Source organism: Citrobacter amalonaticus Y19 (assembly GCF_000981805.1).
Lineage (GTDB): Bacteria > Pseudomonadota > Gammaproteobacteria > Enterobacterales > Enterobacteriaceae > Citrobacter_A > Citrobacter_A amalonaticus_C.
Window position 1 is genome coordinate 173014 of record NZ_CP011132.1, and the last position, 115343, is coordinate 288356.

The window sequence follows — 115343 nt, forward strand, 5'->3', positions numbered from 1 at the left end:
ACCCTGTGAGGAAAAGCGTATTTGCGCACGCGACCAGAATACTAAATAACCAATTGTTTACAACACTATAAAGTGACAGTTAATGGCTCTATCAGAGTCATACTATCGGCAGAAAGTTCCGCTTTATAAATCAGAATTTCTACCCCCTTACGCTGTGCTTCGAACAATAGTTGCGCATATTTCGCGTCAATATGGCGCGCGGGTGAAAACCGTGTAATGGCGGAGTGCAGGACGGCAAAGAAAATCACAGCGCGTTTGCCCTCGGCCGCTACGCTCATCAGTTCCCGAAGATGTTTCTGACCTCGTTCAGTGATGGCATCGGGAAAATAACCAAAATCCTTTTCCGCTAACGTTACCGATTTCACTTCAATATAGCAGTCAGGCCGTGAATCTGCCTGTAACATAAAATCAATGCGGCTCCGTTCGGCGCCGTATTTTACTTCGCTTTTCAGCGTGGAATAGCCTGAAAGTTCTGAAATTCGTCCCTGTTCAATCGCCTCTTTTGTCAGTCTGTTAGCCCATAAGGTATTAACACAAATTAACGCGCCCGTCTGGGTTTGGGTTAATTCCCAGGTGTGCGGATATTTGCGTTTGATATTCTCTGACGTCGAATACCAGACCGTATCACCGGGCGTTGCACACCCCGTCATCGCCCCGGTATTGGGGCAGTGTAGCGTGAGTTCAGTCCCGTCAGATGTGATCACATCGGCTAAAAAGCGTTTATATCGCTGAACCAGCGTCGCGCGCTGGAGAGGAGGCGTAAATTGCATCGCGCATGTCCTTGATTATTCGGTAAGCGTCCAGCGCTGAAGTTTGGCGTAACGCGTACGTCCTCGGGAAAAAGAGGACGCATACAGGGCAAATTCCGTCACCGGAAATGACCAGCAAAAGCCAGGCGGTGGGATCGCCACGGCGTGGCTGGCGTCGCGCAATAGCGTCACGTGAGGATGAAACGGTTGTGGACTTTGATAACACCCGCTGCGCGCCGCCTGAGCCCGCAGAATATTGGCCAGTTGCAACAGCCCACGCGGGGACTGACGCGTCCCCAGCCAGACCACGCGAGAGCGTAACCACTGTCCGGCATCATCCAGACTGAGCGTAAATCCTGGCTGGCGAATGCGTCCGGCAAGGGCGATCAGCGCCTGTTGTTTGTCAGCGCTCACATCGCCTAAAAATGCCAGCGTTAAATGCAGGTTCTCGGCCGCAACGGGGCGTCCCGCCTCAGGGAGAAAATGTGCCGCCCGCCACGAGATCAGTTGCTCACGTACGATGGCGGGCAGTTCGATGGCAAAAAACAGCCGTTTCGGCTCAGACATCTTAGGTACTCGGTTATGAATTAACGCGATGCTACAATGCGGCGCGAAGAATGTTAACCCTCTGGAGCCATTTGTGACGTCGTTACCTGTTGCTGCTGTACTGCCTGAATTGCTTACTGCCCTGGATTCTGCGCCGCAGGTACTGCTGAGCGCGCCGACGGGGGCCGGTAAGTCAACCTGGTTGCCGCTACAGTTTCTGGCGCATAAGGGCATCAAAGGGCGGATTATCCTGCTGGAACCGCGTCGTCTGGCGGCGCGTAACGTGGCGCAAAGGCTTGCGGAACTGCTTAATGAAAAGCCCGGTGAGACGGTCGGCTACCGGATGCGGGCGCAATCCTGCGTCGGGCCAGCAACGCGGCTTGTGGTGGTCACCGAAGGGGTGCTGACGCGGATGATCCAGCGCGACCCGGAGCTCAGCGGGGTAGGGCTGGTGATCCTCGATGAATTTCATGAACGCAGCCTGCAGGCGGATCTCGCGCTGGCGCTGCTGCTGGACGTGCAGCAAGGACTGCGTGACGATCTTAAACTGCTGATCATGTCCGCCACGCTGGATAACGATCGCCTGCAACAGTGCCTGCCGGATGCGCCGGTGATCGTTTCTGAAGGACGTGCCTTTCCCGTTGAGCGTCGTTATCAGCCGCTGGCATCGCAGTTGCGTTTCGACGAGGCCGTGGCGGTCGCCTGCGCCGAACTGCTGCGCAAAGAGCCTGGCTCGCTGCTGCTGTTTTTACCCGGTGTCGGGGAGATCCTGCGCGTACAGGAGCAATTGAGTACGCGAGTCGGCAGTGATGTACTGCTGTGTCCGCTGTATGGCGCGCTGTCGCTCAACGATCAGCGCAAAGCGATTTTGCCTGCCCCGCAAGGGACGCACAAAGTTGTGCTGGCGACCAATATTGCGGAGACCAGTCTGACCATTGAGGGGATTCGCCTGGTGGTTGACTGCGCGCAGGAGCGGGTGGCGCGGTTTGACGCGCGCACCGGGTTGACCCGACTTATCACCCAGCGCATTAGCCAGGCATCAATGACTCAGCGCGCCGGGCGTGCCGGGCGTCTGGAGCCCGGTATCTGTCTGCATCTGATTGCCAAAGAGCAGGCGGAACGCGCCGCAGCGCAAGGGGATCCTGAAATTTTGCACAGCGATCTCTCGGGTTTACTGATGGAATTGTTGCAGTGGGGCTGTCGCGATCCCGCGCAACTCACCTGGCTGGATCTGCCGCCCGCCGTCAACTTACAGGCGGCGAAACGATTACTGCACATGCTGGGGGCGCTGGATGGCGAGCAGCTCAGTGCGACGGGGCAAAAAATGGCGGCACTGGGTAACGACCCGCGCCTGGCCGCAATGTTAGTCAGTGCTTCCACACCCGACGATGCGGCCACTGCGGCAAAGCTGGCGGCGATTCTTGAGGAACCTCCGCGGATGGGCAATACCGATCTTGGCGTGGCGTTTTCCCGCCATCAGCCCGCCTGGCAACAGCGGAGTCAGCAACTTCTCAACCGTCTGCATGTTCGCAACGGCGAAGCGGATGCGTCACGCATTGCCCCGTTGCTGGCTCAGGCCTTTGCTGACCGTATCGCGCGCCGACGCAGCCAGGACGGGCGTTATCAACTGGCGAATGGCATGGGGGCGGCGCTGGACGCCGATGATGCGTTAGGGCGGCACGAATGGCTGATGGCGCCTCTGTTATTACAGGGTAGCGCGTCGCCGGATGCGCGGATCCTGCTGGCGCTGCCGCTCGATATCGACGCGCTTATTCAGCGTTGTCCTGCGCTGTTACAGCAGTCTGATACCATCGAGTGGGATGAGACGCAGGGGACGCTGAAAGCCTGGCGCAGACTGCGAATCGGGGAGCTGACGGTCAAAGTTCAGCCGCTGGCAAAACCGTCCGAAGAGGAACTGCATCTGGCGATGCTTAATGGCATCCGCGATAAAGGCCTGAGCGTGCTCAACTGGACGCCCGCGGCAGAACAACTGCGGTTACGCCTGCACTGTGCGGCGAAATGGCTGCCGGAGTATGACTGGCCAGCCGTGGACGACAGGACATTACTGGCCACGCTGGAGAACTGGCTGCTGCCGCATATGAGCGGCGTGCATTCGTTGCGCGGCCTGAAATCGCTGGATGTTCACCAGGCATTGAGCGGGTTACTGGATTATTCCCTGCAGCAACGTCTGGTGAGTTCGCTACCCACACATTACACTGTGCCGACGGGAAGTCGGATAGCCATTCGTTATCACGAAGATAACCCGCCGGCACTGGCAGTCAGAATGCAGGAGATGTTTGGCGAGGCCAGCACGCCGACCATCGCCGAAGGCCGCGTGCCGCTGGTGCTGGAGCTCTTGTCCCCCGCGCAGCGACCGTTGCAGATAACCCAGGATTTGGCTGCGTTCTGGCAGGGGTCGTATCGCGACGTGCAAAAAGAGATGAAAGGGCGCTATCCCAAACATGTCTGGCCGGACGATCCGGCGAACACGGCACCGACGCGGCGGACTAAAAAGTATTCGTAAGCCGGATAAGGCATTTACGCTCATTCGACAAAAGAGCCGTAAAATTGAGAGATTTCTTCTTCTGTCTTCGGACGGAAGAACAGAGAATCAGGCCTTTGCGCCTGAATGTTGCGGAGAAAAAGCATGGCCGGGAATGACCGCGAGCCAATTGGACGCAAAGGGAAACCCACGCGTCCGGTGAAACAAAAGGTGAGCCGTCGCCAACTCAGAGACGATGAGTACGACGACGATTATGATGATGACTATGAGGATGAAGAACCGATGCCGCGTAAAGGTAAAGGCAAAGGGCGTAAGCCTCGTGGTAAGCGCGGCTGGATGTGGCTGCTGCTGAAAATAGCGATTGTTTTTGCGGTACTGCTTGCCATCTACGGCGTTTATCTGGATCAAAAAATCCGTAGCCGTATCGATGGCAAAGTCTGGCAGTTGCCGGCGGCGGTGTATGGCCGGATGGTCAACCTAGAGCCGGAAATGTCGGTCAGCAAGAACGAGATGGTTAAACTGCTGGAAGCCACCCAGTACCGTCAGGTCAGCAAGATGACGCGTCCTGGCGAGTTTACCGTGCAGGCCAACAGCATTGAGATGATCCGCCGTCCGTTTGATTTTCCGGACAGCAAAGAGGGTCAGGTGCGCGCGCGTCTGACGTTCGATGATGGTCGCCTGGATACCATCGTCAACATGGATAACAACCGCCAGTTCGGTTTCTTCCGTCTCGATCCGCGCCTGATAACCATGCTGTCGTCGCCAAACGGCGAACAGCGTCTGTTTGTCCCACGCAGCGGCTTCCCGGATCTGCTGGTGGATACGCTGCTGGCGACCGAAGACCGTCATTTCTATGAACATGATGGGGTGAGTTTGTACTCTATCGGCCGCGCGGTGCTGGCGAACCTGACCGCCGGACGCACGGTACAGGGGGCAAGTACCCTGACCCAACAGCTGGTGAAAAACCTGTTCCTCTCCAGCGAACGTTCGTACTGGCGTAAGGCCAACGAAGCCTATATGGCGCTGCTGATGGATGCGCGCTACAGCAAAGATCGCATTCTTGAGCTGTATATGAACGAAGTGTATCTCGGTCAGAGCGGCGATAACGAAATTCGCGGCTTCCCGCTGGCGAGCCTGTACTACTTTGGCCGCCCGGTGGAAGAGCTGAGCCTTGATCAGCAGGCGCTGCTGGTGGGGATGGTGAAAGGGGCGTCAGTCTACAACCCGTGGCGTAACCCGAAACTGGCGCTTGAACGTCGTAACCTGGTGCTGCGTCTGCTGCAACAACAGCAGGTGATCGATCAGGAACTGTACGACATGCTGAGCGCCCGCCCGTTAGGCGTGCAGCCGCGTGGCGGGGTGATCTCACCACAGCCCGCGTTTATGCAGATGGTGCGTCAGGAGTTGCAGGCGAAGCTGGGCGATAAAGTGAAAGATCTCTCCGGCGTGAAGATCTTCACCACCTTTGACTCTGTTGCCCAGGATGCTGCCGAGAAAGCGGCGGTTGACGGGATCCCGGAACTGAAAAAACAGCGCAAGCTGAGCGATCTGGAAACCGCGATTGTGGTGGTGGACCGCTTTAGTGGCGAAGTTCGCGCCATGGTCGGTGGCGCTGAGCCGCAGTTTGCCGGTTATAACCGCGCGATGCAGGCGCGTCGTTCGATTGGTTCTCTGGCCAAACCGGCGACCTATCTGACCGCGCTGAGCCAGCCGAAAATCTATCGCCTGAACACCTGGATTGCCGATGCGCCGATTGCGCTGCGCCAGCCAAACGGTCAGGTGTGGTCGCCGCAGAACGACGATCGTCGTTACAGCGAAAGCGGCAAAGTCATGTTAGTGGATGCGTTGACGCGCTCGATGAACGTACCGACGGTTAATCTGGGGATGGCGCTTGGCCTGCCAGCCGTCACCGATACCTGGCTGAAGCTGGGCGTGCCGAAAGAGCAGTTGCATCCGGTTCCGGCTATGCTGCTGGGGGCGCTGAACCTGACGCCTATCGAAGTGGCGCAGGCGTTCCAGACGATCGCCAGCGGCGGTAACCGTGCGCCGCTTTCCGCGCTGCGTTCGGTTATTGCTGAAGACGGCACCGTGCTGTACCAGAGCTTCCCGCAGGCGGAGCGCGCCGTTCCGGCTCAGGCCGCCTATATGACGCTGTGGACGATGCAGCAGGTTGTGCAGCGCGGCACCGGTCGCCAGCTTGGCGCGAAGTATCCGAATCTGCATCTGGCGGGTAAAACCGGGACCACGAACAATAACGTCGATACGTGGTTTGCCGGTATTGACGGCAGTCAGGTGACCATCACCTGGGTAGGTCGCGATAACAACCAGCCAACGAAGCTGTACGGGGCGAGTGGGGCTATGTCGATTTATCAGCGCTATCTGGCGAACCAGACGCCGACGCCGCTGACGCTGACCCCGCCGGAGGATATTGCGGAGATGGGCGTCGACTATGACGGTAACTTTGTCTGCAGTGGCGGTATGCGCACGTTGCCGGTCTGGACATCAGATCCGGATTCACTCTGCCAGCAGGGCGAAATGCAACAGCCGACCGGGAACCCGTTCGATCAATCTTCTCAGCCGCAGCAACAGCAGCAACAGCAGCAACAGCCGCCGAAGGAAGAGAAGAAAGACAGCGACGGGGTAGCGGGCTGGATTAAGGATATGTTCGGCAGTAACTAATCGCCGTGCCGGATGGCGCTTCGCTTATCCGGCCTACAGGGCTCATGCAGGTATTGGGCTGGTAGGCTGGATAAGGCATTTTTGCCGCCATCCGGCAATTCTCCTACAAAAACATTTCGCACCACTTTCTTAACCCTTTCTTTTCATCTGGATATTTCTTAACCCCTTAGTTTTGGTGGGGACGCGTATCGCTTGCTATCGCGCCCGCGTTTCGAATATTATTCTGCCGTCATAATAATAATTCTCGTTTACGTTATCATTCACTTTCCATCAGAGATATACCAATGGCGCGTCAAAAAACTGCTCAGCCAAAACACTCGCTGCGTAAAATCGCAGTTGTAGTAGCCACAGCGGTTAGCGGCATGTCTGTCTATGCACAGGCGGCGGTTGAACCGAAAAAAGAAGACACTATCACCGTCACCGCCGCTCCTGCTCCGCAGGAAAGTGCGTGGGGTCCGGCGGCGACGATCGCCGCACGCCAGTCAGCTACCGCAACCAAAACGGATACCCCTATTCAAAAAGTTCCACAGTCTATTTCTGTGGTGACTGCGGAAGAGATGGCGCTGCATCAGCCGAAATCGGTGAAAGAGGCGCTCAGCTACACCCCAGGCGTTGCCGTGGGTACTCGTGGCGCATCCAACACCTATGACTACCTGATTATTCGCGGTTTCGCTGCCGATGGCCAAAGTCAGAATAACTATCTGAATGGCCTGAAGATGCAGGGGAACTTCTACAACGATGCGGTGATTGACCCCTATATGCTGGAACGCGCGGAAGTGATGCGTGGGCCGGTTTCCGTTCTGTACGGTAAGAGCAACCCTGGCGGTTTGTTGAACATGGTCAGCAAGCGTCCAACCACCGAGCCGCTGAAAGAAGTTCAGTTTAAAATGGGCACTGACAGCCTGTTCCAGACGGGCTTTGACTTCAGCGATGCGCTGGATGATGACGGTGTGTACTCTTATCGCTTAACCGGTCTGGCCCGCTCGGCGAATGCGCAACAGCAGGGTGCAGAAGAACAGCGTTATGCCATCGCGCCATCCTTTAGCTGGCGTCCGGATGACAAGACCAACTTCACGTTCCTGTCTTACTTCCAGAACGAACCAGAGACCGGTTACTACGGTTGGCTGCCGAAAGAAGGGACAGTCAGCACGCTGCCAAACGGTAAGCGTTTGTCGACCGACTTCAACGAAGGCGCGAACAACAATACCTACTCTCGTAATGAGAAGATGGTCGGTTACAGCTTTGATCACGAATTCAACGACACCTTTACCGTGCGCCAGAACCTGCGTTACGCGGAAAACAAAGTGTCGCAGAACAGCGTCTACGGCTATGGCATGTGCTCCGATCCGCTCTATTCGAGCAACCCGAGCACCAGCCCTTGCGCCAGCGTACCGCAGTCACAGTGGGGCCATACGCTGACCCGTCAGTACGTGGATGATAACGAAAAACTGCAGAACTTCTCTGTGGATACCCAGTTGCAAAGCAAGTTTGCGACCGGCTCTTTAGATCACACCCTGCTGACCGGCGTTGACTTTATGCGCATGCGTAACGACATCGACTCCTGGTTTGGCTGGGCGGGTTCGGTTGCACCGTCTGACATCTACAACCTTGATCGCAGCGACTTCGATTTTGGTTCACACCCAGGTCCTGGCGCCGCTTACCGCGTTCTGAATAAGCAGAAGCAGACCGGCGTGTACGCCCAGGATCAGATGCAGTGGGATAACGTGCTGGTAACCCTGGGCGGACGTTACGACTGGGCGCAGCAGGACACTCTGGATCGTGAAGAGAATACCCAGCATTCACGTAATGATAACGAGTTCACCTGGCGTGGCGGCGTGAACTACCTGTTCGACAACGGCGTGACCCCGTACTTCAGCTACAGCGAATCGTTCGAACCGGCTTCTACCGTGGGCGCGAATGGCAGCATCTTTGCACCGTCCAAAGGCAAACAGTACGAAGCGGGCGTGAAATATGTCCCGAGCGATCGTCCGATCGTGATCACCGGTGCGGTTTATCAACTGACCAAAACCAACAACCTGATGGCGGATCCTAACGGTTCCTTCTTCTCAGTTGAAGGCGGTGAAATTCGTTCACGCGGCGTCGAAGTTGAAGCGAAAGCGGCGCTGTCTGCCAGCGTTAACGTGGTCGGTTCCTACACCTATACGGATGCGGAATACACCACCGACACCAACTACAAAGGCAACACCCCGGCGCAGGTGCCAAAACACATGGCGTCGCTGTGGGGCGATTACACGATGTTTGACGGCCCGCTCTCCGGCCTGACTCTGGGTACTGGCGTTCGCTATACCAGCTCCAGCTATGGCGATCCGGCGAACTCCTTTAAAGTCGGCAGCTACACCCTGGTGGATGCGCTGGTCCGGTACGACCTGGCACGCCTTGGCATGGCGGGTTCCAACGTCGCGCTGCACGTCAACAACCTGTTCGACCGCGAATACGTCGCCAGCTGCTTTAACACCTATGGCTGCTTCTGGGGCGCGGAACGTCAGGTCGTTGCTACTGCAACTTTCCGTTTCTAATTTTTCTTTGGGCACGCATGGCGTGCCCGCTTTACAAGTTGGCCGCTATGCAGGAACAGACCCATCATCCCGATACCACGTTTGCACTGCGTGATGTCTCCTTTCGCGTGCCCGGTCGCACGCTTCTGCATCCTCTGTCGTTAACCTTTCCTGTCGGTAAAGTGACTGGCCTTATCGGCCACAACGGTTCAGGTAAATCCACGTTGTTGAAAATGTTGGGTCGCCATCAGCCGCCGTCAGAAGGGGACATCCTGCTCGATGCCCAGCCGCTGAACAGTTGGAACAGCAAAGCGTTTGCCCGTAAGGTGGCGTATTTGCCGCAGCAGTTGCCGCAGGCCGAAGGGATGACCGTACGCGAACTGGTGGCGATTGGTCGCTATCCGTGGCACGGGGCGCTGGGCCGTTTTGGCGTTGCGGACAGAGAAAAAGTAGAAGAAGCGATCGCGCTGGTGGGATTAAAACCGCTGGCGCATCGCCTGGTTGACAGTCTTTCCGGCGGTGAACGTCAGCGCGCGTGGATTGCCATGCTGGTGGCGCAGGACAGCCGCTGTCTGCTGCTGGATGAACCCACCTCGGCGCTGGATATCGCCCATCAGGTTGATGTGCTGGCGCTGGTGCATCGGCTTAGTCAGGAACGTGGCCTGACGGTGATCGCCGTGCTGCATGATATCAACATGGCTGCCCGCTATTGTGACTACTTAGTCGCACTGCGCGGCGGCGAAATGATTGCCCAGGGAACGCCCGCCGACCTGATGCGTAGCGAAACCCTGGAACGGATTTATGGCATCCCGATGGGGATCCTGCCGCATCCGGCAGGCGCTGCCCTTGTGAGTTTTGTGTATTGATGAGCGGTTTACCTCACATAACGCGTCGTCGTTTATTAACGGCGATGGCGCTCTCTCCGCTGCTCTGGCAGATGAAACCGGCGCGCGCGGCCTCGGTCGATCCGCATCGCATCGTGGCGCTGGAGTGGTTGCCGGTCGAGCTGTTGCTGGCGCTTGGCGTGACGCCTTACGGCGTAGCGGACATTCCCAATTACCGCCTGTGGGTGAACGATCCCCCATTGCCGGCGTCGGTGATTGATGTCGGCTTACGCACTGAACCGAATCTTGAACTGCTGACCGAAATGAAGCCCTCGTATATGTTCTGGTCGACAGGGTATGGTCCTTCCCCCGAGACGCTGGCGCGGATTTCCCCCGGACGCGGCTTCAACTTCAGCGATGGCAAACAGCCCTTAGCGGTGGCCCGTCGGTCTCTGACCGAGATGGCGCAGATGCTGAATCTGGAACCGGCGGCTGAGCGACATCTGGCAGAATACGACCAGTTTATCGCCAGCCGGAAACCGCGCTTTGTGCAGCGTGGCGAACGCCCACTCCTGCTGATCACTCTCCTCGATCCTCGCCATATGCTGGTCTTCGGCCCGAACTGCCTGTTCCAGGAGGTGCTGGATGAGTACGGTATTCGTAACGCCTGGCAGGGGGAAACCAACTTCTGGGGCAGCACCGTGGTGGGAATCGATCGTCTTGCGGCCTACAAAGATGCCGATGTGCTCTGCTTTGATCATGGCAATGACAAAGAGATGGCGGCACTGATGGCTACACCGCTCTGGCAGGCAATGCCGTTTGTGCGCGAAGGGCGTTTCCAGCGCGTACCCCCCGTGTGGTTCTATGGTGCCACATTGTCGACCATGAACTTTGTGCGCATTCTGGATACTGCGCTGGGGGGCAAAGCGTGAGCAAGCGTATTGCGCGCTTCCCGGCGTTATTGTTGGCGCTGCTGTTTATTGTCGCCGTGGGCTTAACCTGGACGAACTTCTCCGTTGCGCTGCCGCGCGCTCAGTGGCAGCAGGCGCTGTGGTTACCCAATATCGACATCATCGAGCAGATGATTTTCCACTACAGCCTTCTCCCTCGTCTGGTGATTTCCCTGCTGGTGGGTGCCGGGCTGGGCCTGGTTGGCGTGCTCTTTCAGCAGGTGTTGCGTAACCCGCTGGCGGAACCGACCACGCTGGGCGTGGCGACCGGCGCACAGTTGGGGATGACGGTCACGACGTTATGGGCGATCCCGGGCGTAATGGCCGCACAGTTCGCCGCGCTTGCCGGAGCCTGTATTGTCGGGGCGCTGGTGTTTGGCGTCGCGTGGGGGAAACGTCTTTCTCCCGTCACGCTGATCCTCGCCGGTCTGGTGGTCAGTCTGTACTGCGGGGCCATCAACCAACTGTTGGTTATCTTTCACCACGATCAGTTGCAAAGCATGTTCCTGTGGAGTACCGGAACGCTGACGCAAACCGACTGGGGCGGCGTGCAGCGTCTGTGGCCGCAACTGCTGGGCGGCGTGATGCTCACGCTGTTGCTGTTGCGCCCGCTGACCCTGATGGGGCTGGATGACGGCGTTGCGCGCAACTTAGGGCTGGCGCTGTCGCTGGCGCGTCTGGCGGCCCTGACGCTGGCGATTGTGCTCAGCGCGCTGCTGGTCAATGCAGTGGGGATTATCGGTTTTATCGGCCTGTTTGCGCCGTTGCTGGCGAAAATGCTGGGCGCGCGCCGTTTGCTGGCGCGTCTGATGCTGGCTCCGCTGATCGGGGCGCTGATTCTCTGGCTGTCCGATCAGGTCATTCTCTGGCTGACCCGGGTATGGATGGAAGTCTCTACCGGTTCAGTCACCGCGCTGATCGGCGCACCGCTACTGCTGTGGCTATTGCCGCGCCTGCGCAGCATGAGTGCGCCGGACATGAACGTCAGCGATCGGGTAGCGACAGAGCGTCAGCATGTGCTGGGTTATGCGCTGATCGGCGGCGTGCTGCTGTTGATTGGGGCGTATGTCGCGCTGTCGTTGGGGCGTGACGCACAGGGCTGGAGCTGGGCCAGCGGCGTACAACTGGAAGAACTGATGCCCTGGCGCTGGCCGCGCATTCTGGCGGCGATGTTCGCCGGGGTGATGCTGGCGGTGGCGGGCTGTATTATTCAACGATTGACCGGTAATCCGATGGCGAGTCCTGAGGTGCTGGGGATCAGCTCCGGTGCGGCGTTCGGCGTCGTCCTGATGCTGTTTCTGGTGCCGGGCAATGCGTTTGGCTGGCTGCTGCCCGCCGGGAGTCTCGGCGCTGCAGCCACGCTGCTGATCATTCTGATCGCCGCCGGACGGGGAGGATTCTCCCCCCACCGTATGCTGCTGGCCGGGATGGCGCTCAGTACCGCATTCACAATGCTGCTGATGATGCTACAGGCGAGCGGCGATCCGCGTATGGCCGGAGTGCTGACCTGGATCTCCGGTTCGACCTATAACGCGTCGGGCGAGCAGGTGCTGCACACCGGGATGGTGATGGTGATCCTGCTGGCCATCACGCCGCTGTGCCGTCGTTGGTTGACGATTTTACCGCTGGGCGGCGATACCGCACGCGCAGTCGGCATCGCGCTGACGCCGTCGCGGGTGGCTCTGCTGTTGCTGGCGGCCAGTCTGACAGCCACCGCCACAATGACGATTGGCCCACTGAGCTTTGTCGGGCTGATGGCGCCGCATATCGCGCGGATGTTAGGTTTTCGTCGAACGATGCCGCATATTGTGATGTCGGCGCTGGCGGGGGGATTATTGCTGATCTTCGCCGACTGGTGCGGACGGATGGTGCTGTTTCCGTACCAGATCCCGGCAGGGATACTCTCGACGTTTATCGGTGCACCATATTTTATCTATCTGTTACGTAAGCAGAGTCGTTGATTCCGTTGTTTGCCGGATAAGACGCTTCGCGTCGCCATCCGGCAATAAAAAAGCCGGGTGGCGGCTTCGCCTTACCCGGCCTACGGTTTAAAACGTACTCGGTTACAGCTTCGCAAACACCCGACGGGCGGCGTCAATGGTGTTATTGATGTCTTCCATACTGTGCGCCACGGACATAAAGCCCGCTTCAAAGGCGGACGGCGCAAGGTAAATCCCCTCGTCCAGCATCATGTGGAAGAAGCGCTTAAAGCGCTCCACGTCGCAGGCCATCACGTCCTGATAACAGGTGACGGTTTTCGCGTCGGTGAAGAAAATCCCGAACATGCCGCCAACGTGGTTAACGACCAGCGGGATTGCGGTGTCCTGTGCCGCTTCCAGCAGACCTTCCGCCAGGCGCGTCGTCAGGTCATCCAGCGTTTCGTGAATGCCCGGCTGCGCCACTTCAGTCAGACAGGCAAAACCTGCCGCCATCGCAATCGGGTTGCCGGAGAGGGTGCCAGCCTGATAGACCGGGCCAGTCGGCGCCAGCGCGTCCATCACGTCGCGACGACCGCCAAACGCGCCCACAGGCATCCCGCCGCCGATGATTTTGCCCAGGCAGGTCAAATCGGGTACCACGTTGTAGTAGTCCTGTGCGCCTGCCAGCGCGACGCGAAAGCCGGTCATCACTTCGTCGATAATCAGCAGCGCGCCGAACTCATCGCACAGCGCACGCAGACCCGGCAGGAATTCCGGCAGCGGCGGGATGCAGTTCATGTTACCTGCGACCGGTTCAACGATGATGCAGGCAATCTCCTGTGGGAACTGCTCGAACGCCGCGCGCACGGAATTGAGATCGTTATAGGTGCAGGTCAGAGTGTGCTTCGCGAAATCTGCCGGTACGCCCGGAGAGTTCGGCTGACCCAGCGTCAGCGCGCCGGAACCCGCTTTGACCAGCAGGCAGTCCGCATGACCGTGGTAGCAACCTTCAAATTTGATTATCTTATCGCGGCCGGTGAAGCCGCGCGCCAGACGAATGGCGCTCATGGTCGCTTCGGTACCGGAGTTGACCATTCGCACCATGTCCATCGTCGGCACCAGTTCGGTCACCAGTTCCGCCATTTTGACTTCCATCTCGGTCGGCGCGCCGAAGCTTAAGCCCCGTGCGGCCGCTTCAATCACCGCGTTGCGGATTGCCGGATGGTTGTGACCCAGCACCATCGGTCCCCAGGAGCCGACGTAATCGATATAGGCTTTACCATCGACATCGTACAGATACGCGCCGTCCGCTTTTTCGATAAACAGCGGAGTACCACCCACGCCAGTAAAGGCGCGAACAGGGGAGTTAACGCCGCCGGGGATTAGCTCGCGTGCTGCGCTGTAGAGGTTTTCAGACTTACTCATGGATGGGTTCCTGGTTCGTAGAAAAAGTGAATGGTCGCTATTCTAGTTATTCAGAGAAGGTTATGAAAGTTTTGCGCATTTGAAACAGTACGATTTGCAGGGGATTTTCCGGGAAGAGGCGAGTACAATGCCGCCTCTGCATTTGTATTACCAATTAATGATCATCTGATGAAGACAGAAACTCCCTCTTTTGAAGCACAGCAAATTGTGCGCTTACGGCGCAGGGACCAAATCCGTCGGCTGTTGGAACGGGATAAAACGCCGCTGGCGATCTTAATGATGGCGGCAGTGGTGGGGACGCTCACCGGTCTGGCGGGCGTGGCGTTCGAAAAAGCGGTGAGCTGGGTGCAAAACCTGCGTATCAGTGCGCTGGTGAATGTGGCCGATCATCCGCTTCTGCTCTGGCCGCTGGCGTTTATTCTCTCCGCATTACTGGCGATGGTCGGCTATTTTCTGGTGCGTAAATTTGCGCCGGAAGCCGGTGGATCGGGGATCCCGGAGATTGAAGGGGCACTGGAAGAGCTTCGCCCCGTTCGCTGGTGGCGCGTGTTGCCGGTTAAGTTTATCGGTGGGATGGGCACGCTGGGTGCGGGGATGGTGCTGGGTCGCGAAGGGCCGACGGTACAAATCGGCGGGAATATAGGTCGTATGGTGCTGGATATCTTCCGCATGCGCAGCGCCGAAGCGCGACATACCCTGTTGGCTACCGGGGCGGCAGCGGGGCTCTCAGCCGCCTTCAACGCACCGCTGGCGGGGATTCTGTTTATCATCGAGGAGATGCGCCCGCAGTTTCGCTATAACCTTATCTCGATCAAAGCCGTTTTCACCGGTGTGATCATGTCGAGCATTGTTTTTCGCATTTTCAATGGCGAATCGCCGATCATCGAAGTGGGAAAACTGTCCAACGCGCCGGTCAATACGCTGTGGCTATACCTGATCCTCGGGATGATTTTCGGCTGCGTGGGGCCGGTCTTCAATAAGCTCGTGCTGGATACCCAGGACAGGTTCCAGCGTTTTCATCACGGGAATATCACCAAATGGGTGCTCATGGGCGGGGCGATTGGCGGTCTGTGCGGCATTCTGGGGCTGATTGAACCCGCGGCGGCGGGCGGTGGTTTTAACCTTATCCCGATTGCGGCGGCGGGCAATTTTAGCGTCGGGCTGCTGCTGTTTATCTTTATCACACGGGTGATAACCACCTTGCTCTGTTTCTCTTCTGGTGCGCCGGGCGGGATCTTTGCCCCAATGCTGGCATTGGGCACGCTGTTGGGGACGGCCTTTGGTATGGCGGCGGCAGCCGGTTTTCCGCATTATCAGCTTGAGGCCGGGACGTTCGCCATCGCCGGAATGGGCGCACTGCTGGCGGCGTCGGTGCGCGCGCCGTTGACCGGGATTGTGCTGGTGCTGGAGATGACCGATAACTATCAGCTCATTTTGCCAATGATTATTACCTGTCTTGGCGCAACACTATTGGCACAATTCCTGGGCGGAAAACCGCTATACTCCACTATTCTTGCCCGCACGCTGGCGAAGCAGGAAGCGGAGCAGGCGGCAAAAAGTCAGACGACCACCGCTGGCGAGAATACTTGAATGAAATACCAGGGTATTAGATAATGGCGTTAATATTGGGTCAGAATTTGCCCAATTGCCGATGTCGTTTGGAGCAAAAATATGAGTGATGACGTAGCGCTGCCACTGCAATTTACTGAAGCAGCAGCCAATAAAGTAAAAAGCCTGATCGCTGACGAAGAAAACCCGAACCTGAAACTGCGTGTGTATATCACCGGGGGAGGATGCAGCGGTTTCCAGTATGGTTTTACCTTTGATGATCAAATCAACGAAGGCGATATGACTATCGAGAAACAGGGCGTTGGCCTGGTGGTTGACCCAATGAGCCTGCAGTATCTGGTCGGCGGCTCCGTTGACTACACCGAAGGTCTGGAAGGTTCCCGCTTCGTAGTCACCAACCCGAATGCGAAAAGCACCTGCGGGTGTGGTTCTTCCTTCAGCATCTGATTGCTATCTGTCATGCCGGATGACGGCATAAATGCCTTATCCGGCCTACGGTGCTGTTCTGTTGTAGGCCCGATAAGCGCAGTGCCATCGGGCAAAATCAAGTCAACGTCCATTCTCATCCAGCGCAAACGTCGGCAGCTTCAGATGCCAACGGATTGCCGCGAGGCGAATCACCAGCGTCACAACCATCCCCAACATACTGGCGGCTTCTAATGGCATCGAGAAGGTGTAATGTGCGGTGGCATGGACGATGCCGCCGATAATACAGGCCGTCGCGTAGATTTCCGTACGCAGGATCATCGGGATTTCCCGCGCCAGCACATCGCGAATGATACCGCCGCCCACGCCGGTAATCACGCCCATACAGATAGCCACCAGCGGGCCGGTCCCCGCAATAAACGCTTTGTTGACGCCGATACCCACAAAGACCGCCAGGCCGACGGCGTCCAGCACCGGCAGCATCCATTTGGGTAAGCGTCTGGGCTGACGCACCAGCAGGATTGTCAGCATGCTCGTGACCATCGCCACCACCAGATCGGTAGGGTCTTTGACCCAGAAAACGGGCCCGTTATCTAATGCCATATCGCGGATCGTCCCACCGCCCACAGCGGTAACCACGCCCAATACCAGCACGCCAAACGGGTCCATACGCAGTTTTCCGGCGAGTAACACGCCAGAGATGGCAAATACCGCGGTACCTACAATATCCAGCCAATAGACGAGCATTCTCAAAACCTCACAACAAACCTGGTGGGGGCAGACGCTAATTCATCTGTGAAAGCGCATTACAGAGTTGTTTTGCGGCGAGGATAATACGCGGGCTTGCGCGTTCAAACCAGTCACTGGTGAGGGGAATGACCGGAATTTGTAGCTGATCACCCCAGTATTGCTTAATTTTGAGAATTTCCCCCGCATTTCCGGCAACAACGATCGCCTGCGGCGCGCGCGCCAGCACCTGTTCGCGACTGACCTGCGGCCAGGGAACCCGGCTGCCGGCAAAGATGTTTTCCCCGCCGCAGAGCTCAATAACCTCATTTTGAATTGATCCTTTTCCGCTGGTAAAGGGAGGATTGATGCCAAACTGCAAAAACACGCGTTTTTTCGCTTTGCCCGCATACTGAGATTTTAGCTGTGAATAGTCGTCCAGCAAGGTTTGCGCGGCGCGCGTTGCCACTTCAGGATGCGGGCTAAAGGCGGCCAGTTTCTGCAACGTGTCAGCAATCTGCTCGATAGTGACGGCATCAATCCACATGACCTTGATACCCAGCGAGGTGAGTTGATTCACCTGCCGTTCGGCATTGCCGCCGCGCCAGGCGAGAACCAGATCCGGCTTCAGCGCCACAATCCGTTCCAGATTCATGCCTTGCCAGGTCGAGACCTGTTCAATGCGTTGTGCCTGCGGCGGATAGTCAGAATAGCTGCTGACGCCAACGGGCGTGATACCGGCGGCAAAGGCGAGTTCCGTATTGGCAGGAGAAAGTGAAATCACGCGAGGCGCGGCATGCAGCCACGCCGGAAGGGCTAACAGCAGGGCGACAAGCGCCCTGGAGAGGGATTTAGCCATGCGCCAGTTTCTGTACCAGCGATTCGACCATCAGCGTGGATTGTTTCGCGGCAACGGCCAGGAACTCATCAAAGCTGAGATGGGACTGCTGATCGGCGACGTCAGAGATCGCGCGGACCACGACAAACGGCACCTTGAAGTTATGGCAAACGTGGGCAATCGCGGTGGCTTCCATTTCAACGGCAATTGCCTGTGGGAAGTTATGCTGGATTTTGGCCAGACCCACGGAACCGTTGATAAAGGCATCGCCGCTGACAATCAGACCACGTACCGCATTCAGGTTCAGCTTCGCAATGCAGGATTCCGCTGCGGCAATCAGTTTTTCATCGGCTTTAAAGCCAGCCGGGCAGCCCGGCAGTTGGCCGAACTCATAACCGAATGCGGTGACGTCAGCGTCGTGATAGCGCGCTTCATCAGAGACCACAATGTCGCCCACTTTCAGGGTCGGTGCGAGACCGCCTGCGGAACCGGTGTTAATAATGACGTCCGGCTTGCAGCGTTCGAGCAGCAGCGTGGCGCCCAGCGCCGCAGCGACTTTACCAATACCGGATTTCAGCAGCGCAACGTCGGTTCCGTTTAGCTGACCGGTGTAAATTTCGCAACCGCCCAGGGTGAGAGTTTGACGGTTTTCGATTTTGTCACGCAGCAGCGTAACCTCTTCTTCCATTGCACCAATGATGCCGATTTTCATAGATTTACTCGCGCCAGGTGAGATTTAAAGGCATAGTCTATCATGCGCTTAAGGCGAAGTGCATTCTCACGCGGGAGAGGACATGTCACAGATTGATTTCCGGAAAAAAATAAACTGGCACCGTCGTTTTCGTTCTCCGCAAGGGGTAAAAACCGAGCATGAGATCCTGCGCATTTTTGAAAGCGATCGCGGGCGCATTATTAACTCTCCGGCGATCCGTCGCCTGCAACAAAAAACCCAGGTGTTCCCCCTTGAGCGTAATGCCGCCGTGCGTACGCGTCTTACCCATTCGATGGAAGTTCAGCAGGTGGGACGCTATATCGCCAAAGAGGTCTTAAGCCGCCTCAAAGAACAGAAATTGCTGGAACAATACGGCCTGGATGAGTTGACGGGACCGTTTGAGAGCATCGTCGAAATGTCCTGCCTGATGCATGATATTGGCAACCCGCCGTTTGGTCATTTTGGCGAGGCGGCGATCAATGACTGGTTTCGCCAGCGCCTGCATCCGGCGGATGCGGAAAGCCAACCCTTAACGGAAGATCGTTGTATTGTGGCGACGCTGCGCCTGCGCGAAGGCGAGGAGTCGCTGAACGATATCCGGCGTAAAGTACGCCAGGATTTGTGTCATTTCGAAGGAAATGCGCAGGGGATTCGGCTGGTACACACGCTGATGCGGATGAACCTGACCTGGGCCCAGGTCGGTGGGATCTTAAAATATACCCGTCCGGCGTGGTGGCGGGGAGACACGCCCGCGACGCACAACTATTTAATGAAAAAACCGGGCTATTACCTTTCTGAAGAACCGTATATTGAGAGGTTACGTAAAGAACTGGATCTCGCCGTTTACAGTCGCTTTCCGTTAACCTGGATAATGGAAGCCGCCGACGATATCTCTTATTGCGTGGCCGATCTGGAAGATGCTGTAGAAAAAAGAATTTTCAGCGTTGAGCAACTCTATCATCATTTGCATGAGGCCTGGGGGCAGCATGAGAAAGGTTCACTCTTTGCGCAGGTTGTCGAAAATGCCTGGGATAAATCACGCGCAAATTATCTGAGTCGCAGCACTGAAGATCAGTTTTTCATGTATTTGCGGGTGAATACGCTTAATAAACTGGTGCCTTATGCCGCGCAGCGTTTTATTGATAACCTGGGGCAAATCTTCGACGGCAGGTTTAATCAGGCGTTGCTGGAAGATGGCAGCAGCTTTAGCCGGTTGCTGAAGATCTATAAAAATGTTGCAATGAAGCATGTATTTAGCCATCCGGATGTGGAACAGCTCGAATTACAGGGTTATCGGGTGATCAGTGGCTTACTCGATATCTACCGTCCCTTATTAAGCCTGCCGCTTGCGGATTTCAGTGAATTAGTGGAAAACGAGCGCCTGCAGCGCTTTCCTATCGAATCGCGCTTATTTCAGAAACTGTCAACGCGTCACCGACTGGCCTATGTGGAGGCCGTGGGTAAATTAACGTCAGATTCACCTGAATATCCTGTGCTGGAATATTATTACCGCTGCCGGCTGATCCAGGATTATATCAGCGGCATGACCGACCTCTATGCATGGGATGAATATCGTCGCCTGATGGCGGTTGAACAATAAGCTGAGTTTTGTAAAGACGGACAATAAATTTTTACCTTTTCCATAAACTTCTGTCCGGAACTTAGCGCTATAAAATGAATCTGACGTACACAGCAATTTTGCGTTATCTGTTAATTGAGATTGAGACACATGAAAAAAACCACATTAGCAATGAGTGCACTGGCTCTGAGTTTAGGTCTGGCGTTATCCCCGCTTTCTGCAACGGCAGCTGAAACTGCATCAGCCACGACCGCACAGCAGATGCCAAGTCTGGCGCCGATGCTCGAAAAAGTGATGCCATCGGTGGTCAGCATTAACGTGGAAGGTAGCACAACCGTCAATACGCCGCGTATGCCGCGTAATTTCCAGCAGTTCTTTGGTGATGATTCCCCGTTCTGCCAGGACGGTTCACCGTTCCAGAGCTCGCCATTCTGTCAGGGCGGCGGTATGCAGGGCGGTAACGGCGGCGGCCAGCAGCAGAAGTTCATGGCGCTGGGTTCCGGTGTCATTATTGATGCTGCGAAAGGCTATGTCGTCACCAACAACCACGTGGTGGATAACGCCACGGTGATTAAGGTTCAACTGAGCGATGGCCGTAAATTCGACGCGAAAATCGTCGGCAAAGACCCGCGTTCTGATATCGCGCTGATCCAGATTCAGGATCCGAAAAACCTGACGGCGATTAAACTGGCTGATTCCGACGCGCTGCGCGTGGGGGATTACACCGTCGCTATCGGTAACCCGTTTGGTCTGGGCGAGACGGTAACCTCCGGTATTGTCTCTGCGCTGGGGCGTAGCGGCCTGAATGCGCAAAACTATGAAAACTTCATCCAGACCGATGCGGCGATCAACCGGGGTAACTCCGGCGGGGCGTTGGTTAACCTGAACGGCGAGCTGATCGGTATTAACACGGCGATCCTTGCGCCGGACGGCGGCAACATCGGTATCGGTTTTGCGATCCCAAGTAATATGGTGAAAAACCTGACCTCCCAGATGGTGGAATTCGGTCAGGTGAAACGCGGTGAACTGGGGATCATGGGGACTGAACTGAGCTCCGAACTGGCGAAAGCGATGAAAGTCGACGCTCAGCGCGGCGCGTTTGTCAGCCAGGTCATGCCGAACTCGTCGGCTTCGAAGGCCGGCATTAAAGCCGGGGATGTGATCACCTCCCTGAACGGTAAACCGATCAGCAGCTTCGCCGCACTGCGTGCGCAGGTGGGCACCATGCCGGTGGGCAGCAAAATCACCCTCGGCCTGTTGCGTGACGGTAAGCCGGTTACCGTGAATCTGGAACTGCAGCAGAGCAGCCAGACTCAGGTTGATTCCAGCTCCATCTTCAGCGGCATTGAAGGGGCTGAAATGAGCAACAAAGGTCAGGATAAAGGCGTCGTGGTGAACAACGTGAAAGCGAACACCCCGGCAGCGCAGATTGGCCTGAAGAAAGGGGATGTGATTGTTGGCGCTAACCAGCAGCCGGTGAAAAACATCGCTGAACTGCGTAAAATCCTCGACAGCAAACCGTCTGTCCTGGCGCTGAACATTCAGCGTGGCGACAGCAATATCTACCTGTTGATGCAGTAATCTCCCCCGAACCCCTTCCTGTAACAGGAAGGGGTTTCTTTTTGTGATACTTCCCACAACTCCATACTTCTTCCCTTTGCTTTGTGCATCTGCACAATGTCAGCGTTCACTATCTTCTTTATGCTGGAGCTCTGCTCACAGGAGGGGTTTATGGCTGGCTGGCATCTTGATACCAAAATGGCGCAGGATATCGTGGCACGCACGATGCGCATTATTGATACCAATATCAACGTTATGGATGCCCGTGGACGGATCATCGGCAGTGGCGATCGCGAGCGTATTGGTGAATTGCACGAAGGCGCGCTGTTAGTTCTCTCTCAGGGCCGCGTGGTGGATATTGATGACGCTGTCGCGCGCCATCTGCACGGCGTCCGTCAGGGGATCAACCTGCCGTTGCGCCTGGAAGGCGAGATCGTGGGCGTGATTGGCCTGACCGGCGAGCCTGAGCATCTGCGCAAGTATGGTGAACTGGTGTGCATGACGGCGGAGATGATGCTGGAGCAGTCGCGCCTGATGCACCTGCTGGCGCAGGACAGCCGCCTGCGTGAAGAGCTGGTGATGAACCTGATTCAGGCAGAAGAGAACACGCCGGCGTTGACCGAGTGGGCGCAGCGCTTAGGCATCGATCTCAACCAGCCGCGCGTGGTGGCGGTGGTGGAAGTGGACAGCGGGCAACTCGGCGTGGACAGCGCCATGGCGGAGTTGCAACAGTTACAGAACGCGCTGACCACCCCGGAGCGTAATAACCTGATTGCGATAGTTTCGCTGACCGAGATGGTGGTGTTAAAACCAGCACTGAATTCGTTTGGCCGTTGGGATGCTGAAGATCACCGCAAGCGCGTTGAGCAGCTTATTGCGCGCATGAAAGAGAACGGACAGTTGCGCTTTCGCGTTTCGCTGGGCAACTACTTCACCGGGCCTGGCAGTATCGCGCGTTCGTACCGTACCGCGCGCACAACGATGATGGTCGGCAAACAGCGAATGCCGGAAAGTCGCAGCTATTTTTATCAGGATTTGATGTTGCCGGTGCTGCTCGACAGTCTGCGCGGCGGCTGGCAGGCCAATGAGCTGGCACGTCCGCTGGTACGGCTGAAGGCGATGGACAATAACGGCCTGTTGCGCCGCACTCTGGCGGCGTGGTTTCGCCACAACGTGCAGCCGCTGGCTACCTCAAAAGCGCTGTTTATTCACCGTAATACGCTGGAATACAGACTGAATCGCATCTCGGAATTGACCGGACTGGATTTGGGCAATTTTGACGACAGGTTGCTGCTGTACGTCGCGCTGCAACTGGATGAGCAGCGTTAATTAATTGCCTGATGGCGCTATGCTTATCAGGCCTACGAGGCGTGCACCTGTAGGCCGGATAAGGCGTATGACGCCGCCATCCGGCAGCAAACTGGATGAACAGCGTTGATTAATTGCCTGATGGCGCTACGCTTATCAGGCCTACGAGGCGTGCACCTGTAGGCCGGATAAGGCGTATGACGCCGCCATCCGGCAACAAACTGGATGAACAGCGATGATTGTTGCTTGATGGCGCTACGCTTATCAGGCCTACGAGGCGTGTACCTGTAGGCCGGATAAGGCGTGTTATGCCGCCATCCGGCAATGGACGGCTTATTTGCGGGTTAGTTTTTCCAGATCGGCTTCGATCTCGGTAATTTTATTCGCCACCACGCTTTCCAGATGGCGTAAGTCATCAAGGATCTTGCGTTTCAGATCCACTTCAGTGCGATCGCGCTGGCAGATCTGATCGAGTTCGTCGATCACATAGCGCAGGTTAGGACTGATCTCCTGCACCTCTTTGTATCCCTGACCCACCCCATCGGCGACCACGGTTTTGCGTTGGCGGGGGTATTTAAACTTCACGCTTTTGGCAAAGAATTCACCTTTATCCTTCTGGAAATAGATTTTCAGGATATCGTTGTTGGCTTCTTGCCGCAGGCTGTAACGATCGATTTCTTCAGGATTAGTAATGCCCAGACTTTTCAGATTGTCATACATAGCGGTACCCTTAAGCTCACTATAACTATTGAATAATTAACGAAAAGCCCTGTTTCTGCCACTCGCAGATGTAAAAAAAGCGGGCTAAGCCCGCTTTTTCAAATCACCGTTAGTCGATGGTACGCAACAACTCGTTGATGCCAACCTTGCCGCGCGTTTTGGCGTCGACTTTTTTCACAATTACCGCACAGTACAGGCTGTACTTGCCATCTTTCGACGGCAGGTTGCCGGAAACGACAACCGAGCCCGCCGGAACGCGGCCATAATGGACTTCACCGGTTTCACGGTCGTAAATACGGGTGCTTTGACCAATATAAACGCCCATTGAAATCACGGAGCCTTCTTCCACGATCACGCCTTCTACCACTTCAGAACGCGCACCGATGAAGCAGTTGTCTTCGATAATGGTCGGGTTCGCCTGCAGTGGCTCCAGTACGCCACCGATGCCGACGCCGCCGGACAGGTGAACGTTTTTACCGATCTGCGCGCAGGAACCGACGGTGGCCCAGGTATCGACCATCGTGCCTTCATCAACGTAGGCGCCGATGTTGACATAGGACGGCATCAGCACGGTGTTACGGGCGATAAACGCACCCTGACGCACCGCAGCGGGCGGAACCACACGGAAGCCTTCTTTCTGGAAGCGCGCGTCGTCGTAGTTCGCGAATTTCATCGGCACTTTATCGAAGTAGCGGCTTTCCGCGCCATCGATCACCTGGTTATCGTTGATACGGAAAGAGAGCAGAACCGCTTTCTTCAACCACTGGTGAGTCACCCACTGACCGTCTACCTTTTCTGCCACGCGCAGTGCGCCGGAATCCAGCAGGGCAATCACCTGATTCACCGCTTCACGGGTCACGGTATCCACATTGGCCGGAGTAATGTCGGCACGGCGCTCAAAAGCGGTCTCAATAACGTTCTGTAACTGCTGCATTGTTAAACTCTTTCCCTATAAATAAACACACTACCCTTTATCGTTTGGATTGAGGGCCTCTGTCAACCGTTGATGCACTTCCTGCTGCAGCTCATTATTAAGCGCACGCCGGTCCGCTGTGGCGATTATGAATAAATCTTCTACTCGCTCGCCAATGGTTGTAATTCGGGCGCCATGAAGCGAAATTCCGAGATCGGCAAAAATTTGCCCGACCCGCGCCAGCAGCCCCGGCTGATCGAGCGCGATAAGCTCAAGGAACGATTTGCGGTCGGTATGTGTAGGCAGAAACGTGACCTCGGTATCGACGGTAAAGTGGCGCAATTTTGCCGGCTGTCGACGCGGCTGCGGCGGCTGCCAGCTGTGCTGGGTGATCGCCTGTTCCAGGCCAAAGCGGATAGCTTCATGTCTGTCTGACGACAACGGACTGCCGTCCGGTTCCAGTACGATAAAGGTATCCATCGCCATTCCGTCGCGGGTCGTGAAAATCTGCGCATCGTGGACGCTCAGATTACGTCGGTCCAGCTCGGCGCAAACGGCGGCAAACAGATACGGTCTGTCCGGGCTCCAGATGAAGATTTCCGTCCCGCCGCGCGTTGCCTGTGGGCTAAGCAGAATTAACGGCTCGCTGAGATTGTGCTGCAACAGATGACGCGCATGCCAGGCCAGCTGGTTTGGGCTGTGGCGCACGAAGTAGTTGGCGCGACAGCGCGACCAGATATGGTGCAACGCTTCTTCATCAATGTTATCCATCCGCAGCAGCGCCAGCGCCTGCAACTGATGATGACGCACGCGCTCGCGCATGTCCGGCGTGTTTTGCATCCCCCGACGCAGTTGTTTTTCCGTGGCGAAGTACAGCTCACGCAGCAGACTTTGCTTCCAACTGTTCCACAGCGTTTCGTTGGTGGCGCAAATATCTGCCACCGTCAGGCAGACCAGGAAGCGCAGGCGGTGTTCCGTCTGCACCTCTTCGGCGAACTGCTTAATGACTTCAGGATCCTGAATATCCCGGCGCTGAGCGGTCACCGACATTAGCAGGTGCTGGCGAACCAGCCAGGCAATCAGCTGCGTTTCGCGCGAATTCAGACCATGTAGTTCAGCGAATTTGAGGACGTCTTGCGCCCCCAGCACCGAGTGGTCACCGCCGCGCCCTTTGGCAATATCATGGAACAGCGCGGCGATAAAAATCAGCTCGGGCTGTCGCAGACGCGGCCAGAGATCCACGCACAGCGGGTGACGCTGACGGGTCTCTTCTTTAGCAAAACTTTCCAGCTTTAGCATCACGCGAATCGTGTGCTCGTCCACCGTGTAGGCGTGGAACAGGTCAAACTGCATCTGGCCGACAATACGTGACCACTGCGGCATGTAGGCCCACAGCACGCTATGGCGGTGCATTGGAAGCAGACCCCGGCTGACCGCGCCGGGGTGACGCAGCATACTGAGAAACAGCGATCGCGCCTCCGGGATATAGCACAGCGGCTGATTCAGATGGCGGCGCGCATGGCGCAGATGGCGCAGGGTGGTGGAGTAGATCCCGGTGATCGCGCTGTTGCGCACCATGGTGTAGAACATCCGCAGAATCGCTTCCGGCTCGCGGATGAACAGATCGTCCTGACGCAGATCGATCAGCGTGCCGCGAAGTTGAAAGTCGTCATCAATAGGACGCGGTTTCTCGTCGGCGGACAGCGCGAGGATCGCTTCGTCAAACAGTTGCAGCAGCATCTGGTTGAGCTCAGTGACGCGGCGGGTGACGCGGAAGTAATCCTTCATCATCTGTTCAACCGGTTCGTTCCCTTCGCCACTGTAGTTCAGGCGTTGGGCGACGCTCAGTTGGCGATCGAACAGCAGGCGGTTATCGTAGCGACTGACCACTAGATGCAGAGCGAAACGAATACGCCACAGAATGTGCAGACACTCGTTGAGCTCAGCGCGCTCTGCCTGGGTCAAAAAGCCGAAGCCCACCATCTCGTCGAGAGAGGTGGCGCCAAAATGGCGACGGGCGACCCACTGCAACGTATGGATATCGCGCAGGCCGCCGGGACTGCTTTTGATATCCGGCTCGAGATTATAGCTGGTGCCGTGATAGCGCTGGTGGCGCTGATGCTGCTCTTCCACTTTGGCGGCATAAAACTTATCGGACGGCCAGAAGCCTTCGCTGAAGATATGCTTTTGCAGCTCCAGAAAAAGGGCAACGTCGCCAATCAACAGACGGGTTTCAATCAGGTTGGTGGCAACGGTCAGGTCCGATAACCCTTCCAGCAGGCACTCTTCCAGCGTACGCACGCTGTGCCCGACCTCCAGTTTGACGTCCCACAGCAGCGTCAACAGTTCGCCGACCTTTTGCGCCTGTTCATCCGGTAATTTTTTACGGCTCAGGATGAGCAGGTCGATGTCGGAAAGCGGATGTAGTTCACCGCGCCCGTATCCGCCAACGGCGACCAGCGCCAGATCGGCAATTTGCCCAAAACCGGCGTCGATCCACAGGCGTTGCAACAACTGGTCGATAAATTCGGTGCGGGCTTCAATCAGTTGTTCAGCGGAAATTCCGCTGTCGAAGGCATCGCCCAGCCATTGCTGAAAGGCGTCGATGCGCGTTTTGATCCCGGAGACAGTGAGTTCGTCACGAGACCAGGTGCCCGGGTTCTGCGGCTGACCGGGGAGGGTGGGGAGTGCGGTATTTGCGTGTTGCTCAGGAAGTGTATTCATCATGCGCCACCCATTAAAAAAGCCGGATACGGCGAAAATGCCTTATCCGGCCTACGGAATAGTGCCATTTGTAGGCCTGATAAGCGAGAGCGCCATCAGGCAAAAAAGTTATACGTCGTGCGTGAAAACCGCCGGGATGGTGTCATCCTTGCGTAAGGTCAAAATTTCGCAGCCGTTTTCGGTCACCACAATAGTATGCTCGTATTGCGCAGACAAGCTTCTGTCTTTGGTTTTAACCGTCCAGCCGTCTTTCATCGTACGGATGCGGTAATCACCGGCGTTCAGCATCGGTTCGATGGTAAAGGTCATGCCCGGCTGCAGCACCACGCCGCCGTCGTCTGCATCATAGTGCAGCACCTGCGGCTCTTCGTGGAAGCCGCGACCAATACCGTGTCCGCAATATTCACGCACCACGGAGAAACCTTCGCCTTCCGCGTATTTCTGGATCGCCGCGCCGAGGGTGCGCAGACGGATGCCCGGTTTCACCATTCGCAGCGCCAGATACAGGCTTTCCTGCGTGACGCGGCACAGACGCTCGCCCAGAATGGTCGGTTTGCCGACGATAAACATTTTAGAGGTGTCGCCGTGGTACTCATCTTTGATGACGGTCACATCGATGTTGACGATATCGCCATCTTTCAGATGCTTGGCATCATCCGGAATGCCGTGACACACCACTTCATTAATGGAGATGCAGACGGATTTCGGATAACCGTGATAGCCGAGGCAGGCGGAGATTGCGTGCTGCTCGTTGACGATATAGTCGTTACAGATACGATCCAGTTCACCCGTGCTGACGCCCGGTTTGATATACGGTTCGATCATCTCCAGCACTTCCGCAGCCAGACGGCCCGCGACGCGCATTTTTTCGATTTCTTCAGGGGTCTTGATTGAGATAGCCATGAATTCTGTCCATCAGTGTCGGTAATTTCGACAATAATTGTGTAAGTGCTGCCAATGGTATCAGCCAGGGGTATACCCTGCCAAATTGAGAATCATTCTGAACTTCGCCTTTCGTGCCACAAGTACGTTGGCTGCTTAGTGACTCCGCCCTGTCGGGGCCGCTGCTGGCATCGTTCAATTCAGCGCAGACCGCCAACAATTATTGGTGTCTACGGCGTATTTGTGGTATAAAGCGCGCCGGACTTCCGATCTCATTTCGTATACACAGAATAGACGGAAGCGACAAATCTCACTTTGTGTAACAACACACACGTATCGGCACATATTCCGGGGTGCCCTTTGGGGTCGGTAATATGGGATACGTGGAGGCATAACCCCAACTTTTATCTATAGAGGTTTTAATCATGGCAACTGTTTCCATGCGCGACATGCTCAAGGCTGGTGTTCACTTCGGTCACCAGACCCGTTACTGGAACCCGAAAATGAAGCCGTTCATCTTCGGTGCGCGTAACAAAGTTCACATCATCAACCTTGAGAAAACTGTACCGATGTTCAACGACGCTCTGGCTGAACTGAACAAGATTGCTTCTCGCAAAGGTAAAATCCTTTTCGTTGGTACTAAACGCGCTGCAAGCGAAGCGGTGAAAGACGCTGCTAACAGCTGCGACCAGTTCTTCGTGAACCATCGCTGGCTGGGCGGTATGCTGACTAACTGGAAAACCGTTCGTCAGTCCATCAAACGTCTGAAAGACCTGGAAACTCAGTCTCAGGACGGTACTTTCGAAAAGCTGACCAAGAAAGAAGCGCTGATGCGTACTCGTGAGCTTGAGAAACTGGAAAACAGCCTGGGCGGTATCAAAGACATGGGCGGTCTGCCGGACGCTCTGTTCGTCATCGATGCTGACCATGAGCACATCGCTATCAAAGAAGCAAACAACCTGGGTATTCCGGTATTTGCAATCGTTGATACCAACTCTGATCCGGACGGTGTTGACTTCGTTATCCCGGGTAACGACGACGCCATCCGTGCTGTTAGCCTGTACCTGGGCGCTGTAGCTGCAACCGTTCGTGAAGGCCGTTCTCAGGATCTGGCTTCCCAGGCGGAAGAAAGCTTCGTAGAAGCTGAATAATAAGGCTTGATAACTTCCCCGAGATAGTTCGAGTTGCAGGAAGGCGGCAAGCTCGAGAATTCCCGGGAGCTTACATGAGTAAGTGACCGGGATGAGCGAGCGAAAACAACGCATCTGCGGCTCGGAATATGAAGGGGAAGAGCCCTTATAAACCAGGTAGTATCATGTTTGGTTAGGGGGCCTGTATATGGCCCCCTTTTTCACTTTTAAATCTGTGCGGTTTGATGCCGGGCAGATCAAATCTTCCGAGGATTTTAGAATGGCTGAAATTACCGCATCCCTGGTAAAAGAGCTGCGTGAGCGTACTGGCGCAGGCATGATGGATTGCAAAAAAGCACTGACTGAAGCTAATGGCGACATTGAGCTTGCAATCGAAAACATGCGTAAGTCCGGTGCTATCAAAGCAGCGAAAAAAGCAGGCAACGTTGCTGCTGACGGCGTAATCAAAACCAAAATCGATGGCAACATCGCTTTCATTCTGGAAGTTAACTGCCAGACTGACTTCGTTGCGAAAGATGGTGGTTTCCAGGCATTTGCTGACAAAGTTCTGGACGCTGCTGTTGCGGGCAAAATCACTGACGTTGACGTGCTGAAAGCGCAGTTCGAAGAAGAGCGCGTTGCGCTGGTTGCGAAAATCGGTGAGAACATCAACATCCGTCGTATCGCTTCCCTGGAAGGCGACGTTCTGGGTAGCTATCAGCACGGTGCGCGTATCGGTGTTCTGGTTGCGGCTAAAGGCGCTGACGAAGAGCTGGTTAAACAGCTGGCCATGCACGTTGCTGCAAGCAAGCCTGAATTCGTTAAGCCAGAAGACGTGTCTGCTGAAGTGGTAGAAAAAGAATACCAGGTTCAGTTGGACATCGCGATGCAGTCTGGTAAGCCGAAAGAAATCGCAGAGAAAATGGTTGAAGGCCGCATGAAGAAATTCACCGGCGAAGTTTCTCTGACGGGCCAGCCTTTCGTTATGGATCCGAGCAAATCTGTTGGCCAACTGCTGAAAGAGCACAACGCTGACGTGACTGGCTTCATCCGCTTCGAAGTGGGCGAAGGCATCGAGAAAGTTGAGACTGACTTTGCAGCAGAAGTTGCTGCGATGTCCAAGCAGTCTTAATGGTCGAAAAGGAGCCGCCTGAGGGCGGCTTCTTTTTGTCACCCATCACGCAAAAATCAGTATGGCTCTTATTTCGTTGTACTGAGTAGCGGCATATCATTGTCGCCAGAATTTACCCCCATTTTTAATCGTTGACAGTCTCAGGAAAGAAACATGGCTACCAATGCAAAACCCGTCTATAAACGCATTCTGCTTAAGTTAAGTGGCGAAGCTCTGCAGGGTACGGAAGGCTTCGGTATCGACGCAAGCATACTGGATCGTATGGCTCAGGAAATCAAAGAACTGGTTGAACTGGGTATTCAGGTTGGTGTGGTGATTGGTGGCGGTAACTTGTTCCGTGGTGCTGGTCTGGCGAAAGCGGGTATGAACCGCGTTGTGGGCGACCACATGGGCATGCTGGCCACCGTGATGAACGGTCTGGCAATGCGCGATGCGCTTCACCGCGCCTATGTGAACGCCCGCCTGATGTCCGCCATCCCACTTAATGGCGTGTGTGACAACTATAGCTGGGCAGAGGCTATCAGCCTGCTGCGTAATAACCGCGTGGTTATCCTTTCCGCGGGTACCGGTAATCCTTTCTTCACCACTGATTCAGCGGCATGCCTGCGCGGTATTGAAATCGAAGCTGACGTGGTGCTGAAAGCGACGAAAGTCGATGGCGTCTTTACTGCCGATCCGGCGAAAGATCCAACGGCGACCATGTACGAGCAGCTGACTTACAATGAAGTGCTGGATAAAGAACTGAAAGTGATGGATCTGGCGGCGTTCACGCTGGCGCGTGACCATAAGTTGCCGATTCGTGTCTTTAACATGAACAAGCCAGGCGCACTACGTCGCGTGGTCATGGGTGAAAAAGAAGGCACATTAATTACGGAATAATTCCCGTAACGGCTAAATAGGGGTAAGATTCCGCGTTAATATCGCGGGCTTACCCGTAATATTTTAATCAGGGCTATACTAAGCACACCTCTACAGGTGTACTGTCTGGTCTGACTGAGACAAGTTTTCAAGGATTCGTAACGTGATTAGCGATATCAGAAAAGATGCTGAAGTACGCATGGAAAAATGCGTTGAAGCGTTCAAAAACCAAATCAGCAAAATACGCACGGGTCGTGCTTCTCCCAGCCTGCTGGATGGCATTGTCGTGGAATATTACGGCACGCCTACGCCGCTGCGTCAGCTGGCAAGCGTAACGGTAGAAGATTCCCGTACCCTGAAAATCAACGTGTTTGACCGCTCCCTGAGCCCGGCCGTTGAGAAAGCGATTATGGCTTCTGACCTCGGTCTGAACCCGAGTTCTGCGGGCAGCGATATTCGCGTTCCACTACCTCCGCTGACGGAAGAACGTCGTAAAGATCTGACGAAAATCGTTCGTGGTGAAGCTGAACAGGCGCGTGTTGCCGTACGTAATGTCCGCCGTGACGCGAACGACAAAGTGAAAGCGCTGCTGAAAGACAAAGAGATCAGCGAAGATGACGATCGCCGTTCTCAGGACGACGTACAGAAAATGACTGACGCCGCTATCAAGAAAGTGGATGCGGCGCTGGCAGATAAAGAAGCGGAACTGATGCAGTTCTGATTCACCTGTACGCTCAAAACGCCGCTCAGAAGATCGTTTAGGATCGGCTGGCGGCGTTTTGCTTTTTATCCTGTCTATTTTTCGGATGTTTGATGAAGCAATTAACCATTCTGGGCTCGACCGGCTCTATCGGTTGCAGCACGCTGGACGTGGTGCGCCATAACCCTGAGCACTTTCGCGTTATCGCGCTGGTGGCAGGTAAAAATGTCAGCCGTATGGTGGAGCAGTGCCTGGAATTTTCCCCGCGTTATGCCGTGATGGATGATGACGCCAGCGCGCATCTCCTCAATGCCTCGCTGAAACAGCTGGGTAGCCAGACAGAAGTCCTGAGCGGACAACAGGCAGCCTGTGAGATGGCGGCGCTGGATGAGGTCGATCAGGTCATGGCTGCTATTGTGGGCGCTGCGGGTCTTCTGCCAACGCTTGCCGCTATTCGTGCGGGAAAAACCATTCTGCTGGCAAACAAAGAATCTCTGGTGACCTGTGGACGTCTGTTCATGGACGCCGTGAAGCGCAGTAAAGCCCAACTTTTGCCGGTAGACAGCGAACATAACGCTATTTTTCAGAGTATGCCCCAACCCATTCAACACAATCTGGGATACGCTGACCTGGAGCAAAATGGCGTGATGTCCGTTTTGCTTACCGGGTCTGGTGGCCCGTTCCGGGAAACGCCGCTGCATGAACTGGCGTCGATGACGCCCGATCAGGCATGCCGTCATCCGAACTGGTCGATGGGACGTAAGATCTCCGTCGACTCAGCCACTATGATGAATAAAGGTCTGGAATACATTGAAGCGCGTTGGTTGTTTAACGCCAGTGCTCGCCAGATGGAAGTGCTGATTCACCCGCAGTCGGTGATTCACTCGATGGTGCGTTATCAGGACGGCAGCGTTCTGGCACAACTGGGTGAGCCGGACATGCGCACGCCTATCGCGCATACGATGGCCTGGCCGAATCGCGTTACCTCTGGTGTGAAGCCGCTCGATTTCTGCAAACTCAGCGCGTTGACGTTCAGCGCGCCGGATTACCAACGTTACCCGTGCCTGAAACTGGCGATGGAGGCGTTTGAGCAGGGGCAAGCCGCCACAACCGCGCTGAATGCAGCCAATGAAGTTGTCGTTGCTGCATTTCTTGCTGAAGAAATACGCTTTACCGATATCGCCGATCTCAATTTAGCCGTGCTGGAGCAGATGGACCTGGAGGAACCCCAGAGCGTTGATGACGTACTGAGGGTGGATGCCATTGCGCGAGAAGTCGCCAGAAAACAAGTGATGCGACTCGCAAGCTGAGGATAATCCTCCTGGAGGAGATCGTGCTATTTGTTAGCGTTGTGCTTCAGTGATATAGTCTGCGCCACCTGATCGCAGGTATTTGGCTTTTTTGGGTCAGGTAAGCCGTGGTTTGACACGGCTTTTTTGTGTAAAGGCTTCAGTATTCCTGAGTACCGCTAAATCCTTTCAGGGACTATAAACGCGTTATGTTGTCTGCAACTCAACCAGTAAGCGAAAATTTGCCTGCGCATGGCTGTCGTCATGTCGCGATCATTATGGATGGCAATGGTCGCTGGGCGAAAAAGCAAGGGAAGATTCGCGCATTTGGGCATAAGGCCGGAGCGAAATCCGTCCGCCGGGCCGTCTCTTTTGCTGCCAACAATGGTATTGATGCGTTAACGCTGTATGCCTTTAGTAGTGAAAACTGGAACCGACCGGCGCAGGAAGTGAGTGCGTTAATGGAGTTATTTGTGTGGGCGCTGGATAGTGAAGTTAAAAGCCTGCATCGCCATAACGTCCGCCTGCGCATTATTGGCGACACCAGTCGATTTAACGCGCGTTTGCAAGAACGGATTCGCAAGTCTGAAGCGCTTACCGCCCAGAATACCGGGCTGACGCTGAATATTGCGGCGAATTACGGCGGACGCTGGGATATTGTCCAGGGAGTCAGACAACTGGCAGAACAGGTGCAGGAAGGTTCACTGCGTCCTGAACAGATTGATGAAGACATGCTCAACCAACAAATCTGTATGCATGAGCTGGCTCCGGTGGATTTAGTAATTAGGACTGGGGGAGAGCATCGAATAAGTAACTTTTTGCTTTGGCAAATTGCCTATGCCGAACTTTACTTTACTGATGTTCTCTGGCCCGATTTCGATGAACAAGACTTTGAAGGTGCGCTGCATGCCTTTGCTAATCGAGAGCGTCGTTTCGGCGGCACCGAGCCCGGTGATGACAAAGCCTGATGGGGGTCGCTTTTGCTGAAGTATCGCCTGATTTCTGCTTTCGTTTTAATACCCGTGGTCATCGCGGCGCTGTTTCTGCTGCCGCCGGTGGGGTTCGCCATTGTGACGCTGGTTGTTTGTATGCTGGCCGCGTGGGAATGGGGACAGTTAAGCGGTTTTGCCACGCGCACACAACGCGTCTGGCTGGCGGTGCTGTGTGGGCTACTGCTCGCACTGATGCTGTTTCTGCTGCCGGAATATCATCATAATGTTCGTCAGCCGTGGGTCGAGGCCTCGCTGTGGGCATCGTTAGGCTGGTGGATCGTTGCGTTAGTGTTGGTGTTTTTTTACCCAGAGTCGGCGACGGTCTGGCGTAATTCGAAGACACTACGCATAATTTTTGGCGTGCTCACGATCGTTCCCTTCTTCTGGGGGATGCTTGCGCTGCGTGCCTGGCATTACGACGAGAATCATTACAGTGGCGCAATATGGCTGCTCTATGTCATGATCCTGGTCTGGGGAGCGGACTCCGGGGCGTATATGTTTGGCAAACTGTTTGGCAAACATAAACTGGCACCAAAAGTGTCGCCGGGGAAAACCTGGCAGGGCTTTTTTGGTGGCCTTGCCACGGCAGCTGTTATCTCCTGGGGTTACGGCATGTGGGCGAATCTGGATGTTGCGCCTGTCACCTTATTAATCTGCTCTATTGTTGCCGCGCTGGCCTCTGTGCTGGGCGATCTGACCGAGAGCATGTTTAAGCGTGAAGCGGGAATAAAAGACAGCGGTCATTTGATTCCAGGACACGGTGGTATTCTGGACCGTATTGATAGCCTGACGGCGGCAGTACCGGTCTTTGCCTGCCTGTTGTTACTGGTATTCAAAACGCTTTAACGGAAGGTTTTATGCTGAGTATTCTCTGGAATCTGGCTGCATTCATTGTCGCACTGGGTGTGCTGATCACCGTGCATGAATTTGGTCATTTCTGGGTTGCCCGGCGCTGCGGTGTCCGTGTCGAGCGCTTTTCCATTGGATTTGGTAAAGCGCTCTGGCGCCGTACCGATCGGTCTGGGACCGAATATGTCATCGCCCTGATCCCTCTGGGCGGTTATGTCAAAATGCTGGATGAGCGCGCGGAACCGGTGATCCCGGAGCTGCGTCACCACGCTTTCAACAATAAAACCGTCGGCCAGCGCGCAGCAATCATTGCAGCCGGTCCGGTCGCTAATTTCCTCTTTGCCATCTTCGCCTACTGGCTGGTGTTTATCATCGGCGTCCCTGGCGTTCGTCCGGTTGTTGGTGAAATAACACCCAACTCGATTGCCGCCCAGGCGCAAATTATTCCTGGCACGGAACTTAAAGCCGTTGATGGTATCGAAACCCCTGATTGGGATGCAGTGCGTTTACAGTTGGTCGCAAAAATTGGCGATGAACAGACGACAATCAGCGTGGCGCCTTTCGGCAGCAACCAGCGACAGGAAAAAACGCTGGATTTGCGGCAGTGGGCATTTGAGCCTGATAAGGAAGATCCTGTATCTTCTTTAGGGATTCGACCGCGTGGACCACAGATTGAACCGGTGCTGTCAGAAGTCCAGGCACAGTCCGCCGCAAGTAAGGCGGGTTTGCAAGCCGGCGACAGGATCGTTAAAGTCGATGGTCAACCACTAACGCAATGGATGACGTTCGTGACTCTGGTGCGCGATAATCCAGGTCAGCCGTTAGCGCTGGAAATTGAAAGACAGGGCAGTGCCTTGTCTTTAACATTAATTCCGGATTCGAAATCGGGTAATGGAAAGGCAGAAGGTTTTGCCGGCGTTGTGCCGAAAATCATTCCTCTGCCAGATGAGTACAAGACAGTACGCCAGTATGGGCCGTTCAGCGCCATTGCACAGGCCACGGATAAAACGTGGCAGTTGATGAAGCTGACGGTCAGTATGCTGGGAAAATTGATAACCGGTGATGTGAAACTGAACAACCTCAGTGGGCCGATTTCTATCGCTCAGGGGGCTGGGATGTCAGCGGAGTTCGGGGTGATTTATTATCTAATGTTCCTTGCGCTGATTAGCGTGAACTTAGGGATAATCAACCTGTTTCCGTTGCCCGTTCTTGACGGGGGGCATCTGCTGTTCCTGGCGATTGAAAAGCTTAAGGGCGGACCGGTATCCGAGCGGGTTCAAGACTTTAGTTATCGCATTGGCTCGATATTGCTGGTGCTGTTAATGGGGCTTGCACTTTTCAATGATTTCTCTCGGTTGTAAGAGAGTTAGTTAGGAAGAACGCATAACAACGATGGCGATGAAAAAGTTGCTCATAGCGTCGCTGCTGTTTAGCAGCGCGACCGTATACGGTGCTGAAGGGTTCGTAGTGAAGGACATTCATTTCGAAGGCCTGCAGCGTGTCGCCGTTGGTGCGGCCCTCCTCAGTATGCCGGTGCGCACAGGCGACACGGTTAATGATGAAGATATCAGTAATACCATTCGCGCACTGTTTGCCACTGGCAATTTTGAGGATGTTCGTGTCCTTCGCGATGGCGATACGCTTCTGGTTCAGGTAAAAGAACGTCCGACTATTGCCAGCATCACCTTTTCCGGTAACAAATCGGTGAAAGATGACATGCTGAAGCAAAACCTCGAGGCTTCTGGCGTGCGTGTTGGCGAATCTTTGGATCGCACCACCATTGCCGATATCGAGAAAGGTCTGGAAGACTTCTACTACAGCGTCGGTAAATACAGTGCCAGTGTGAAAGCCGTTGTCACACCGCTGCCGCGCAACCGTGTTGACCTTAAACTGGTGTTCCAGGAAGGGGTATCGGCGACGATCCAACAGATCAATATCGTCGGTAACCATGCCTTCAGCACGGATGAACTGATCTCTCACTTCCAGTTGCGTGATGAAGTTCCGTGGTGGAACGTTGTTGGCGATCGCAAATACCAGAAGCAGAAACTGGCGGGTGACCTTGAAACCCTGCGCAGCTACTATCTGGATCGCGGTTACGCACGTTTCAACATCGACTCAACGCAGGTCAGCCTGACCCCGGATAAGAAAGGGATCTACATTACCGTGAACATCACGGAAGGCGAGCAGTATAAGCTTTCTGGCGTTCAGGTAACGGGTAACCTGGCGGGGCACTCAGCGGAGATAGAAAGCCTGACGAAAATTGAGCCGGGTGAACTCTATAACGGCACCAAAGTGACCAAAATGGAAGATGATATTAAGAAGCTTCTGGGTCGCTTTGGTTACGCCTATCCGCGCGTTCAGTCACAGCCTGAAATCAACGACGCTGACAAAACGGTTAAGCTGCGTGTAAACGTCGATGCGGGTAACCGTTTCTATGTGCGCAAGATCCGTTTTGAAGGCAACGATACGTCCAAAGATGCCGTCCTGCGTCGCGAAATGCGCCAGATGGAAGGGGCATGGCTGGGCAGCGATATGGTTGATCAGGGTAAAGAGCGTCTGAACCGTCTGGGTTACTTTGAAACGGTCGACACCGATACGCAGCGTGTTCCGGGCAGTCCGGACCAGGTGGATGTGGTCTATAAGGTGAAAGAACGTAACACCGGTAGCTTCAACTTCGGTGTCGGTTACGGTACGGAAAGCGGCGTAAGTTTCCAGGCGGGTGTTCAGCAGGATAACTGGTTGGGTACTGGCTACGCGGTGGGGATTAACGGTACCAAGAACGATTACCAGACCTACAGCGAACTCTCTGTCACCAACCCGTACTTCACCGTTGATGGTGTGAGCTTGGGTGGCCGTATCTTCTATAACGACTTTGATGCGAACGATGCGGATCTGTCTGACTATACCAACAAAAGTTATGGTACAGACGTCACGCTGGGCTTCCCGATCAACGAATACAACACCTTGCGTGCTGGTTTAGGGTATGTGCATAACTCCCTGTCCAACATGCAGCCGCAGGTCGCGATGTGGCGTTATTTGAACTCCGTGGGTGAATACCCGGAAAACTCGAATGACCGCAACTCATACAGCGCCAACGACTTCACCTTCAACTACGGTTGGACGTATAACAAGCTTGACCGTGGTTTCTTCCCGACGGAAGGGACGCGCGTCAACCTGAACGGTAAGGTGACGATCCCTGGCTCTGATAACGAGTTCTACAAAGCGACGCTGGATACCGCGACCTACGTACCGATCGATGACGATCACAAGTGGGTGGTTCTCGGTCGTACTCGTTGGGGTTACGGTGATGGATTCGGCGGCAAAGAGATGCCGTTCTATGAGAACTTCTATGCCGGTGGCTCCAGTACCGTGCGTGGTTTCCAGTCCAACACCATTGGTCCGAAAGCGGTCTATTTCCCGTCCAGCAGTCGTCATGATGGCGATAACGACTACAATAACGAATGTGAGAGCACCCAGTCAGCGCCGTGTAAATCGGATGATGCAGTGGGCGGTAACGCCATGGCTGTCGCCAGCCTGGAATTCATTACCCCAACACCGTTCATCAGTGATAAATACGCGAACTCGGTTCGTACCTCGTTCTTCTGGGATATGGGTACCGTCTGGGATACTAACTGGGATTCAAGTGCATATTCCGGTTATCCAGACTACAGTGATCCGAGCAATATCCGTATGTCTGCAGGTATCGCATTACAATGGATGTCCCCATTGGGGCCGTTGGTCTTCTCCTATGCCCAGCCGTTTAAGGATTACGATGGAGACAAAAAAGAGCAGTTCCAGTTTAACATTGGTAAAACCTGGTAACTGTTCTTCACAAAGGAATGTAAGTGTAGTGTAGCGATGACTTTAGGCGATCTTGCATGGGATCGCCTGGCCACGCAAAGAACTGTACCTTCGGGTGCAAATGGGATGGTAAGGAGTTTATTGTGAAAAAGTGGTTATTAGCGGCAGGTCTTGGTTTAGCAATGGTTACGTCCGCACAGGCGGCTGACAAAATTGCAATCGTCAACATGGGTAGCCTGTTCCAGCAGGTTGCGCAGAAGACCGGTGTTTCCAGCACATTGGAAAATGAGTTTAAAGGCCGCGCGAGCGAACTGCAGCGTATGGAATCCGATCTGCAATCTAAAATGCAGCGTCTGCAGTCCATGAAAGCAGGTAGCGATCGTACTAAGCTGGAAAAAGACGTGATGGCTCAGCGCCAGACCTTCTCTCAGAAAGCGCAGGCTTTTGAGCAGGATCGTGCGCGTCGTTCCAACGAAGAACGTGGCAAACTGGTTACTCGTATCCAGACTGCTGTGAAATCTGTTGCCAGCAGCCAGAGCATCGATCTGGTTGTTGACGCGAACACCGTTGCTTACAACAGCAGCGATGTAAAAGACATCACTGCTGACGTGCTGAAACAGGTTAAATAAGTAATGCCTTCAATTCGACTGGCTGATTTAGCAGAGCAGTTGGATGCAGAATTACACGGTGATGGCGATCTCGTCATCACCGGCGTTGCGTCCATGCAATCTGCGCAAACGGGTCACATCACGTTCATGGTGAATCCGAAATACCGTGAGCACCTGGCCTTATGCCAGGCGTCTGCCGTTGTCATGACGCAGGACGATCTTCCTTTTGCTAAGAGTGCGGCGCTGGTAGTGAAGAATCCCTACCTGACGTACGCGCGAATGGCACAAATTTTAGATACCACGCCGCAGCCGGCACAGAACATTGCACCGAGTGCAGTGGTTGATGCGACGGCAACGCTGGGTAGCAATGTTTCAATTGGCGCGAATGCGGTGATTGAATCTGGCGTAGAGCTTGGCGATAACGTGGTTATTGGCGCGGGCTGTTTCGTTGGGAAAAATACGAAAATTGGGGCCGGTTCGCGCCTGTGGGCGAATGTATCGGTTTACCACGACATTCAGATCGGTGAGAATTGCCTGATCCAGTCCAGTACGGTCATTGGTGCTGACGGTTTTGGCTATGCCAACGATCGTGGCAATTGGGTGAAGATCCCGCAGTTGGGTCGCGTCATTATTGGCGATCGCGTGGAGATCGGTGCCTGTACTACCATTGACCGTGGTGCTCTGGATGATACGGTGATCGGCAATGGGGTTATCATTGATAACCAGTGTCAGATTGCACATAACGTTGTGATTGGCGACAATACGGCGGTTGCCGGGGGCGTCATCATGGCGGGCAGCCTGAAGATTGGCCGTTACTGCATGATCGGCGGTGCCAGCGTAATCAATGGGCATATGGAAATATGCGACAAGGTTACCGTGACGGGCATGGGGATGGTGATGCGCCCCATCACTGAACCTGGCGTCTATTCCTCAGGCATTCCGCTGCAACCTAACAAAGTATGGCGTAAGACAGCCGCACTGGTGATGAATATTGATGATATGAGCAAGCGCCTCAAAGCCATTGAGCGCAAGGTTAATCAACAAGACTAAACTCTCACCCGGTCACACATACTTTACGGCCTGTCGGCATTCATACGATTGCGGCAGGCCGTGTTATTATTGGCTTTTAGCATATTTGGACAGGAAGAGTATTTTGACTACTAACACTCATACTCTGCATATTGAAGAGATTTTAGAACTTCTGCCGCACCGTTTTCCGTTTTTACTGGTTGACCGCGTGCTGGACTTTGAAGAAGGTCGTTTTCTGCGCGCAGTGAAAAATGTCTCCGTTAACGAGCCATTTTTCCAGGGGCATTTCCCGGGTAAACCGATTTTCCCTGGCGTGCTGATTCTGGAAGCCATGGCACAGGCTACGGGTATTCTTGCGTTTAAAAGCGTAGGGAAACTGGAGCCAGGAGAACTCTACTATTTCGCGGGTATCGATGAAGCACGCTTTAAGCGTCCCGTTGTGCCAGGCGATCAGATGATCATGGAAGTCACTTTCGAGAAAACGCGCCGTGGCCTGACCCGCTTTAAAGGGGTTGCGCTGGTTGACGGTAAAGTAGTTTGCGAAGCAACGATGATGTGCGCTCGTAGCCGGGAGGCCTGATACGTGATTGATAAATCCGCCTTTATTCATCCAACCGCCATTGTGGAAGAGGGGGCGTCACTCGGCGCTAACGTTCACATTGGTCCTTTTTGCCTTGTTGGACCCCATGTTGAAATTGGTGAGGGTACCGTACTGAAGTCTCACGTTGTCGTGAATGGTCATACTAAAATTGGCCGCGATAACGAGATATATCAGTTCGCCTCCATCGGCGAAGTGAACCAGGATCTGAAATATGCTGGCGAACCGACCCGAGTGGAAATAGGCGATCGTAACCGCATTCGCGAAAGCGTTACCATTCATCGTGGCACAGTGCAGGGCGGTGGATTGACGAAGGTGGGCAGCGATAACTTACTGATGATCAATGCCCACGTGGCACACGATTGCACAATAGGGGATCGCTGTATTCTGGCGAATAACGCCACGCTTGCCGGTCACGTCTCGCTGGATGACTACGTTATCATCGGTGGCATGACCGCAGTGCATCAGTTCTGCATTATTGGTGCACACGTGATGGTCGGTGGCTGTTCTGGCGTTGCTCAGGACGTTCCGCCGTACGTTATTGCTCAGGGCAACCACGCGACGCCGTTTGGCGTCAACATCGAAGGGTTGAAGCGTCGCGGCTTTACCCGCGAGGCGATCACCGCCATTCGCAATGCTTACAAAGCGTTGTACCGCAGCGGCAAAACGCTGGATGAAGTGAAACCGGAAATCGCCGAACTGGCGAAGCAGTACCCGGATGTACAGGCGTTCAGTGATTTCTTTGCCCGCTCAACGCGCGGACTGATTCGTTAATGGCAGAGCAGCGCTCCTTAACGATTGCCCTGGTCGCCGGAGAAACCTCCGGCGATATTCTTGGTGCCGGCTTAATCCGGGCGTTGAAAGCGCGCGTACCTGACGCGCGTTTTGTCGGCGTCGCCGGCCCGCGCATGCAGGCCGAAGGCTGTGAAGCCTGGTATGAAATGGAAGAACTGGCGGTGATGGGCATTGTGGAAGTGCTTGGACGCCTGCGTCGTCTGCTGCATATCCGCGCCGATCTGACCCGTCGATTCACCGAGTTGCAGCCCGATGTCTTCGTCGGTATTGATGCTCCCGATTTTAATATTACCCTCGAAGGGAATCTGAAAAAACAGGGCATCAAAACGATTCATTACGTCAGTCCGTCCGTCTGGGCGTGGCGACAGAAACGCGTTTTCAAAATAGGCAGATCCACTAACATGGTTCTGGCTTTTCTGCCTTTCGAAAAAGCGTTTTACGATAAGTACAACGTGCCGTGCCGTTTTATCGGTCACACGATGGCGGATGCTATGCCGCTGGATCCGGATAAAAACGCGGCGCGAGAGGTGCTGGGGATCCCACGCGACGCACACTGCCTGGCGTTATTACCCGGCAGTCGCGGTGCAGAAGTGGAAATGCTCAGCGCCGACTTCCTGAAAACTGCCCAATTGTTGCGTAAGAACTATCCCGATCTTGAGGTGGTGGTGCCATTGGTGAACGCCAAACGGCGTGAACAGTTCGAGCAGATCAAAGCAGACGTTGCACCGGAGCTTTCCGTCCACCTGCTGGACGGGATGGGGCGAGAAGCGATGATCGCCAGCGATGCCGCGCTGCTGGCATCCGGTACCGCCGCGCTCGAGTGCATGCTGGCGAAATGCCCGATGGTGGTGGGATATCGCATGAAGCCCTTTACGTTCTGGCTGGCGAAGCGGCTGGTGAAGACCGATTATGTCTCGCTGCCAAACCTGCTGGCGGGAAGGGAACTGGTGAAAGAGCTGTTGCAGGAAGAGTGCGAGCCGCAAAAGCTGGCTGAGGCGCTTCTCCCCTTGTTGGCCAATGGTAAAACCAGCCATGCGATGCATGATACTTTCCGCGAACTGCATCAGCAGATCCGCTGCAACGCCGATGAGCAGGCGGCGGATGCGGTCCTGGAGCTAGTACAATGATCGAATTTGTTTATCCGCACACGCATTTAGTGGCGGGTGTGGATGAAGTCGGACGGGGTCCATTGGTCGGCGCAGTCGTCACTGCTGCCGTGATCCTCGACCCGGCTCGTCCGATTGTGGGTCTGAACGATTCCAAAAAATTGTCTGAAAAGCGCCGTCTGGCGCTGTATGACGAAATCAAAGAAAAAGCGTTGAGCTGGAGTCTCGGTCGTGCAGAACCGCACGAGATCGATGAACTGAATATTCTCCATGCCACTATGCTGGCGATGCAGCGAGCGGTGGCGGGGTTACATATTGCGCCGGAATACGTGCTGATCGACGGTAATCGCTGCCCGGCATTGCCTGTGCCGTCCCTGGCGGTGGTGAAAGGCGACAGCCGGGTGGCGGAAATCAGCGCCGCGTCTATTCTTGCAAAAGTCACGCGTGACGCCGAAATGACCGAGCTGGATAGCGTTTTCCCGCAGTATGGTTTTGCCCAACACAAAGGGTATCCAACCGCTTTCCATCTGGAAAAACTGGCTGAACATGGCGCAACGGAGCATCACCGACGTAGTTTTGCTCCCGTTAAACGCGCACTGGGACTCGCGTCCTGATTCTTGTGTTGAAGGAATCTGAAGATGTCTGAACCTCGTTTCGTCCACCTGCGGGTGCACAGCGACTACTCCATGATCGATGGGCTGGCGAAAACCGGGCCGCTGGTGAAAAAGGCGGCCGCGTTGGGCATGCCTGCACTGGCGATCACCGATTTTACGAATCTCTGTGGTCTGGTGAAGTTCTACGGAGCGGGCCATGGCGCAGGGATTAAACCCATTGTTGGCGCTGATTTCCATGTTCAGAGTGAGCAGATGGGTGATGAACTCACGCATCTGACGGTACTCGCCGCGAATAACACCGGTTATCAAAATCTCACCCTGCTTATCTCCAAAGCGTATCAGCGCGGCTATGGTGCGGCGGGACCGATCATTGACCGCGACTGGCTGATCGAGCTGAAAGAAGGGTTGATCCTGCTCTCCGGCGGTCGCATGGGCGACGTCGGGCGCAGTCTGCTGCGCGGCAACAGCGCGCTGGTGGAAGAGTGTGTCGCTTTCTACGAAGAGCACTTTCCGGACTGTTACTTCCTTGAGCTGATCCGGACCGGCAGACCCGATGAAGAGAATTATCTGCATGCAGCCGTTGAACTGGCGGAAGCACGCGGTTTGCCGGTGGTGGCCACCAACGACGTGCGCTTTATCAACAGCGAAGACTTCGACGCGCATGAAATCCGCGTCGCCATTCACGATGGTTTTACGCTCGACGATCCCAAGCGTCCGCGCAACTACTCGCCGCAGCAGTATATGCGCTCGGAAGAGGAGATGTGCGAACTTTTCTCCGACATTCCGGAAGCACTGGAAAACACCGTCGAAATTGCCAAACGCTGCAACGTAACGGTGCGTCTGGGTGAGTACTTCCTGCCGCAGTTCCCGACCGGTGATATGACCACGGAAGATTTCCTGGTACAGAAATCGAAAGAGGGGCTGGAAGAGCGTCTGGAATTCTTGTTCCCGGATGAAGCTGAGCGGAAAGAGAAACGTCCGCCGTACGATGAACGCCTGGACATTGAGCTACAGGTGATCAACCAGATGGGGTTCCCGGGCTACTTCCTCATCGTGATGGAATTTATCCAGTGGTCGAAAGATAACGGCGTGCCGGTAGGCCCGGGGCGTGGTTCCGGTGCGGGATCGCTGGTGGCCTATGCGCTGAAAATCACCGACCTCGATCCGCTGGAATTTGACCTGCTGTTCGAACGTTTCCTTAACCCGGAACGTGTCTCCATGCCTGACTTCGACGTTGACTTCTGTATGGAGAAACGCGACCAGGTGATCGAACACGTTGCTGACATGTACGGTCGTGATGCGGTATCGCAGATTATTACCTTCGGTACGATGGCGGCGAAAGCGGTTATCCGCGACGTGGGCCGTGTACTGGGCCACCCGTACGGCTTTGTCGACAGGATTTCGAAGCTGGTACCACCTGATCCTGGGATGACGCTGGCAAAAGCCTTCGAAGCCGAACCGCAACTGCCTGAGATTTACGAGGCAGATGAAGAGGTCAAAGCGCTGATCGACATGGCGCGTAAGCTGGAAGGCGTGACCCGTAACGCCGGTAAACACGCCGGTGGGGTGGTTATCGCCCCGACGAAAATCACCGATTTCGCGCCGCTGTACTGTGATGAACAGGGGCTGCATCCGGTTACCCAGTTTGATAAAAACGACGTGGAATATGCCGGCCTCGTGAAGTTCGACTTCCTCGGCCTGCGTACGCTCACCATCATCAACTGGGCGCTGGAGATGATCAACGCCCGCCGCGAGAAGCACGGCGAGCCGCCGCTGGATATTGCCGCTATCCCGCTGGATGACAAGAAAAGCTTCGACATGCTGCAACGCTCGGAAACCACGGCGGTCTTCCAGCTTGAATCCCGCGGCATGAAAGACCTGATTAAGCGTCTGCAGCCTGACTGCTTCGAAGATATGATAGCCCTGGTGGCGCTGTTCCGTCCGGGGCCGTTGCAGTCCGGGATGGTGGATAACTTCATCGACCGTAAGCACGGGCGCGAAGAGATTTCCTATCCGGATGTGCAGTGGCAACACGAAAGCCTGAAACCCGTGCTGGAGCCGACCTACGGCATCATCCTGTATCAGGAACAGGTCATGCAGATTGCCCAGGTGCTCTCTGGCTATACCCTTGGCGGCGCGGACATGCTGCGCCGTGCGATGGGTAAGAAAAAGCCGGAAGAGATGGCCAAGCAGCGCGGCACCTTCGAAGAAGGGGCGAGAAAGAACGGCGTTGATGGCGAACTGGCGATGAAAATCTTTGACCTGGTGGAGAAATTCGCCGGGTACGGATTTAACAAATCGCACTCAGCCGCCTACGCGCTGGTCTCTTACCAGACGCTGTGGCTGAAAGCGCACTATCCTGCCGAGTTTATGGCGGCGGTGATGACCGCGGATATGGACAACACCGAGAAAGTGGTGGGGCTGGTGGACGAATGCTGGCGCATGGGGCTGAAGATCCTGCCGCCGGATATCAACTCCGGGCTGTACCACTTCCACGTCAACGACGACGGCGAGATTGTTTACGGCATCGGTGCGATCAAAGGCGTGGGTGAAGGTCCGATCGAGGCGATCATCGAGGCGCGTAACAACGGCGGCTACTTCCGCGAATTGTTCGATCTTTGCGCGCGCACCGATACTAAAAAGCTCAACCGGCGGGTGCTGGAAAAACTGATCATGTCCGGGGCGTTCGACAGGCTGGGGCCACATCGTGCCGCACTGATGAACTCGCTGGGCGATGCGCTGAAAGCCGCCGACCAGCACGCGAAAGCGGAAGCGATTGGTCAGGCGGATATGTTCGGCGTGCTGGCGGAAGAGCCAGAGCAGATTGAGCAGTCCTACGCCAGCTGCCAGCCGTGGCCGGAGCAGGTGGTGTTAGATGGGGAACGCGAAACGTTGGGGCTGTATCTGACGGGTCACCCTATCAATCAGTATTTGAAAGAAATTGAGCGCTATGTCGGAGGCTACCGGCTGAAAGACATGCATCCGACAGAACGTGGTAAAGTGACCACGGCTGCGGGGCTCGTCATTGCCGCAAGGGTTATGGTCACCAAGCGCGGCAATCGTATCGGCATCTGTACGCTGGATGACCGTTCCGGACGTCTGGAGGTAATGTTATTTACCGACGCTCTGGATAAATACCAGCAATTGCTGGAAAAAGACCGCATACTTATCGTCAGCGGACAGGTCAGCTTTGATGACTTCAGCGGGGGGCTTAAAATGACCGCCCGCGAAGTGATGGATATTGACGAAGCCCGGGAAAAATATGCTCGCGGGCTTGCTATCTCGCTGACGGACAGGCAAATTGATGACCAGCTTTTAAACCGACTCCGTCAGTCTCTGGAACCCCACCGCTCTGGGACAATTCCAGTACATCTCTACTATCAGAGGGCGGATGCACGTGCGCGGTTGCGTTTTGGCGCGACGTGGCGTGTCTCTCCGAGCGATCGTTTGCTAAACGATCTCCGTGGCCTCATTGGTTCGGAGCAGGTGGAACTGGAGTTTGACTAATACAGGAATACTATGAGTCTGAATTTCCTTGATTTTGAACAGCCGATTGCAGAGCTGGAAGCAAAAATCGATTCTCTGACTGCGGTGAGCCGTCAGGACGAGAAACTGGATATTAACATCGATGAAGAAGTGCATCGTCTGCGTGAAAAGAGCGTAGAGCTGACGCGCAAAATCTTCGCCGATCTTGGCGCATGGCAGGTTGCCCAACTGGCACGCCATCCGCAGCGTCCTTACACCCTGGATTATGTTCGCCTGGCGTTTGATGAATTTGACGAACTGGCGGGCGATCGCGCCTATGCCGACGATAAAGCGATCGTCGGCGGCATCGCGCGTCTGGACGGTCGCCCTGTGATGATCATTGGTCATCAGAAAGGCCGTGAGACCAAAGAAAAAATCCGTCGTAACTTCGGTATGCCGGCGCCGGAAGGCTATCGTAAAGCGCTGCGTTTGATGGAAATGGCCGAGCGTTTCCACATGCCGATCATTACCTTTATCGATACGCCGGGTGCTTACCCAGGCGTGGGTGCGGAAGAGCGCGGTCAGTCTGAAGCTATCGCCCGAAACCTGCGCGAAATGTCACGTCTGAGCGTTCCGGTTATCTGCACCGTGATCGGTGAGGGTGGTTCCGGTGGCGCGCTGGCTATCGGCGTGGGTGACAAAGTGAATATGCTGCAATACAGCACTTATTCCGTTATCTCCCCGGAAGGCTGTGCGTCCATTCTGTGGAAAAGCGCGGACAAAGCGCCGTTGGCCGCAGAAGCAATGGGTATCGTTGCGCCGCGTCTCAAAGAGCTGAAGCTGATTGACTCTATTATTCCGGAACCGCTGGGCGGCGCGCACCGCAACCCGGAAGTGATGGCGGCTTCGCTTAAAGCACAACTGCTGGCCGATCTTGCCGATCTCGATGTGCTGAGCACCGAAGATTTGAAAAACCGTCGCTATCAGCGTCTGATGAGCTACGGTTACGCGTAAGCGTTGACCATTCCGAAAAGGGCCACAAGTTGTGGCCCTTTTTTTTACCTGTGGTTTGAACCCGCTATGATTAGCGTAGGTTTTTCCAGGAGGAACGCATGAACATCATCGCCATCATGGGGCCGCACGGGGTTTTTTATAAAGATGAGCCCATCAAAGAGCTTGAGCGTGCGCTGCAATCACTGGGATTTCAGATTATCTGGCCGCAGAACAGCGTCGACCTGCTGAAATTTATCGAACACAACCCGCGCATCTGCGGGGTAATTTTTGACTGGGATGAGTACAGTCTCGATCTGTGCAGCGAGATTAACCAGCTCAATGAATATTTACCGCTGTACGCGTTTATCAACACGCATTCAACGATGGACGTCAGCGTTCATGACATGCGTATGGCGTTATGGTTTTTTGAGTATGCGCTGGGGCAGGCGGAAGATATTGCGACGCGCATTCGCCAGTACACCAACGAGTACCTCGACAATATCACGCCGCCCTTCACCAGGGCGCTGTTCACCTATGTGAAAGAGGGGAAGTACACCTTCTGCACGCCAGGACACATGGCCGGAACCGCCTATCAAAAAAGCCCGGTTGGCTGCCTGTTCTATGACTTTTTCGGCGGCAATACCCTGAAAGCGGATGTGTCGATATCGGTCACTGAGCTGGGTTCGTTACTCGACCACACCGGACCGCATCTGGAGGCTGAAGAGTACATTGCCAGAACTTTCGGCGCAGAGCAGAGTTACATGGTGACCAACGGCACCTCCACCTCAAATAAAATTGTGGGGATGTATGCCGCGCCGACCGGCAGTACGCTGCTGATTGACCGCAACTGCCATAAGTCGCTGGCGCATTTGTTGATGATGAGCGACGTGGTCCCCATCTGGCTGAAACCGACGCGTAACGCGCTCGGCATTCTGGGCGGCATTCCTAAGCGCGAGTTCACGCGCGAGAGTATTGCGAGCAAGGTTGCCGCCACGGCGCAGGCGCAGTGGCCGGTTCACGCGGTGATCACCAACTCAACCTATGACGGTCTGTTGTATAACACCAACTGGATCAAGCAGACGCTGGATGTCCCCTCTATCCACTTCGATTCTGCCTGGGTGCCGTATACCCACTTTCACCCCATTTATCAGGGGAAAAGCGGAATGAGCGGTGAACGGGTGCCTGGTAAGGTGATTTTCGAAACGCAATCCACCCACAAAATGCTGGCGGCGTTATCGCAGGCGTCGCTGATTCATATTAAAGGGGAATATGACGAAGAGACCTTCAACGAAGCCTTTATGATGCACACGTCCACTTCGCCGAGCTATCCCATTGTCGCCTCCATCGAAACGGCGGCGGCGATGCTGCGGGGAAATTCCGGCAGGCGGTTAATCAACCGCTCGGTGGAACGCGCGCTGCATTTTCGCAAAGAGGTGCAGCGGTTGCGTGAGGAGTCTGACGGTTGGTTCTTCGATATCTGGCAGCCGGAAGAGGTTGATGAAGCGGAGTGCTGGCCGGTTGCGCCTGGTGAAGACTGGCACGGATTTACCGATGCCGACGACGACCATATGTTTCTCGACCCGGTAAAAGTGACGATCCTGACTCCCGGTATGGATGAGCAAGGGAAGATGAGTGACGAAGGGATCCCCGCTGCGCTGGTGGCAAAATTCCTCGATGAGCGCGGCGTGGTGGTGGAGAAAACCGGCCCGTATAACCTGCTGTTTCTCTTTAGTATCGGTATTGATAAAACCCGGGCGATGGGGCTGTTGCGTGGCCTGACTGAATTTAAACGCTCCTACGATCTCAATTTGCGCGTGAAGAATATGCTGCCGGATCTGTATGCGGAAGATCCTGATTTTTATCGCAACATGCGTATCCAGGAACTGGCGCAAGGGATCCATAAGCTCATCCGCCAGCACGATCTTTCCGGACTGATGCTGCGAGCGTTTGATACGTTGCCGGAAATGATCATGACGCCGCATCAGGCCTGGCAGCGGCAGATCAAGGGCGAAGTCGAAACGGTGACTCTCGATCAACTGGTGGGGCGCGTGTCGGCGAATATGATCCTGCCGTATCCCCCCGGCGTGCCGCTGCTGATGCCGGGAGAAATGATCACCGGGCAGAGTCGCGCCGTGCTCGATTTCCTGTTGATGCTCTGTTCTGTCGGCCACCACTATCCGGGCTTTGAAACGGATATTCACGGGGCGAAGCAGGATGAAGAGGGGGTATACCACGTACGAGTCTTAAAAACGGCATGACGACTTGCCTTCAGCGCCTTCTGGCGGGTAACGTGCTGGTGATGAATAAAGGAGATGAAGACGCTATGCTGGGATTAAAACAGGTTCACCATATTGCGATTATTGCGACAGATTATGCCGCGAGTAAGTCCTTCTATTGCGATATTCTGGGCTTTACGCTGATGAGTGAAGCCTATCGCGAAGAACGAGACTCGTGGAAGGGGGATCTGGCGCTAAACGGGCAATATGTGATTGAGCTTTTTTCCTTTCCTTTCCCTCCAGCGCGTCCAGGTCGCCCGGAAGCCTGCGGCTTGCGCCATCTGGCGTTCAGCGTAGATGACCTGGATAACGCGATTGCGCATCTGGAGGCGAATCATGTCAATTGCGAAGCCATCCGTATTGATCCCTTCACCAACAAGCGTTTCACCTTTTTTAAAGACCCGGATGGTCTGCCGCTCGAACTGTATGAGCAGTAAGACTTGTTATTGCGACGATTGCCCGGTAACGTGCCGGGCAACGTCACTGTAAATAACCGCTATGACAACACTCACGCTGAACACCTCGCTTTTCACCTCCCGACAGATACTGGTCGCTTTTAGCGGCGGTCTGGACTCTACCGTGCTCCTGCACCAGCTGGTGCAGTGGCGGGCGCAACAACCGACTCTCTCACTTCGCGCGATCCACATTCATCATGGGCTAAGCGCTCACGCCGATGCGTGGGTAGCGCATTGCGAAGCCGTCTGTGCGCAATGGCAGGTGCCGCTGCTGGTGGAACGGGTAACGCTGGCGGACGCGGGACTGGGGATTGAAGCACATGCCCGACAGGCGCGGTATCAGGCATTCGCCGACGCATTGTTGCCCGGTGAAGTGCTGGCGACCGCCCAGCATCTTGACGATCAGTGTGAAACTTTTTTACTGGCGCTCAAACGAGGTAGCGGCCCGGCGGGACTGTCTGCGATGGCGGAGATCTCTGCGTTTGCCGGCACGCAACTCATTCGTCCGCTGCTGACGCAACCCCGTGCGGCGCTGGAGCAATGGGCAAGACAACATCAGCTTCGCTGGATTGAAGATGAAAGCAATCAGGATGACGCCTACGATCGTAACTTCCTGCGTTTGCAGGTGCTGCCGCTCCTGCAACAGCGCTGGCCGCATTTCGCTGATGCCACCGCACGCAGCGCCGCGCTGTGCGCCGAGCAGGAGAGTCTGCTGGATGAACTGCTCGCCGATGAACTGTCAGCCTGCACCACGGCAAACGGAACGCTGGCGCTGACGCCGCTCATGGCGATGAGCCGTGTCCGGCGTGCAGCGCTGCTTCGCCGCTGGCTGGCTGCGCAAAATGCGCCAATGCCTTCACGCGATGGACTGGACCGTCTCTGGCAGGAGGTGGCGCTGGCGCGTGAAGATGCATCACCCTGTCTGCGTTTCGGCGACTATGAGGTGCGGCGTTATCAGGGGCAACTGTGGTGGATTAAATCTGCTGTCGGACAAAGTGAGACGATACTGCCCTGGCCTTGCTGGCAGATGCCGCTCACGCTGCCTGCCGGACTGGGCCATCTGCGGCTGCAACCGGGTGGCGAATTGCGCATACCCCGCGAGGATGAGTGCGTCAGCATCCGTTTTAAAGCTCCCGGAATGCTGCATATCGTTGGCCGCAACGGCGGGCGTAAGCTAAAGAAAATCTGGCAGGAACTGAATGTACCTTCCTGGCGACGTGATACCACGCCGTTGTTGTTTTACGGTGAAACACTGATTGCGGCGGCAGGGGTATTTGTCACGCATGACGGAGTGGCGGGTGAGGCATCGGGGGTGGAACTGGTGTGGGATAAGAGCATCTGAAATGCCTGATGACGCTGCGCTTATCAGGCCTACGTATCGCATGGCGCGTAGGCCGGATAAGGTGCTTGCACCGCCATCCGGCAACACATATTCAGGATTCGCTAACCACCACGGTACCGATTTCCGGATGGCTGAAGCTGACAATTTTATCGAGACGAAGCTCGCGTGTTTCACCCGCAACCTCGGTGATCAGATATTCCACGTTTTTCCGCGAAACCAGATCGTTGGCTTTCGCCTGCAAAACTTCACCATCTTTCAGTTCCAGCGTCAGTAATAAATGATGCTGGCAGGCGAGCTCGAGGTTGTCGTAGTCATCACAGTTGATGGGTTGGTATGTATCATTCATTGACATAATCGCTCACCAGTAAGTTCGCCGCAGCATAGGCCGCCTTTTCCCTGACCGACTCTGAAAGGGCACTGTCTGCCGCGATTTCATTAAGCACCTTCAATACGCAACCCAGCGCATCCGGGATATACCCTAAGTCTCCGCTGGCGATTTCCGCATACCGCTTGCGTATTAACTCACAATATTTTTCCACATGCCCTCCTGTCAGCATTCTGACTTAACCGTGGATGCAAGTCTAAGCCTACGAAGATAAACTCTGTTTAGCAAGGTGACTATACCACAGCCATTCACGCAATATCAGCGCCTTGATTGATGATCCTCTGACAGCCTTTTGGCTTCATTTTCGCTACAATGACCGCCTGATTCGAAAGGAGTTTTTCCATGGCGCTTAAAGCGACAATTTATAAAGCCGTCGTCAACGTGGCGGACCTTGACCGCAACCAGTTTCTTGATGCGGCATTGACGCTGGCGCGTCACCCCTCTGAAACCCAGGAGCGCATGATGCTGCGTCTGCTGGCGTGGATTAAGTATGCGGATGAGCGTCTCCAGTTTACGCGTGGCTTAAGCGCGGAGGATGAACCGGAAGCGTGGTTGCGTAACGATCATCTGGGTATCGACTTGTGGGTCGAACTGGGATTACCGGATGAACGGCGTATTAAGAAGGCGTGTACGCAGGCCGCCGACGTGGCGCTGTTTGCTTATAACAGCCGGGCGGCGCAGATCTGGTGGCAGCAAAACCAGAGCAAATGCGCGCAGTTTTCGAATCTCACGGTCTGGTATCTGGATGATGAACAACTGGCCCAGCTCAGCGCCTTTGCGAACCGTACCATGACGCTACAGGCGACGATTCAGGACGGAGCGATCTGGCTATCTGATTCTCAGAATAATCTGGAAATTCATCTGACGCCGTGGCAACAACCGGCATGATCGTCATTTCACGGACTGTCTCGATCCCCGACGATGAGCTGGAGATCACTGCCATTCGTGCGCAGGGCGCAGGGGGACAGCACGTCAATAAGACCTCAACGGCGATACATTTGCGTTTTGACATTCGGGCCTCCAGCCTGCCAGAGTATTATAAGGAACGTCTGCTGGCCGCCAGCCATCATTTGATTACGGCTGATGGTGTGATGATTATTAAGGCGCAGGAGTACCGCAACCAGGAACTCAACCGGGAAGCGGCGCTTGCCAGGCTGGTGGCGGTCATAAAAGAACTTACCGCAGAACAAAAAAGCCGACGCGCAACCCGACCGACGCGGGCATCGAAAGAGCGAAGATTAAATTCGAAGGCGCAGAAATCCTCAGTAAAAGCCCTTCGCGGAAGAGTCCGTCGCAATGACTGACGGGCAGGAATAAAAATTGATAGGGAGTCAGGGTGAAAAAAACACTACTTTCAGCAATGGCGGCGTTTACGCTCTTCGCACTGATTGGCTGTAACAACCGTTCAGACGTTGACGTTATCCAGCCGACCCAGATTGCGGAATTAACACCGATGCAGCAAAGCTGGCGAGGTATTCTACCTTGTGCCGACTGTGAGGGAATTGAGACCTCCCTGTTTCTGGAGAAAGACGGCACATGGGTAATGAACGAACGCTATCAGGGCGTGCGTGAAGAGCCGTCTTCTTTTGCCTCCTACGGCACCTGGGCGCGTACTGCCGATAAACTGGTGCTGACCGACAGTCAGGGCGAGAAATCCTGGTATCGTGCGAAAGGAGACGCGCTGGAGATGCTGGATCGGGAGGGGAATCCTATCGAGTCTCAGTTCAACTATACGCTTGCGCCAGTGAAATCGAGCCTGCCAGTGACGCCGATGGCGATGCGTGGCATGTATTTCTATATGGCGGATGCCGCGACCTTTACCGACTGTGCGACCGGAAAGCGAGTTTCCGTTGCCAGTAACGCGGAGCTGGAGCGCGGTTATCTTGCAGCGCGTGGCGCCAGTGAAAAACCGGTGCTGTTGTCTGTCGAAGGGCACTTCACGCTGGAGGCGAATCCGGATACCCATGAGCCAGTGAAAACGCTGATGGCCGATAAAGAAATTAAATTTATTCCGGGTAAGAGCTGCACCGACTGAGAGGCTGACTGAAAGATAGCTGCCCGGTTACCCGGGCAGCTATCGTCTTATCTGTGATGATGCTATTGCCGTCCCGTGCTTAGCGCGTCAGTCCTACAAAACGTCCCGTCTTGATATAAATCCCTAACTTCAAATGGCCGACATAACGTAGCTGTGTTTCTGGCTTAAACGCAGCAACATCGCCTTCCCGCATGTGCATCAGATCGGCAGGGCTTATCCAGCCCGATTGCGCCAGAGTCAGCGGATGTCCCGCTTTAGCAAACGCGTCGGTGACGAACTCGGAACAAAACCACGCCGTTTTCTCTCCCTCACGCGTGTCACTCAATTGCGCTTTCGCCAGCCCGCTGACGCACTGCTGTCGGAAATCTTCCGAAAAGGGGTTAAGCGAACACATCTGGCGGGTCATCATAAACGGAATGAATTCAGCGATACCGCGATAGTTGTAGCCGCTGTTTTTGATTTTGTAGGAGAAGGTTTTGATCTCAGCGGCCTGCTGCGGGGTCAGTTCCGGAACTCTTAGGGCAAAAAGCTTATCGCTATGCTTCATCGCTTGTTCGAGCGAAACGATTTGCACGCCGGCACCGGTGGCTTCCGCTACTTCATTATTTCCCAGGTAGACGGCAACGTGGCTTACGGAAGCGTTACTGAATGCGCGGATGCCTAATGAGGTAACCCCAAGGCTGGAGGAGAACAGGAGATCGCCTGGCTTAAGATCGGCATCGGTGATTTCGACCAGTGCTTTATTGGTGAATGAGCTCTGGCGCTGGAATTTAACCGCCCATTTTTGGGATTGCGCATCAATGGCGGTGGCGGATTTATCCGGTGGGCTGACGTCAACGGTGCAGGACGAAAGCAAAAGCAGGCAAGGGAGGAACAGACGGTAATACGTCGTTGGTTTAGCCATTTTATACAATCCATGTAAAAAAGAGGCCCTGAAAATCAGAGCCTCTTATGACATCAGCCTTTAATCTGTTTAACCAGATAGTTGACGATGTCGCCGGTTTTTATTAGCTGTTTCTCGCCATTGCGACGGTATTTGTATTCAATATCGTCGTTGTCGAGGTTACGGTCGCCCAGCACGATAGTGTGCGGAATCCCGATCAGTTCCATATCCGCGAACATCACGCCTGGACGCTCTTTACGGTCGTCCATCAGCACTTCGATGCCCTGCGCACGCAGCTCGGCATACAGTTTTTCAGCCAGTTCCTGCACGCGATAGGACTTGTGCATGTTCATCGGCAGAATCGCGACCTGGAATGGGGCGATGGCGTCAGGCCAGACGATGCCGCGATCGTCGTAATTCTGTTCAATGGCCGCCGCCACCACACGTGTAACCCCGATACCGTAGCAGCCCATGGTCAGGATCTGATTGCGGCCATCTTCGCCCTGAACGGCGGCTTTCATCGCTTCCGAATATTTGGTGCCCAACTGGAAGATGTGACCGACTTCGATACCGCGTTTAATCAGCAGCGTGCCTTTGCCATCCGGGCTCGGATCGCCGGCGACGACATTACGGATGTCAGCCACTTCCGGGGTTGCGACATCGCGATCCCAGTTGATACCGAAGTAGTGTTTACCGTCGATGTTCGCGCCCGCGCCGAAGTCGCTCATCGCAGCCACGGTACGGTCAATTACCATCGGAATCGGCATGTTCACCGGACCGAGAGAACCCGGGCCTGCTTTCACCACGGCACGAATTTCTTCTTCGGTCGCGAAGGTCAGTGGGCTGGCAACCTGCGGCAGTTTTTCTGCTTTTACTTCGTTCAGCTCGTGGTCGCCACGAACCAGCAGCGCAACCAGCGGGTAAGCGCTTCCTTCCACCGCTTTCACCAGCAAGGTTTTCACGGTTTTCTCGACAGGCAGATTGAACTGTTCAACCAGCTCGGCGATGGTTTTCGCGTTCGGTGTATCAACCAGCGTCATCTCCTGAGTTGCAGCGCCACGCGGTTCTTTCGGCGCAACGGCTTCAGCAAATTCAATGTTGGCCGCGTAGTCAGAGGAATCAGAGAAGATCACATCGTCTTCACCGCTCTGCGCCAGTACCTGGAATTCGTGCGAGGCGCTACCGCCGATTGAACCGGTGTCAGCCTGTACCGCGCGGAAATCCAACCCCATACGGCTGAAGATCTTGCTATAAGCCGCGTACATCGCGTCGTAGGTTTCCTGCAGCGATTCCTGAGAGGTGTGGAAAGAGTATGCATCTTTCATCAGGAATTCACGGGAGCGCATCACGCCGAAACGCGGGCGCACTTCGTCACGGAATTTAGTCTGAATCTGGTAGAAGTTCAGCGGCAGCTGTTTGTAAGAGCTGAGCTCGTTACGAATCAGGTCGGTGATTACTTCTTCATGCGTTGGGCCGAGTACGAACGGACGATCGCCACGGTCTGCAATACGCAGCAGTTCCGGGCCGTACTGTTCCCAACGACCACTCTCTTGCCACAGTTCAGAGGGCTGAACGACCGGCATTAACACCTCGATGGCACCGGCGTTGTTCATCTCTTCACGCACGATGTTCTCGACTTTTTTCAGGACGCGCACGCCGGTCGGCAGCCAGGTGTATAACCCAGAGGCCAGCTTGCGGATCATCCCGGCGCGCAGCATCAGCTGATGGCTGATAACCTCGGCGTCGGCAGGTGTCTCCTTCAGAGTGGAGAGCAGGTATTGGCTAGTACGCATGTTGTTACGGTTCCAGTTGAACGATCGAACAGGCTCAATGCGAGCCTGACACAAAAAAAGTAACTCAGTTTACCAGCGAGAAAGGGATGTCAAAAGAGAAGGGCGTGAAATTAGCGGGGTTCTAGCGCAAAGACTTCGAAACCCGTCTCAGTTACGCGCCAGCGCACGTTGAAATCGTGCAGCCAGACGGCGTAGGTTTTGCCTGTCTCTTCCCCTTTTCGATAGGCAGGACGCGGGTCCTGCGCCAGCACATCGCGAATAAACGTTTTCAGCAAGGAGTAACGTTTTTCCAGTGCAGGAAACTGTTGCTCAATCTCGTCGGTAAAACTCACCGGCATTTCAGCCAGTGGTGCCTGTTGCGCGTAGCTGGCGGTCGCATCCGGCAGAGATTCGGCGAACGGCAGATAGGGCTTGATGTCGATGACCGGCGTACCGTCGACCAGATCCAGACTACCCAGTTGCAGAATAACCTGATCTTTCTGACAGACAATGCCTTTCAGCTCAACCAGCGACATGCCAACGGGATTGGGGCGAAATGTTGAGCGCGTGGCGAATACGCCCATACGCGCGTTACCGCCAAGACGAGGCGGGCGCACGGTTGGGCGCCATCCTCCTTCCATCGTCTGATGGAAAACAAAGATCACCCATAAATGGCTGAATGCTTCAAGACCGCGTACCGCCTCGGCCTGATTATAGGGCGACAGCAGGTGCAGTTCGCCGTTGACACTTTTTACCAGCCCAGGCTGGCGGGGAACGGCGAACTTCTCTTTGTAAGGTGAGCGAATGACACCGATTTGCTCAAACTGAAAATGACTCATTTAGCCGAGATGTTGAGCGCAGAACCAATACAGACGGCCTGACGATAGCAGCCCGGCGTCCCGCTGGTGACTTCACAGCTATGCAGTAAAACGGCATTGGCTTTCATTTTTGACGCATTAATCTGCATGCGTTTACGTGCTGTCGGGATGTTCGGCGGGGAGTCCTGGTTAGAGGCCTGACAGGATTCACCGGTTACTTCACCGAGATCGCGGAACGGTTTGCCGACCAGATCTTCAGCATTGGTATAAATTCTGACGGGGACCGCGCGCGGCGCTTTCGGTTTTTCCGGCTCCGCTTTAGGCGGGGTTGCGGTGCTTTGTACGGGTTCAACAGGGGATCTGCTTAGCATAGAACAGCCGCTCAGCATGAGTGCTAATAAACAGATCGGTAAAGCACGCATAATATTTCCTCAATGAATGATCTAACTGTCACATATTGAATCAGGAGCTTGCATAAATGACAAGACGGGCAAACGCCCGTCCTGAATGATATTACAGATTGTGAAAAGCGCCTAAAAATTACCAGCCCTTAACAGCACCACCGTTGAAGACTTTGTTTGCTGCTTCGTAGACTTCGTCAGACTGATAAGCCTGGACGAATTTCTTCACGTTCTCCGCGTCTTTGTTGTCTTCACGGGTCACGATCAGGTTGACGTACGGGGAATCTTTATCTTCAACGAAGATACCGTCTTTCGCTGGCGTCAGGTTGATCTGGCTGGCGTAGGTGGTGTTGATCACCGCCAGGGCAATCTGCGCATCATCAAGAGAGCGCGGCAGTTGCGGGGCTTCCAGTTCGACGATTTTCAGATTTTTCGGGTTCCCGACGATATCCAGTGAGGTCGGCAGCAGGCCAACGCCATCTTTCAGTTTGATCAGGCCCACTTTCTGCAGCAGCAGCAGGGAACGGCCCAGGTTGGTCGGATCGTTCGGAACCGCTACCTGCGCGCCATCCTGAAGTTCATCCAGGGATTTGATTTTTTTGGAGTAGCCAGCGATCGGATAAACAAAGGTATTGCCTGCGGCAACCAGTTTGTACCCGCGATCTTTGATCTGCTGATCCAGATACGGTTTGTGCTGGAAGGCGTTGGCATCGATATCGCCTTTGCTCAGCGCTTCGTTCGGCAGAACGTAGTCATTGAAGGTCACCAGCTCAACGTCCAGACCGTATTTTTCTTTTGCGACTTTTTGCGCGACTTCAGCCACCTGCTGTTCCGCACCGACAATCACGCCGACTTTGATGTGGTTCGGATCTTTTTCATCCTGACCGCAACCCACGAGTGTCAGTGAACCAATCAGGGCGCCTACTGCCGCAATGGTTTTGAATTTGAACGCCATGCTTATTTCCTTAATGTGATATTTGTGTTTTGTAGAACGTTACTTGTGCGTCACAGTCCGGACGATGCGATCGCCCGCGAACTGAATTAAATAAACCAGAACAACGAGTAATACCAGTACCGTATTCATAACAGTAGCATTGTATCCAATGTAACCGTACTGATAGCCTATCTGTCCTAGACCGCCGGCACCTACGGCACCGCCCATAGCGGAATAGCCGACCAGTGTAATCAGCGTAATGGTCGCCGCGTTCACCAGCCCTGGCAGGGCTTCCGGCAGCAGCACTTTGCGTACAATTTGCAGCGGCGTTGCGCCCATTGCGCGCGAGGCTTCGATCAGCCCTGTCGGGATTTCGAGTAGGGCGTTTTCCACCATACGCGCGATAAACGGTGCCGCACCGACGGTGAGTGGGACAATCGCGGCCTGCAAACCGATTGATGTCCCGACAATGACGCGAGTGAACGGAATCATCCATACCAGCAGAATAATGAACGGAATCGACCGGAAGATGTTCACGACGGCAGACAGCGTGCGGTAGAGTTTCGCGTTCTCAATGATTTGTCCGGGACGCGTCACGTACAGCAACACGCCAACTGGCAGGCCGATCACAAAACCAAAGAAACCCGATACGAAGGTCATCGCCAGCGTTTCCCAGACGCCACGAACCAGCAGCCACATCATCGGTTCAGACATAACCCAGTACCTCTACTTTTACATGGTGTTCTTGCAGCCAGGCGATCGCGGCCTGCGTTTCTTCTTGTGTACCGTGCATTTCAGTCAGCATGATGCCGAACTTCACGCCGCCGGCGTAATCCATCTGCGCGCTAATAATGTTGTTATTCACGTTGAAGCGGCGCGCCGTTTCGGAAAGCAGCGGCGCATCAACCGACTGACCGGTAAATTCCATGCGCAGCATCGGTACGCTGTCAGCCGTCGACTCCGCCTTGAGGCGCGCCAGATAATCTTCCGGAATGTCCAGATGCAGCGTGGACTGAATAAACTTCTGCGCCAGAGGCGTTTTCGGATGGGAAAACACTTCGCTGACGGTATCTTGCTCAATCAGTTCACCGTTGCTGATAACCGCCACGCAGTCGCAGATGCGTTTAACCACATCCATCTCATGCGTAATCAGCAGGATGGTCAGGCCAAGGCGACGGTTAATGTCTTTCAGCAGTTCGAGAATAGAGCGAGTGGTGGCCGGATCCAGCGCGCTGGTCGCTTCGTCGCACAGCAGCACTTTGGGCTGGCTTGCCAGCGCACGGGCGATGGCGACACGCTGCTTCTGACCACCAGATAAGTTTGCAGGATAACTGTCGTGTTTATCTCCCAGTCCCACGAGGTCGAGCAGTTCTGTCACGCGACGCTTAACCTCTTCTTTCGGCGTGTTGTCGAGTTCCAGCGGCAGAGCAACGTTACCAAAAACGGTACGGGAGGACAGCAGGTTAAAGTGCTGGAAAATCATGCCAATCTGGCGCCGCGCTTTGGTCAGCTCAGATTCAGATAACGTCGTCAGCTCCTGTCCACCGACCTGAACACTCCCTTCAGTCGGGCGCTCCAGAAGGTTTACACAGCGGATCAGCGTACTTTTACCGGCGCCTGAGGCACCGATAACGCCATAAATCTGTCCGGCAGGGACATGCAGGCTAACGTTATTCAACGCCTGAATGGTGTGAGTCCCCTGATGGAACACTTTGGTGATACTCGAAAGTTTAATCATTGATTATTTATTATCGTAATGGAGTTACCGTGGCATTTTCGTCTGTCTGATGCGGTCAAAAACCGTCAACAAAATGGATGTTAAGGCATCCAGACGTCTAAATCAATCAGGGTTTCTACGATGAGCACTTTCTTGCCTGCCGAAACATGCGATACTAGGGCTACATGCCTTACTCAGGAGCTATAAAAGGTGGCAACGTCCGTACCCGCAATTTTTCTCGACCGTGACGGCACAATTAATGTCGATCACGGCTACGTACATGAAATCGACGAGTTCGAATTTATCGAAGGTGTTATTGATGCCATGCGCGAGCTTAAAACCCTGGGCTATGCGCTGGTGGTTGTCACCAACCAGTCAGGGATTGCGCGCGGCAAATTTACCGAAGCGCAGTTTGAGACATTAACAGAGTGGATGGACTGGTCACTGGCCGATCGCGATGTCGACCTCGACGGTATCTATTATTGTCCGCACCACCCGCAGGGCAGCGTGGAAGAGTACCGCCAGGTCTGCGATTGCCGTAAACCGCATCCGGGGATGCTGATCTCGGCCCGCGATTTCCTGCACATTGATATGGCAGCATCTTATATGGTGGGCGACAAATTAGAAGATATGCAGGCGGCTGCCGCAGCAGGAGTCGGGACTAAGGTGCTAGTGCGTACCGGCAAGCCGATCACCCCGGAAGCAGAAAATGCGGCCGATTGGGTATTAAACAGCCTTGCTGACCTGCCATCGGCGATTAAAAAGCAGCAAAAATAAGCATTGTGGTCAAAAGGTGAGCGGTTGAAATAAATCTGCATTTTTCCGCTTGTCTTCCTGAGTCGACTCCCTATAATGCGCCTCCATCGACACGGCGGATGTGAATCACTTCACAGAAAAACGCCAGTGAGATTGAAGAGAAAAATCCTGAAAAAAGATTGACTCTGAAAGAGGAAAGCGTAGTATACGCCACCTCGCGACAGAGCGCTAAAGCGCGTCGCAACTGCTCTTTAACAATTTATCAGACAATCTGTGTGGGCACTCAAAGTGACATGGATTCTTAACGTCCTCGGACGAAAAATGAATACCAAGTCTCAAGAGTGAACACGTAATTCATTACGAAGTTTAATTCTTTGAGCATCAAACTTAAATTGAAGAGTTTGATCATGGCTCAGATTGAACGCTGGCGGCAGGCCTAACACATGCAAGTCGAACGGTAACAGGAAGCAGCTTGCTGCTTCGCTGACGAGTGGCGGACGGGTGAGTAATGTCTGGGAAACTGCCCGATGGAGGGGGATAACTACTGGAAACGGTAGCTAATACCGCATAACGTCGCAAGACCAAAGAGGGGGACCTTCGGGCCTCTTGCCATCGGATGTGCCCAGATGGGATTAGCTAGTTGGTGAGGTAACGGCTCACCAAGGCGACGATCCCTAGCTGGTCTGAGAGGATGACCAGCCACACTGGAACTGAGACACGGTCCAGACTCCTACGGGAGGCAGCAGTGGGGAATATTGCACAATGGGCGCAAGCCTGATGCAGCCATGCCGCGTGTATGAAGAAGGCCTTCGGGTTGTAAAGTACTTTCAGCGGGGAGGAAGGGGATGTGGTTAATAACCGCATTCATTGACGTTACCCGCAGAAGAAGCACCGGCTAACTCCGTGCCAGCAGCCGCGGTAATACGGAGGGTGCAAGCGTTAATCGGAATTACTGGGCGTAAAGCGCACGCAGGCGGTCTGTCAAGTCGGATGTGAAATCCCCGGGCTCAACCTGGGAACTGCATTCGAAACTGGCAGGCTTGAGTCTCGTAGAGGGGGGTAGAATTCCAGGTGTAGCGGTGAAATGCGTAGAGATCTGGAGGAATACCGGTGGCGAAGGCGGCCCCCTGGACGAAGACTGACGCTCAGGTGCGAAAGCGTGGGGAGCAAACAGGATTAGATACCCTGGTAGTCCACGCCGTAAACGATGTCTATTTGGAGGTTGTTCCCCTGAGGAGTGGCTTCCGGAGCTAACGCGTTAAATAGACCGCCTGGGGAGTACGGCCGCAAGGTTAAAACTCAAATGAATTGACGGGGCCCGCACAAGCGGTGGAGCATGTGGTTTAATTCGATGCAACGCGAAGAACCTTACCTGGTCTTGACATCCACAGAACTTGGCAGAGATGCCTTGGTGCCTTCGGGAACTGTGAGACAGGTGCTGCATGGCTGTCGTCAGCTCGTGTTGTGAAATGTTGGGTTAAGTCCCGCAACGAGCGCAACCCTTATCCTTTGTTGCCAGCGGTCCGGCCGGGAACTCAAAGGAGACTGCCAGTGATAAACTGGAGGAAGGTGGGGATGACGTCAAGTCATCATGGCCCTTACGACCAGGGCTACACACGTGCTACAATGGCATATACAAAGAGAAGCGACCTCGCGAGAGTAAGCGGACCTCATAAAGTATGTCGTAGTCCGGATTGGAGTCTGCAACTCGACTCCATGAAGTCGGAATCGCTAGTAATCGTGGATCAGAATGCCACGGTGAATACGTTCCCGGGCCTTGTACACACCGCCCGTCACACCATGGGAGTGGGTTGCAAAAGAAGTAGGTAGCTTAACCTTCGGGAGGGCGCTTACCACTTTGTGATTCATGACTGGGGTGAAGTCGTAACAAGGTAACCGTAGGGGAACCTGCGGTTGGATCACCTCCTTACCTGAAAGAACCTTTCCTTTGCAGTGTCCACACAGATTGTCTGATGAAAAGTGAATAGCAAGGCGTCTTGCGATTGAGACTTTGTGTCCCCTTCGTCTAGAGGCCCAGGACACCGCCCTTTCACGGCGGTAACAGGGGTTCGAATCCCCTAGGGGACGCCACTTGCTGGTATGTGAGTGAAAGACGCGTGCCTCAGTATCTCAAAACTGACTTGTGAGTCATGTTTGAGATATTTGCTCTTTAAAAATCTGGATCAAGCTGAAAATTGAAACGACACACAGTCAATGTGTGTTCGAGTCTCTCAAATTTTCGCAACACTGACGGTGTTTTACGAAACATCTTCGGGTTGTGAGGTTAAGCGACTAAGCGTACACGGTGGATGCCCTGGCAGTCAGAGGCGATGAAGGACGTGCTAATCTGCGAAAAGCGTCGGTAAGGTGATATGAACCGTTATAGCCGGCGATGTCCGAATGGGGAAACCCAGTGCAATTCGTTGCACTATCGTTAAGTGAATACATAGCTTAACGAGGCGAACCGGGGGAACTGAAACATCTAAGTACCCCGAGGAAAAGAAATCAACCGAGATTCCCCCAGTAGCGGCGAGCGAACGGGGAGCAGCCCAGAGCCTGAATCAGCATGTGTGTTAGTGGAACGGTCTGGAAAGGCCGGCGATACAGGGTGACAGCCCCGTACACAAAAGTGCATGTGTTGTGAGCTCGATGAGTAGGGCGGGACACGTGGTATCCTGTCTGAATATGGGGGGACCATCCTCCAAGGCTAAATACTCCTGACTGACCGATAGTGAACCAGTACCGTGAGGGAAAGGCGAAAAGAACCCCGGCGAGGGGAGTGAAAAAGAACCTGAAACCGTGTACGTACAAGCAGTGGGAGCCTCTTTTATGGGGTGACTGCGTACCTTTTGTATAATGGGTCAGCGACTTATATTCTGTAGCAAGGTTAACCGAATAGGGGAGCCGAAGGGAAACCGAGTCTTAACTGGGCGTTAAGTTGCAGGGTATAGACCCGAAACCCGGTGATCTAGCCATGGGCAGGTTGAAGGTTGGGTAACACTAACTGGAGGACCGAACCGACTAATGTTGAAAAATTAGCGGATGACTTGTGGCTGGGGGTGAAAGGCCAATCAAACCGGGAGATAGCTGGTTCTCCCCGAAAGCTATTTAGGTAGCGCCTCGTGAACTCATCTTCGGGGGTAGAGCACTGTTTCGGCTAGGGGGTCATCCCGACTTACCAACCCGATGCAAACTGCGAATACCGAAGAATGTTATCACGGGAGACACACGGCGGGTGCTAACGTCCGTCGTGAAGAGGGAAACAACCCAGACCGCCAGCTAAGGTCCCAAAGTCATGGTTAAGTGGGAAACGATGTGGGAAGGCTCAGACAGCCAGGATGTTGGCTTAGAAGCAGCCATCATTTAAAGAAAGCGTAATAGCTCACTGGTCGAGTCGGCCTGCGCGGAAGATGTAACGGGGCTAAACCATGCACCGAAGCTGCGGCAGCGACACTATGTGTTGTTGGGTAGGGGAGCGTTCTGTAAGCCTGCGAAGGTGTGCTGTGAGGCATGCTGGAGGTATCAGAAGTGCGAATGCTGACATAAGTAACGATAAAGCGGGTGAAAAGCCCGCTCGCCGGAAGACCAAGGGTTCCTGTCCAACGTTAATCGGGGCAGGGTGAGTCGACCCCTAAGGCGAGGCCGAAAGGCGTAGTCGATGGGAAACAGGTTAATATTCCTGTACTTGGTGTTACTGCGAAGGGGGGACGGAGAAGGCTATGTTGGCCGGGCGACGGTTGTCCCGGTTTAAGCGTGTAGGTGTGTGTTCCAGGTAAATCCGGTTCACTTTAACACTGAGGCGTGATGACGAGGCACTACGGTGCTGAAGTAACAAATGCCCTGCTTCCAGGAAAAGCCTCTAAGCATCAGGTAACATCAAATCGTACCCCAAACCGACACAGGTGGTCAGGTAGAGAATACCAAGGCGCTTGAGAGAACTCGGGTGAAGGAACTAGGCAAAATGGTGCCGTAACTTCGGGAGAAGGCACGCTGATATGTAGGTGAAGTGATTTACTCATGGAGCTGAAATCAGTCGAAGATACCAGCTGGCTGCAACTGTTTATTAAAAACACAGCACTGTGCAAACACGAAAGTGGACGTATACGGTGTGACGCCTGCCCGGTGCCGGAAGGTTAATTGATGGGGTTATCCTTAGGGAGAAGCTCTTGATCGAAGCCCCGGTAAACGGCGGCCGTAACTATAACGGTCCTAAGGTAGCGAAATTCCTTGTCGGGTAAGTTCCGACCTGCACGAATGGCGTAATGATGGCCAGGCTGTCTCCACCCGAGACTCAGTGAAATTGAACTCGCTGTGAAGATGCAGTGTACCCGCGGCAAGACGGAAAGACCCCGTGAACCTTTACTATAGCTTGACACTGAACACTGGTCCTTGATGTGTAGGATAGGTGGGAGGCTTTGAAGTGTGGACGCCAGTCTGCATGGAGCCAACCTTGAAATACCACCCTTTAATGGCTGGTGTTCTAACGTGGGCCCCTAATCGGGGTTGCGGACAGTGTCTGGTGGGTAGTTTGACTGGGGCGGTCTCCTCCTAAAGAGTAACGGAGGAGCACGAAGGTTAGCTAATCCTGGTCGGACATCAGGAGGTTAGTGCAAAGGCATAAGCTAGCTTGACTGCGAGCGTGACGGCGCGAGCAGGTGCGAAAGCAGGTCTTAGTGATCCGGTGGTTCTGAATGGAAGGGCCATCGCTCAACGGATAAAAGGTACTCCGGGGATAACAGGCTGATACCGCCCAAGAGTTCATATCGACGGCGGTGTTTGGCACCTCGATGTCGGCTCATCACATCCTGGGGCTGAAGTAGGTCCCAAGGGTATGGCTGTTCGCCATTTAAAGTGGTACGCGAGCTGGGTTTAGAACGTCGTGAGACAGTTCGGTCCCTATCTGCCGTGGGCGCTGGAGAATTGAGGGGGGCTGCTCCTAGTACGAGAGGACCGGAGTGGACGCATCACTGGTGTTCGGGTTGTCATGCCAATGGCACTGCCCGGTAGCTAAATGCGGAAAAGATAAGTGCTGAAAGCATCTAAGCACGAAACTTGCCCCGAGATGAGTTCTCCCTGACCCTTTAAGGGTCCTGAAGGAACGTTGAAGACGACGACGTTGATAGGCCGGGTGTGTAAGCGCAGCGATGCGTTGAGCTAACCGGTACTAATGAACCGTGAGGCTTAACCTTACAACGCCGAAGCTGTTTTGGCGGATTTGAGAGAATATTCAGTTCAGCTTGATACAGATTATGTCACTACGTGGAAACGGGGTGATAAAACAGATTTGCCTGGCGGCTGTAGCGCGGTGGTCCCACCTGACCCCATGCCGAACTCAGAAGTGAAACGCCGTAGCGCCGATGGTAGTGTGGGGTCTCCCCATGCGAGAGTAGGGAACTGCCAGGCATCAAATTGAAAAACCTGAAGTAGTCTTCGAGGCAGTTCACTACTCGATGAGAGTAGGACAAAAGCAAAGCTTTTGAACGTTGCGAAGCAACGGCCCGAAGGGTGAATCACGAAGTGATTCATAAACTGCCAGGCATCAAATTAAGCAGTAAACTGGTGTCAAAACCAGTGGTTGTAGAAAAATTCGGTGGAGCGGTAGTTCAGTTGGTTAGAATACCTGCCTGTCACGCAGGGGGTCGCGGGTTCGAGTCCCGTCCGTTCCGCCACTTATTAAGAGCCCTGAGTTAACACTCAGGGCTTTTTCTTTTGCCTGAAATTCCATTATTGCTAAAAACGCAAAAATCTTCTGCTTTTTCCGTTCTTTTTCCGCACAATGTAAAACGTCATAATCTTCTCAGTTAACGAACATGATGAATCAAAGAGGAATTATTATGACTATCCCTGCATTCGGTTTAGGCACCTTTCGTCTTAAGGACGATGTGGTTATTGCATCCGTAAAAACGGCTCTGGAGCTCGGTTACCGCGCTGTTGATACTGCACAAATCTATGATAATGAAGCTGCAGTCGGTCAGGCGATTGCTGAGAGCGGCGTTCCGCGCAATGAGCTGTACATTACAACCAAGATCTGGATTGAGAATCTGAGTAAAGAGAAACTGATCCCAAGCCTGAAAGAGAGCCTGAAAAAACTGCGTACTGATTATGTTGATCTGACGCTGATCCACTGGCCTTCTCCAGACGATGCAGTATCGGTTGAAGAATTCATGCAGGCGCTGCTGGAAGCGAAAAAACAGGGGCTGACGCGTGAAATCGGTATTTCTAACTTCACCATTCCGCTGATGGAAAAAGCCATTGCTGCGGTCGGCGCTGAAAATATCGCGACTAACCAGATCGAACTGTCTCCTTACCTGCAAAACGGTAAAGTGGTTAACAGGGCGAAGGAGCACGGTATCCACATCACCTCTTACATGACGCTGGCGTATGGTAAAGCATTGAAAGATGAAGTGATTGCCCGTATCGCAACGAAACACAATGCCACTGCTGCTCAGGTGATCCTGGCATGGGCGATGGGTGAAGGTTATTCGGTCATTCCTTCTTCCACTAAGCGTGAAAATTTGGCAAGCAACCTGCTGGCGCTGGATCTGACGTTAGATGCCGAAGATAAAAAAGCGATCGCGGCTCTGGATTGCAACGATCGCCTGGTAAGCCCGGAAGGTCTGGCGCCTCAGTGGGATTAATAGAGTAACCCCTGAGTGCCTTTAACCCTCTTTAACAGCTCCCCCGGGAGCTGTTTTTATATGTTCACTCAGAAAGTCGATAAAGGCCCGAATACGCGTACTCACGGCGCGATCGCTGTAATAGACCGCACTGAACGGCATTTCCACGGGCAGACGTTTATCTGCCATCAGTTCCACCAGTTCACCTCGCGCGATTTCCCGATCGATCATGTAGTCTGACAGGCAGGCAATGCCGTTTCCACTGAGGCAGAGCTGTTTAAGCGTTTCGCCGCTGTTTGATGAAATACCACATGCAATCTCATGAAGTTGGCCATCGTTACAGGCGATGGGCCAGGTGTTGAGGGACACGGGTTCGGTGAAACCCAGGCACAGATGCTCCTTCAGCTCTTCTACCGTTTCAGGTTTACCAAAACGATCGAGATAGTCCGGTGAGGCGATAATCTTTCGGTAGCTGGTAAATAGTGGTCGGGCGCGCAGACTGGAATCCGTTAGCGTGCCCGCTCGGATTGCGACATCCACTTTCCTCTCGATCAGATTGATAAAGGTTTCAGAGGAGACAAGAGAAAGGGTAATTTCCGGATAACGTTCGCGAAAAGGCTTTATCAACGGCATCAGAAAGTGCAGCATCACCGGCGTGGCGGCATCGATACGCAGCACACCGCGTGGAGTATTACGTGTCTCCATGATTTCCGTCTCTGCTGCCGCCATCTCCTGCAACAGAGACTGGACGCGGCGAAAATAACGTTCGCCTTCTTCAGTCAGACTGAGTTGTCGCGTCGTTCGGTTGAGTAAACTCACGCCGAGCTTCATTTCCAGCTTTTTGACCGCCCGGCTTACCGCTGAGTTTGCCTGACCTAACTGTTCCGCCGCCCGGCTGAAGCTTCCGCTTTCTACTACTGAAACAAAAATGGCGAGTTCTTCTGAGGTTGCTTTCATTTTTGCACCTGAAGCAAAATTTCATCGATATTTTGGATATTTTTATCATTAAAACATCCCGGCATACTGCATGTCATCTGAATCCTGATGTCATGGCCTGATGGGTACGGCCGGATTAAGCCTTTGATGTAAGCGCATGCTTACAAAACAATCTGCAATTGGTCGTTGAAAGTGTGAGCTAAAATCCCTATAACAGAAGAACCAGCCCGGCACCGGACTGGTTGACGTTACAGAGGTTTGAAAGTCAAAAGTGCGAAAAAACACCTATGCCATGCGCTATGTTGCCGGACAACCCGCTGAGCGGATTTTGCCGCCAGGGTCATTTTCGAGCATCGGCCAGGCATTACCCGCCGGGGCGCCGTTAAGCAGTGAAGATCGGATCCGTATCCTGGTGTGGAATATTTTTAAGCAGCAGCGAGCGGAATGGCTTTCGGTGCTGAAGAATTTTGGCAAAGATGCGCATCTGGTGTTGTTACAGGAAGCTCAGACGACGCCGGAACTGGTGAGGTTTGCGACGGCGAATTACCTGGCGGCCGACCAGGTGCCAGCATTTGTTCTGCCACAGCATCCGTCAGGGGTGATGACGCTCTCATCCGCGCATCCCGTGTATTGTTGCCCGCTTCGCGAACGTGAACCTATCCTGCGACTGGCGAAGTCGGCGCTGGTTACCGTCTATCCGTTGCCAGATACGCGACTGTTGATGGTCGTTAACATTCATGCGGTTAACTTTAGTCTGGGGGTCGATGTGTATAGTAAGCAGTTACTTCCAATCGGTGACCAGATTGCGCATCACAGTGGTCCGGTGATTATGGCCGGAGATTTCAATGCCTGGAGCCGACGCCGCATGAATGCGCTGTATCGCTTCGCGCGCGAAATGTCGCTGCGCCAGGTGCGTTTTACTGACGATCAGCGCCGTCGCGCGTTTGGTCGTCCGCTGGATTTTGTCTTTTATCGTGGCCTGAACGTCAGCGAGGCGTCTGTACTGGTCACGCGCGCATCCGATCACAATCCGCTACTCGTTGAATTCAGTCCCGGCAAACCTGAGCAGTAAGGTGTGTCAGGTCTGCCGTTGGGGCAGACCTGTAGTGGTGCTGCCCTTTATCTTGCAAACAACCAAAGGACAGCATAATGACAACACACTCCCACCACGACAACGTCGAAAAGCAGTTTGGCTCCCAGGCTAACGCCTATTTAACCAGTGCCGTGCATGCATCCGGTCGCGACTTACAGCGACTGGCTGAGCGCCTGTCTGCTTTCCCACAGGCCAGCGTACTGGACATGGGCTGTGGCGCCGGGCATGCCAGCTTTATCGCCGCTCAGAATGTGAAACAAGTGGTGGCTTACGATTTATCTTCGCAGATGCTTGAGGTTGTTGCACAGGCGGCAAAAGAGAAGGGATTAGCCAACATCACCACCAGGCAGGGGTATGCTGAAAGCCTGCCGTTTGAGGATGGTGTCTTTGATGTTGTTATCAGTCGTTACTCGGCGCATCACTGGCATGATGTCGGCAGAGCGCTGCGTGAAGTCAATCGGGTATTAAAACCGGGCGGTGTGCTGATTATTATGGATGTGATGTCCCCAGGGCATCCGGTCCGCGATGTCTGGTTACAGACGGTTGAAGCATTGCGCGACACCTCGCACGTTCGCAACTATTCCAGCGGTGAGTGGCTGGCGCTGATGAATGACGCGAACCTGATTGTCGATTCGTTGATAACCGACCGTTTGCCGTTGGAGTTCAGTTCATGGGTGGTGAGAATGCGTACGCCTGCTGAACTGGTAGACGCCATTCGTCTCTATCAGGTGAGCGCCTCTGCTGAGGTGAAAACCTACTTCGCCTTGCAGGACGAGGGATCGTTTACCAGCGATACCATTATGGCCGAAGCACATAAAGCGGCATAAATAAAAAAGGCACCGGGGGAAATCGGTGCCTTTTAATATTGCGAGCTATCAGGAGTCTGGCGTGTTGTTGTTTTTCACAAACAACGTCAGTTGATCGCCGGGCTTCAGATTGTCCGTATCGTTGTTCCAGCGCATAACATCTTTGATGTTAACGCCGTGACGTTTAGCAATGCTCGAAAGCGAATCGCCCTTACGTACACGATAGGTAATACTGTCGCTGTTATTAGCCAGTAGCTGTGCACGGTTACCTGCACCGACCGTCAGACTTTGGCCCACTTTCAGCGTTGAACCGCGCAGCTTGTTCCACTGCTGCAGATCCTTCGTGCTCACGCCGAGACGTGAAGCAATGCCGGAAAGCGTATCGCCAGAGCGAACGGTATAGCTACGGCTGTTCAGCGGGGTGTTATCTGCCACCAACGTGGACTGTACGGCGGCAATTTCGCCGGCTGCCAGAGATTCACGCAGTTTCTCTGCATGCTTCTTTGGTACCATCACGTATTGCGGGCCGCTTGCGCCCAACGTAGAGCCTTTCACACCAGCATTAAATGTCTTCAGCTTGCTGACGGGAATACCCGCCATATCGGCAACCTGCGCCATTTCAACCGGACTGCTTAAACGAACACGCGCCAGTGCACGACTTTCGTCTGTGGTTGGCAGACGTACGCCATAACGTTTGCTGTTCTTGAGAATATCACTCAGGGCCAGCATTTTTGGCACGTACAGCTTCGTTTCCTGAGGCAATGGCAACGACCAGAAGTCGGTGGATTTCCCACGCGCTTTGTTCGTTTTAATCGCCTTCATGACCCGACCTTCGCCGCTATTATAAGCCGCAACGGTCAGCAGCCAGTCACCGTCAAACATTTTGTTCAGACGCTGCATCATGTCGAGCGCTGCAGTTGTGGAAGCCACAACATCGCGACGCGCGTCATAACTGCGAGTCTGTTTTAAACCATAATTGCGCCCCGTGCTCGGAATGATCTGCCAGATGCCTGCGGCATTGGCGCCAGACGTCGCGTGAGGATCAAAAGCGCTCTCCACTATGGGTAGTAGTACCAGTTCCATTGGCATGTTACGTTTTTTAACTTGCCCGGCTATCCAGTACATATACGGCTCTGCCCGTAAAGTTACATCGTGGAGATAGCTCTTATTGCGTAAATACTTCTGTTTTTGTTCGCGAATCCGGTCATTTTCCGGAATTCCCATCTTTAGCTCGTCGCCAATGAAAGCCCACAGGTCTTGATCCGGCGCGAGGGACGTCCCATCGTCCATCCATCGTGCCTGACTCGTAAACTTTCCTGCTTCCCCTTGACCAGCTGCAGAAAGGCTCTGTGCGTGCTGTTGGACATTGCCGGCGTTTTGAGACGACTGGCAACCCACGAGCAGGACAGAGGCGAGTAAGATCGCTTTTGCCTTCATGTGTGTGTCAATAGTTGCTTAAAAGACGACCGATCATAACGGCGAAGTTTTGAAAAGGCAACCAGGAATTATCAGAAGCTGTCTTTCTTTGACCTTAACCAGGCAAATCGCTCTTCAGGGTGTTGCAATATTGTTTCTTTGTTAATTTCATTAATTAAATCAATATCTTCTGTTCTTAAAAAAATATTATTTTTCCGCTCATTTTTCAGAATAACGGGTAGTGTTATTTGTTTTTTTACCCGTAACTCATTAACTTTACGATAATAATCATTTATGTACGAATCGTGCGGTAGGATGCTCAGTGCAAACGTTAAATTTGCTAAAGTATACTCGTGGGCGCAACAAATAAGCGTATCGTCAGGAAGTGCGGATATTTTTTTAAGTGATTGATACATCTGACTGGCTGTACCTTCGAACAGGCGTCCACAGCCGCCGGAGAACAGCGTATCACCGCAAAAAAGATAAGGATGACTGAAGTAACAGATATGTCCTAAAGTGTGACCGGGTGTAGCAAATACACTAAATTCATGCCCCAAAATGAGGGCGGAATCACCCTCTTCGACTATGTGAGTGACCCCCTTATCTTGTGTCTCTGCCGGTCCGTAAACCACTAGTTTAGGAAAGGTCTGCACCAGTTCTTTCACGCCACCGACGTGGTCGTGATGATGGTGGGTGAGTAAAATGGCCTCCGGCTGCCACTGATTTTCGGCAATGGCTTTTAACACTGGCGCAGCGTCACCCGGGTCCACGATCAGGCAACGTCCTTCATCATTACTCAGAACCCAGATGTAATTGTCCTGAAACGCCGGAATACTGTTAAGATTCATAAATTACCTCTCTGTCTATGCATAACGGATGGTTGTGATGAAACCGGCAAGGAACCCTCAAACAGTCGTAGCACCCGATCGCTGGAGCGATTTGCCCTGGGGAGAGTACTATCGTGAGGCGCTGGAAAAACAGCTTAACCCGTGGTTTGCAAAAATGTATGGGTTTCACCTGCTTAAGGTGGGCAATTTGAGTGCGGAAATCAACTCAGAAGCCTGTGCGGTTTCGCATCAGGTTAACGTTTCTGCCAAAGGCTCGCCGGTCCAGGTTCAGGCCGATCCGCTTCATCTACCCTTTGCCGATAAATCTGTCGATGTTTGTCTGCTGGCGCACACGCTCCCCTGGTGCGCCGATCCCCACCGCTTGCTACGTGAGGCCGATCGGGTACTCATTGATGATGGCTGGCTGGTGCTGAGCGGATTTAACCCGGTCAGCCTGATGGGACTGCGCAAACTGGTGCCGGTACTGCGTAAATCTTCGCCTTATAATAGTCGTATGTTTACGCTGATGCGCCAACTGGACTGGCTGTCGCTGCTGAATTTTGAAGTGCTGTATTACAGCCGTTTTCACGTGTTGCCATGGAAAAAACAGGGGGGAAAGATGTTAAACGCACATCTTCCCGCGCTGGGCTGTATGCAGGTAATTGTGGCGCGTAAGCGAACAATTCCACTTACGCTCAATCCGATGAAACAGAGCAAAGCGAAAGCGCGTATCACTCAGGCCGTCGGCGCGACCCGGCAGTATCGTAAACCAGACGTTTAGGCTTCAGGCTGATAGCCAACATCTTCCTGGGTTGGGTTCATGGCGGCGGCACGGGCAAGCTCATCACAACGCTCGTTTTCCGGATGACCGGCATGGCCTTTTACCCATTCCCATTTGATCTGATGCTGACCGAGCGCAGCATCAAGACGCTTCCAGAGATCGACATTTTTTACCGGTTTTTTGTCGGCTGTTTTCCAGCCGCGTTTTTTCCAGTTGTGGATCCATTGGGTGATCCCCTGGCGCACATACTGACTATCGGTGCTCAAAATGACTTCGCACTGTTCTTTCAGGGCTTCCAGGGCGACTATCGCGGCCATTAGCTCCATGCGATTATTGGTCGTGAGGGTATAGCCCTCATTAAAGGTTTTTTCGCGCCCGCGATAGCGTAAAATTGCACCATAACCACCCGGACCTGGATTGCCCAGGCACGAACCGTCGGTGAAAATTTCTACCTGTTTAAGCATCTCTGGTAGACTTCCTGTAATTGAATCGAACCGTAAAACGACAAGTCTGACATAAATGACCGCTATGAGCACTGCAATTACACGACAGATCGTCCTCGATACCGAAACCACCGGTATGAACCAGATTGGCGCGCACTACGAAGGGCACAAGATCATTGAGATCGGTGCCGTCGAGGTGGTGAACCGTCGTCTGACGGGGAATAACTTCCATGTTTATCTGAAGCCTGACCGACTGGTGGATCCGGAAGCGTTCGGCGTACACGGTATTGCGGATGAGTTTCTGCTGGATAAGCCGACGTTTGCCGAGGTAGCGGATGAGTTTCTCGACTATATCCGCGGGGCGGAGCTAGTCATTCATAACGCGTCGTTTGATATCGGCTTTATGGACTACGAGTTCGGCAAGCTCAATCGTGATATCCCGAAAACGAATACCTTCTGTAAAGTCACAGATAGCCTGGCGCTGGCGAGGAAGATGTTTCCTGGCAAGCGTAACAGCCTGGATGCGTTGTGCTCGCGTTATGAAATAGACAACAGCAAGCGTACGCTGCATGGCGCGTTGCTTGATGCCCAGATTCTGGCCGATGTTTATCTGATGATGACAGGCGGTCAGACAACGATGGCGTTTTCGATGGAAGGTGAAACCCAACAGCAGGGCAATACGGGGATCCAGCGCCTTGTGCGTCAGGCCAGCAAGTTACGCGTCGTTTTCGCCACTGATGAGGAAGTTGCGGCCCATGAATCGCGCCTCGACCTGGTGGAAAAGAAAGGGGGAAGTTGCCTCTGGCGGGCGTAGAGAATCAGTTTATGAGGTAAAAATCGTCGCTTGGGTGATTTTTACAGCAAACGATTAAAAACGCGAGAAAAAGCGTTGACGAGGTGCGAGGCAATCCGTAATATTCGCTTCGTTCCCAAGTGGAACAATGCGGAGCGGTAGTTCAGTTGGTTAGAATACCTGCCTGTCACGCAGGGGGTCGCGGGTTCGAGTCCCGTCCGTTCCGCCAAATTCTGTTCACAGGGTGTTTAAGTCCATTCTGTGATGATAAGAAACCGTATCACTGTTGAGGTGATGCGGTTTTTTTTCGTCTGAAGTCGTCCTCTCAACTCTCGTTTACCTTTTGCGTAATGAAAGCACCTGCCGCGTTATTGACGATTCCCGCTACGGAATAGATTCTGGGGGTATTCCAAAAAGTCAGAGGGGGCACACATGCTCCAGCGTCATGATTTACTGCACATCAGCGTTCCGGCGGCGCAGCGTATTTTTTCACGGTGGCGGACATCCCGGGTTGCCTGGCAGCAGGCATTTGCGGCGGGAGAACTGCCTGGCATTGTACGTCGTCCTGTCGAAGGGGAATCGCAGAACGACATTGCGCTGGGTTTTAGTTTCCCTGAACGCATTAATGGTCAGCGCCAGCGCCTTGCCAGCACCGTCATGCCAGACGAAGTGATCTGCCGCCTGACGCCATTTGAGATAGCACAAAGAACCTTTGCCACCCGAACACCCGCGCTCATGGCGCTGGCCGATCTGCGGGAACGCTTTACTCTCCTGGAATGTGTACCGGGCGTATGGGGATCGACGGCATTAGAGATTGTCAGTGGTTTTCACTATACGGATGGTCAATCCGATCTGGATATTGTGATTGATATTCACCCTGTCGATCGGTTGCGCGACGTGTATCAGTGCCTGCTGCAACTGGAGCAAACGCATCACACACGGATTGACGTTGAAGTGCGTTGGCCGACGGGATACGGCATTAATTTGAAAGAGTTCATGACGACGCAGGGACAAATACTGGGGAAGAGCCTGAACGACGTCAGGCTCTTCGATAAGCAGGCTTTGCTTGCGGGGGTGATTTGACGTTAACCGCGCAAGAAAGGGATTAGAGCTGGTAAACAAAGCCGAACACGATGGTATCGTCGGTGTTCAGTTTGGTCGCCGTCGTAAAGTCATCCCGGTCGAGTAAATTGATTTTATAGTTTGCATAGGCGGCAAGCGTATCATTGAAATAATACATTGCGCCCAGGTTGATAAACTGCAGAAGATCGTGATCCCCGCGATAGCCGCTCAAATCTTTTCCTTTACTCTGCAGGTAACCGACAGAAGGTTCAAACCCGTTACTGAAGCGATATTTGGCGACCAGTTCTGTAGCCTGCACCTTATTTGCGATATTTACCCCGCTACCAAAGGAAGTCATATTCGAGGTTTCACCGTACAGCGCGGCCAGATAAAGCCCATCTAAACGGTATTTTGCGCTGACCACAAACGATTCGGCATAAGGGCCGGTCGCCACATGGTTGCCATAATGTCGTTGTTCCCCGGTTCTGTTTGCATGCGTATAGACGCCGCCCAGTGACAAACCGAAATCAAAATCATAGGTCATCGACATCCCGTAACCATCGCCGTTTTGTTTCTGGAGAATACGGCTATTATTGGTCGTGTTTTCACCTTCGGTACCGCTATTTTTACCCTGGTATTGCAGGGCAACATCGAGCCCATCAACCAGACCGAAGAAATCCCGGTTACGCCATGTTGCCAGGTTTGTGGCGCGTTGTGACATATAGGTATCAGTATGGAAAATCGTGGCGGCACCAAATTCAGGTAAAACATCGGTCCAGGCACCGAGGTCGTACATAACCCCCCAGTTGCGACCATAGTCCAGAGAACCTAATGTCGAATAATTAAGGCCAGCAAAGGCCAGGCGCGTCCAGGAATGTTTATCTTCCCCTTCATATTTATTGGCCTGGAACTGCATCTGGAAATTGCCATATCCGGTGAGTTGCGGGGAAATTTGAGTTTCGCCACGCAAACCGAATCGGACGTAGGTATTATCACCATTTTCGTTCGCATAATCAGAAATTAGATGCGAAGCCTGAATTTTCCCATAAACCCCCAGTCGGTTACCGTCTTTGTTATATATCTCAACGGCGCTGGCAGGTACAATCATCAGGGATGAAAGAAGGAGTGCAAGTTTTTTAAACATAGAGAGTCCCTCGCAAAATAATGCGACAAATAATGTGTTGTGATTGCTTCGTTTCTGTAATTTAAAAAAGGTCGCTATTATAATAGTGCGCTAATAATTATCAGGCACATGTTTTACGGCACGGCATTACTTAACAATATTTTTCTTATAAAGCACTCGGGTTAACAACATGTTGCCGAATATGGCTACAATAATGTAAACATAGGCTGGCAGGGTCGGGAACAAGATATAGACAATCGCGGTGACCGGTAATGCATACAGCGCGATCCTCGGTTTCATCACGGTAAACTGCCCGTACAGACAACCGAAAATAGTCGGCAGAATATAGTTTTTAACCGCAGCAATCAGTGCTGGCGGCGAAACGGACAATATCCAGTCCCCCATTAAAACGGCAAGGGTCAAAAAGAACAGGTTGGTAAAAATCGAGCCAGCGATACCCAGCGTGGAGATAATTTCCGCCTGCTTAGAACCATTTTCTACACCGACGGCCATTTGGGCCGCTGCCGAGGCCGGGAGTCGAACGTTAGAAATATTGCCTGACAGAATCCCCAGATAACTGCCTGTCAATCCCAGAATGGGATAATAGGAAAAAGGTTCAACAAAATAGAATGCGCCAAATACCATCGCAATCGACAGCCAGGAAGTTAATGCGACCTCCAGAGGGGGATAAACGTCATACATGATGTAAAAGTAAAAGAGCGGCGCAAAGCTGGTTATCGTTGCCAGAAGGAAGCAGATCCGTCCTATTCTTATCGATGTTGCCGTCCAGTTGAGACCATCATTAGTCTGTTGCATCGTTTATGTCCTTCGTTATGAATAAAGGCTGGCCGCGACCATGCCAATGATAAGTGCAATACCTAAGGCATACTCTTTAAGCCAGCTTACCTTTTTGCCGAGGATCGCCAGCCCGCCCATTGCGAAGAAACCGGCAAGGCATGCCACCGTTTTATCGTTCATGGCGAGGATGAAAGGGGTTGAGAGAAAGCCGAACAGTCCCAGCATCGCCGTGACGGAGATAAGCCCCAGCCAGACTTTGTCACCTCCGCCCATTTTTTCTCTGACTTTTTCCATCCGGTGGATGAAGAAGTATCCGACGACAATCCAGCCGCAGCTGTTGATGATTGCGGTGTAAAGTCCGGAGACCATTGCGGTTAAGTTATAATTTTCTGAACCGACCGGCGCACCATAGGTTTCAGCGCCCAGGTTGATGGCTGCCAGTTCGACCGGCGCCGCCCCAATTCCGACGAAGCGCATCCAGGTTAAAGGACCGCCGATAATTGCGGTCATACTGAACACGACGACGAAAACCGAGATTGAAGGGCCAATGGAACTGAAAATTCCGCTTCTGAGACCTTTGGTACATTGGGCCTGTGTTAAACCTACGCTTGATGCGTTTTTATAAGACAATCTGATATATAACGAAGCCATTACCAGGATAATGGCGCCCAGGGGCATTGCGATCCACCAAAGTATCGGATCATTAACGATAGCAATGATGTCGGCTTCATCAATCTTCATTCACGAACACTCCTTTATTTACATCACCGGTGAAATGATTTACGAGTGAGAAAATTACGATAAATGTATATAGAACGTTAAATACATTCGCTTTTGCCAGGGGCTGGCATTTGTTCTTAAAATGTCATTTAATGTATATCGAAACGAACTTACCTAAAATGTTATGAGAATCACAAATATTACAACGTTGCTTTTAAGGTAATGGCGTTACATTTAAAGTAACGGGATGGAAAATATCATGATGCTAATGTTGAGATCAGTCACAATACGTCATGAGATTAATTTGATAATAAATGTTGTCCTACAACTTACCCTGCTTCAACAAATGGAGTTGTATGGCTGTTCTTAAATAAACGCGAATGCGTTTGTAGGAAAAATCAATTTCAGAGGGCAACATGAATAAAATCAATAATCCGATTACGGAAATGAGCGCCCTGGCGCTTTCCGACAGCATCAAATCCAGGGAGGTATCATGTGTTGAAGTCATGAATGCTTATTTGGATAAAATTGAAGTTCTTAACCCAAAAGTCAATGCCATTGTCTCCTTGCAGGACAGGGATGATTTAGTGGAGCAGGCCAGAAATAAGGATAAACAACTGGCCAATGGTCAGTATATGGGGTGGATGCACGGTTTTCCTCACGCCGTTAAGGATTTATCTGCGGTAAAAGGGATTGCTCTGACAAACGGTTCTCCCATTTTTAAGGATTTCATCGCGCCTAATGATTCAGTCATGGTTGAACGCATCAGAAACAAAGGGGCCATTTTTATCGGTAAAACTAACACGCCGGAGTTTGGGCTGGGTTCGAACACGATAAATAATGTTTTTGGCACCACCTGGAACGCCTGGGATCAGACGAAATCATCGGGGGGCAGCAGCGGCGGTGCGGCGGTTGCGCTGGCATTGCAGATGCTGCCGGTGGCGGACGGCAGCGACATGATGGGGTCGCTGCGTAACCCTGCGGCCTGGAACAACATCATTGGTTTCAGACCGAGTCAGGGACGCGTACCCTTTGGGCCGACACCAGAGGTTTTTGTAAGCCAGCTGGGGCTTGAAGGGCCAATGGGACGTAACATCGCGGATACGGCTCGTTTGCTGCAAACCCAGTCGGGCTATGATGCGCGAGTTCCATTGTCGCTAGGTCAACCCCTGGCACCATTCACCCCGCCCGAGCGCAAACTGCGCATTGGCTGGCTTGCCGATTTAAACGGCGCGCTGCCGATGGAAGAGGGCGTTCTGAGCCTTTGCGAAAACGCCTTAAAAGTCTTTGAGAAACTGGGTCACAGCGTCGAACCTGTAAAACTGGATGTCACGGCTGAACAGATGTGGGAGACCTGGCTGGTCTGGCGTCACTGGATTGTCTCTAACGGTTTACGTCCACTGTATGACAAACCTGAAACCCGCGCGTTGCTGAAACCGCAGGCGGTCTGGGAAGTTGAGGGTGGACTGGAATTGACGGCTCGCGATGCCTACCTCGCCTCCGTGCAGCGTAGCACTATCTACCAGGCGTTCAATAAGCTGTTCGCGGAATATGACATTGTTGTTCTGCCGACGGCGCAAATCTTCCCCTTCGATCCTTCTCAACACTCACCGCAGGAAGTGGCAGGAAAACAAATGGATACGTATCACCGCTATATGGAAGTGGTGGTGCCTGCAACCCTGATTGGCAGTCCATCTCTTAGCGTTCCTGTCGGCTTCAATGCCCAGGGATTACCGATGGGGATGCAACTGATTGGCCCTCATGCCCATGATATGGAAGTGTTGAGCATTGGTCAGATCTACGAACAAGAAACACGCTGGAATCTGGATTATCGGCCGAAGCTGCTGCAGCCGTAATTATTGAACATTTGCCTTTTACCGGGATGCGTATCCCGGTTTTTTTCGCACTGAATAAAGTAATGAATATCACAATCAGAAATAAAGTCAGGCAGGGGAAACAGACAGGAAATGGCGGAATAAAAAGTGACGCCACTGAAAACAGTGGCGTGTGAGAAAAGTGGCGTGGCTTAAATGTTATGGTTCAATTTCAAATAATGGCGAGCCCGGGTTAACACGGTCACCCACGTTCACCGAAATAGATTTAATAGTGCCGGCTTCATGTGCAGGGATAGGCATTTTCATTTTCATGGCTTCCATGACCAGAACCTGTTGACCTTTGGCAACGTTATCACCCACAGCACACAGGATTTCTTCAACAATGCCAGGTACTTTTGATTTCATTTCAGACATAACGACATCCTTTTTTTATAAGAAATAATTAAATGATTTACGAGGCAAAAAACCTGGTATTCTGAAAACGATTTATTATTATCGTTACGATGATAATTACCTGTTCAAAGAATAATTTCAATGACTGACGGCCTGGTTTTCGCCAACATAAATGATGTTTGGTTACCTAAAAGGTAACGATATTGCGACCTGCATTTATTAACCCTGGCAACAGAATTGCTAGCGGCGTTTCAGCCACGCCGGATCGCTCTTGGATTGCCTTTCATAATTGAGTTGCGCCTGTACCAGTGTATCAAACAGTCCAGTGGCAACCGGACCGCGAATCGTCGCGACGCACACCGGTGCCGGTGTTTCATCCGGTGGCTGGCCGGGCACCAGTTTTAATTCGGTGACATCGGCGGTTAGCACCAGATGAGTGGCGACTTTAACAATGCATCCCTTAATGCGAAGCAGCGTACGCGCGGTTCTTTCCATCAGTTCGCGCGAATGGTTCGGGGTGGCTGCTATCACCACTTCATAATTTGGCTGTGTACGTTGTCTTTTATACGTCAGTAATTTTCCCTGCCTGTTGCAGATATGTCCCTGAGGACTGACCGGGAAGCTATCGCCAGTCGGTAATCCCCCCACGATCATCTCGACATAATCCTGACCGTAAGGAGACGTCACCAGGCTCAGATCATCGCGCAGAAACTGGCCATCCAGCGTCAACCAACCAAATTCCTGACTGCCATAGAGATCGTGGACGGTAAAATTAAACTCGCTGGCGAGTTCCAGTAATTCAGGATCCAGAGGGGTTCCGGCAGTAAGCAGGCACAGTTTTTCAGGCAATAACCCGGCGAGATCCATCGTTTTTGCCTGCTTTAGCGTGGCGCGCAGAAACGAAGACTCTCCCAGTACGACCTGGTAATTTTCTTTGATCAGCGCCAGCAGCAGCGCATCCTGGCAGGAGCGCAACAAAAAGCTGTGGCTAACCCCTGCTTCAACCAGTGAATCCGGCGTAAAGACGTTGAGCAGCGGGGGATAGGTCACCAGCATCCGCTCGCCAGGCATAATGCCCGCAAGCTGAAGTGCTTTGCAGCCTGCCGCAATCCGCTGTGGCATCTCTTCATGGGTGATGCCGACAATGTTCTGAAATGCGCTGGAGCCGGTGGTAAAGGTCACACAGGCCAGGTTCAACGGCGTATGGATCTGTTCAATCACGTGCGCGCTGGTGGGACCGTCGATGCCCTTGCTACCTAAGGTTCGCTGAGGCATCTGCGCAAGCGTGGGTACAGTGCTGATCTCCTGTACCATCATTTCCAGCATCCTGAGTTTATCCTGCATCCGCAACCTCCCTACGGCGTGAACCGACAACTCGTGAATCCTGCGTTACCCCGGGGGAACACGGCTGACGCATTCCCCCGAAGACCTTACTCATTTCCCGTGGTGCGAAACCGTCAGGCTTTACGCCTGGATATAGCGCTCCACGACATCCTCGAACTGCTGCTGCATCAACGCTTGTACCGCAGTTCGAATCTTACGTCCCCCGCGATGGAAACCGAGTCTTCCGCGACCTTCAGGGCCAAGCAGGTGTTGTTGTCCCTCACATTTTAACGCCCGAATTTCTGTCATGTGCTGAAGCAACGCATCGCGCATCTGGTCGAGTTCATCGATCTGCTGTTCTATACCGCCGAGGTGGTAAAAGAACTGCGGACCTGCGGCAAACACCGGGTTACTGGTCGCTAACTCGCTTAGCCGCTCAAGACTTTGCCGGGTGATGCGCGCAATACTGGTCAGCGGCATAACGTGGATCATCGTGTTGAATTTGCTGCTGAGGCTCAGAATGCGATCCGCCTGTAAGCCGTGGCACAGGAATGCACCACTGATGGCGCGACCGATCACCAGCGCAATGACGGGATGTCCCGCTTTGCGGGCCTCAGCCAGTGCCAGTTGATAAGCCCCTGTCGCCTTATTCATACCAATAATTTCTTCGACTTTTCCCGGCCCGTTCCCCGGGGTATCGACGATCAGCAACAATGTCCGTTTGTCAGCGATGGGCTTGTTGGCGTCGGCGGCAATCGAGCAATACACGGCGCGGGCCATTTTATAGGCTTCTTCCAGACCGATAATGCCAGCGTAGACCACCGGAAAGCGCGGATTGAAAGCCATTGCGTCATTGGCGATGACCGTGCAGGTGCGTCCCCCCAGTTGCGCAGAACCCACCACTGCACCAGGACCGTAGTCTTCGCAAGGGAGGGTAAACGCCGGTAACTGATTTTCCTGAAAACTGTCGGGATCGACCAGCATGTCGATAGCGGCGCGTCCCTGACCCATTAAAGTCTCCATTGTTTTCTCCTTAGCGATCGGATGTAGAAGGGGTGAAACGTTGGGTCGTGGCTAAAAATTCTGCCAGCGGCATATCCACCAGTGCCTGCGCGGGTTCATTGCCAGCCGCCCGCCAGACATCCACCGAATCCGTTGGCTGGAGTTCGCTGACCGCCGCGACTGTGGCCATCTGCCTTGAAACCAGTTCAGGGCTACCGATCCGTCTTAATGCTTCGATCTCCGCTATGGTCATTCCGGCAATCTTCTGCACCTGGGCGCGGAACGCGTCAATGCTGTCTTCAACAAGGAAATTACAGTCGCCCATGATGTATTTATGTTTCCCACCGGTAGTGCGGAACACCAGGGCGCGATCGGAAGCGTCAAATTCGTCGCGCCCCATTTCCTGCTCAATGACTTCCGGGCCGGTTAGCCCAATGCGGCTGAACTGGCTCATGACGATGACATCGGTGGCGGCGGCAACGAAACCCATGCCGCCGAAACATCCCAGCTTACTGCCCACCAGTGCCACGACAGGGATTTTATGGCGAAGATCCTGAAGCAAATCCATCACCTCGGCGTGGGCCAGCAAACCCGCGTTCGCCTCATGCAACCGCACGCCGCCGGTTTCAAAAGAGATCAGCACCAGGGGACATTTTTCAGCTTGCGGTGGCGCACCGTTGTGGCTTAACCGCTGGTACAGCTCAAGCGCCAGCTTCAACGCGCCGGCCATTTTGGCACCGCCCACTTCGCCAATCGAACCACCGATAAAGCGGCCTTCCTGGGAGATAACGAGGGTCGGGCGACGACCTAGTAGTCCAATGCCGGTCACGATGCCGTCATCAAATTCAATAGCCTCGCCCAGCACCGGAAGATGCGGGCTGGTACATCTGTCCGCCGGACCGGCGAATTCGGTAAAAGTCCCCTCGTCGACTAAGCCGTAAGCCCGGGTGCGGGCATTAGCTTCGAGATAGCTTTTTGCGCCGGAGGAATCGTTCGCCGGCTCCAGTTCAGCCAGCGCCTGTTGTAAACGCAGGGCGACGACGGCGGGTGGTGCGTTATTGTCATTAATGCTGATGAGCACGTCACCCAGTTGGCTCTCGTCGATAAAACGTGTCATAACCCGACGCCAGATATCATCGAACCCGGTGATGGGGGTGTTGATGCAGATGTTCGCTTTGCCATTCAGGCTCTGGCTCTCAATCAGTACCTCCAGATCGCCGGATCCCACGACGCCAAAGTGCACCATTGGCCGGGATAACGGGCGCGGAGTCGCCGCACTACACCACATATTCAGTCGGTTTAACGCCATTTCTTCTTCTCCTGAATTACCAGTTACGGAACCGTGATGGTGGGTTGTACAAGCCACCTGACCAGTCCATCAATTCCTTGATATTTTTGGCTGCCAGCAGCGAACGGTTCGCGCGTCGACGGTCGATACCCAGATCTTCCGGCGTTTTGACCAACCCAAGTTCGCGCAACCGGGCCGTTTCGGCGGGATCCGCCTGCAGACCGAGTTCGGTGTAACCGGCAACGGCGCGAATGGCCGCCATCCGCTGCTCCTGACCGACACAGCGATGCAGATAGGCAATGCCTTCTTCGCTGAGGATATGCGTGACATCATCGGCGTAAACCATCACCGGCGGTAACGGCAGGTTGGCATTTTCTGCCAGTTGCCAGGCGTCGAGGCGATCGACAAACGCCGGTGCCCTTTTTTCCCGGAAGGTTTCCTGAATCTGCACGACCAGGCGCTTGCCGCGCGGCATATCACCCAGTAATTCTTGCTGGGTGGCCGCGAACTCCTCACCGCACTTCAGCCAGGCTTCTGTGGTATGACGGCGTCCTTTGGCGTCGCATCCCATATTGGGCGCGCCGCCAAAGCCCGCGACCCTGTCTGCCGTCGCGGTGCTGCTGTTGCCGTATTTGTCGATTTGCAGCGTGCCGCCGATGAACATATCGAGGGCGTAATGTCCGGCCGTCTGGGCAAAGGCCCGGTTGGAACGCAGCGTGCCATCGGGCCCGATGGCGAAAATGTCCGGACGCTGGCTCACGTAATTTTCCATGCCCAGCTCGCCGCCGAAGCAATGGATCGCCTCAAGCCAGCCGCTTTCTATCGCCGGGATCAGCGTCGGATGAGGGTTCAGCACCATGTGGGTACAGACTTTTCCCTTTAACCCCAACTCCTCGCCATAGGTGGGAAGTAAAAGCTCAATGGCGGCAGTGAAAAAACCAATGCCGTGGTTGATGCGTTTGACGCCATATTCGGCATAAATCCCCTTCAGCGCCATCATTGCCATCAGGACATGCGTGTCGGTAATTAATGCCGGATCGCGGGTAAACAGCGGCTCGATATAAAAAGGGCGCGGCGACTCAATCACCACATCAACCCAGTCGCCGGGAATATCCACGCGCGGGACTTTGTCGACGATCTTATTCGCCTGGGCAATGACGATGCCCTGACGAAATTTCGTCGCTTCAACGATGGCAGGGGTATCTTCCGTATTAAAACCGGTGTACAGATTGCCTTCGCGATCGGCCTCATACGCCGTGACCAGCGAGACGCGCGGGGACAAATCGATAAAGTAGCGAGCAAACAGTTCCAGGTACGTATGAATAGCGCCGAGCTTGATCTTACCTTCCCGAATGGCGGTGGCGAGATGCTCTGATTGCGGCCCCGCGTAAGCAAAGTCGAGTTTCTCGGCGATCCCGCGTTCAAAGAGTTCCAGATGCGCGGCCAGAGGAACGGCGGATTGCACCATATGCAGATGATTTATTTTTTCTTTATCAACCTTGCACAATGCTTCGGCCAGAAAATCAGCCTGTTTCTGGTTGTTCCCTTCAATGTTAATTCTGTCGCCTGCACGGATAACGCCTTCCAGCAATGTAACGGTGTCCGCCGCATCAATTTCTTTCCCTTGTTTGAATAGCGACTGTATTTGCGCCATACGCTGCCGGGTGTCTTCCTGTAATGTATTCCATTTTTTTACTTCAGACATACCAATATCTCCAGTATATAAATAGTCTCATTGATTAATCAGGTCGTTGGATATTGATAAAAACCGTTACGGTAAAATAGTGACCACGGAGAATGTGGTCATAAATATCCCGGCAGCGACGGCGGAGACAATAATTCCGCTGATCGTTGTGCCTATGGCAACCGGTAAAATAACGCTGTAGGGGTTTTCCGCTGTGACTTCATACTGCGCAATTTTGGCGCAGGTTGGCATACAAGAGACGCCAGAAATACCGACCACCGGGTTATAGCTGTAATTCTTGCGACGTGACAGGAAATAAATAAACCAGCCGCCGGCTAATGCGCCAATGCCCGAAATAACCAGTGCGCCGATACCCAGCACCAGAATAATGCCAACCTTCGGATCCATCAGGGTCTGCGCACTGCACAATGTTCCCAACAGAAGACTCAGGAAGAAGGTGGCGCTGTAGGTGATCGTACTTTCCAGCAGCTTGTGATACGGGAGAATATCCGCCTCTTTAATCGCCATCCCGACGAAGAATGACAGCAGTAATGGCGCGGCCGCCGGCAGCAACAAACAGAGCAGGGTACACATGGAGATGATGAAAATGAATTTCGCCTTTTTGGACACCTGCGGGTATTCCATTTCCGTCTCAACGCCGCGGAATTTTTTCGGCACCATCAGGCGAACCAGATAAGGGAAACCGGCGTAGGCCAGCGTCAGGTACAAATAGGCGATAATCGCAATGGGAACAAACAGATTCGGTGACATAATCAGTGCCGAGAACATCACTAATGGACCATCTGCGCCGCCGATAGTGGCGATAGCTGCGGCTTCATTGAGCGGCAGACCAAAGAACTGATAGCCGATAACCAGCATGACAAACGTACCGAGTTCGGCAAACAGCGCGACGATAATGCTGGCCCAGGGTCTGGCAAGCAGAAAACTGACATCACTCATCGTGCCGATGCCAAGATAAATTAAACAGCCTATCAGACCATTACTGAATGTCAGGGCGTAAATGGGTTGCAGGAAGTTCACCTGCATCAACGACATTAATTCGTTGGTTTCACTGACCATGGGATCCAGCATGATGGTGCCGATGGAGCCATTATTCAGAAATAACACGCCAGCGTTAATGGCGATCATTCCCAGACCCATGGGTACCATAATTAACGGATCCAGCTTCCGTTTAAAGCCGAGATAAGCGAGGGCGAAACCGCACACAATGAGCAGGAAACGGACCAGGGCGATCAGCGGATCTTCAGTAAAAAAAGTCCCGATGCCCGAGAAGAGGCGTAATAATATCTCCATGATTAATTCCTTATTTTATTATTAGTCGTCATCACGAATATTTAATTTATTCATGGCTTTGTTTAATCCAACGACGATCCCCATAACGGCAAATGAAATGGCGATAGTGATGCAATAACAAATCAACGCATATTGATAAATGCTCATATTCTCTCCTGGGTAACGTCGGTGGGAAAATGTGAATGGCATAGCAGATACATTGCGATGCTCAGGGCTAACAGATCCGCTGAACCGCCAGGGCTAATTCTGTGCTGACAGCACCATTCGTTAAGCTGGTGAATACGCGCCTCACCTCCTGGAGCGCTAATCCCGCCGCGATGAACAATGTCTGACGCGCGGAGTTTCAGTTCAGCCAGTTGTTGCGGCCCGGTTCGCCACAATACGTTCGTGTCTTCACACTGTGTCATCAGCATCAGGAGACAATCGACTAACGCATGACGTAAAGGCAGTCTCTTATTGAACGCCGCGATTAGCGCCGGATAGCCAATCTGAACGATCGTGGGGAAGCCCTGTTCAGCCTCGCCGCGGATCCCGGTAACGCCGTATTTCGTAAACAAGATCTCACCGGCCGTCTGCGCTGGACGGGTTTTCAAAACAGCAAAATCAGATTCGCATAACCCCTGGCAGAGTTGGCGGATGCAATGGGTTAGTGACATGCTATTAATGGGTTGATTCAGGCCAGATAAATAACCTGCCGCGCAGGCAAGAACAGAGCCAGAAAACAGGATCCCGCGCTGTGTGTTGATTCCCCGGGTTACTTCAAGCAGGCGATTCTCGTAATCAATACCAATCGGTCTAATCTTTTTTAACAGTCGTGACAAAGGTTTGCGATGCGTGAACCCGACCTCGGCGCACAGCGTGAAACAGGGCGCAATCGCAGAAGAACTGAGCAGAAAGGTCTGCAGATTCATATCGCTGTGCGAGCCGGTTGATACCGGGGTGACCAGTCCTGGTTTTGGGAAACTGCAAACCTCAAGCAAGATGGCTTGCAGCAGCACTTCACCCACAATCGCTGGCTGAGACTGAAAATAGTTAATGGTTCTGTCATCAGGCAATGATGGCGAAAAGGTTATCTGAGTGACGTTCGTGAGTGCCTGCATTATTCTCTTCCTTTAAGAACGTTTATTCTGATTTTTTCCAATACCAGGCGAACACCACAATCGGTCATTTGCCGTTTACGATGCGATGAATACGTTAAGAATTAGAATAATTGAAAAAGGTACTGTATTTAAAAATCAGTATAAATCTGTGGTAAACACAGTCAATTACACACCGGGTTCTATCGTTACGTAAAAGGTAATGAGTGGAAAAAAAGGCAGAAGGCGGCGCTATCCGGGCATTATCGCATCCCAATAATAGTGCCGTTATTTTTTAAGGGGGGGGAGTCTAACTCTGTTTTTTATTATAGCTGCGGGAGTACATCCGGCATTCTGCAATTAAGGGTAACAGGTTGTATTCACTATTACGGGGGAACACTAATGCGATATGCTGCTTCATCTGAAAACGCGTTTCCAGGGGCAACAGTCTGACTTTATCAGAGAATAAACTTCTCATTCTCCCCGGCAACAGACCGCAACCCATGTTGGAGCTGATAAGACTCATCAGCGAGAAGACATCCTGAACCTGAACAATAACGTCAGGTTTGAAGCCAGCGATTTTAAACGCCTCCTGAAAACCATTGTAGGTGGCAAAACCTTCGGTAAGGCTGATAAATTTTTGATTGCTGTACAGCGTTAAATCGACAGGAACCTGGGGTGGCGCAGGAACATCAACCGGCGTGGCAAGAAAAATATCATCATCAAAAATCGGTAAGGTTTCAAATCTTGCCGTATCGTAGTGTTCCGGAACGGAAATTAAAATAGCATCAACCATTTGGGTATTGAGTAAGCCTAATAACTTTTGGTTCGACGCCATTAAGAGTTCGACATCAAGATTAGGTCTTCGTTGTTTTAGCCCCATGATTAAATGAGGGATGGTTTCGAGAGACAGAGAATACAGCATGCCAATTTTTAACTTACTGGACTTTTCCTTCGAGGCAGCCTGTGTAAGACGAACACAGCGTTGAAACTGTTCCAGCAGAAGGGTGGATTGCTCCTCAAGCACATTCGCACTGTCGAGCGGGAACAGCGATCGGCCCTGGTGAATAAAAAGGGCACAGCGCAGGTCTTCTTCCAGCGCATGAAGCGTGCGGTGAACGCTGACTTTACTGATATTGAGTGTTTCAGCGGTCTTCGTCACATTCCGGTTTTGCATGTAAGAAAGAAAAATCTCTAATTTTCTTAAAGTGATCCCATTAAACATAACTGGTTTCCTTCTGCTGATGAATTCTGCCATTACATGCGTTTTACCATTACATATATCATCTCATGAGGTCGTTCAGACTAAGGATATGTATTTTTGTGAAGTGCTGCACGTAAGTTATTTTATGAGAAATTAACGTTCACTTTCTAATAATCCTGGTCGCATTTTTGAAAAGTGGAGGACATCCAGAAATAATACTGTTGATAATGTGTTTCATCCTGGTGAAAGGACGATAACAAAATCCTATAGCATTCTGAAAGATAACGCAGAGTTTATTTGAATAGCTTTTAGGTTACTTCATTACATTACAGGTAATGAATGCGAATATCACAGGTCTGGTGCCTGAAGGGGGAGTGCCATATATTACCTTATGTCTGCGCAGGAAAACGAAAATTCAGAAAATTCGCGCGTTACGCGGATAATGAAAACGGGTAGCGGAACATTTTTCTCTACGACAACTCTGTTCGACAGAATGATACAACTGTTAATCCCATTGACGAGTGATCTCATGTCAAATAAAGCCAAATACAGTGTGATGGTGGCAGTGGGGGCAATGACGACAGGCATGTTGCCCACGATGATAAAACTTGGATTATCCGCAGGGGTAAGCCTGAGTCATTTAATGTTCGCATCGGTCAGCATCAGTTTTGTGATTTTTGCCATCATCCTGGTTTCGTTTCGGCAATATTCGATCAGCAAGACAAAACGCATTCGACTTTTCCTCGTGGGATTAACCATGGGGCTGACGGCCTGGACGTTTACGAAAACGGTGGAGTGTCTACCGGCATCGGTCGCCGTTGTCCTGCAGTTCCAGTTCGTCTGGATAGGTGTGCTTCTGGACGCGGTGTACCGCAAACAGTGGCCTGGCGGGCGTCGCTGGTTGATGATTGCGCTGATATTATCTGCAACGGTGCTGGCGGCGGGGGTACTTAGCGACTTTGATCATTTTTATCTCACCTGGAGTGGTGTGGCATTCGGCCTTCTTTGCGCAATTTGTTATTCATTTTTCCTCTTTTTCAATGCGCATGTCGTCTCTGATGCGCACTGGTCGCAGCGCACGTTCTATATCATGGTGGGGTGTTTAGCCTCGACGCTGGTATTGATATTACCGGACCTCGAGTGGACGCTGTCAGGAGAAACATTCGGTGCAGCAATGCTGTATGGCGGATTAATGGCCGTACTTGGTTACGCCATCCCGATCGTTTTCTTTGCGATTGGTATTCCGCGTATTGGCAGTGGCATCAGTTCGATTCTTTGTGCCTGCGAACTCCCGATGGCCGTCATTGTCGCGATGTTGATTCTGGGGGAGAAAATCGCCTGGCTGCAATGGGTGGGCGTGGTGATCATCTTTGTCAGCCTGTTTATCCGGGAACCTGACGCCGAACCCGCCCCACAGCAGTAGACATTTTTTGTCCGGTTCCCATAGGAAGAGGGGATCAGCGCAGGATAAACGGGTCGGCATCCTGCCAGGCCGGGAAGGTTTCCCGGTACTCTTTCAACGCGCTCAGCGACAGTTCAGCATCAATGCGCGTGGCGTGGTGGGCTTCCGCCGTGGCGATCACTTCTCCCTGGGGATTGATGACCCGACTGTCTCCACGATAATGTTGGCCGTTACCGTCTGTGCCGACGCGGTTGCACCCGGCAACATATGCCTGATTTTCGATAGCGCGTGCCGCCAGCAGTGTCTGCCAGTGCAGAGAGCGGGGAGCCGGCCAGTTGGCGACATACAGCGCCAGATCGTAATCATTAAGATTGCGTGACCACACCGGGAAACGCAGGTCATAACATACCAGCGGGAGAATGCGCCATCCGCGCCATTCCACGATCGCGCGGCGGTTGCCTGGCTGGTAATGATGATGTTCGTCCGCCATACGAAACAGGTGGCGTTTGTCAGAAAAGTGAACTGTTCCGTGCGGCTCAACCAGGAAAAAACGGTTTACTGCCCCCTGCTCGCTGGAGATGGCGGCACTTCCGGCCACCAGCGCATCGGTCTGTTGCGCTTTATCGCGCAGCCAGGCGATAAGCGTTTCTTCCGCGAGCGACTGCCCGGCGGCTTCCATCGCAAAGCCGGTGGTGAACATCTCCGGTAAAACAATCAGGTCGCGTCCGGTCACGGCTTCCAGTTGACGGTCGAAGTGGCGCAAATTGGCCGGGCCATCCATCCAGACCAGCGGTTGTTGCAGCAGCGTAATTTTCAAACCAGGCACGGTAGGCTCTCCTTGTTGAACAGCATTCTGACACTGTAGCACGTGCTTTCAGGAAACGCGGGCGATAAAAAGCCCCGCCGAAGCGAGGCTAAAAGGTCATGCGTAAGCGTTAAGCGGCTTCGACTTTACGCACTTTCTCTGCCAGCTTTACCGGCTTCGTCGCCAGCTCTTCTGGAGCAAAATCATCCACATTGATGCTGCGCAGACGGCTTTCTTCCGCCTTGACCAGAATGGCCGCTTCCTCTTTGTCGATTAAGCCTTTTGCCAGGGCGTTTTGCGCCAGCGCATCCAGACGGGTGAACGGCAGGTTTTTGCCAATTTCTTTGCAAATACGCTGGTGGATCGGGTCGGCAGCCATCACGTCCAGCAGCGCCTCTTCCAGTAATCCCACCGGGTTATGCTCGCTCGGCGTCAGGTACTGACCACGACCAATGCGATCGCGGGTGGCGCTCGGAACCTGCAAAATCTTCGCGACTTTGTGATCCAGCTTGTCCGACGGGGCCTGATAGTGACGACCGGTCGGGAAGATAACGACCTTCAGCAGCCCGGCGACCAGACGGTTCGGGAAGTTTTGCAGCAGATCGTCAATCGCCTGTTCCGCTTTATACAGCGCATCCTGAGCGCCCCAGTGCACCAGCGGCAGGTCGGCTTCATGGCGGCCTTCATCGTCATAACGCTTCAGTACCGCAGAGGCCAGATACAACTGACTCAACACATCACCCAGACGGGCGGAGATACGCTCGCGGCGTTTCAGGCTACCGCCCAGCACCGCCATTGAAACATCGGAGAGCAGCGCGAGGTTCGCACTCAGACGGTTAAGGTGCTGATAATAACGCTTCGTTGCATCACGGGTAGGCGTGTGACTGGTCAAGCCGCGCGTCAGACCCAGCCAGAAGCTGCGCATCTTGTTGCTGCCAACGTGGCCGATATGTTTGAACAGCAATTTGTCGAACGCATTCACATCGTTGTTCTGCGCTGCCGCCATCTCTTCCAGCACATACGGATGGCAACGAATCGCCCCCTGACCGAAGATCATCATGCTGCGGGTCAGGATGTTGGCACCTTCCACGGTGATAGCAATCGGTGCGCCCTGGTAGGCCCGTGCGAGGAAGTTACCTTCGCCGAGCATAATGCCCTTGCCGCCGGTAATATCCATCGCGTCGATAATCGACTGCTGACCACGATGGGTACAGTGATACTTCACGATGGCCGACAGCACTGCCGGTTTCTCGCCCAGCATAATGCCGTAGGTGATGAGGGACGCTGCGGCATCCATCACGTAAGCGTTACCGGCAATACGTGCCAGCGGTTCTTCGATCCCTTCCATCTTACCGATGGAGATTTTGAATTGACGACGAATATGGGCATAGGCACCGGTCGCCATCGCGACGGATTTCACTCCGCCGGTAGAGTTTGACGGCAGCGTAATGCCGCGACCCACCGACAGACATTCCACCAGCATACGCCAGCCCTGGCCGGCCATTTTCGGGCCGCCGATGATGTAATCGATCGGCACAAACACGTCTTTACCGAGCGTTGGACCGTTCTGGAACGGGACGTTCAGCGGGAAGTGACGACGACCAATTTCCACACCCGGCGTTGAGGTAGGGATTAACGCACAGGTGATCCCCAGTTCTTCATCGCCGCCCAACAGTTTATCCGGGTCGGAAAGTTTAAATGCCAGCCCCAGGACGGTAGCGATAGGCGCAAGGGTGATATAACGCTTGTTCCAGGTCAGGCGCATTCCCAGCACCTGCTGTCCTTGCCACTCACCCATGCAGACAACACCGGTATCCGGAATGGCGCCCGCATCGGAACCCGCTTCCGGGCTGGTCAGCGCAAAGCAAGGGATCTCCTGACCGCGCGCCAGGCGGGGCAGGTAATGATCTTTCTGCTCTTGCGTACCGTAATGTTGCAACAACTCGCCTGGGCCTAAAGAGTTTGGCACACCCACGGTGATCGCCAGGATCCCGGAGACGCCGGACAATTTTTGCAGGACGCGAGACTGGGCGTAAGCCGAGAACTCCAGCCCGCCGTACTCTTTTTTAATGATCATCGCGAAGAAGCGATGTTCTTTCAGGAATGCCCACAGCTCCGGCGGCAGATCGGCCAGCTCATGGGTTATCTGAAAATCGTTCGCCATGCGGCATGCTTCTTCTACCGGGCCGTCGATGAACGCCTGCTCTTCGGCGGTCAGACGCGGTTGCGGGTAGTTGTGCAGTTTTTTCCAGTCCGGTTTGCCCTGGAACAGATCGCCTTCCCACCAGGTGGTACCGGCATCAATCGCTTCTTTCTCTGTACGTGACATTGGCGGCATGACCTTACGGAAGCCGCGGAATACCGGTGCGGAAATCATCGACTTACGCATCGGCGTAAAGTTGAACGGCACGAGGATGATGGCCAGTGGAATCAGCAGCCAGACGGACCACAGTCCGGCAACACCAAGCGCCGCGGTCCAGACGAGCAAAATCAGGCTGCTGAGAAATAAGCTCACGCGGTGATAGAACAGCGCGCCGAGCAGAACGACCGTAGCGAGAATACTCAAAATCATCATAACGAAAAGCTCCCTTGCTTGTAGGAGGTCTGACCACTTGTGATATTATGGTTGTAGTGGATGTAAAATCTTTTATCAATGCGTTTACAAAATAATTACAACAAAGCTCACATTGTTGTTGTTTTCTGCGGCACGAAAAATCAAAAGCCGTCGCCATTGATGTGGCTTATGCTTCTCGCTGCCAGTGCTATCCGGTACACTGCATCCTGTCATTTACATTCATGCTGAAGGATATCCTCATGTACCAGGATCTTATTCGTAACGAACTGAACGAAGCGGCGGAAACGCTGGCTAATTTTTTAAAAGATGACGCCAATATTCACGCTATTCAGCGCGCGGCGGTCCTGCTGGCAGACAGTTTTAAAGCGGGTGGTAAGGTACTGTCCTGCGGAAACGGCGGCTCTCATTGTGACGCCATGCACTTTGCAGAAGAGCTGACGGGGCGCTATCGCGAAAACCGTCCTGGCTATCCGGCCATTGCGATTTCCGACGTCAGCCATCTCTCCTGCGTCAGCAATGATTTCGGTTACGACTACGTCTTTTCCCGTTATGTGGAAGCCGTCGGACGCGAAGGTGATGTGCTGTTAGGCATCTCAACTTCCGGCAATTCGGGTAACGTGATCAAAGCCATCGCCGCAGCGCGCGAGAAAGGGATGAAAGTGATCACTCTGACCGGTAAAGACGGCGGTAAAATGGCCGGTACTGCCGATATCGAAATCCGCGTTCCACATTTCGGCTATGCTGACCGTATTCAGGAAATTCATATTAAAGTGATTCATATCCTGATTCAGCTGATCGAAAAAGAGATGGTTAAGTAAGTCTTCGCCGGGGGCTTGTGCCCCCGCAGTTGTGGAGGTGATGTATGTGCGAACTGCTCGGGATGAGCGCCAATGTGCCGACCGATATCTGCTTTAGTTTCACCGGGCTGGTTCAGCGGGGAGGAGGAACCGGGCCGCACAAAGACGGCTGGGGCATCACCTTCTATGAAGGCAAAGGCTGCCGGACGTTCAAAGATCCGCAACCCAGCTTTAATTCCCCCATCGCCAAACTGGTACAGGACTACCCGATCAAATCCTGCTCCGTGATTGCCCATATTCGCCAGGCGAACCGGGGTGAAGTGGCGCTGGAGAACACCCATCCCTTCACGCGTGAACTGTGGGGCCGTAACTGGACCTATGCGCACAACGGGCAACTCTCAGGCTATAAGACGCTGGAAACCGGCAATTTTCGCCCGGTCGGTGAAACCGACAGCGAAAAGGCGTTCTGCTGGCTGCTGCACAAACTCACTCAGCGCTACCCGCGCACGCCGGGCAATATGACGGCGGTGTTCAGGTATATCGCGACGCTGGCGGGTGTACTGCGTGAGAAAGGAGTCTTTAACATGCTGTTGTCAGATGGCCGCTATGTGATGGCATTCTGCTCAACGAATCTTTTCTGGATAACCCGCCGCGCGCCGTTTGGTGTGGCGACGCTACTGGATCAGGATGTGGAAATTGACTTCAGCTCAGAGACCACACCTAACGATGTGGTCACCGTGATTGCGACGCAACCGCTGACAGGAAACGAAACCTGGCAAAAGATTATGCCAGGCGAGTGGGCATTATTTTGTCTCGGGGAGCGCGTAGTTTGACGCCAGTTGCGGCTGAACCACTTCGTGACTCAACGGCTTGCTGACGACATAGCGGCCATCGACAACAGAAACGGTCGGTGGCTTGCGAGTTTGCTCAAAGTAATCGTATCCCGGCTTTAACTGCGACCAGAACTCTTTGTAATAGGAATACTTGTGGCGCTGCATATTGGCGTCGGTCATGCGGAAGGGATAAATACTGACCTGAACACTCGACTGACCAAAAACCAGCGCGCCAGTGACAAACTGGAAAATCTCATCAATACCGCTGTCGGTCATGGCATAGCAGCCAACGGAGACGCAGGCACCGTGAATCATCAGGTATTTGCCTTCGTAACCGTGCGCGCGGTCATAGGCGTTCGGGAAGCCAATATTAATGGCTTTATAAAAGCGGCTATCGGGTTTGAGCTGGCTACGCTGGACGTTATAAAAACCTTCCGGACTTTTAAAATCCCCCTGGCGCTGTTTTGGACCTAATCCGCCGGAGTAATTACAAATCTTGTAGCTGTCGAGAAGTTGATACTGTTCGCCCATCTTGACGTAGAGATCGAGCGCGCGCTCTTCCTTGAAGATCTGTATATAGACCGGCGATCCCATCAATTGCTGCTTATACTCTTTGCTGATCGGCGTCGTGGAGCTATTGCTACTCAGCAAGCCAGCGAATGACACGCACGGGATCAAAAGCATCGCAATAAATAATGCGATTTTACGCATACTGCTTGTTCCTTGATAAAACGATTGCACACGCCAGAACGGCAAATAATAAGATCCCCAAATCGGACTAATCTGGATTTGGAGCGCTCACATTAACACCACGACAGTTTTTCGCAAGCCCCTCGTGGTGCGTTTACAATTTATACTAAAACGAACTCGGATATTTCTTTTGTTGCAATCCGTCGCGTTTTACTTTAGTGCGTTCTCATCGACTTCCCATTGCAGAAAAACACTGTATACTTAAACAGTGATGTGGGAGGTGAGTGATGCGTAAAATCATACATATTGATATGGACTGTTTTTTCGCAGCGGTTGAAATGCGTGACAACCCGGCGCTGCGCGACATCCCTATTGCGATTGGTGGCAGCCGCGAGCGCAGAGGCGTCATCAGTACCGCCAACTATCCCGCCCGTAAATTTGGTGTGCGCAGCGCGATGCCAACCGGAATGGCGCTGAAGCTCTGCCCACACCTCACGTTATTACCCGGTCGCCACGAAGCCTATAAAGAAGCCTCCCGCCAGATTCAGGACATCTTTTCGCGCTACACCTCGTTAATTGAGCCGCTGTCTCTGGATGAAGCGTACCTGGATGTCACCGACAGCACGCACTGTCATGGTTCGGCAACGCTCATCGCCCAGGAGATCCGCCAGACTATCTTCAACGAACTGCAACTTACCGCCTCGGCGGGCGTGGCGCCGGTGAAGTTTCTGGCCAAAATCGCCTCCGATCTGAATAAACCCAACGGACAATATGTCATTACGCCGGAGGATGTACCGGCGTTCCTCAAAACGTTGTCACTGGGCAAAATACCCGGCGTCGGTAAAGTGTCTGCGGCAAAGCTGGAAAGTATGGGGCTACGTACCTGCGGTGATGTGCAGCAGTTCGATCTGGCGACATTACTCAAGCGCTTTGGTAAGTTTGGTCGGATACTGTGGGAGCGCTGTCAGGGCATCGACGAACGGGACGTCAATAATGAACGCTTACGCAAATCCGTTGGTGTCGAACGCACAATGGCGGAAGATATTCATGAGTGGTCCGACTGTGAAGCGATTATTGAGCGGTTATATCCGGAACTGGAACGACGGCTGGCGAAAGTGAACCCCGATCTGCTCATTGCCCGTCAGGGGGTGAAGCTAAAGTTTAATGATTTTCAGCAAACGACCCAGGAACACGTCTGGCCGCGACTGAATAAAGACGATCTGATTTCTACCGCGCGTAAAACCTGGGACGAACGCCGGGGAGGGCGGGGCGTACGTCTGGTGGGGCTGCACGTTACGCTGCTTGATCCACAACTGGAACGGCAGTTATTACTGGGGTTATAAGCGTAATGAGTAACGGGTATGAAAACTGCCGGATGGCGTTTCACTTATCCGGCCTACAAGTCTGCTGACAGTTCGTAGGCCGGATAAGGCGCAACGCGCCGCCATCCGGCAGTTTTAAAGCATAACGATCGTGACTTACTTTGTCGGAATCGCTTTCAGCAGTTCGGTCAGAAGCCGCCAGTAATGACTGACACTTTCGATATGGACCTGCTCATCCGGTGAGTGCGGACCGGTGATGGTTGGTCCGATAGAGACCATATCCATATCCGGGTATGGTTTTTTAAACAGACCGCACTCCAGACCCGCGTGGATAATCTGGATGTTCGGCGTCTTGTTGAACAGACGCTGATAGGTTTCGCGTACCAGATGCATCACCGGCGAGTTCGCATCCGGCTGCCAGCCAGGGTAGCTTCCTTTGGCTTCGGTTTTCGCGCCCGCCAGTTTGCCCAGCGAATCCAGCATGCTAACGACATAGTCTTTACCGGTGTCGATCAGCGAACGGATCAGGCAATGGATTTCGACATTGTCATCGGTCATGGTGACGACACCCACGTTCAGTGAGGTTTCAACCACGCCTTTTGCGACGTCGGAATTGCGGATCACACCGTTCGGCGTCGCGTTCAACAGACGAATAAAACCGTCGCGAGACGGCGCCGTCAGTGCCGCTTTATCGTTCGCCGCGCTCTCCAGCAGAACCACCAAGTTTTTCTCTTTTTCGGCCAGTTCGTTTTTCAGGATATCCTGATAAGCGTTGACCTGTGCTTTCAGCGCGTCGGCTTTATCCGCCGCAACGGCAACGGTGGCAAAGGCTTCACGCGGAATCGCGTTACGCAGCGTACCGCCGTTGAAATCGACCAGACGCAGATCCAGCTCTTCAGCATGACCGGCCAGGAAACGAACCAGCAGTTTGTTCGCATTGCCAAGACCGACGTGGATTTCGCCACCGGAGTGACCCCCTTTCAGCCCTTTCAGGGTCAGCTTAAAGGTCTGGAAACCCGCCGGAACGGCTTCGCGGGTCAGCGGCAGGTTAGAGGTAAAATCGATCCCCCCCGCGCAACCCATGTAGATTTCGCCTTCTTCTTCGGAGTCGGTGTTAATCAGAATGTCTGCCTGCAGCCAGTTGGCCTGCAGACCAAATGCACCGTCCATACCCGCTTCTTCTGTCATGGTCAGCAGCACTTCCAGCGGGCCGTGAACGACGCTGTCGTCAGCCAGAACGGCCAGTGCGGACGCCATGCCGATGCCGTTATCGGCACCCAACGTGGTGCCACGCGCTTTCACCCATTCGCCATCAATATAAGGCTGGATCGGATCTTTAGTGAAATCGTGCACAGTGTCGTTGTTTTTCTGCGGCACCATGTCCAGGTGCGCTTGCAGAACCACCGGTTTACGGTTTTCCATTCCCGCGCTGGCCGGTTTACGAATCAGAATGTTTCCCACCTGGTCGCGCTCGACGTGGAAACCTTTCTCGTTTGCCCAGCCGATGATGTGCTCAGCGAGTTGCTCTTCATGATAGGACGGGTGAGGAATGGAACAGATTTTTGCAAAGATATCCCACAGCGGTTGCGGCGAGAGTTGAGACAGTTCTGACACGATAAGTCTCCTTTAAAAGCACTGCAAACAAGCTTGCAGGTCACAGGGTTAGCAGGTTAGTTATTACCACAAGTCTGGCTTGCGAGATGCGCTTGAGAATACCACTTTCTGCGCCCGCTGCGAGTATAAAGCACGTAAAAAGAGGGCCCGATTCCGCGAAACACTGGTTTTTGGTGGCTCAGATCTCTATAATCTCGCGCAACCTATTTCCCCCTAGAACACTTTTTAAGCCGTAGATAAACAGGCTGGGACACTTCACATGAGCGAAAAATACGTCGTCACCTGGGACATGCTGCAGATTCATGCACGCAAGCTGGCAAACCGCCTGATGCCTTCAGAACAGTGGAAAGGCATTATTGCCGTTAGCCGTGGTGGTCTGGTGCCGGGCGCATTGCTGGCGCGTGAACTGGGCATTCGTCATGTCGATACCGTATGCATTTCCAGCTACGATCACGACAACCAGCGTGAGCTGACCATTCTCAAGCGTGCAGAAGGCGACGGTGAAGGTTTTATCGTCATCGACGATCTGGTGGATACCGGCGGTACCGCCGTGGCTATCCGTGAAATGTATCCAAAAGCACACTTTGTCACCATTTTCGCGAAACCGGCGGGCCGTCCGTTAGTCGATGATTATGTGATTGATATCCCGCAGGATACCTGGATTGAGCAGCCGTGGGACATGGGCGTGACCTTCGTTCCGCCGATTTCTGGCCGCTAATCTCTGACTTTTTCAACGCCTGGCACTGCCGGGCGTTGTTCTATTTAGCCGGTGTCGGGTTACAATGTGCCTCAGTCAGTACTTCAGGAGGCGGTACGCATGTCACAGGCTAATCTTAGCGAAATCCTGTTCAAACCCCGTTTTAAACATCCCGAAACGTCGACCCTTGTCCGCCGTTTTAATTCCGGGACGCAGCCGCCTGTGCAATCGGCGCTGGATGGCAAGAACATTCCTCACTGGTATCGCATGATTAACCGCCTGATGTGGATCTGGCGCGGGGTGGATCCGCGAGAAATCCTTGATGTCCAGGCGCGCATCGTGATGAGCGACGCCGAGCGCACCGATGCCGAGCTTTATGATACGGTAATTGGTTACCGTGGCGGCAACTGGATCTATGAATGGGCAAAACAGGCGATGGACTGGCAGCAGAAAGCCTGCCAGGAAACGGATCCTGAGCGCAGCGGTCGTCACTGGCTGCACGCCTCGACGTTGTACAACATCGCCGCCTATCCTCACCTGAAAGGGGACGATCTGGCGGAACAAGCACAGGCATTATCTAACCGCGCCTACGAGGAAGCCGCGCAGCGACTGCCTGGTACGCTGCGTGAGATGGAGTTCTCCGTGCCCGGCGGTTCCCCCGTCACCGGTTTCTTGCATATGCCAAAAGGCGACGGCCCGTTCCCGACGGTGCTCATGTGCGGTGGTCTGGATTCAATGCAGACCGACTACTACTCCCTGTACGAGCGCTATTTCGCGCCGCGTGGCATCGCCATGCTCACGCTGGACATGCCTTCCGTCGGTTTCTCTTCAAAGTGGAAGCTCTCTCAGGACTCCAGCCTGCTGCACCAGCATGTGCTGAAGGCGCTGCCGAATGTGCCGTGGGTGGATCATACCCGAGTGGCGGCATTCGGATTCCGTTTTGGTGCCAACGTGGCGGTGCGCCTGGCCTATCTTGAATCACCGCGTCTGAAGGCGGTGGCCTGTCTTGGTCCAGTTGTCCATGCGCTGCTGAGCGATCCGCTGCGTCAGGGGGCGGTACCGGAAATGTATCTTGACGTTCTGGCGAGCCGACTGGGAATGCACGATGCGTCCGATGAAGCGCTGCGCGTGGAGCTTAATCGCTACTCGCTGAAGGTGCAGGGGCTGCTCGGCCGGCGTTGCCCAACACCAATGCTCTCGGGCTTCTGGAAGAACGATCCGTTCAGTCCGGAAGAGGAGTCGCGCTTAATCACCTCTTCATCTTCTGACGGTAAGCTGCTGGAGATTCCATTCAATCCGGTGTATCGCAATTTTGACAACGCGTTACAGGAAATCACCCGCTGGATTGAAAAGAGATTGTGTTAATAATTTGCTAAATTCTACTGTTTTGGTAAAACAGTTGCTTCACAACAGGAGATCGCAATGACGTTACTGAGTGGACACCCGAAAAGTAGATTGATCAAGAAATTCACCGCGCTGGGTCCCTATATACGGGAAGGAAAGTGCGAAGATAATCGATTCTTTTTCGATTGTCTGGCCGTTTGCGTCAACGTGAAACCCGCGCCTGAACTGCGCGAATTCTGGGGCTGGTGGATGGAACTGGAAGCGCAGGAAAAGCGTTTCACCTATAGCTATAAATTTGGTCTGTTCGACAAAGCGGGCAACTGGACGACGGTTCCTGTCAAAGATAAAGAAGTGGTTGATCGGCTGGAATATACCCTGCGTGAGTTTCATGAGAAGTTGCGTGGACTGTTGAACACGCTGCATTTGTCACTGGAACCGGCTGACGATTTCCGTGATGAGCCGGTGAAGTTAACGGCGTAATCCCAAAAAAGAGGCCGGATGAATCATCCGGCCTCTCTGTTTTCTCCGTCCTCAGACCGGATAAGACGCCAGAGCGTCAGCATCCGGCATCTTCACGGGATCAGAACTGATACGTCATACCCAGCGCCACGATGTCATCGCTGTTGACGCCCAGTTTGTTGTCGTCATCAATCTGGTTGATTTTATAATCAACAAACGCCGACATGTTTTTGTTGAAATAATAGGTCGCGCCGACATCGACATATTTCACGATATCTTCATCACCGATACCTTCAATATCTTTGCCTTTCGACTGAACGTAACCGATGGACGGACGCAGGCCGAAATCAAACTGATATTGAGCAACGGCTTCGAAGTTTTGCGCTTTGTTGGCAAAACCACCAGAGATCGGCGCCATGTTGCGAGTTTCAGAATAGATGGTTGCCAGATAGATATTGTTGGCATCGTATTTCAGGCCGGTTCCCCAACCTTCAGCATTCTGGCCATGGCCGCGCGCTTGCAGATTTTGCTCATTGGTACGATCAGAGTTGGCGTAGGCACCAATGATGGCGAAATCGCTGCCGCCGAAGTCGTAGCTCAGTGATGTCCCGAACCCGTCACCGTTCTGTTTCTTCACGTCACGGTTTTCGTTTTTACCCTGATATTGCAGGGTCATGTTCAGACCGTCGATCATGCCGAAGAAGTCGGTGTTACGGTATGTCGCCAGGCCGCTGGCGCGTTTGGTCATGAAGTTATCGGTCTGTGCCAGGCCGTCACCACCAAACTCAGGGAACATATCAGTCCAGGCGGCAACGTCATACAGCGCGCCCAGGTTACGACCATAATCGAAAGAACCGATATCTTTCAGTTTGACCCCGGCAAACGCCAGACGCGTTTTCTGACCGGTTTCGCTTTCGGTTTTGTTGCCCGCAAATTCCGCTTCCCAGCGACCATAGCCGGTCAGTTGATCGTTAATCTGCGTTTCGCCTTTAAAACCAAAGCGGACATAAGTCTGGTCGCCGTCTTTTTCATCATTATCACTGAAATAGTGCATCGCTTTGACTTTGCCATACACATCCAGTTTATTACCGTCTTTGTTAAACACTTCCGCTGCCTGCACGGATGCCGATGCCACAATACCCATCACCACTAATGCCAGAGTGCTCTTTTTCATTTTCAGTCCTGATTTAAAGTACGCGCTAATATTTACTGGGTGTGATCCCCGTTGAAAGACAGGAGGGTTTTTATCGCTCTGGGGTGAAGGTTTTATGACAAAGTAAGAATAATTTTAAAAAAGAATGTTTTTCTGTTTCGGTAATACAAACGTCAAAAACTGCCGCTACGCTTGCTGATCCAGCACAACAAAATTCCATGCTTTGTGCGCTGCTTGTTGGCAACCGGGGCCAGTCCTGCTAAAACGTTCGTTTACTATCATTTTCCCTATTTTTAACGGCAGAGAATCATGAGTGACAGCCAGACGCTGGTGGTAAAACTCGGCACCAGTGTGCTAACGGGCGGATCGCGCCGCCTGAACCGAGCCCACATTGTAGAACTTGTTCGTCAGTGCGCGCAGTTGCATGCCGCAGGACATCGTATTGTTATCGTCACGTCGGGTGCTATTGCCGCCGGGCGTGAACACCTGGGATACCCGGAACTGCCTGCGACCATTGCCACCAAGCAACTGCTGGCGGCGGTTGGGCAGAGTCGACTGATTCAACTGTGGGAACAGCTGTTTTCGATTTACGGCATTCACGTCGGGCAGATGCTGCTGACGCGGGCGGATATGGAAGACCGGGAGCGCTTTCTGAATGCGCGCGACACCCTGCGTGCGCTGCTGGATAACAATATCGTTCCGATTATCAACGAAAACGATGCGGTTGCCACGGCGGAAATTAAAGTAGGGGATAACGACAATCTCTCCGCGCTGGCGGCGATCCTCGCCGGGGCGGACAAACTGCTGCTGCTGACCGACCAACAGGGGCTGTTCACCGCCGATCCGCGTACCGATCCGCAAGCCGAGCTGATTAAGGATGTCTACGGGATTGATGACGCCCTGCGCGCCATCGCCGGCGACAGCGTATCGGGGCTGGGAACGGGTGGCATGGGCACCAAGCTGCAGGCCGCCGACGTTGCCTGCCGCGCCGGTATCGACACCATTATTGCCGCTGGCAGCAAGCCGGGCGTAATTGGTGACGTGATGGAAGGTATCTCTGTCGGGACCCGCTTCCACGCGCAGGCTTCCCCGCTGGAAAACCGCAAACGCTGGATCTTCGGCGCGCCGCCTGCCGGTGAAATCACCGTGGATGAAGGGGCGACGGCGGCTATTCTGGAACGCGGCAGTTCCCTGCTGCCAAAAGGCATTAAAAGCGTGACAGGCAACTTCTCTCGTGGTGAAGTGATCCGCATCTGTAACCTCGAAGGGCGCGACATCGCCCATGGTGTGAGCCGCTATAACAGCGACGCGCTACGCCGAATTGCCGGACACCACTCCCAGCAGATTGACGCGATTCTGGGCTATGAATACGGCCCGGTCGCCGTTCATCGCGATGACATGATTACCCGTTAAGGAGCAGATAAATGCTGGAAAAAATGGGCATTGCTGCCAAAGCGGCGTCGTACAAACTGGCGCTGCTCTCCAGCCGCGAAAAAAATCGCGTACTGGAAAAAATAGCTGATGAGCTTGAAGCACAAACGGAAACTATCCTGAACGCAAATGCGCAGGATGTGGCCGAAGCCCGCGCGAACGGTCTGAGCGAGGCGATGCTCGATCGTCTGGCGTTGACGCCTGCGCGCCTGAAAGCGATTGCTGATGATGTCCGTCAGGTCTGCAATCTGGCGGATCCGGTCGGTCAGGTGATTGACGGGGGAGTGCTGGACAGCGGATTGCGTCTGGAACGTCGCCGCGTGCCGCTGGGCGTGATTGGCGTCATTTATGAAGCGCGACCGAACGTTACCGTCGATGTGGCCTCCCTGTGCCTGAAAACGGGCAATGCGGCGATTCTGCGCGGCGGGAAAGAGACGTATCGCACCAACGCGGCCACCGTACGTGTGATCCAGCAGGCGTTAACCTCCTGTGGTTTACCGGAAGCGGCGATTCAGGCAATTGAAAGCCCCGACCGTGCGCTGGTGAATGAGATGCTGCGCATGGATAAGTATATCGACATGCTGATCCCGCGTGGCGGCGCTGGCCTGCATAAGTTGTGCCGCGAGCAGTCAACGATCCCGGTGATCACCGGTGGGATTGGCGTTTGCCATATCGTTGTCGACGATAGCGCAGAGATTGCTCCGGCGCTGAAGATTATCGTCAATGCGAAAACGCAACGTCCAAGTACCTGTAATACGGTAGAGACGCTGTTGGTGCATCAGGACATCGCCGCGCGTTTCTTGCCCGCGCTGAGTCAGCAGATGGCTGAGAGCGGCGTGACGCTGCATGCGGATGAGCGCTCGTTTGCCCCGTTGAGCGCAGGCCCCGCGAACGTGGTGGCGGTTAAAGCGGAAGAATTTGACGACGAGTTTCTGTCACTGGATTTGAACGTCAAAATTGTTGCTGACCTGGATGATGCTATCGCACATATTCGCGCGCACGGCACCCAGCATTCCGACGCCATCCTGACGCGCACCATGCACAATGCGAACCGTTTTGTGAATGAAGTGGATTCGTCTGCGGTGTACGTCAACGCTTCCACCCGTTTTACCGATGGCGGACAGTTTGGTCTCGGGGCGGAAGTCGCCGTCAGCACGCAAAAACTGCATGCGCGTGGCCCGATGGGGCTGGAAGCACTGACCACCTACAAGTGGATCGGCTTTGGCGACGACACGATTCGTGCCTAATTAACGCCGGGTGATGCAAAATCAGCCACTTGATTCGCAAGGCTATTGACGCATCACTCGGTTAGTTTTAACCTTCTACCCCGTGTTCACACTCGTGGGCACGTCCTATTCAGGGCCGATATAGCTCAGTTGGTAGAGCAGCGCATTCGTAATGCGAAGGTCGGAGGTTCGACTCCTCTTATCGGCACCAGTTAAATCAAGCAGTTAGCCCTTAAAATTCCACTCTCCTCTGAATACCAACCAGTCATGTAAACATCAGCAATGTATGCCTGTAGTCCCCAGCCACCAAAGTTTATATGTTCGTTGAGTGCCAGGAGCGGACGTTGCTGACCCTTAGATCTATTGTCAATTAGGGTGGAGCACATACCGCAAAACATCGATTGGCTACACATTCGCAGAAATACAGCCGTTCGGAGGTTTTATTCCTCTTACAGAATGATCAGAACCTTGCATTATTGATTTCGTGTCACCTCGTATCGCAGGCAGACTACGCCCGACGGGAAAACTTTACTGTTCACCAGCATGAGTGAGGTTCTGTCTTTTATGTTTTTGAACAAGGGAATACCTTGCCCCAGCAGAATCGGATTGACGAATAGCCAATACTCATCAATAAGGTTTTCCGCCATTAGCGAGTGAGTAGTTGAAGGGCTGCCAAACATTAAAATTTCGCTGCCATCGTTACGCTTGAGCTTGCTGATTTCGTCGCTTAAATTGCGACTGATAATTTGTGTATTAGGGGGATTTTTTTCCAACAGGGTTTTCGACAACACCACTTTGTGGGCAGATTTATACCAACGCGAATGCGCATGGTCATGCGGGCTGGCGTCAGGCTTATCGGCAGCAGTTGGCCAGTACGACTCCATCATCTGGTAGGTGATGCGCCCATATAAGGCGGTGTCGGTCTGTTGAATCCGCTGCTCCACGTATTCAAACAAATCGGGGCTTATGCTTATCCAGGCCAGACTCGCTGGGCCCTCAGCGGTAGAAGCGACAAAACCATCCAGCGACACATGGACAAAAGAAACTATTTTTCTCATGGTTTTCTCTTTGATTACTGACTATATCGTCGGGTATTACAACTCGCTAAGGCAGCATGAATATAACGGTGGGCATCCTCAAACAAATCGGAAAACCGATACTGGAAAAACGCTAAATCGGTGGTCAGTTTAGTTGACCGCTACAGATTTGCGGGTGCTTAGACATGTTTACGGCGTTTTGCTGAGTACATCACCTCGTCGCTTTCTTTCAGCATCTCCACCAGAGAGGGGTAACGAAGCGGATCATTATGCAACATTCCATAAGAATAATTAATCGAATAGGGTTTCCCCGAGTGGTCGTTGTACTCATCCACACTTTTACGCACCCTTTTTAAAAAGGAACCCGTCCGGGCTTTGTGAGTGACGAGAACGGCGAATTCATCCCCTCCAATTCGTCCTGCGATATCTCCGGCGCTAAGATGCTGGCATAACAGAGCGGAGAATACTTTTAGCACCTCATCTCCTTCAGCATGCCCCCAGAGATCGTTAACAGGTTTGAATTTATCGAGATCCAAAAAGATAAGACTGAAAGGGACATTCGTCTGGGTAAGGGCCAGAAATCGCTTCTCCCCTGCATTGTAAAAACCACGACGATTGGGTATGCCTGTAAGACTGTCAGTCATGGCTATGCCCGTAACCTTAAATTCATCCTCAACTATAAATGCCAGGTCTCTGAGTGTTGCAATATCATCGTCGTTGAAGGACCGGGGAGAGGAATTTATCAGACAAAGTGTGCCTGCAACCGCGCCATCAGGAAGATGCACGGGATAACCCGCATAGAATCTGATATAAGGTTCACCAATCACCAGGGGATTATCATGAAAACGATCATCGCTAACCGCATCGTTAACAATAAATGGACCTTCCTGCAAAATGGCGTGGCCACAAAAGGAGACATTACGAGACGTTTCACGAGTCCCCAACCCTTCGCATGCAAGCAACCACTGGCGTTCGCGATCAATCAGGCTAATCAGTGCAACTGGCACCTGAAAAAGTTTCTTTGTCAGACGAGTTAAACGGTCGAAACGCTCTTCAGAGCCTGTATCAAGAAGGTCTGCCAGATAAAGCGATTTTAATCGTTCTTCCTCATTTTCCGGGATGCCTGGAAATTTCATATAACCTCGAAGACACTAACATGTTTACGCCAGTCGTATTCAGGCGTACAGACGGAGTGAGTCTTTCCTGTCATATGAATATAGCTCAAACAAAATCGCCAGCCTGGTAGAACATTCCATATTTGATTAAGGATAGCGTTGCATCGACTCGTTGAACTCACAGTTCAAAGCAGACCGTCACGTTCCCATTTATTTTTTGATAAAACTGATGTTTCTATTGAGCCTTCAATAACGAAGGCTCAATACTCGCTCTTCCTATTGCAGCTCCTTTTCCTTCAGGAACTGACTCACCAAATCAGCAATCTGCACATTATTTAAATCAGAGAACGGGAAATGGGTATTCCCTTTGATTCCCACTTCTGGCAGATGCGTCACCGTCACATCCCCGCCATGCTTGTTCACCACGTCACGCCACTCACGAGCCATCGCCAGACGTACGCGCCAGCTGTCCTGCGCGGGCATGGCGACAGGTTTATCCGGGATGTTATCGCCGTAAATAATCAGAATCGGGATTTTGGTCAGTGCCATAAATTGCTCCATTGGCACAGGCTCTCCCTTCAGCGTGTCGAACGCGCTTGGCATCGGGGCAGGGAGTTCTTTTTCCGGAAAGACAAAGCTGCTGCCAGGCTCGAAGGCGACAATGGCTTTGACCTTGTCGTTTTTCATCGCCGTGTACCAGCCTGGTCCGCCACCCTGAGAGTGGGTGAAGAGGATAGCCGGGCCGGATTTATCCACGACGGCAGACATCGCATCAGAGATAACATTGATATCAAACGGCCCGGTATTCGGGGTCATCTGACGGAAATACTGATTCAGCGCTTCTTTGTCGTGAGAGAACTGAACGCCTTCAAAATACGCCGGCCACACGCCAACGCGGAACTGATTGAACCACATCTGCTCATCCGGTTTTGGCGTAACAGACCCTTCTACCGTCGTGCGCCCGGCGCTGCCCCGACGCGGCTGATCGACAAGGTAAGTCGAGAACCCGCGACGCAGGAAGATATTCTGGAACCCTTCGCGACCATCCGGAGTGCTTTCCCAGGTACGGGAGAACTGACCTGCGCCGTGCAGCATCACGATAGGGTATTTATGCGGATTTTCCGGGATTTGGTAGAACACAGAGGCATGATCGCCATGGTAAGTTTGGCCAGCTGAATCCAGCGGCTTTTTCGCGTCAAATGTTCCCGGGGCAGTGATGATGGTGCCACCAGCAGAAAAGCTTCCCTGTTCCTGAACGACCAGCGGCTCGGCGTATACCGACTGAGCTATCAGGCCACCCGTCATCACGCAGATGGCCAGCGTTTTTAAGATTGTCTTCAAGATTACATCCTCTGTTATGTTTGCCGTTCAATCATATCTGAGCTGTCAGCGTGAATTATTTAGCCCCCTTGATTGCGCTTATTTGGCAGACTCATAAATGCACACGATTAGCTGCGGATCGTCTCGAATCAACTTACTCTATTTACTTTCGATCGCCTGTTGCAGCGCCTTTTCAGCTCGCGTGGCTGCATCATTTTCGCCATGCTCACGCAGAACCTGCGCCAGTTGGCGCAACTGTGTTGCCGTCAGGCCGACCCGCATACTTGCTCGCGTATGCGACAGCAGTTGTGATTCAACGCCCGGCGTGGCGGCTAACGCGCCAACCGTTGCCAGCTCACGGCTTTGCCAGTCGAGGTTATCGCGAGCGAAAATGTCGCCGAACAGATGCGTTTGCAGGAACTGGTTAATGACCGGGGCAAAATCAAACAGCGGGCCCTGGACGACAGCGCCTGAGATTTTCGTCTGATTTGCGGTACCGACGCGGCGAAGCTCATCCCCGACAGGAATCGGGGCAACCGGCTCTTTACCCTCAACGTCTTTGATACCACGTTGTTGACGTGCTTCGACGACCTTCATCAGTTCACTAAGCGCATTCAGGCTACGGGGGAAGCCCGTGTAGGCATAAAGCTGGACGAGAATTTCTTTGGCTTCGTTTATCGTGAGCCCGGCGTCAAGACCCTGATTCAGGGCTGCATTCAGTTTATCCATCTGACTGCTGGCCATCGTTGCGGCAATCAGCGGGATGGCCTGTTGGCGGGCTGACAGCGTATCTGAAACCGTTTGTTGGTGGTTCATTTCTGAGACTCCTTTGTTGACGGGCGCAGCATGTGCCGCGAGACCAAAACTAAAGGTCAGCAGAACCGCTGCCGCTGATGCTTTAATGGGCGTGGTATTGTTCATCTGTCACTAACTCCTTCCAGTTAACGCTTTTGCCATCCACAATCCCGGTTATCGCCAGATGCGTCATCGCGCTGCCGGGGGCCGCCCCGTGCCAGTGTTTGACGCCCGCCGGGCAAGAGACAACGTCGCCCGCGCGGATGACCTGCACCGGCTGGCCTTCTTGTTGGGTGAGCCCAACCCCCGAGGTCACAACCAGTCGCTGACCTGCCGGATGCGTATGCCAGGCGGAACGGGCACCAGGTTCAAAGGTGACATAAGCCCCGGAAACAGGGATGTCGTTATCCGGTGTGAAGAGAGGATCAACCCGGACGCGACCGGTAAAGTTTTCCGCTGGACCGTACACCGCGTTCTGACTTCCAGCGGAGGCGATATGGACCGCGGGATGTTGCTCCGCTGCCCAGGATGAAAATATGAAGAGGGGCAGTAACAGCCCGAGATAACGTAAATGTCCGATCATGCAAAGCGTCCTTATCATTGAAGAGGGGATTGCCTGCGGTGATTTTATCGAGGGGGTAATGACGTCAGGCTGACGCCCCCCTGACAATTCTGTCAGTTAACCCTTGTCCCGACTCAGTACCGGAGTGAGCATGGCTCGCCGCGTTATCCGCTTGCATCGCAAACGTCAGCCCAAAGGTATTGATACCGTTCTCGCTCCGGGCAAAGACATCCCCCCGGTGCATAATGGCGACGGCACGGACGATCGACAGGCCCAGCCCATGATGGGTATCACTTCTGGCCCGGGAGGTGTCGACGCGATAGAACCGCTCGAAAAGCCGGTGTAAGTGCTCTGGCGCTATCGGATCGCCCGGGTTTGACACTTCAACACAGGCCTGATGACCTTTTTCGCTTAACCGTACCGTAACCGTGCTATTGGAGGGGGAATGCCTTGCGCTGTTTTCCAGTAAATTAGCCAGTGAACGGTGGAACAGTCGCCGGTCGATGTGGGCGGTGACGTCGCCTTCCACCTCCAGAGAAAGCTGTTTTTCAGCAAAAGAAGGCTCAACATATTCCGCTGTTTTCAGGGTTTCTTCTCGCAGGGACACCTTTGTCAGCTGGGACGCATGTTCACCCGCGTGTGCGTGAGACAGGAACAGCATGTCGTTAACGATAGATGTCATGCGTTCAAGTTCTTCCAGATTGGAACCCAATAATTCTTCCAGTTCATCCTGCGAACGTCGGCGTGATAGCCCTAACTGCGTCTGGCCAATCAGGTTGGTCAGCGGGGTACGGAGCTCATGCGCAACATCGGCGTTAAAACTTTCCAGTTGTCGCCAGGCGATTTCCTGACGCTCTAACACGCCATTAAATGATGACGCCAGTTGCTGCAGTTCTTCGGGCAAAGCACGGGTATTCAGGCGCTGACCATGGTCCCCGGGAGCGAGTTGCCGAGCCTGTTTGCTGAGTGCCCCAACGGGACGAAGGCCTATCCTTGAAACAACGTATCCCAGCAAGGCGACAATCACGACGCCCAGTGCGGCAATGATCAGCAGTGTTCGGGTGAACGTATCGAGTGTTCCCATGTAAGGTGTGGAGTCGATGGCAACCACGTAGCGCAGCGCCGGTCTTTCACCGTTGGCGGGGATAGTTTTCACTAACAGGAACAGCGAGCATGCGCCTTCCGATGCGCCGGGCACTTTATTAAAGCCTTCCTGTAAAGAAGACCACTGAACCCCTATCGGTGGCGTTCCCCCCATGCTAAAGCGCGGGTTATCGCTCACTATCCAGTAGCGAACGCGCTCACCTTCAGAATTGGTTAACACGGTGAATTTATTGGCAAGCGTTGACCAGTCGTCAGCCGAGGTTCGGGCGGTGATCCACGGACTCATTAATGATTCACGGAACAGCAGTTCGTTGTGCATCTGCTTTTGCAAAGAGTCATGCAACGAGCTTCTGAGCAGGATACCGATAACGGATACAATCAGTAGCGCGGATAAGGCAAACATCAGCGCCAGGTGAACGGAGATGGAACGCTTAGGCATGCTTATCCCCTTCATTTATTCGGACCGGACTTCGAGGACATACCCCATGCCACGAACGGTATGTAACAGTTTGACGTCGAACGGCGCATCCACTTTGGCTCGCAGGCGTTTAATGGCCACTTCAACCACGTTGGCATCGCTGTCAAAATTCATGTCCCATATCTGCTCCGCAATCATCATCTTTGACAAAATCTCTCCCTGATGCCGGGCCAGAAGGCTCAACAGCGAAAACTCTTTCGCGGTCAGTTCCAGCCGTGTTCCGCCACGAAATACCCGGCGAGCCAGCAGGTCGAGATGCAGATCGTGAATTTGCAACTGGGTGATGTCCGTGCCATCCGTAGTGCGGCGTCGCACCAGTGCCTGAATACGCGCCACCAGCTCAATAAGCGAAAAGGGTTTAGGCAGATAATCATCCGCGCCAAGACGAAGCCCTTTGACGCGTTCGTCGACCGATCCGCGTGCCGAAAGCATAAGTACCGGCGTCTGTTTGGCTGCTCGCACACCCTCGAGTACCCGGTAGCCATCCATCCCCGGTAACATCACATCAAGGACTATCGCGTCGTAGTCGAACTCCAGCGCGTAATGAAGGCCTTCAGCGCCATCTGCAGAGACATCGACCGTAAATCCGGACTCACTCAACGCACGGTTGAGATAGGCTGACGTTTTTTCTTCATCTTCGACTAAAAGCAGCCTCATCCTGTTTCCCTCTTCTGTTTTCGATTCGTATGCTGTCGTGGGCAATGATAGGTATTCGTCACCAACGGTTAGCTGACATTTTCCTGACAATTCTGTCAGTTACGCAAACGGCGTAAACTGACAAAAATGTTATTTCCCCGTCACGATGCTGACAGTCCTCTCTCTCTAACCTGAGTCTGCACATTTAAATCCGCAAACCTGAAACTCATCGGGAGAGACCATGAAATTCAATCTGTTAAGTGCAATACTGCTCACGGCAATGGCCGGAGTAACCTCAGTCAATGCCGCTGATTACAAACAAAACCCTTTCACGCTGGCCTATGACGGTGCCATCACGGAGAACATCAACGGCAAGGTCAACATTCACCCCGTGAAATACGATCTGCATGGCATCCAGATTGCCGCGAATGTCTATACGCCTGCAAACTACGATCCCGCCCAAAAATACCCTGCCGTGGTGGTTGCACATCCTAATGGCGGCGTCAAAGAACAGGTCGCCGGGTTGTATGCCCAGCGTCTTGCCGAACAGGGCTACATCACGATTACCGCCGATGCGGCTTATCAGGGCGCCAGCGGTGGGATGCCGCGCAGCGTCGATAAACCGGCTAATCGTATAGAGGATATCCACGGCATGGCTGACTACATAAGCCAGTATCCGGGTGTGGATACCACCCGCCTTGGTCTGCTGGGCATCTGCGGTGGCGGCGGGTATTCACTGGTTGCGGCTGAAACAGACAAACGGTTCAAGTCGATAGCAACCATCAGCATGTTCAATTCAGGCCTTGTGCGTCGCAACGGTTTTCAGGATTCACAGTTAGATTCTATCCAGCAGCGTCTTCAGCAGGCGTCTGACGCACGCGCTCAGGAAGCTTCCGGAGGCGACGTGCTTTACTCCGGTGATGCCAACCTGACGGATGAACAGATCGCTAAATTACCTTTTGCTTTGTATCGCCAGGGGTACGAGTACTACTGGAAAACCCATGCGCACCCGAACTCCACGTTTAAATACACCACCAGCAGTCTTCTGGATTTGATGAGCTTTGACGTAACGGACCATATCAATCTCATCAACAAACCCCTGCTGATGATTGCCGGTTCAAAAGCGGATACGCTCTCCATGACGGAAGAGGCGTTCGCGAAAGCTACCGGGACGAAGGACAAAGAACTCTTCCTTATCGATGGCGCGACCCATATCGAGACGTATTGGGTGCCTGAGTACGTTGACCAGGCGATGCAAAAGTTAGACGTCTTCTTCGATAAGAATATTTAACGCCTGGCAGACGACACCTTCGGCCAGCCGCTCAGGCTGGCCTGTCAGGACATCATCAGTGTTTATCCGCATGTGACCCAAGATTAACGAAGTCGGGAGGAAAGATAATTACGCACATTAAATAGCCGCTATGAATGAAATTCATAAAACTACGGGGACTTGTGATAATTATTTCTTTGTCTGAAGGATGAATGCCATCAGGGCGTTGTGCTGTTGAATCACAGCGCTGAATTGCGAAGTCCATCACAATCCTGAACACAACTTAACAGGTTAACCGGTTAAGTTGCTTTGGGCAGTTGATCGCGTAATCAGGTGCAGGTAT

The 115343-nt window shown here is 53.5% G+C and carries 99 protein-coding genes, 4 tRNA genes, 3 rRNA genes and 1 pseudogene; 60 read left to right on the plus strand and 47 right to left on the minus strand.

The annotated features are described in order from the left end of the window. Positions 1-65: 65 nt before the first annotated feature. Both sfsA and thpR read right to left on the minus strand, forming a co-directional pair. Entirely contained in the window at positions 66-770 is a 705-nt protein-coding gene (sfsA, locus tag F384_RS00775) for a DNA/RNA nuclease SfsA (RefSeq protein ID WP_046475741.1), read from the minus strand. Between the two features lie 15 nt (positions 771-785). Beyond that, entirely contained in the window at positions 786-1316 is a 531-nt protein-coding gene (gene thpR / locus F384_RS00780) for an RNA 2',3'-cyclic phosphodiesterase (protein WP_046475744.1), read from the minus strand. 73 nt (positions 1317-1389) lie between these two features. On the opposite strand from thpR, the gene hrpB reads away from it, so the two are divergent. The 6 genes from hrpB to fhuB all read left to right on the plus strand — a co-directional run bounded on the left by hrpB (position 1390) and on the right by fhuB (position 12728). Continuing rightward, entirely contained in the window at positions 1390-3819 is a 2430-nt protein-coding gene (gene hrpB / locus F384_RS00785) for an ATP-dependent helicase HrpB (protein WP_046475746.1), read from the plus strand. A 123-nt stretch (positions 3820-3942) separates the two neighbouring features. Continuing rightward, positions 3943-6477, plus strand: coding sequence for a bifunctional glycosyl transferase/transpeptidase (gene mrcB, locus F384_RS00790; protein ID WP_046475749.1), 2535 nt, complete (start codon positions 3943-3945; stop codon positions 6475-6477). Positions 6478-6761: 284 nt separating this feature from the next. Then, positions 6762-9014, plus strand: a complete 2253-nt coding sequence (fhuA, locus tag F384_RS00795) for a ferrichrome porin FhuA (RefSeq protein WP_046475752.1) — start codon at positions 6762-6764, stop codon at positions 9012-9014. A 47-nt stretch (positions 9015-9061) separates the two neighbouring features. After that, positions 9062-9859: a Fe3+-hydroxamate ABC transporter ATP-binding protein FhuC gene (gene fhuC, locus F384_RS00800; protein ID WP_046475754.1), complete on the plus strand. Its 798-nt coding sequence runs from the start codon at positions 9062-9064 to the stop codon at positions 9857-9859. Next, positions 9859-10749, plus strand: a complete 891-nt coding sequence (gene fhuD, locus F384_RS00805; protein ID WP_046475756.1) for a Fe(3+)-hydroxamate ABC transporter substrate-binding protein FhuD — start codon at positions 9859-9861, stop codon at positions 10747-10749. Before fhuC ends, fhuD begins: the two co-directional genes overlap by 1 nt. Then, positions 10746-12728, plus strand: a complete 1983-nt coding sequence (gene fhuB / locus F384_RS00810; protein ID WP_046475759.1) for a Fe(3+)-hydroxamate ABC transporter permease FhuB — start codon at positions 10746-10748, stop codon at positions 12726-12728. Before fhuD ends, fhuB begins: the two co-directional genes overlap by 4 nt. A gap of 102 nt (positions 12729-12830) precedes the next feature. On the opposite strand, the gene hemL is transcribed toward fhuB, so the two are convergent. After that, positions 12831-14111, minus strand: a complete 1281-nt coding sequence (gene hemL / locus F384_RS00815) for a glutamate-1-semialdehyde 2,1-aminomutase (protein WP_046475762.1) — start codon at positions 14109-14111, stop codon at positions 12831-12833. Positions 14112-14279: 168 nt separating this feature from the next. Here hemL and clcA point away from each other — a divergent pair, with 168 nt between their 5' ends. The 3 genes and pseudogenes from clcA to erpA all read left to right on the plus strand — a co-directional run bounded on the left by clcA (position 14280) and on the right by erpA (position 16127). Then, positions 14280-15701, plus strand: coding sequence for a H(+)/Cl(-) exchange transporter ClcA (clcA, locus tag F384_RS00820; protein ID WP_046475764.1), 1422 nt, complete (start codon positions 14280-14282; stop codon positions 15699-15701). A gap of 31 nt (positions 15702-15732) precedes the next feature. Continuing rightward, positions 15733-15786: pseudogene (gene yadW / locus F384_RS30720) on the plus strand (small protein YadW); the annotation flags it as partial. Further along, positions 15783-16127: an iron-sulfur cluster insertion protein ErpA gene (gene erpA / locus F384_RS00825; RefSeq protein WP_046475767.1), complete on the plus strand. Its 345-nt coding sequence runs from the start codon at positions 15783-15785 to the stop codon at positions 16125-16127. The pseudogene yadW and the gene erpA, both read left to right, overlap by 4 nt. A gap of 102 nt (positions 16128-16229) precedes the next feature. On the opposite strand, the gene F384_RS00830 is transcribed toward erpA, so the two are convergent. The 3 genes from F384_RS00830 to mtnN are packed head-to-tail and all read right to left on the minus strand — an operon-like array spanning position 16230 to position 18382. Further along, positions 16230-16853, minus strand: coding sequence for a TRIC cation channel family protein (locus F384_RS00830; protein ID WP_046475769.1), 624 nt, complete (start codon positions 16851-16853; stop codon positions 16230-16232). Positions 16854-16890: 37 nt separating this feature from the next. Continuing rightward, positions 16891-17691, minus strand: coding sequence for a vitamin B12 ABC transporter substrate-binding protein BtuF (gene btuF, locus F384_RS00835; RefSeq protein ID WP_046475771.1), 801 nt, complete (start codon positions 17689-17691; stop codon positions 16891-16893). Continuing rightward, positions 17684-18382: a 5'-methylthioadenosine/S-adenosylhomocysteine nucleosidase gene (mtnN, locus tag F384_RS00840; RefSeq protein ID WP_046475774.1), complete on the minus strand. Its 699-nt coding sequence runs from the start codon at positions 18380-18382 to the stop codon at positions 17684-17686. Before mtnN ends, btuF begins: the two co-directional genes overlap by 8 nt. An 82-nt stretch (positions 18383-18464) precedes the next feature. Here mtnN and dgt point away from each other — a divergent pair, with 82 nt between their 5' ends. The 3 genes from dgt (at position 18465) to cdaR (ending at position 22850) form a co-directional block, all read left to right on the plus strand. Continuing rightward, entirely contained in the window at positions 18465-19982 is a 1518-nt protein-coding gene (dgt, locus tag F384_RS00845) for a dGTPase (protein ID WP_046475776.1), read from the plus strand. 129 nt (positions 19983-20111) lie between these two features. After that, positions 20112-21542: a serine endoprotease DegP gene (gene degP, locus F384_RS00850; RefSeq protein WP_046475779.1), complete on the plus strand. Its 1431-nt coding sequence runs from the start codon at positions 20112-20114 to the stop codon at positions 21540-21542. A gap of 150 nt (positions 21543-21692) precedes the next feature. Continuing rightward, the gene (cdaR, locus tag F384_RS00855; RefSeq protein WP_042323710.1) at positions 21693-22850 is read left to right on the plus strand and encodes a DNA-binding transcriptional regulator CdaR; all 1158 of its coding nucleotides are present in this window, start codon (positions 21693-21695) and stop codon (positions 22848-22850) included. Between the two features lie 312 nt (positions 22851-23162). Here cdaR and F384_RS00860 read toward each other — a convergent pair whose 3' ends face one another. From F384_RS00860 to map, 4 genes are all read right to left on the minus strand, one after another. Further along, the gene (locus F384_RS00860; RefSeq protein WP_042997870.1) at positions 23163-23549 is read right to left on the minus strand and encodes a DUF3461 family protein; all 387 of its coding nucleotides are present in this window, start codon (positions 23547-23549) and stop codon (positions 23163-23165) included. A 109-nt stretch (positions 23550-23658) separates the two neighbouring features. Next, positions 23659-24483: a 2,3,4,5-tetrahydropyridine-2,6-dicarboxylate N-succinyltransferase gene (gene dapD, locus F384_RS00865; protein WP_046475785.1), complete on the minus strand. Its 825-nt coding sequence runs from the start codon at positions 24481-24483 to the stop codon at positions 23659-23661. Between the two features lie 30 nt (positions 24484-24513). After that, the gene (glnD, locus tag F384_RS00870; protein ID WP_046497556.1) at positions 24514-27186 is read right to left on the minus strand and encodes a bifunctional uridylyltransferase/uridylyl-removing protein GlnD; all 2673 of its coding nucleotides are present in this window, start codon (positions 27184-27186) and stop codon (positions 24514-24516) included. A gap of 108 nt (positions 27187-27294) precedes the next feature. Further along, the gene (map, locus tag F384_RS00875; protein WP_046475789.1) at positions 27295-28089 is read right to left on the minus strand and encodes a type I methionyl aminopeptidase; all 795 of its coding nucleotides are present in this window, start codon (positions 28087-28089) and stop codon (positions 27295-27297) included. 404 nt (positions 28090-28493) lie between these two features. On the opposite strand from map, the gene rpsB reads away from it, so the two are divergent. From rpsB to tilS, 20 genes are all read left to right on the plus strand, one after another. Next, a complete protein-coding gene (gene rpsB, locus F384_RS00880) occupies positions 28494-29219 on the plus strand; it encodes a 30S ribosomal protein S2 (RefSeq protein WP_042323700.1) in 726 nt (241 codons plus the stop codon). Between the two features lie 259 nt (positions 29220-29478). Beyond that, on the plus strand, positions 29479-30330 hold the full coding sequence (gene tsf / locus F384_RS00885) for a translation elongation factor Ts (RefSeq protein WP_046475793.1): 852 nt from the start codon (positions 29479-29481) through the stop codon (positions 30328-30330). Positions 30331-30483: 153 nt separating this feature from the next. Next, the gene (gene pyrH, locus F384_RS00890) at positions 30484-31209 is read left to right on the plus strand and encodes a UMP kinase (RefSeq protein ID WP_046475796.1); all 726 of its coding nucleotides are present in this window, start codon (positions 30484-30486) and stop codon (positions 31207-31209) included. Positions 31210-31351: 142 nt separating this feature from the next. Further along, positions 31352-31909, plus strand: a complete 558-nt coding sequence (frr, locus tag F384_RS00895; protein WP_046475801.1) for a ribosome recycling factor — start codon at positions 31352-31354, stop codon at positions 31907-31909. Between the two features lie 92 nt (positions 31910-32001). After that, positions 32002-33198, plus strand: a complete 1197-nt coding sequence (ispC, locus tag F384_RS00900; protein WP_046475804.1) for a 1-deoxy-D-xylulose-5-phosphate reductoisomerase — start codon at positions 32002-32004, stop codon at positions 33196-33198. A 188-nt stretch (positions 33199-33386) separates the two neighbouring features. Continuing rightward, entirely contained in the window at positions 33387-34145 is a 759-nt protein-coding gene (ispU, locus tag F384_RS00905; protein ID WP_046475806.1) for a (2E,6E)-farnesyl-diphosphate-specific ditrans,polycis-undecaprenyl-diphosphate synthase, read from the plus strand. Positions 34146-34157: 12 nt separating this feature from the next. Next, positions 34158-35015, plus strand: coding sequence for a phosphatidate cytidylyltransferase (gene cdsA / locus F384_RS00910; protein ID WP_046475808.1), 858 nt, complete (start codon positions 34158-34160; stop codon positions 35013-35015). Between the two features lie 11 nt (positions 35016-35026). Continuing rightward, positions 35027-36379 carry a sigma E protease regulator RseP gene (rseP, locus tag F384_RS00915; RefSeq protein ID WP_046475810.1) on the plus strand — a complete coding sequence of 451 codons (1353 nt, stop codon included), beginning with the start codon at positions 35027-35029 and terminating at the stop codon, positions 36377-36379. Positions 36380-36410: 31 nt separating this feature from the next. Further along, positions 36411-38840, plus strand: coding sequence for an outer membrane protein assembly factor BamA (bamA, locus tag F384_RS00920; RefSeq protein WP_046475813.1), 2430 nt, complete (start codon positions 36411-36413; stop codon positions 38838-38840). A gap of 122 nt (positions 38841-38962) precedes the next feature. Next, positions 38963-39448: a molecular chaperone Skp gene (gene skp / locus F384_RS00925; RefSeq protein WP_046475816.1), complete on the plus strand. Its 486-nt coding sequence runs from the start codon at positions 38963-38965 to the stop codon at positions 39446-39448. Positions 39449-39451: 3 nt separating this feature from the next. Continuing rightward, a complete protein-coding gene (gene lpxD, locus F384_RS00930) occupies positions 39452-40477 on the plus strand; it encodes a UDP-3-O-(3-hydroxymyristoyl)glucosamine N-acyltransferase (RefSeq protein WP_042323678.1) in 1026 nt (341 codons plus the stop codon). Between the two features lie 103 nt (positions 40478-40580). Further along, on the plus strand, positions 40581-41036 hold the full coding sequence (gene fabZ, locus F384_RS00935; RefSeq protein ID WP_003018528.1) for a 3-hydroxyacyl-ACP dehydratase FabZ: 456 nt from the start codon (positions 40581-40583) through the stop codon (positions 41034-41036). Positions 41037-41039: 3 nt separating this feature from the next. Further along, the gene (gene lpxA / locus F384_RS00940) at positions 41040-41828 is read left to right on the plus strand and encodes an acyl-ACP--UDP-N-acetylglucosamine O-acyltransferase (protein WP_046475824.1); all 789 of its coding nucleotides are present in this window, start codon (positions 41040-41042) and stop codon (positions 41826-41828) included. Beyond that, complete coding sequence (lpxB, locus tag F384_RS00945; protein WP_046475826.1) at positions 41828-42976, plus strand: lipid-A-disaccharide synthase; 1149 nt, start codon at positions 41828-41830, stop codon at positions 42974-42976. The genes lpxA and lpxB overlap by 1 nt, the downstream gene beginning before the upstream one ends. Then, the gene (rnhB, locus tag F384_RS00950; RefSeq protein WP_046475829.1) at positions 42973-43569 is read left to right on the plus strand and encodes a ribonuclease HII; all 597 of its coding nucleotides are present in this window, start codon (positions 42973-42975) and stop codon (positions 43567-43569) included. The genes lpxB and rnhB overlap by 4 nt, the downstream gene beginning before the upstream one ends. A gap of 24 nt (positions 43570-43593) precedes the next feature. Further along, entirely contained in the window at positions 43594-47076 is a 3483-nt protein-coding gene (gene dnaE, locus F384_RS00955; RefSeq protein ID WP_046475831.1) for a DNA polymerase III subunit alpha, read from the plus strand. Positions 47077-47088: 12 nt separating this feature from the next. Further along, on the plus strand, positions 47089-48048 hold the full coding sequence (gene accA, locus F384_RS00960; protein WP_046475834.1) for an acetyl-CoA carboxylase carboxyl transferase subunit alpha: 960 nt from the start codon (positions 47089-47091) through the stop codon (positions 48046-48048). A 98-nt stretch (positions 48049-48146) separates the two neighbouring features. Continuing rightward, positions 48147-50285: a lysine decarboxylase LdcC gene (gene ldcC, locus F384_RS00965; RefSeq protein WP_046475836.1), complete on the plus strand. Its 2139-nt coding sequence runs from the start codon at positions 48147-48149 to the stop codon at positions 50283-50285. A 65-nt stretch (positions 50286-50350) separates the two neighbouring features. Next, positions 50351-50740 (plus strand): VOC family protein, encoded by a 390-nt coding sequence (locus F384_RS00970; protein WP_046497562.1) that lies wholly within the window; start codon positions 50351-50353, stop codon positions 50738-50740. A 61-nt stretch (positions 50741-50801) separates the two neighbouring features. After that, entirely contained in the window at positions 50802-52100 is a 1299-nt protein-coding gene (gene tilS / locus F384_RS00975; protein ID WP_046475839.1) for a tRNA lysidine(34) synthetase TilS, read from the plus strand. A gap of 91 nt (positions 52101-52191) precedes the next feature. On the opposite strand, the gene rof is transcribed toward tilS, so the two are convergent. Further along, the gene (gene rof, locus F384_RS00980; RefSeq protein ID WP_042323659.1) at positions 52192-52452 is read right to left on the minus strand and encodes a Rho-binding antiterminator; all 261 of its coding nucleotides are present in this window, start codon (positions 52450-52452) and stop codon (positions 52192-52194) included. Next, on the minus strand, positions 52439-52639 hold the full coding sequence (locus F384_RS00985) for a YaeP family protein (RefSeq protein WP_042323658.1): 201 nt from the start codon (positions 52637-52639) through the stop codon (positions 52439-52441). Before F384_RS00985 ends, rof begins: the two co-directional genes overlap by 14 nt. Before the next feature lie 188 nt (positions 52640-52827). Here F384_RS00985 and F384_RS00990 point away from each other — a divergent pair, with 188 nt between their 5' ends. From F384_RS00990 to nlpE, 3 genes are read left to right on the plus strand one after another with little or no spacing between them, the layout of a single operon-like run. Beyond that, positions 52828-53373 (plus strand): YaeQ family protein, encoded by a 546-nt coding sequence (locus tag F384_RS00990; RefSeq protein WP_046475843.1) that lies wholly within the window; start codon positions 52828-52830, stop codon positions 53371-53373. Further along, entirely contained in the window at positions 53370-53789 is a 420-nt protein-coding gene (gene arfB, locus F384_RS00995; RefSeq protein ID WP_046475846.1) for an alternative ribosome rescue aminoacyl-tRNA hydrolase ArfB, read from the plus strand. The genes F384_RS00990 and arfB overlap by 4 nt, the downstream gene beginning before the upstream one ends. A 32-nt stretch (positions 53790-53821) precedes the next feature. Next, on the plus strand, positions 53822-54520 hold the full coding sequence (gene nlpE, locus F384_RS01000; protein ID WP_046475849.1) for an envelope stress response activation lipoprotein NlpE: 699 nt from the start codon (positions 53822-53824) through the stop codon (positions 54518-54520). 79 nt (positions 54521-54599) lie between these two features. On the opposite strand, the gene F384_RS01005 is transcribed toward nlpE, so the two are convergent. The 7 genes from F384_RS01005 to metN all read right to left on the minus strand — a co-directional run bounded on the left by F384_RS01005 (position 54600) and on the right by metN (position 61066). Further along, positions 54600-55424: a YaeF family permuted papain-like enzyme gene (locus F384_RS01005; protein WP_046475851.1), complete on the minus strand. Its 825-nt coding sequence runs from the start codon at positions 55422-55424 to the stop codon at positions 54600-54602. 53 nt (positions 55425-55477) lie between these two features. Next, entirely contained in the window at positions 55478-57196 is a 1719-nt protein-coding gene (gene proS, locus F384_RS01010) for a proline--tRNA ligase (RefSeq protein WP_046475854.1), read from the minus strand. 110 nt (positions 57197-57306) lie between these two features. Continuing rightward, entirely contained in the window at positions 57307-58014 is a 708-nt protein-coding gene (gene tsaA / locus F384_RS01015; RefSeq protein WP_046475855.1) for a tRNA (N6-threonylcarbamoyladenosine(37)-N6)-methyltransferase TrmO, read from the minus strand. Beyond that, positions 58011-58415 (minus strand): Rcs stress response system protein RcsF, encoded by a 405-nt coding sequence (gene rcsF, locus F384_RS01020; RefSeq protein ID WP_042323642.1) that lies wholly within the window; start codon positions 58413-58415, stop codon positions 58011-58013. The genes tsaA and rcsF overlap by 4 nt, the downstream gene beginning before the upstream one ends. 118 nt (positions 58416-58533) lie before the next feature. Continuing rightward, positions 58534-59349 (minus strand): methionine ABC transporter substrate-binding lipoprotein MetQ, encoded by an 816-nt coding sequence (gene metQ, locus F384_RS01025; RefSeq protein WP_046475858.1) that lies wholly within the window; start codon positions 59347-59349, stop codon positions 58534-58536. Positions 59350-59388: 39 nt separating this feature from the next. Further along, the gene (locus F384_RS01030) at positions 59389-60042 is read right to left on the minus strand and encodes a methionine ABC transporter permease MetI (protein WP_042323638.1); all 654 of its coding nucleotides are present in this window, start codon (positions 60040-60042) and stop codon (positions 59389-59391) included. Beyond that, positions 60035-61066 (minus strand): methionine ABC transporter ATP-binding protein MetN, encoded by a 1032-nt coding sequence (gene metN / locus F384_RS01035; protein WP_046475860.1) that lies wholly within the window; start codon positions 61064-61066, stop codon positions 60035-60037. The genes F384_RS01030 and metN overlap by 8 nt, the downstream gene beginning before the upstream one ends. A 189-nt stretch (positions 61067-61255) precedes the next feature. Here metN and gmhB point away from each other — a divergent pair, with 189 nt between their 5' ends. The 7 genes from gmhB to dkgB all read left to right on the plus strand — a co-directional run bounded on the left by gmhB (position 61256) and on the right by dkgB (position 68439). Further along, positions 61256-61822, plus strand: a complete 567-nt coding sequence (gmhB, locus tag F384_RS01040; protein ID WP_046475862.1) for a D-glycero-beta-D-manno-heptose 1,7-bisphosphate 7-phosphatase — start codon at positions 61256-61258, stop codon at positions 61820-61822. Between the two features lie 368 nt (positions 61823-62190). After that, a 16S ribosomal RNA gene (locus F384_RS01045) occupies positions 62191-63731 on the plus strand. Positions 63732-63816: 85 nt separating this feature from the next. After that, positions 63817-63892: transfer RNA gene (locus F384_RS01050), tRNA-Glu, on the plus strand. 191 nt (positions 63893-64083) lie between these two features. After that, a 23S ribosomal RNA gene (locus F384_RS01055) occupies positions 64084-66990 on the plus strand. Between the two features lie 98 nt (positions 66991-67088). Next, positions 67089-67204: ribosomal RNA gene (gene rrf, locus F384_RS01060) — 5S ribosomal RNA — on the plus strand. Together the 16S, 23S and 5S rRNA genes with 2 tRNA genes alongside form the textbook arrangement of a ribosomal RNA operon. 189 nt (positions 67205-67393) lie before the next feature. Then, positions 67394-67470 (plus strand) — tRNA-Asp (locus F384_RS01065). 165 nt (positions 67471-67635) lie between these two features. Next, on the plus strand, positions 67636-68439 hold the full coding sequence (dkgB, locus tag F384_RS01070; protein ID WP_046475865.1) for a 2,5-didehydrogluconate reductase DkgB: 804 nt from the start codon (positions 67636-67638) through the stop codon (positions 68437-68439). A 21-nt stretch (positions 68440-68460) separates the two neighbouring features. Here dkgB and yafC read toward each other — a convergent pair whose 3' ends face one another. After that, on the minus strand, positions 68461-69375 hold the full coding sequence (yafC, locus tag F384_RS01075; protein ID WP_046475867.1) for a DNA-binding transcriptional regulator YafC: 915 nt from the start codon (positions 69373-69375) through the stop codon (positions 68461-68463). A 250-nt stretch (positions 69376-69625) separates the two neighbouring features. On the opposite strand from yafC, the gene F384_RS01080 reads away from it, so the two are divergent. Together F384_RS01080 and F384_RS01085 are read left to right on the plus strand one after the other, a co-directional pair. Further along, complete coding sequence (locus tag F384_RS01080; RefSeq protein WP_046475869.1) at positions 69626-70426, plus strand: endonuclease/exonuclease/phosphatase family protein; 801 nt, start codon at positions 69626-69628, stop codon at positions 70424-70426. A gap of 77 nt (positions 70427-70503) precedes the next feature. Then, the gene (locus F384_RS01085) at positions 70504-71274 is read left to right on the plus strand and encodes a class I SAM-dependent methyltransferase (protein ID WP_046475871.1); all 771 of its coding nucleotides are present in this window, start codon (positions 70504-70506) and stop codon (positions 71272-71274) included. A gap of 48 nt (positions 71275-71322) precedes the next feature. Here F384_RS01085 and mltD read toward each other — a convergent pair whose 3' ends face one another. After that, a complete protein-coding gene (gene mltD, locus F384_RS01090) occupies positions 71323-72690 on the minus strand; it encodes a murein transglycosylase D (RefSeq protein WP_046475873.1) in 1368 nt (455 codons plus the stop codon). A gap of 71 nt (positions 72691-72761) precedes the next feature. Continuing rightward, complete coding sequence (gene gloB, locus F384_RS01095; protein ID WP_046475875.1) at positions 72762-73517, minus strand: hydroxyacylglutathione hydrolase; 756 nt, start codon at positions 73515-73517, stop codon at positions 72762-72764. 37 nt (positions 73518-73554) lie between these two features. Between gloB and F384_RS01100 the strand changes: the two genes are divergently transcribed. After that, a complete protein-coding gene (locus F384_RS01100; RefSeq protein WP_046475877.1) occupies positions 73555-74277 on the plus strand; it encodes a class I SAM-dependent methyltransferase in 723 nt (240 codons plus the stop codon). Here the strand turns inward: F384_RS01100 and rnhA are convergent. Continuing rightward, complete coding sequence (gene rnhA, locus F384_RS01105; protein WP_162200227.1) at positions 74274-74852, minus strand: ribonuclease HI; 579 nt, start codon at positions 74850-74852, stop codon at positions 74274-74276. The two genes, F384_RS01100 and rnhA, sit on opposite strands and share 4 nt — an antisense overlap. Between rnhA and dnaQ the strand changes: the two genes are divergently transcribed. From dnaQ to mdcG, 3 genes are all read left to right on the plus strand, one after another. Continuing rightward, on the plus strand, positions 74806-75534 hold the full coding sequence (gene dnaQ, locus F384_RS01110) for a DNA polymerase III subunit epsilon (protein ID WP_080950039.1): 729 nt from the start codon (positions 74806-74808) through the stop codon (positions 75532-75534). The genes rnhA and dnaQ overlap by 47 nt on opposite strands. Positions 75535-75665: 131 nt before the next feature. Continuing rightward, positions 75666-75742: transfer RNA gene (locus tag F384_RS01115), tRNA-Asp, on the plus strand. A gap of 203 nt (positions 75743-75945) precedes the next feature. Beyond that, complete coding sequence (gene mdcG / locus F384_RS01120; protein WP_046475885.1) at positions 75946-76596, plus strand: malonate decarboxylase holo-[acyl-carrier-protein] synthase; 651 nt, start codon at positions 75946-75948, stop codon at positions 76594-76596. A gap of 22 nt (positions 76597-76618) precedes the next feature. Here mdcG and F384_RS01125 read toward each other — a convergent pair whose 3' ends face one another. The 3 genes from F384_RS01125 to F384_RS01135 form a co-directional block, all read right to left on the minus strand. Next, positions 76619-77719, minus strand: coding sequence for a porin (locus F384_RS01125; protein WP_046475887.1), 1101 nt, complete (start codon positions 77717-77719; stop codon positions 76619-76621). 126 nt (positions 77720-77845) lie between these two features. Continuing rightward, positions 77846-78514 (minus strand): hypothetical protein, encoded by a 669-nt coding sequence (locus tag F384_RS01130; RefSeq protein WP_046475890.1) that lies wholly within the window; start codon positions 78512-78514, stop codon positions 77846-77848. 15 nt (positions 78515-78529) lie between these two features. After that, complete coding sequence (locus F384_RS01135) at positions 78530-79237, minus strand: DUF5058 family protein (protein WP_046475893.1); 708 nt, start codon at positions 79235-79237, stop codon at positions 78530-78532. A gap of 395 nt (positions 79238-79632) precedes the next feature. On the opposite strand from F384_RS01135, the gene F384_RS01140 reads away from it, so the two are divergent. Further along, positions 79633-81072 carry an amidase gene (locus tag F384_RS01140; RefSeq protein ID WP_046475896.1) on the plus strand — a complete coding sequence of 480 codons (1440 nt, stop codon included), beginning with the start codon at positions 79633-79635 and terminating at the stop codon, positions 81070-81072. A 177-nt stretch (positions 81073-81249) separates the two neighbouring features. On the opposite strand, the gene F384_RS01145 is transcribed toward F384_RS01140, so the two are convergent. The 9 genes from F384_RS01145 to F384_RS01180 all read right to left on the minus strand — a co-directional run bounded on the left by F384_RS01145 (position 81250) and on the right by F384_RS01180 (position 90356). After that, the gene (locus tag F384_RS01145) at positions 81250-81465 is read right to left on the minus strand and encodes an acetyl-CoA carboxylase biotin carboxyl carrier protein subunit (RefSeq protein WP_046475898.1); all 216 of its coding nucleotides are present in this window, start codon (positions 81463-81465) and stop codon (positions 81250-81252) included. Positions 81466-81684: 219 nt separating this feature from the next. After that, positions 81685-82788 (minus strand): acyl carrier protein, encoded by a 1104-nt coding sequence (locus tag F384_RS01150; RefSeq protein WP_046475901.1) that lies wholly within the window; start codon positions 82786-82788, stop codon positions 81685-81687. A 120-nt stretch (positions 82789-82908) separates the two neighbouring features. Further along, the gene (gene mdcE / locus F384_RS01155; protein WP_046475904.1) at positions 82909-83790 is read right to left on the minus strand and encodes a biotin-independent malonate decarboxylase subunit gamma; all 882 of its coding nucleotides are present in this window, start codon (positions 83788-83790) and stop codon (positions 82909-82911) included. Between the two features lie 10 nt (positions 83791-83800). Further along, positions 83801-85078 carry a biotin-independent malonate decarboxylase subunit beta gene (locus tag F384_RS01160; protein ID WP_226991622.1) on the minus strand — a complete coding sequence of 426 codons (1278 nt, stop codon included), beginning with the start codon at positions 85076-85078 and terminating at the stop codon, positions 83801-83803. 16 nt (positions 85079-85094) lie between these two features. After that, on the minus strand, positions 85095-86762 hold the full coding sequence (gene mdcA, locus F384_RS01165) for a malonate decarboxylase subunit alpha (protein WP_046475906.1): 1668 nt from the start codon (positions 86760-86762) through the stop codon (positions 85095-85097). A gap of 66 nt (positions 86763-86828) precedes the next feature. Continuing rightward, positions 86829-88055 carry a Na+-transporting malonate decarboxylase, carboxybiotin decarboxylase subunit gene (gene madB / locus F384_RS01170; RefSeq protein WP_080949848.1) on the minus strand — a complete coding sequence of 409 codons (1227 nt, stop codon included), beginning with the start codon at positions 88053-88055 and terminating at the stop codon, positions 86829-86831. 21 nt (positions 88056-88076) lie between these two features. Beyond that, positions 88077-88202, minus strand: coding sequence for a hypothetical protein (locus tag F384_RS30600; RefSeq protein ID WP_264371176.1), 126 nt, complete (start codon positions 88200-88202; stop codon positions 88077-88079). Further along, complete coding sequence (locus F384_RS01175) at positions 88199-89155, minus strand: triphosphoribosyl-dephospho-CoA synthase (RefSeq protein ID WP_080949849.1); 957 nt, start codon at positions 89153-89155, stop codon at positions 88199-88201. Before F384_RS01175 ends, F384_RS30600 begins: the two co-directional genes overlap by 4 nt. Positions 89156-89441: 286 nt before the next feature. Then, positions 89442-90356 carry a LysR family transcriptional regulator gene (locus tag F384_RS01180; protein WP_046475910.1) on the minus strand — a complete coding sequence of 305 codons (915 nt, stop codon included), beginning with the start codon at positions 90354-90356 and terminating at the stop codon, positions 89442-89444. A 508-nt stretch (positions 90357-90864) separates the two neighbouring features. Here F384_RS01180 and F384_RS28350 point away from each other — a divergent pair. Continuing rightward, positions 90865-91758 carry an EamA family transporter gene (locus tag F384_RS28350; RefSeq protein WP_162200228.1) on the plus strand — a complete coding sequence of 298 codons (894 nt, stop codon included), beginning with the start codon at positions 90865-90867 and terminating at the stop codon, positions 91756-91758. 34 nt (positions 91759-91792) lie between these two features. Here F384_RS28350 and F384_RS01190 read toward each other — a convergent pair whose 3' ends face one another. Beyond that, positions 91793-92563 (minus strand): amidohydrolase, encoded by a 771-nt coding sequence (locus F384_RS01190; RefSeq protein WP_046475916.1) that lies wholly within the window; start codon positions 92561-92563, stop codon positions 91793-91795. Positions 92564-92672: 109 nt separating this feature from the next. Then, the gene (fadE, locus tag F384_RS01195; protein WP_046475919.1) at positions 92673-95117 is read right to left on the minus strand and encodes an acyl-CoA dehydrogenase FadE; all 2445 of its coding nucleotides are present in this window, start codon (positions 95115-95117) and stop codon (positions 92673-92675) included. Positions 95118-95356: 239 nt separating this feature from the next. Between fadE and lpcA the strand changes: the two genes are divergently transcribed. Both lpcA and F384_RS01205 read left to right on the plus strand, forming a co-directional pair. Further along, positions 95357-95935, plus strand: coding sequence for a D-sedoheptulose 7-phosphate isomerase (lpcA, locus tag F384_RS01200; protein WP_046475922.1), 579 nt, complete (start codon positions 95357-95359; stop codon positions 95933-95935). 44 nt (positions 95936-95979) lie between these two features. After that, on the plus strand, positions 95980-96747 hold the full coding sequence (locus tag F384_RS01205) for a class II glutamine amidotransferase (RefSeq protein WP_046475925.1): 768 nt from the start codon (positions 95980-95982) through the stop codon (positions 96745-96747). On the opposite strand, the gene dpaA is transcribed toward F384_RS01205, so the two are convergent. Further along, complete coding sequence (gene dpaA / locus F384_RS01210) at positions 96718-97458, minus strand: peptidoglycan meso-diaminopimelic acid protein amidase (RefSeq protein WP_042324816.1); 741 nt, start codon at positions 97456-97458, stop codon at positions 96718-96720. The two genes, F384_RS01205 and dpaA, sit on opposite strands and share 30 nt — an antisense overlap. Positions 97459-97724: 266 nt before the next feature. On the opposite strand from dpaA, the gene dinB reads away from it, so the two are divergent. Further along, positions 97725-98780 carry a DNA polymerase IV gene (dinB, locus tag F384_RS01215; protein WP_046475929.1) on the plus strand — a complete coding sequence of 352 codons (1056 nt, stop codon included), beginning with the start codon at positions 97725-97727 and terminating at the stop codon, positions 98778-98780. A 135-nt stretch (positions 98781-98915) separates the two neighbouring features. Here dinB and pepD read toward each other — a convergent pair whose 3' ends face one another. Then, positions 98916-100373 (minus strand): cytosol nonspecific dipeptidase, encoded by a 1458-nt coding sequence (pepD, locus tag F384_RS01220; RefSeq protein WP_046475932.1) that lies wholly within the window; start codon positions 100371-100373, stop codon positions 98916-98918. A gap of 259 nt (positions 100374-100632) precedes the next feature. Here pepD and gpt point away from each other — a divergent pair, with 259 nt between their 5' ends. The 3 genes from gpt (at position 100633) to crl (ending at position 102894) form a co-directional block, all read left to right on the plus strand. Further along, a complete protein-coding gene (gene gpt, locus F384_RS01225; RefSeq protein WP_046475933.1) occupies positions 100633-101091 on the plus strand; it encodes a xanthine phosphoribosyltransferase in 459 nt (152 codons plus the stop codon). 99 nt (positions 101092-101190) lie between these two features. Next, positions 101191-102435 (plus strand): esterase FrsA, encoded by a 1245-nt coding sequence (gene frsA / locus F384_RS01230; protein ID WP_046475936.1) that lies wholly within the window; start codon positions 101191-101193, stop codon positions 102433-102435. A 57-nt stretch (positions 102436-102492) separates the two neighbouring features. After that, positions 102493-102894 (plus strand): sigma factor-binding protein Crl, encoded by a 402-nt coding sequence (crl, locus tag F384_RS01235; RefSeq protein ID WP_046475938.1) that lies wholly within the window; start codon positions 102493-102495, stop codon positions 102892-102894. Between the two features lie 100 nt (positions 102895-102994). Here crl and phoE read toward each other — a convergent pair whose 3' ends face one another. After that, positions 102995-104047, minus strand: a complete 1053-nt coding sequence (gene phoE / locus F384_RS01240; RefSeq protein ID WP_046475941.1) for a phosphoporin PhoE — start codon at positions 104045-104047, stop codon at positions 102995-102997. Positions 104048-104335: 288 nt separating this feature from the next. Between phoE and proB the strand changes: the two genes are divergently transcribed. The 3 genes from proB (at position 104336) to F384_RS01255 (ending at position 106894) form a co-directional block, all read left to right on the plus strand. Continuing rightward, a complete protein-coding gene (gene proB, locus F384_RS01245) occupies positions 104336-105439 on the plus strand; it encodes a glutamate 5-kinase (RefSeq protein WP_046475943.1) in 1104 nt (367 codons plus the stop codon). A gap of 11 nt (positions 105440-105450) precedes the next feature. Then, on the plus strand, positions 105451-106704 hold the full coding sequence (gene proA, locus F384_RS01250; RefSeq protein ID WP_046475946.1) for a glutamate-5-semialdehyde dehydrogenase: 1254 nt from the start codon (positions 105451-105453) through the stop codon (positions 106702-106704). 114 nt (positions 106705-106818) lie between these two features. Next, positions 106819-106894, plus strand: a tRNA-Thr gene (locus tag F384_RS01255). Between the two features lie 262 nt (positions 106895-107156). Here the strand turns inward: F384_RS01255 and F384_RS01260 are convergent. From F384_RS01260 to F384_RS01290, 7 genes are all read right to left on the minus strand, one after another. Continuing rightward, positions 107157-107741 (minus strand): dihydrofolate reductase family protein, encoded by a 585-nt coding sequence (locus tag F384_RS01260; RefSeq protein WP_046475949.1) that lies wholly within the window; start codon positions 107739-107741, stop codon positions 107157-107159. A 158-nt stretch (positions 107742-107899) separates the two neighbouring features. Next, a complete protein-coding gene (locus tag F384_RS01265) occupies positions 107900-108856 on the minus strand; it encodes a sensor domain-containing diguanylate cyclase (protein WP_046475953.1) in 957 nt (318 codons plus the stop codon). A gap of 255 nt (positions 108857-109111) precedes the next feature. After that, complete coding sequence (locus tag F384_RS01270) at positions 109112-110176, minus strand: alpha/beta hydrolase (RefSeq protein WP_046475956.1); 1065 nt, start codon at positions 110174-110176, stop codon at positions 109112-109114. Between the two features lie 138 nt (positions 110177-110314). Then, the gene (locus F384_RS01275; RefSeq protein ID WP_046475959.1) at positions 110315-111076 is read right to left on the minus strand and encodes a carboxymuconolactone decarboxylase family protein; all 762 of its coding nucleotides are present in this window, start codon (positions 111074-111076) and stop codon (positions 110315-110317) included. After that, a complete protein-coding gene (locus tag F384_RS01280; protein WP_046475962.1) occupies positions 111054-111533 on the minus strand; it encodes a cupin domain-containing protein in 480 nt (159 codons plus the stop codon). Before F384_RS01280 ends, F384_RS01275 begins: the two co-directional genes overlap by 23 nt. Positions 111534-111597: 64 nt before the next feature. Beyond that, positions 111598-113055: a heavy metal sensor histidine kinase gene (locus F384_RS01285; RefSeq protein ID WP_046475965.1), complete on the minus strand. Its 1458-nt coding sequence runs from the start codon at positions 113053-113055 to the stop codon at positions 111598-111600. 15 nt (positions 113056-113070) lie between these two features. Continuing rightward, a complete protein-coding gene (locus F384_RS01290; RefSeq protein WP_046475968.1) occupies positions 113071-113751 on the minus strand; it encodes a heavy metal response regulator transcription factor in 681 nt (226 codons plus the stop codon). Positions 113752-113971: 220 nt separating this feature from the next. Here F384_RS01290 and F384_RS01295 point away from each other — a divergent pair, with 220 nt between their 5' ends. After that, the gene (locus F384_RS01295; protein ID WP_046475971.1) at positions 113972-115021 is read left to right on the plus strand and encodes an alpha/beta hydrolase; all 1050 of its coding nucleotides are present in this window, start codon (positions 113972-113974) and stop codon (positions 115019-115021) included. Positions 115022-115343 lie beyond the last annotated feature (322 nt).

Coding starts and splice junctions, on each gene's coding strand:
- F384_RS01100 (WP_046475877.1), top strand. CDS start 73,555: ATGAAACCGGCAAGGAACCCTCAAACAGTCGTAGCACCCGATCGCTGG.
- pyrH (WP_046475796.1), top strand. CDS start 30,484: ATGGCTACCAATGCAAAACCCGTCTATAAACGCATTCTGCTTAAGTTA.
- F384_RS00970 (WP_046497562.1), top strand. CDS start 50,351: ATGCTGGGATTAAAACAGGTTCACCATATTGCGATTATTGCGACAGAT.
- tsaA (WP_046475855.1), bottom strand. CDS start 58,014: ATGAGTCATTTTCAGTTTGAGCAAATCGGTGTCATTCGCTCACCTTAC.
- gloB (WP_046475875.1), bottom strand. CDS start 73,517: ATGAATCTTAACAGTATTCCGGCGTTTCAGGACAATTACATCTGGGTT.
- erpA (WP_046475767.1), top strand. CDS start 15,783: ATGAGTGATGACGTAGCGCTGCCACTGCAATTTACTGAAGCAGCAGCC.
- tsf (WP_046475793.1), top strand. CDS start 29,479: ATGGCTGAAATTACCGCATCCCTGGTAAAAGAGCTGCGTGAGCGTACT.
- rseP (WP_046475810.1), top strand. CDS start 35,027: ATGCTGAGTATTCTCTGGAATCTGGCTGCATTCATTGTCGCACTGGGT.
- mdcA (WP_046475906.1), bottom strand. CDS start 86,762: ATGTCTGAAGTAAAAAAATGGAATACATTACAGGAAGACACCCGGCAG.
- proS (WP_046475854.1), bottom strand. CDS start 57,196: ATGCGTACTAGCCAATACCTGCTCTCCACTCTGAAGGAGACACCTGCC.
- ispC (WP_046475804.1), top strand. CDS start 32,002: ATGAAGCAATTAACCATTCTGGGCTCGACCGGCTCTATCGGTTGCAGC.
- F384_RS01125 (WP_046475887.1), bottom strand. CDS start 77,719: ATGTTTAAAAAACTTGCACTCCTTCTTTCATCCCTGATGATTGTACCT.
- ispU (WP_046475806.1), top strand. CDS start 33,387: ATGTTGTCTGCAACTCAACCAGTAAGCGAAAATTTGCCTGCGCATGGC.
- thpR (WP_046475744.1), bottom strand. CDS start 1,316: ATGTCTGAGCCGAAACGGCTGTTTTTTGCCATCGAACTGCCCGCCATC.
- clcA (WP_046475764.1), top strand. CDS start 14,280: ATGAAGACAGAAACTCCCTCTTTTGAAGCACAGCAAATTGTGCGCTTA.
- frsA (WP_046475936.1), top strand. CDS start 101,191: ATGTCACAGGCTAATCTTAGCGAAATCCTGTTCAAACCCCGTTTTAAA.
- F384_RS28350 (WP_162200228.1), top strand. CDS start 90,865: ATGTCAAATAAAGCCAAATACAGTGTGATGGTGGCAGTGGGGGCAATG.
- F384_RS01280 (WP_046475962.1), bottom strand. CDS start 111,533: ATGATCGGACATTTACGTTATCTCGGGCTGTTACTGCCCCTCTTCATA.
- cdaR (WP_042323710.1), top strand. CDS start 21,693: ATGGCTGGCTGGCATCTTGATACCAAAATGGCGCAGGATATCGTGGCA.
- F384_RS01290 (WP_046475968.1), bottom strand. CDS start 113,751: ATGAGGCTGCTTTTAGTCGAAGATGAAGAAAAAACGTCAGCCTATCTC.
- rof (WP_042323659.1), bottom strand. CDS start 52,452: ATGTCAATGAATGATACATACCAACCCATCAACTGTGATGACTACGAC.
- F384_RS01295 (WP_046475971.1), top strand. CDS start 113,972: ATGAAATTCAATCTGTTAAGTGCAATACTGCTCACGGCAATGGCCGGA.
- mrcB (WP_046475749.1), top strand. CDS start 3,943: ATGGCCGGGAATGACCGCGAGCCAATTGGACGCAAAGGGAAACCCACG.
- dpaA (WP_042324816.1), bottom strand. CDS start 97,458: ATGCGTAAAATCGCATTATTTATTGCGATGCTTTTGATCCCGTGCGTG.
- metN (WP_046475860.1), bottom strand. CDS start 61,066: ATGATTAAACTTTCGAGTATCACCAAAGTGTTCCATCAGGGGACTCAC.
- degP (WP_046475779.1), top strand. CDS start 20,112: ATGAAAAAAACCACATTAGCAATGAGTGCACTGGCTCTGAGTTTAGGT.
- mdcG (WP_046475885.1), top strand. CDS start 75,946: ATGCTCCAGCGTCATGATTTACTGCACATCAGCGTTCCGGCGGCGCAG.
- ldcC (WP_046475836.1), top strand. CDS start 48,147: ATGAACATCATCGCCATCATGGGGCCGCACGGGGTTTTTTATAAAGAT.
- dinB (WP_046475929.1), top strand. CDS start 97,725: ATGCGTAAAATCATACATATTGATATGGACTGTTTTTTCGCAGCGGTT.
- F384_RS01150 (WP_046475901.1), bottom strand. CDS start 82,788: ATGCAGGATAAACTCAGGATGCTGGAAATGATGGTACAGGAGATCAGC.
- fhuC (WP_046475754.1), top strand. CDS start 9,062: ATGCAGGAACAGACCCATCATCCCGATACCACGTTTGCACTGCGTGAT.
- bamA (WP_046475813.1), top strand. CDS start 36,411: ATGGCGATGAAAAAGTTGCTCATAGCGTCGCTGCTGTTTAGCAGCGCG.
- tilS (WP_046475839.1), top strand. CDS start 50,802: ATGACAACACTCACGCTGAACACCTCGCTTTTCACCTCCCGACAGATA.
- hemL (WP_046475762.1), bottom strand. CDS start 14,111: ATGAGTAAGTCTGAAAACCTCTACAGCGCAGCACGCGAGCTAATCCCC.
- F384_RS01260 (WP_046475949.1), bottom strand. CDS start 107,741: ATGAGAAAAATAGTTTCTTTTGTCCATGTGTCGCTGGATGGTTTTGTC.
- glnD (WP_046497556.1), bottom strand. CDS start 27,186: ATGAATACACTTCCTGAGCAACACGCAAATACCGCACTCCCCACCCTC.
- fadE (WP_046475919.1), bottom strand. CDS start 95,117: ATGATGATTTTGAGTATTCTCGCTACGGTCGTTCTGCTCGGCGCGCTG.
- F384_RS01140 (WP_046475896.1), top strand. CDS start 79,633: ATGAATAAAATCAATAATCCGATTACGGAAATGAGCGCCCTGGCGCTT.
- dapD (WP_046475785.1), bottom strand. CDS start 24,483: ATGCAGCAGTTACAGAACGTTATTGAGACCGCTTTTGAGCGCCGTGCC.
- mtnN (WP_046475774.1), bottom strand. CDS start 18,382: ATGAAAATCGGCATCATTGGTGCAATGGAAGAAGAGGTTACGCTGCTG.
- F384_RS01285 (WP_046475965.1), bottom strand. CDS start 113,055: ATGCCTAAGCGTTCCATCTCCGTTCACCTGGCGCTGATGTTTGCCTTA.
- sfsA (WP_046475741.1), bottom strand. CDS start 770: ATGCAATTTACGCCTCCTCTCCAGCGCGCGACGCTGGTTCAGCGATAT.
- dnaQ (WP_080950039.1), top strand. CDS start 74,806: ATGAGCACTGCAATTACACGACAGATCGTCCTCGATACCGAAACCACC.
- rcsF (WP_042323642.1), bottom strand. CDS start 58,415: ATGCGTGCTTTACCGATCTGTTTATTAGCACTCATGCTGAGCGGCTGT.
- F384_RS01205 (WP_046475925.1), top strand. CDS start 95,980: ATGTGCGAACTGCTCGGGATGAGCGCCAATGTGCCGACCGATATCTGC.
- madB (WP_080949848.1), bottom strand. CDS start 88,055: ATGGAGATATTATTACGCCTCTTCTCGGGCATCGGGACTTTTTTTACT.
- lpxD (WP_042323678.1), top strand. CDS start 39,452: ATGCCTTCAATTCGACTGGCTGATTTAGCAGAGCAGTTGGATGCAGAA.
- fhuA (WP_046475752.1), top strand. CDS start 6,762: ATGGCGCGTCAAAAAACTGCTCAGCCAAAACACTCGCTGCGTAAAATC.
- fhuD (WP_046475756.1), top strand. CDS start 9,859: ATGAGCGGTTTACCTCACATAACGCGTCGTCGTTTATTAACGGCGATG.
- F384_RS00860 (WP_042997870.1), bottom strand. CDS start 23,549: ATGTATGACAATCTGAAAAGTCTGGGCATTACTAATCCTGAAGAAATC.
- F384_RS01175 (WP_080949849.1), bottom strand. CDS start 89,155: ATGCAGGCACTCACGAACGTCACTCAGATAACCTTTTCGCCATCATTG.
- accA (WP_046475834.1), top strand. CDS start 47,089: ATGAGTCTGAATTTCCTTGATTTTGAACAGCCGATTGCAGAGCTGGAA.
- proB (WP_046475943.1), top strand. CDS start 104,336: ATGAGTGACAGCCAGACGCTGGTGGTAAAACTCGGCACCAGTGTGCTA.
- yafC (WP_046475867.1), bottom strand. CDS start 69,375: ATGAAAGCAACCTCAGAAGAACTCGCCATTTTTGTTTCAGTAGTAGAA.
- F384_RS01130 (WP_046475890.1), bottom strand. CDS start 78,514: ATGCAACAGACTAATGATGGTCTCAACTGGACGGCAACATCGATAAGA.
- proA (WP_046475946.1), top strand. CDS start 105,451: ATGCTGGAAAAAATGGGCATTGCTGCCAAAGCGGCGTCGTACAAACTG.
- F384_RS00830 (WP_046475769.1), bottom strand. CDS start 16,853: ATGCTCGTCTATTGGCTGGATATTGTAGGTACCGCGGTATTTGCCATC.
- lpxB (WP_046475826.1), top strand. CDS start 41,828: ATGGCAGAGCAGCGCTCCTTAACGATTGCCCTGGTCGCCGGAGAAACC.
- F384_RS01030 (WP_042323638.1), bottom strand. CDS start 60,042: ATGTCTGAACCGATGATGTGGCTGCTGGTTCGTGGCGTCTGGGAAACG.
- F384_RS01160 (WP_226991622.1), bottom strand. CDS start 85,078: ATGGCGTTAAACCGACTGAATATGTGGTGTAGTGCGGCGACTCCGCGC.
- dgt (WP_046475776.1), top strand. CDS start 18,465: ATGTCACAGATTGATTTCCGGAAAAAAATAAACTGGCACCGTCGTTTT.
- map (WP_046475789.1), bottom strand. CDS start 28,089: ATGGCTATCTCAATCAAGACCCCTGAAGAAATCGAAAAAATGCGCGTC.
- F384_RS01145 (WP_046475898.1), bottom strand. CDS start 81,465: ATGTCTGAAATGAAATCAAAAGTACCTGGCATTGTTGAAGAAATCCTG.
- rnhB (WP_046475829.1), top strand. CDS start 42,973: ATGATCGAATTTGTTTATCCGCACACGCATTTAGTGGCGGGTGTGGAT.
- metQ (WP_046475858.1), bottom strand. CDS start 59,349: ATGGCGTTCAAATTCAAAACCATTGCGGCAGTAGGCGCCCTGATTGGT.
- mdcE (WP_046475904.1), bottom strand. CDS start 83,790: ATGGAGACTTTAATGGGTCAGGGACGCGCCGCTATCGACATGCTGGTC.
- F384_RS01135 (WP_046475893.1), bottom strand. CDS start 79,237: ATGAAGATTGATGAAGCCGACATCATTGCTATCGTTAATGATCCGATA.
- gpt (WP_046475933.1), top strand. CDS start 100,633: ATGAGCGAAAAATACGTCGTCACCTGGGACATGCTGCAGATTCATGCA.
- F384_RS01180 (WP_046475910.1), bottom strand. CDS start 90,356: ATGTTTAATGGGATCACTTTAAGAAAATTAGAGATTTTTCTTTCTTAC.
- crl (WP_046475938.1), top strand. CDS start 102,493: ATGACGTTACTGAGTGGACACCCGAAAAGTAGATTGATCAAGAAATTC.
- dnaE (WP_046475831.1), top strand. CDS start 43,594: ATGTCTGAACCTCGTTTCGTCCACCTGCGGGTGCACAGCGACTACTCC.
- rpsB (WP_042323700.1), top strand. CDS start 28,494: ATGGCAACTGTTTCCATGCGCGACATGCTCAAGGCTGGTGTTCACTTC.
- arfB (WP_046475846.1), top strand. CDS start 53,370: ATGATCGTCATTTCACGGACTGTCTCGATCCCCGACGATGAGCTGGAG.
- btuF (WP_046475771.1), bottom strand. CDS start 17,691: ATGGCTAAATCCCTCTCCAGGGCGCTTGTCGCCCTGCTGTTAGCCCTT.
- phoE (WP_046475941.1), bottom strand. CDS start 104,047: ATGAAAAAGAGCACTCTGGCATTAGTGGTGATGGGTATTGTGGCATCG.
- dkgB (WP_046475865.1), top strand. CDS start 67,636: ATGACTATCCCTGCATTCGGTTTAGGCACCTTTCGTCTTAAGGACGAT.
- mltD (WP_046475873.1), bottom strand. CDS start 72,690: ATGAAGGCAAAAGCGATCTTACTCGCCTCTGTCCTGCTCGTGGGTTGC.
- F384_RS01275 (WP_046475959.1), bottom strand. CDS start 111,076: ATGAACAATACCACGCCCATTAAAGCATCAGCGGCAGCGGTTCTGCTG.
- F384_RS01265 (WP_046475953.1), bottom strand. CDS start 108,856: ATGAAATTTCCAGGCATCCCGGAAAATGAGGAAGAACGATTAAAATCG.
- F384_RS01005 (WP_046475851.1), bottom strand. CDS start 55,424: ATGGCTAAACCAACGACGTATTACCGTCTGTTCCTCCCTTGCCTGCTT.
- F384_RS01085 (WP_046475871.1), top strand. CDS start 70,504: ATGACAACACACTCCCACCACGACAACGTCGAAAAGCAGTTTGGCTCC.
- F384_RS00990 (WP_046475843.1), top strand. CDS start 52,828: ATGGCGCTTAAAGCGACAATTTATAAAGCCGTCGTCAACGTGGCGGAC.
- lpcA (WP_046475922.1), top strand. CDS start 95,357: ATGTACCAGGATCTTATTCGTAACGAACTGAACGAAGCGGCGGAAACG.
- F384_RS30600 (WP_264371176.1), bottom strand. CDS start 88,202: ATGAGCATTTATCAATATGCGTTGATTTGTTATTGCATCACTATCGCC.